Origin of the sequence: Oceaniovalibus sp. ACAM 378 (genome assembly GCF_008085915.1) — a bacterium.
Taxonomy (GTDB): Bacteria; Pseudomonadota; Alphaproteobacteria; order Rhodobacterales; family Rhodobacteraceae; genus Oceaniglobus.
Genome location: NZ_VSJK01000010.1, coordinates 56617 through 165761, shown reverse-complemented (window position 1 = coordinate 165761; position 109145 = coordinate 56617). Strand labels below are relative to the sequence as shown.

The 109145-nt window shown below is 62.2% G+C and carries 121 protein-coding genes and 1 riboswitch (2 of these 122 only partly in view); of the genes, 57 read left to right on the top strand and 64 right to left on the bottom strand.

The features are described from left to right. The 3 genes in view from FQ320_RS15120 to FQ320_RS15110 are tightly spaced (each overlapping or abutting the next) and all read right to left on the bottom strand, a layout consistent with a single transcriptional unit that may run on beyond the window. Positions 1-251: the start of a threonine/serine dehydratase gene (locus tag FQ320_RS15120; protein ID WP_148473703.1), read on the bottom strand. It extends 721 nt beyond the left edge of the window; 251 of the gene's 972 nt are visible here — the first part of the coding sequence; the start codon lies at positions 249-251; the stop codon falls past the left edge of the window. Continuing rightward, positions 248-1081, bottom strand: a complete 834-nt coding sequence (locus FQ320_RS15115) for an alpha/beta fold hydrolase (RefSeq protein ID WP_148473702.1) — start codon at positions 1079-1081, stop codon at positions 248-250. Before FQ320_RS15115 ends, FQ320_RS15120 begins: the two co-directional genes overlap by 4 nt. After that, on the bottom strand, positions 1081-1758 hold the full coding sequence (locus FQ320_RS15110; RefSeq protein WP_148473700.1) for a haloacid dehalogenase type II: 678 nt from the start codon (positions 1756-1758) through the stop codon (positions 1081-1083). Before FQ320_RS15110 ends, FQ320_RS15115 begins: the two co-directional genes overlap by 1 nt. Before the next feature lie 152 nt (positions 1759-1910). On the opposite strand from FQ320_RS15110, the gene FQ320_RS15105 reads away from it, so the two are divergent. Further along, entirely contained in the window at positions 1911-2339 is a 429-nt protein-coding gene (locus FQ320_RS15105) for a peptidylprolyl isomerase (protein ID WP_148473698.1), read from the top strand. 134 nt (positions 2340-2473) lie between these two features. Here the strand turns inward: FQ320_RS15105 and kduD are convergent, their stop codons facing one another. The 4 genes from kduD to fabA form a co-directional block, all read right to left on the bottom strand. Continuing rightward, complete coding sequence (gene kduD, locus FQ320_RS15100) at positions 2474-3202, bottom strand: 2-dehydro-3-deoxy-D-gluconate 5-dehydrogenase KduD (RefSeq protein WP_148473696.1); 729 nt, start codon at positions 3200-3202, stop codon at positions 2474-2476. Between the two features lie 393 nt (positions 3203-3595). Further along, positions 3596-4384 carry an enoyl-ACP reductase gene (locus FQ320_RS15095; protein WP_148473694.1) on the bottom strand — a complete coding sequence of 263 codons (789 nt, stop codon included), beginning with the start codon at positions 4382-4384 and terminating at the stop codon, positions 3596-3598. 5 nt (positions 4385-4389) lie between these two features. Next, positions 4390-5619 (bottom strand): beta-ketoacyl-ACP synthase I, encoded by a 1230-nt coding sequence (gene fabB, locus FQ320_RS15090; protein WP_148473692.1) that lies wholly within the window; start codon positions 5617-5619, stop codon positions 4390-4392. Positions 5620-5629: 10 nt separating this feature from the next. After that, positions 5630-6145, bottom strand: a complete 516-nt coding sequence (gene fabA / locus FQ320_RS15085) for a bifunctional 3-hydroxydecanoyl-ACP dehydratase/trans-2-decenoyl-ACP isomerase (protein WP_148473690.1) — start codon at positions 6143-6145, stop codon at positions 5630-5632. A 162-nt stretch (positions 6146-6307) separates the two neighbouring features. Here fabA and irr point away from each other — a divergent pair, with 162 nt between their 5' ends. Continuing rightward, the gene (irr, locus tag FQ320_RS15080; protein WP_148473688.1) at positions 6308-6724 is read left to right on the top strand and encodes a Fur family transcriptional regulator Irr; all 417 of its coding nucleotides are present in this window, start codon (positions 6308-6310) and stop codon (positions 6722-6724) included. Positions 6725-6876: 152 nt separating this feature from the next. On the opposite strand, the gene FQ320_RS15075 is transcribed toward irr, so the two are convergent. Continuing rightward, positions 6877-7746: a hypothetical protein gene (locus FQ320_RS15075; RefSeq protein ID WP_148473686.1), complete on the bottom strand. Its 870-nt coding sequence runs from the start codon at positions 7744-7746 to the stop codon at positions 6877-6879. A 196-nt stretch (positions 7747-7942) separates the two neighbouring features. Between FQ320_RS15075 and miaB the strand changes: the two genes are divergently transcribed. Then, on the top strand, positions 7943-9247 hold the full coding sequence (miaB, locus tag FQ320_RS15070; protein ID WP_148473684.1) for a tRNA (N6-isopentenyl adenosine(37)-C2)-methylthiotransferase MiaB: 1305 nt from the start codon (positions 7943-7945) through the stop codon (positions 9245-9247). Between the two features lie 75 nt (positions 9248-9322). On the opposite strand, the gene FQ320_RS15065 is transcribed toward miaB, so the two are convergent. After that, positions 9323-9649: a hypothetical protein gene (locus FQ320_RS15065; protein WP_148473682.1), complete on the bottom strand. Its 327-nt coding sequence runs from the start codon at positions 9647-9649 to the stop codon at positions 9323-9325. Between the two features lie 561 nt (positions 9650-10210). Here FQ320_RS15065 and FQ320_RS15060 point away from each other — a divergent pair. From FQ320_RS15060 to metK, 7 genes are all read left to right on the top strand, one after another. Beyond that, on the top strand, positions 10211-10705 hold the full coding sequence (locus tag FQ320_RS15060; protein ID WP_148473795.1) for an OmpA family protein: 495 nt from the start codon (positions 10211-10213) through the stop codon (positions 10703-10705). Between the two features lie 5 nt (positions 10706-10710). Then, positions 10711-11007 (top strand): hypothetical protein, encoded by a 297-nt coding sequence (locus FQ320_RS15055; RefSeq protein WP_148473680.1) that lies wholly within the window; start codon positions 10711-10713, stop codon positions 11005-11007. A gap of 437 nt (positions 11008-11444) precedes the next feature. Then, entirely contained in the window at positions 11445-12449 is a 1005-nt protein-coding gene (locus tag FQ320_RS15050) for a PhoH family protein (RefSeq protein ID WP_255509527.1), read from the top strand. Further along, complete coding sequence (gene ybeY / locus FQ320_RS15045; protein WP_148473678.1) at positions 12442-12939, top strand: rRNA maturation RNase YbeY; 498 nt, start codon at positions 12442-12444, stop codon at positions 12937-12939. Before FQ320_RS15050 ends, ybeY begins: the two co-directional genes overlap by 8 nt. An 83-nt stretch (positions 12940-13022) precedes the next feature. Further along, the gene (locus tag FQ320_RS15040) at positions 13023-13919 is read left to right on the top strand and encodes a CBS domain-containing protein (RefSeq protein ID WP_148473676.1); all 897 of its coding nucleotides are present in this window, start codon (positions 13023-13025) and stop codon (positions 13917-13919) included. Between the two features lie 6 nt (positions 13920-13925). Further along, complete coding sequence (gene lnt / locus FQ320_RS15035; RefSeq protein WP_148473674.1) at positions 13926-15455, top strand: apolipoprotein N-acyltransferase; 1530 nt, start codon at positions 13926-13928, stop codon at positions 15453-15455. A 34-nt stretch (positions 15456-15489) separates the two neighbouring features. Next, positions 15490-15538, top strand: a riboswitch (SAM-SAH riboswitch). A gap of 6 nt (positions 15539-15544) precedes the next feature. Then, complete coding sequence (gene metK, locus FQ320_RS15030) at positions 15545-16726, top strand: methionine adenosyltransferase (RefSeq protein WP_148473672.1); 1182 nt, start codon at positions 15545-15547, stop codon at positions 16724-16726. Between the two features lie 90 nt (positions 16727-16816). On the opposite strand, the gene FQ320_RS15025 is transcribed toward metK, so the two are convergent. Both FQ320_RS15025 and FQ320_RS15020 read right to left on the bottom strand, forming a co-directional pair. After that, complete coding sequence (locus FQ320_RS15025) at positions 16817-17284, bottom strand: copper chaperone PCu(A)C (protein ID WP_148473670.1); 468 nt, start codon at positions 17282-17284, stop codon at positions 16817-16819. A 56-nt stretch (positions 17285-17340) separates the two neighbouring features. Then, the gene (locus FQ320_RS15020; protein WP_148473668.1) at positions 17341-17703 is read right to left on the bottom strand and encodes a hypothetical protein; all 363 of its coding nucleotides are present in this window, start codon (positions 17701-17703) and stop codon (positions 17341-17343) included. Between the two features lie 112 nt (positions 17704-17815). Here FQ320_RS15020 and FQ320_RS15015 point away from each other — a divergent pair, with 112 nt between their 5' ends. The 9 genes from FQ320_RS15015 (at position 17816) to trpB (ending at position 26183) form a co-directional block, all read left to right on the top strand. Further along, entirely contained in the window at positions 17816-18538 is a 723-nt protein-coding gene (locus tag FQ320_RS15015; RefSeq protein ID WP_148473667.1) for a tRNA (guanosine(46)-N(7))-methyltransferase TrmB, read from the top strand. 321 nt (positions 18539-18859) lie between these two features. Continuing rightward, complete coding sequence (aroA, locus tag FQ320_RS15010) at positions 18860-20206, top strand: 3-phosphoshikimate 1-carboxyvinyltransferase (RefSeq protein ID WP_148473665.1); 1347 nt, start codon at positions 18860-18862, stop codon at positions 20204-20206. 119 nt (positions 20207-20325) lie between these two features. Beyond that, positions 20326-20937 (top strand): d(CMP) kinase, encoded by a 612-nt coding sequence (locus FQ320_RS15005; protein ID WP_148473663.1) that lies wholly within the window; start codon positions 20326-20328, stop codon positions 20935-20937. A gap of 241 nt (positions 20938-21178) precedes the next feature. Next, positions 21179-22855: a 30S ribosomal protein S1 gene (gene rpsA / locus FQ320_RS15000; RefSeq protein WP_148473661.1), complete on the top strand. Its 1677-nt coding sequence runs from the start codon at positions 21179-21181 to the stop codon at positions 22853-22855. Positions 22856-23209: 354 nt separating this feature from the next. Next, positions 23210-23491: an integration host factor subunit beta gene (gene ihfB, locus FQ320_RS14995; RefSeq protein WP_148473791.1), complete on the top strand. Its 282-nt coding sequence runs from the start codon at positions 23210-23212 to the stop codon at positions 23489-23491. Positions 23492-23498: 7 nt separating this feature from the next. Continuing rightward, the gene (locus FQ320_RS14990; protein ID WP_148473659.1) at positions 23499-23861 is read left to right on the top strand and encodes a LapA family protein; all 363 of its coding nucleotides are present in this window, start codon (positions 23499-23501) and stop codon (positions 23859-23861) included. Positions 23862-23867: 6 nt separating this feature from the next. Beyond that, positions 23868-24494: a phosphoribosylanthranilate isomerase gene (locus FQ320_RS14985; RefSeq protein WP_148473658.1), complete on the top strand. Its 627-nt coding sequence runs from the start codon at positions 23868-23870 to the stop codon at positions 24492-24494. Continuing rightward, positions 24491-24934, top strand: a complete 444-nt coding sequence (locus FQ320_RS14980; protein ID WP_148473656.1) for a GNAT family N-acetyltransferase — start codon at positions 24491-24493, stop codon at positions 24932-24934. Before FQ320_RS14985 ends, FQ320_RS14980 begins: the two co-directional genes overlap by 4 nt. 19 nt (positions 24935-24953) lie before the next feature. Then, complete coding sequence (trpB, locus tag FQ320_RS14975) at positions 24954-26183, top strand: tryptophan synthase subunit beta (RefSeq protein ID WP_148473654.1); 1230 nt, start codon at positions 24954-24956, stop codon at positions 26181-26183. A gap of 36 nt (positions 26184-26219) precedes the next feature. Here the strand turns inward: trpB and FQ320_RS14970 are convergent, their stop codons facing one another. The 4 genes from FQ320_RS14970 to FQ320_RS14955 form a co-directional block, all read right to left on the bottom strand. Beyond that, positions 26220-26546 (bottom strand): hypothetical protein, encoded by a 327-nt coding sequence (locus FQ320_RS14970; protein WP_148473652.1) that lies wholly within the window; start codon positions 26544-26546, stop codon positions 26220-26222. 45 nt (positions 26547-26591) lie between these two features. After that, positions 26592-26966 (bottom strand): DUF2237 family protein, encoded by a 375-nt coding sequence (locus FQ320_RS14965; RefSeq protein ID WP_148473650.1) that lies wholly within the window; start codon positions 26964-26966, stop codon positions 26592-26594. 12 nt (positions 26967-26978) lie between these two features. Further along, on the bottom strand, positions 26979-27716 hold the full coding sequence (gene pth / locus FQ320_RS14960; protein WP_148473648.1) for an aminoacyl-tRNA hydrolase: 738 nt from the start codon (positions 27714-27716) through the stop codon (positions 26979-26981). Between the two features lie 207 nt (positions 27717-27923). Continuing rightward, positions 27924-28568, bottom strand: coding sequence for a 50S ribosomal protein L25/general stress protein Ctc (locus FQ320_RS14955; RefSeq protein ID WP_148473646.1), 645 nt, complete (start codon positions 28566-28568; stop codon positions 27924-27926). A 259-nt stretch (positions 28569-28827) separates the two neighbouring features. Between FQ320_RS14955 and FQ320_RS14950 the strand changes: the two genes are divergently transcribed. From FQ320_RS14950 to FQ320_RS14935, 4 genes are all read left to right on the top strand, one after another. Continuing rightward, a complete protein-coding gene (locus FQ320_RS14950; RefSeq protein WP_148473644.1) occupies positions 28828-30000 on the top strand; it encodes an MFS transporter in 1173 nt (390 codons plus the stop codon). Positions 30001-30120: 120 nt separating this feature from the next. Next, positions 30121-30624: a DUF6173 family protein gene (locus tag FQ320_RS14945; RefSeq protein ID WP_148473642.1), complete on the top strand. Its 504-nt coding sequence runs from the start codon at positions 30121-30123 to the stop codon at positions 30622-30624. A gap of 55 nt (positions 30625-30679) precedes the next feature. Next, positions 30680-30814: an aa3-type cytochrome c oxidase subunit IV gene (locus tag FQ320_RS14940; RefSeq protein WP_148473640.1), complete on the top strand. Its 135-nt coding sequence runs from the start codon at positions 30680-30682 to the stop codon at positions 30812-30814. 5 nt (positions 30815-30819) lie between these two features. After that, a complete protein-coding gene (locus tag FQ320_RS14935; RefSeq protein ID WP_148473638.1) occupies positions 30820-31440 on the top strand; it encodes a hypothetical protein in 621 nt (206 codons plus the stop codon). Between the two features lie 33 nt (positions 31441-31473). On the opposite strand, the gene FQ320_RS14930 is transcribed toward FQ320_RS14935, so the two are convergent. The 6 genes from FQ320_RS14930 to FQ320_RS14905 are packed head-to-tail and all read right to left on the bottom strand — an operon-like array spanning position 31474 to position 35445. Continuing rightward, positions 31474-32712, bottom strand: a complete 1239-nt coding sequence (locus FQ320_RS14930) for a molybdopterin-binding protein (protein WP_148473636.1) — start codon at positions 32710-32712, stop codon at positions 31474-31476. Next, the gene (locus FQ320_RS14925) at positions 32709-33002 is read right to left on the bottom strand and encodes a hypothetical protein (protein ID WP_148473634.1); all 294 of its coding nucleotides are present in this window, start codon (positions 33000-33002) and stop codon (positions 32709-32711) included. The genes FQ320_RS14930 and FQ320_RS14925 overlap by 4 nt, the downstream gene beginning before the upstream one ends. Next, positions 32999-33493 carry a molybdopterin-guanine dinucleotide biosynthesis protein B gene (gene mobB, locus FQ320_RS14920; protein ID WP_148473632.1) on the bottom strand — a complete coding sequence of 165 codons (495 nt, stop codon included), beginning with the start codon at positions 33491-33493 and terminating at the stop codon, positions 32999-33001. The genes FQ320_RS14925 and mobB overlap by 4 nt, the downstream gene beginning before the upstream one ends. After that, entirely contained in the window at positions 33490-34092 is a 603-nt protein-coding gene (mobA, locus tag FQ320_RS14915; protein ID WP_148473630.1) for a molybdenum cofactor guanylyltransferase MobA, read from the bottom strand. Before mobA ends, mobB begins: the two co-directional genes overlap by 4 nt. Beyond that, the gene (locus FQ320_RS14910; RefSeq protein WP_148473629.1) at positions 34089-34514 is read right to left on the bottom strand and encodes a hypothetical protein; all 426 of its coding nucleotides are present in this window, start codon (positions 34512-34514) and stop codon (positions 34089-34091) included. Before FQ320_RS14910 ends, mobA begins: the two co-directional genes overlap by 4 nt. Before the next feature lie 43 nt (positions 34515-34557). Beyond that, positions 34558-35445 (bottom strand): formate dehydrogenase accessory sulfurtransferase FdhD, encoded by an 888-nt coding sequence (locus FQ320_RS14905; protein ID WP_148473627.1) that lies wholly within the window; start codon positions 35443-35445, stop codon positions 34558-34560. 54 nt (positions 35446-35499) lie between these two features. On the opposite strand from FQ320_RS14905, the gene FQ320_RS14900 reads away from it, so the two are divergent. Together FQ320_RS14900 and FQ320_RS14895 are read left to right on the top strand one after the other, a co-directional pair. After that, positions 35500-36204, top strand: a complete 705-nt coding sequence (locus tag FQ320_RS14900; protein ID WP_148473625.1) for an AzlC family ABC transporter permease — start codon at positions 35500-35502, stop codon at positions 36202-36204. Beyond that, a complete protein-coding gene (locus tag FQ320_RS14895) occupies positions 36201-36530 on the top strand; it encodes an AzlD domain-containing protein (RefSeq protein ID WP_148473623.1) in 330 nt (109 codons plus the stop codon). The genes FQ320_RS14900 and FQ320_RS14895 overlap by 4 nt, the downstream gene beginning before the upstream one ends. A gap of 48 nt (positions 36531-36578) precedes the next feature. Here FQ320_RS14895 and FQ320_RS14890 read toward each other — a convergent pair whose 3' ends face one another. Genes FQ320_RS14890 through argH form a run of 3 tightly spaced genes read right to left on the bottom strand, consistent with a single transcriptional unit; the run spans position 36579 to position 38475 of the window. Continuing rightward, positions 36579-36896: a DUF2834 domain-containing protein gene (locus tag FQ320_RS14890; RefSeq protein ID WP_148473621.1), complete on the bottom strand. Its 318-nt coding sequence runs from the start codon at positions 36894-36896 to the stop codon at positions 36579-36581. Further along, on the bottom strand, positions 36896-37036 hold the full coding sequence (locus tag FQ320_RS25695; RefSeq protein WP_187393913.1) for a hypothetical protein: 141 nt from the start codon (positions 37034-37036) through the stop codon (positions 36896-36898). The genes FQ320_RS14890 and FQ320_RS25695 overlap by 1 nt, the downstream gene beginning before the upstream one ends. 35 nt (positions 37037-37071) lie before the next feature. Further along, positions 37072-38475: an argininosuccinate lyase gene (gene argH / locus FQ320_RS14885; protein WP_148473619.1), complete on the bottom strand. Its 1404-nt coding sequence runs from the start codon at positions 38473-38475 to the stop codon at positions 37072-37074. A gap of 14 nt (positions 38476-38489) precedes the next feature. Here argH and FQ320_RS14880 point away from each other — a divergent pair, with 14 nt between their 5' ends. Then, entirely contained in the window at positions 38490-39044 is a 555-nt protein-coding gene (locus FQ320_RS14880) for a TlpA disulfide reductase family protein (protein WP_148473617.1), read from the top strand. Here the strand turns inward: FQ320_RS14880 and FQ320_RS14875 are convergent. Further along, the gene (locus FQ320_RS14875; RefSeq protein WP_148473615.1) at positions 39041-39622 is read right to left on the bottom strand and encodes a DNA-3-methyladenine glycosylase I; all 582 of its coding nucleotides are present in this window, start codon (positions 39620-39622) and stop codon (positions 39041-39043) included. The genes FQ320_RS14880 and FQ320_RS14875 overlap by 4 nt on opposite strands. Before the next feature lie 225 nt (positions 39623-39847). Between FQ320_RS14875 and FQ320_RS14870 the strand changes: the two genes are divergently transcribed. From FQ320_RS14870 to FQ320_RS14860, 3 genes are all read left to right on the top strand, one after another. Further along, positions 39848-40702 carry an EAL domain-containing protein gene (locus FQ320_RS14870; protein ID WP_148473613.1) on the top strand — a complete coding sequence of 285 codons (855 nt, stop codon included), beginning with the start codon at positions 39848-39850 and terminating at the stop codon, positions 40700-40702. Between the two features lie 138 nt (positions 40703-40840). Beyond that, on the top strand, positions 40841-42013 hold the full coding sequence (locus FQ320_RS14865; RefSeq protein WP_148473611.1) for an acetyl-CoA C-acetyltransferase: 1173 nt from the start codon (positions 40841-40843) through the stop codon (positions 42011-42013). A 320-nt stretch (positions 42014-42333) separates the two neighbouring features. After that, entirely contained in the window at positions 42334-43197 is an 864-nt protein-coding gene (locus tag FQ320_RS14860) for a DMT family transporter (RefSeq protein ID WP_148473609.1), read from the top strand. On the opposite strand, the gene FQ320_RS14855 is transcribed toward FQ320_RS14860, so the two are convergent. From FQ320_RS14855 to FQ320_RS14845, 3 genes are all read right to left on the bottom strand, one after another. Then, positions 43194-43361, bottom strand: a complete 168-nt coding sequence (locus FQ320_RS14855; RefSeq protein ID WP_148473607.1) for a YdcH family protein — start codon at positions 43359-43361, stop codon at positions 43194-43196. The two genes, FQ320_RS14860 and FQ320_RS14855, sit on opposite strands and share 4 nt — an antisense overlap. 103 nt (positions 43362-43464) lie before the next feature. Continuing rightward, positions 43465-44214 carry a tRNA1(Val) (adenine(37)-N6)-methyltransferase gene (locus FQ320_RS14850; RefSeq protein ID WP_148473605.1) on the bottom strand — a complete coding sequence of 250 codons (750 nt, stop codon included), beginning with the start codon at positions 44212-44214 and terminating at the stop codon, positions 43465-43467. Continuing rightward, the gene (locus FQ320_RS14845; protein ID WP_148473603.1) at positions 44201-44419 is read right to left on the bottom strand and encodes a DUF2007 domain-containing protein; all 219 of its coding nucleotides are present in this window, start codon (positions 44417-44419) and stop codon (positions 44201-44203) included. The genes FQ320_RS14850 and FQ320_RS14845 overlap by 14 nt, the downstream gene beginning before the upstream one ends. A 55-nt stretch (positions 44420-44474) precedes the next feature. Here FQ320_RS14845 and FQ320_RS14840 point away from each other — a divergent pair, with 55 nt between their 5' ends. Next, a complete protein-coding gene (locus FQ320_RS14840; protein ID WP_148473601.1) occupies positions 44475-45473 on the top strand; it encodes a polyprenyl synthetase family protein in 999 nt (332 codons plus the stop codon). On the opposite strand, the gene FQ320_RS14835 is transcribed toward FQ320_RS14840, so the two are convergent. The 5 genes from FQ320_RS14835 to FQ320_RS14820 all read right to left on the bottom strand — a co-directional run bounded on the left by FQ320_RS14835 (position 45449) and on the right by FQ320_RS14820 (position 50342). Then, positions 45449-46300 carry a 4-(cytidine 5'-diphospho)-2-C-methyl-D-erythritol kinase gene (locus tag FQ320_RS14835; RefSeq protein ID WP_187393914.1) on the bottom strand — a complete coding sequence of 284 codons (852 nt, stop codon included), beginning with the start codon at positions 46298-46300 and terminating at the stop codon, positions 45449-45451. The two genes, FQ320_RS14840 and FQ320_RS14835, sit on opposite strands and share 25 nt — an antisense overlap. Beyond that, positions 46293-48008, bottom strand: coding sequence for a tetratricopeptide repeat protein (locus FQ320_RS14830; RefSeq protein WP_148473597.1), 1716 nt, complete (start codon positions 48006-48008; stop codon positions 46293-46295). The genes FQ320_RS14835 and FQ320_RS14830 overlap by 8 nt, the downstream gene beginning before the upstream one ends. A 99-nt stretch (positions 48009-48107) precedes the next feature. Then, positions 48108-49760, bottom strand: a complete 1653-nt coding sequence (locus tag FQ320_RS14825; RefSeq protein ID WP_148473595.1) for an electron transfer flavoprotein-ubiquinone oxidoreductase — start codon at positions 49758-49760, stop codon at positions 48108-48110. 112 nt (positions 49761-49872) lie between these two features. Further along, entirely contained in the window at positions 49873-49995 is a 123-nt protein-coding gene (locus tag FQ320_RS26435) for a hypothetical protein (RefSeq protein WP_255509521.1), read from the bottom strand. A gap of 41 nt (positions 49996-50036) precedes the next feature. Next, complete coding sequence (locus tag FQ320_RS14820; RefSeq protein WP_148473593.1) at positions 50037-50342, bottom strand: hypothetical protein; 306 nt, start codon at positions 50340-50342, stop codon at positions 50037-50039. Between the two features lie 182 nt (positions 50343-50524). On the opposite strand from FQ320_RS14820, the gene greA reads away from it, so the two are divergent. The 3 genes from greA to FQ320_RS14805 all read left to right on the top strand — a co-directional run bounded on the left by greA (position 50525) and on the right by FQ320_RS14805 (position 53238). Beyond that, the gene (gene greA / locus FQ320_RS14815; protein WP_148473591.1) at positions 50525-50995 is read left to right on the top strand and encodes a transcription elongation factor GreA; all 471 of its coding nucleotides are present in this window, start codon (positions 50525-50527) and stop codon (positions 50993-50995) included. A 109-nt stretch (positions 50996-51104) separates the two neighbouring features. Next, complete coding sequence (locus FQ320_RS14810) at positions 51105-52127, top strand: hypothetical protein (protein ID WP_148473589.1); 1023 nt, start codon at positions 51105-51107, stop codon at positions 52125-52127. A 148-nt stretch (positions 52128-52275) separates the two neighbouring features. Then, positions 52276-53238 carry an acetyl-CoA carboxylase carboxyltransferase subunit alpha gene (locus FQ320_RS14805; protein WP_148473588.1) on the top strand — a complete coding sequence of 321 codons (963 nt, stop codon included), beginning with the start codon at positions 52276-52278 and terminating at the stop codon, positions 53236-53238. 89 nt (positions 53239-53327) lie between these two features. Here FQ320_RS14805 and FQ320_RS14800 read toward each other — a convergent pair whose 3' ends face one another. Genes FQ320_RS14800 through FQ320_RS14790 form a run of 3 tightly spaced genes read right to left on the bottom strand, consistent with a single transcriptional unit; the run spans position 53328 to position 55641 of the window. After that, the gene (locus tag FQ320_RS14800; RefSeq protein WP_148473586.1) at positions 53328-54065 is read right to left on the bottom strand and encodes a 1-acyl-sn-glycerol-3-phosphate acyltransferase; all 738 of its coding nucleotides are present in this window, start codon (positions 54063-54065) and stop codon (positions 53328-53330) included. Next, the gene (locus tag FQ320_RS14795; protein ID WP_148473584.1) at positions 54065-54967 is read right to left on the bottom strand and encodes an ABC transporter permease; all 903 of its coding nucleotides are present in this window, start codon (positions 54965-54967) and stop codon (positions 54065-54067) included. The genes FQ320_RS14800 and FQ320_RS14795 overlap by 1 nt, the downstream gene beginning before the upstream one ends. Continuing rightward, the gene (locus FQ320_RS14790; RefSeq protein WP_148473582.1) at positions 54964-55641 is read right to left on the bottom strand and encodes a cell division ATP-binding protein FtsE; all 678 of its coding nucleotides are present in this window, start codon (positions 55639-55641) and stop codon (positions 54964-54966) included. Before FQ320_RS14790 ends, FQ320_RS14795 begins: the two co-directional genes overlap by 4 nt. Before the next feature lie 156 nt (positions 55642-55797). Here FQ320_RS14790 and FQ320_RS14785 point away from each other — a divergent pair, with 156 nt between their 5' ends. Next, a complete protein-coding gene (locus FQ320_RS14785; RefSeq protein ID WP_148473580.1) occupies positions 55798-56724 on the top strand; it encodes a zinc-ribbon domain-containing protein in 927 nt (308 codons plus the stop codon). Positions 56725-56805: 81 nt separating this feature from the next. On the opposite strand, the gene FQ320_RS14780 is transcribed toward FQ320_RS14785, so the two are convergent. Both FQ320_RS14780 and lysA read right to left on the bottom strand, forming a co-directional pair. Further along, positions 56806-59400 carry a TIGR02302 family protein gene (locus FQ320_RS14780; RefSeq protein ID WP_148473578.1) on the bottom strand — a complete coding sequence of 865 codons (2595 nt, stop codon included), beginning with the start codon at positions 59398-59400 and terminating at the stop codon, positions 56806-56808. Positions 59401-59439: 39 nt separating this feature from the next. Further along, complete coding sequence (gene lysA / locus FQ320_RS14775; RefSeq protein WP_148473576.1) at positions 59440-60705, bottom strand: diaminopimelate decarboxylase; 1266 nt, start codon at positions 60703-60705, stop codon at positions 59440-59442. A gap of 244 nt (positions 60706-60949) precedes the next feature. On the opposite strand from lysA, the gene FQ320_RS14770 reads away from it, so the two are divergent. The 4 genes from FQ320_RS14770 (at position 60950) to FQ320_RS14755 (ending at position 65144) form a co-directional block, all read left to right on the top strand. Next, positions 60950-61903, top strand: a complete 954-nt coding sequence (locus FQ320_RS14770) for an L-malyl-CoA/beta-methylmalyl-CoA lyase (protein WP_148473574.1) — start codon at positions 60950-60952, stop codon at positions 61901-61903. Between the two features lie 279 nt (positions 61904-62182). After that, positions 62183-63184, top strand: coding sequence for an N-acetyltransferase DgcN (dgcN, locus tag FQ320_RS14765; protein WP_148473572.1), 1002 nt, complete (start codon positions 62183-62185; stop codon positions 63182-63184). 3 nt (positions 63185-63187) lie between these two features. After that, the gene (gene dgcA / locus FQ320_RS14760) at positions 63188-64150 is read left to right on the top strand and encodes an N-acetyl-D-Glu racemase DgcA (protein ID WP_148473570.1); all 963 of its coding nucleotides are present in this window, start codon (positions 63188-63190) and stop codon (positions 64148-64150) included. A 136-nt stretch (positions 64151-64286) separates the two neighbouring features. Further along, positions 64287-65144: a D-amino-acid transaminase gene (locus FQ320_RS14755; protein ID WP_148473568.1), complete on the top strand. Its 858-nt coding sequence runs from the start codon at positions 64287-64289 to the stop codon at positions 65142-65144. A gap of 51 nt (positions 65145-65195) precedes the next feature. Here the strand turns inward: FQ320_RS14755 and FQ320_RS14750 are convergent, their stop codons facing one another. Further along, positions 65196-65504 carry a phosphoribosyl-ATP diphosphatase gene (locus tag FQ320_RS14750; protein ID WP_148473566.1) on the bottom strand — a complete coding sequence of 103 codons (309 nt, stop codon included), beginning with the start codon at positions 65502-65504 and terminating at the stop codon, positions 65196-65198. Further along, complete coding sequence (gene hisF / locus FQ320_RS14745; protein ID WP_148473564.1) at positions 65501-66262, bottom strand: imidazole glycerol phosphate synthase subunit HisF; 762 nt, start codon at positions 66260-66262, stop codon at positions 65501-65503. The genes FQ320_RS14750 and hisF overlap by 4 nt, the downstream gene beginning before the upstream one ends. 115 nt (positions 66263-66377) lie before the next feature. Here hisF and FQ320_RS14740 point away from each other — a divergent pair, with 115 nt between their 5' ends. Next, positions 66378-66836 carry a DUF302 domain-containing protein gene (locus FQ320_RS14740; RefSeq protein ID WP_148473562.1) on the top strand — a complete coding sequence of 153 codons (459 nt, stop codon included), beginning with the start codon at positions 66378-66380 and terminating at the stop codon, positions 66834-66836. Between the two features lie 103 nt (positions 66837-66939). Here the strand turns inward: FQ320_RS14740 and FQ320_RS14735 are convergent, their stop codons facing one another. The 8 genes from FQ320_RS14735 to FQ320_RS14700 all read right to left on the bottom strand — a co-directional run bounded on the left by FQ320_RS14735 (position 66940) and on the right by FQ320_RS14700 (position 76535). Further along, positions 66940-67647 carry an RraA family protein gene (locus FQ320_RS14735; protein WP_148473560.1) on the bottom strand — a complete coding sequence of 236 codons (708 nt, stop codon included), beginning with the start codon at positions 67645-67647 and terminating at the stop codon, positions 66940-66942. A gap of 50 nt (positions 67648-67697) precedes the next feature. Then, complete coding sequence (locus FQ320_RS14730) at positions 67698-68519, bottom strand: ABC transporter permease (RefSeq protein ID WP_148473559.1); 822 nt, start codon at positions 68517-68519, stop codon at positions 67698-67700. Continuing rightward, on the bottom strand, positions 68516-69433 hold the full coding sequence (locus FQ320_RS14725) for an ABC transporter permease (RefSeq protein ID WP_148473557.1): 918 nt from the start codon (positions 69431-69433) through the stop codon (positions 68516-68518). Before FQ320_RS14725 ends, FQ320_RS14730 begins: the two co-directional genes overlap by 4 nt. Next, positions 69430-71031, bottom strand: coding sequence for an ABC transporter ATP-binding protein (locus FQ320_RS14720; RefSeq protein ID WP_148473555.1), 1602 nt, complete (start codon positions 71029-71031; stop codon positions 69430-69432). The genes FQ320_RS14725 and FQ320_RS14720 overlap by 4 nt, the downstream gene beginning before the upstream one ends. Beyond that, positions 71028-72608, bottom strand: coding sequence for an ABC transporter substrate-binding protein (locus FQ320_RS14715; protein WP_148473553.1), 1581 nt, complete (start codon positions 72606-72608; stop codon positions 71028-71030). Before FQ320_RS14715 ends, FQ320_RS14720 begins: the two co-directional genes overlap by 4 nt. 43 nt (positions 72609-72651) lie before the next feature. After that, on the bottom strand, positions 72652-73533 hold the full coding sequence (locus FQ320_RS14710; protein WP_148473551.1) for a carbon-nitrogen hydrolase family protein: 882 nt from the start codon (positions 73531-73533) through the stop codon (positions 72652-72654). A gap of 264 nt (positions 73534-73797) precedes the next feature. Further along, positions 73798-75597, bottom strand: a complete 1800-nt coding sequence (lepA, locus tag FQ320_RS14705; RefSeq protein WP_148473549.1) for a translation elongation factor 4 — start codon at positions 75595-75597, stop codon at positions 73798-73800. Positions 75598-75785: 188 nt separating this feature from the next. Then, complete coding sequence (locus FQ320_RS14700; protein ID WP_148473547.1) at positions 75786-76535, bottom strand: alpha/beta fold hydrolase; 750 nt, start codon at positions 76533-76535, stop codon at positions 75786-75788. Positions 76536-76715: 180 nt separating this feature from the next. On the opposite strand from FQ320_RS14700, the gene FQ320_RS14695 reads away from it, so the two are divergent. Further along, the gene (locus tag FQ320_RS14695) at positions 76716-77078 is read left to right on the top strand and encodes a hypothetical protein (protein ID WP_148473545.1); all 363 of its coding nucleotides are present in this window, start codon (positions 76716-76718) and stop codon (positions 77076-77078) included. Positions 77079-77173: 95 nt separating this feature from the next. Here FQ320_RS14695 and glyA read toward each other — a convergent pair whose 3' ends face one another. Beyond that, the gene (gene glyA, locus FQ320_RS14690) at positions 77174-78469 is read right to left on the bottom strand and encodes a serine hydroxymethyltransferase (RefSeq protein ID WP_148473543.1); all 1296 of its coding nucleotides are present in this window, start codon (positions 78467-78469) and stop codon (positions 77174-77176) included. Between the two features lie 182 nt (positions 78470-78651). Here glyA and FQ320_RS14685 point away from each other — a divergent pair, with 182 nt between their 5' ends. The 5 genes from FQ320_RS14685 to FQ320_RS14665 all read left to right on the top strand — a co-directional run bounded on the left by FQ320_RS14685 (position 78652) and on the right by FQ320_RS14665 (position 81399). After that, positions 78652-79416: an NAD kinase gene (locus FQ320_RS14685; protein ID WP_148473541.1), complete on the top strand. Its 765-nt coding sequence runs from the start codon at positions 78652-78654 to the stop codon at positions 79414-79416. A gap of 126 nt (positions 79417-79542) precedes the next feature. Continuing rightward, positions 79543-79962 (top strand): curli-like amyloid fiber formation chaperone CsgH, encoded by a 420-nt coding sequence (gene csgH / locus FQ320_RS14680; protein ID WP_148473539.1) that lies wholly within the window; start codon positions 79543-79545, stop codon positions 79960-79962. Between the two features lie 151 nt (positions 79963-80113). Then, the gene (locus FQ320_RS14675) at positions 80114-80554 is read left to right on the top strand and encodes a curlin (protein WP_148473537.1); all 441 of its coding nucleotides are present in this window, start codon (positions 80114-80116) and stop codon (positions 80552-80554) included. A gap of 55 nt (positions 80555-80609) precedes the next feature. Further along, on the top strand, positions 80610-80999 hold the full coding sequence (gene csgH, locus FQ320_RS14670) for a curli-like amyloid fiber formation chaperone CsgH (RefSeq protein WP_148473535.1): 390 nt from the start codon (positions 80610-80612) through the stop codon (positions 80997-80999). Positions 81000-81009: 10 nt separating this feature from the next. Further along, positions 81010-81399 carry a hypothetical protein gene (locus FQ320_RS14665; RefSeq protein WP_148473533.1) on the top strand — a complete coding sequence of 130 codons (390 nt, stop codon included), beginning with the start codon at positions 81010-81012 and terminating at the stop codon, positions 81397-81399. Positions 81400-81405: 6 nt separating this feature from the next. Here FQ320_RS14665 and FQ320_RS14660 read toward each other — a convergent pair whose 3' ends face one another. From FQ320_RS14660 to FQ320_RS14650, 3 genes are all read right to left on the bottom strand, one after another. Continuing rightward, complete coding sequence (locus FQ320_RS14660) at positions 81406-83301, bottom strand: propionyl-CoA synthetase (RefSeq protein ID WP_148473531.1); 1896 nt, start codon at positions 83299-83301, stop codon at positions 81406-81408. A 397-nt stretch (positions 83302-83698) separates the two neighbouring features. Further along, positions 83699-85978, bottom strand: coding sequence for an NADP-dependent malic enzyme (locus tag FQ320_RS14655; RefSeq protein WP_148473529.1), 2280 nt, complete (start codon positions 85976-85978; stop codon positions 83699-83701). A 297-nt stretch (positions 85979-86275) separates the two neighbouring features. Beyond that, positions 86276-86476: a DUF3072 domain-containing protein gene (locus tag FQ320_RS14650; protein WP_187393911.1), complete on the bottom strand. Its 201-nt coding sequence runs from the start codon at positions 86474-86476 to the stop codon at positions 86276-86278. Positions 86477-86608: 132 nt separating this feature from the next. On the opposite strand from FQ320_RS14650, the gene cdd reads away from it, so the two are divergent. From cdd to FQ320_RS14620, 6 genes are all read left to right on the top strand, one after another. Then, positions 86609-87001: a cytidine deaminase gene (gene cdd, locus FQ320_RS14645; RefSeq protein WP_148473526.1), complete on the top strand. Its 393-nt coding sequence runs from the start codon at positions 86609-86611 to the stop codon at positions 86999-87001. Positions 87002-87004: 3 nt separating this feature from the next. Beyond that, positions 87005-88306, top strand: coding sequence for a thymidine phosphorylase (locus tag FQ320_RS14640; RefSeq protein WP_148473789.1), 1302 nt, complete (start codon positions 87005-87007; stop codon positions 88304-88306). After that, positions 88306-89502 carry a phosphopentomutase gene (locus FQ320_RS14635; protein WP_148473524.1) on the top strand — a complete coding sequence of 399 codons (1197 nt, stop codon included), beginning with the start codon at positions 88306-88308 and terminating at the stop codon, positions 89500-89502. Before FQ320_RS14640 ends, FQ320_RS14635 begins: the two co-directional genes overlap by 1 nt. After that, entirely contained in the window at positions 89499-90485 is a 987-nt protein-coding gene (locus FQ320_RS14630) for an adenosine deaminase (protein WP_255509520.1), read from the top strand. The genes FQ320_RS14635 and FQ320_RS14630 overlap by 4 nt, the downstream gene beginning before the upstream one ends. After that, the gene (gene upp / locus FQ320_RS14625) at positions 90482-91114 is read left to right on the top strand and encodes a uracil phosphoribosyltransferase (RefSeq protein ID WP_148473522.1); all 633 of its coding nucleotides are present in this window, start codon (positions 90482-90484) and stop codon (positions 91112-91114) included. Before FQ320_RS14630 ends, upp begins: the two co-directional genes overlap by 4 nt. An 86-nt stretch (positions 91115-91200) precedes the next feature. After that, positions 91201-92436: an SPOR domain-containing protein gene (locus FQ320_RS14620; protein WP_148473520.1), complete on the top strand. Its 1236-nt coding sequence runs from the start codon at positions 91201-91203 to the stop codon at positions 92434-92436. A 26-nt stretch (positions 92437-92462) separates the two neighbouring features. On the opposite strand, the gene FQ320_RS14615 is transcribed toward FQ320_RS14620, so the two are convergent. Together FQ320_RS14615 and FQ320_RS14610 are read right to left on the bottom strand one after the other, a co-directional pair. After that, positions 92463-93479: a hypothetical protein gene (locus tag FQ320_RS14615; protein WP_148473518.1), complete on the bottom strand. Its 1017-nt coding sequence runs from the start codon at positions 93477-93479 to the stop codon at positions 92463-92465. A 136-nt stretch (positions 93480-93615) separates the two neighbouring features. Next, the gene (locus FQ320_RS14610) at positions 93616-95241 is read right to left on the bottom strand and encodes an AMP-binding protein (protein WP_148473516.1); all 1626 of its coding nucleotides are present in this window, start codon (positions 95239-95241) and stop codon (positions 93616-93618) included. Positions 95242-95320: 79 nt separating this feature from the next. Here FQ320_RS14610 and FQ320_RS14605 point away from each other — a divergent pair, with 79 nt between their 5' ends. The 3 genes from FQ320_RS14605 (at position 95321) to FQ320_RS14595 (ending at position 97710) form a co-directional block, all read left to right on the top strand. Next, positions 95321-96229, top strand: a complete 909-nt coding sequence (locus tag FQ320_RS14605) for a DMT family transporter (RefSeq protein WP_148473514.1) — start codon at positions 95321-95323, stop codon at positions 96227-96229. Beyond that, positions 96226-96873 carry a sulfotransferase family 2 domain-containing protein gene (locus FQ320_RS14600; protein ID WP_148473512.1) on the top strand — a complete coding sequence of 216 codons (648 nt, stop codon included), beginning with the start codon at positions 96226-96228 and terminating at the stop codon, positions 96871-96873. The genes FQ320_RS14605 and FQ320_RS14600 overlap by 4 nt, the downstream gene beginning before the upstream one ends. Before the next feature lie 129 nt (positions 96874-97002). Continuing rightward, positions 97003-97710 carry a Hint domain-containing protein gene (locus tag FQ320_RS14595; protein WP_187393910.1) on the top strand — a complete coding sequence of 236 codons (708 nt, stop codon included), beginning with the start codon at positions 97003-97005 and terminating at the stop codon, positions 97708-97710. Here the strand turns inward: FQ320_RS14595 and FQ320_RS14590 are convergent. From FQ320_RS14590 to FQ320_RS14550, 10 genes are all read right to left on the bottom strand, one after another. Beyond that, positions 97677-99866 carry a 3-hydroxyacyl-CoA dehydrogenase NAD-binding domain-containing protein gene (locus FQ320_RS14590; RefSeq protein ID WP_148473508.1) on the bottom strand — a complete coding sequence of 730 codons (2190 nt, stop codon included), beginning with the start codon at positions 99864-99866 and terminating at the stop codon, positions 97677-97679. The genes FQ320_RS14595 and FQ320_RS14590 overlap by 34 nt on opposite strands. Next, positions 99863-100936 carry a hypothetical protein gene (locus FQ320_RS14585; RefSeq protein WP_148473506.1) on the bottom strand — a complete coding sequence of 358 codons (1074 nt, stop codon included), beginning with the start codon at positions 100934-100936 and terminating at the stop codon, positions 99863-99865. The genes FQ320_RS14590 and FQ320_RS14585 overlap by 4 nt, the downstream gene beginning before the upstream one ends. Beyond that, a complete protein-coding gene (locus tag FQ320_RS25690; RefSeq protein ID WP_187393909.1) occupies positions 100933-101094 on the bottom strand; it encodes a hypothetical protein in 162 nt (53 codons plus the stop codon). The genes FQ320_RS14585 and FQ320_RS25690 overlap by 4 nt, the downstream gene beginning before the upstream one ends. Beyond that, positions 101094-101567, bottom strand: coding sequence for a cupin domain-containing protein (locus FQ320_RS14580; RefSeq protein WP_148473504.1), 474 nt, complete (start codon positions 101565-101567; stop codon positions 101094-101096). Before FQ320_RS14580 ends, FQ320_RS25690 begins: the two co-directional genes overlap by 1 nt. Positions 101568-101597: 30 nt before the next feature. Beyond that, a complete protein-coding gene (locus tag FQ320_RS14575; RefSeq protein ID WP_148473502.1) occupies positions 101598-102809 on the bottom strand; it encodes an acetyl-CoA C-acetyltransferase in 1212 nt (403 codons plus the stop codon). A gap of 136 nt (positions 102810-102945) precedes the next feature. Then, positions 102946-103584, bottom strand: coding sequence for a glutathione S-transferase family protein (locus FQ320_RS14570; protein WP_148473500.1), 639 nt, complete (start codon positions 103582-103584; stop codon positions 102946-102948). Positions 103585-103870: 286 nt separating this feature from the next. Further along, the gene (locus FQ320_RS14565; RefSeq protein ID WP_148473498.1) at positions 103871-104083 is read right to left on the bottom strand and encodes a hypothetical protein; all 213 of its coding nucleotides are present in this window, start codon (positions 104081-104083) and stop codon (positions 103871-103873) included. A 26-nt stretch (positions 104084-104109) separates the two neighbouring features. Then, positions 104110-105885 (bottom strand): acyl-CoA dehydrogenase C-terminal domain-containing protein, encoded by a 1776-nt coding sequence (locus tag FQ320_RS14560; protein WP_148473496.1) that lies wholly within the window; start codon positions 105883-105885, stop codon positions 104110-104112. Between the two features lie 12 nt (positions 105886-105897). Then, entirely contained in the window at positions 105898-106296 is a 399-nt protein-coding gene (locus tag FQ320_RS14555) for a MerR family DNA-binding transcriptional regulator (RefSeq protein WP_148473494.1), read from the bottom strand. Between the two features lie 261 nt (positions 106297-106557). Continuing rightward, on the bottom strand, positions 106558-106944 hold the full coding sequence (locus FQ320_RS14550; RefSeq protein ID WP_148473492.1) for a MerR family DNA-binding protein: 387 nt from the start codon (positions 106942-106944) through the stop codon (positions 106558-106560). 127 nt (positions 106945-107071) lie between these two features. Here FQ320_RS14550 and FQ320_RS14545 point away from each other — a divergent pair, with 127 nt between their 5' ends. The 3 genes in view from FQ320_RS14545 to FQ320_RS14535 are tightly spaced (each overlapping or abutting the next) and all read left to right on the top strand, a layout consistent with a single transcriptional unit that may run on beyond the window. Next, the gene (locus FQ320_RS14545; protein ID WP_148473490.1) at positions 107072-107542 is read left to right on the top strand and encodes a PaaI family thioesterase; all 471 of its coding nucleotides are present in this window, start codon (positions 107072-107074) and stop codon (positions 107540-107542) included. Continuing rightward, positions 107539-108084 (top strand): PaaI family thioesterase, encoded by a 546-nt coding sequence (locus FQ320_RS14540; RefSeq protein ID WP_148473488.1) that lies wholly within the window; start codon positions 107539-107541, stop codon positions 108082-108084. The genes FQ320_RS14545 and FQ320_RS14540 overlap by 4 nt, the downstream gene beginning before the upstream one ends. Next, positions 108077-109145: the 5' portion of an MATE family efflux transporter gene (locus FQ320_RS14535; protein WP_148473486.1), read on the top strand. Its footprint extends 359 nt past the window's final position; only the first 1069 of its 1428 coding nucleotides appear in the window; it begins with the start codon at positions 108077-108079; the stop codon falls past the right edge of the window. The genes FQ320_RS14540 and FQ320_RS14535 overlap by 8 nt, the downstream gene beginning before the upstream one ends.

The window sequence follows — 109145 nt, the reverse complement described above, 5'->3', positions numbered from 1 at the left end:
CGTGCGACGCCCTGTGCATGGTTGCCGCTGGAATATGCGATGACGCCCTTTGCCCGCTGTTCGGGTGACAGTGCGGAAACGGCAGACCAGCCGCCACGCGCCTTGAAGCTGCCGGTATGTTGCAGGCATTCGGCCTTTACGAACACCCGCCGTCCCGCGATGTCGTCCAGAAACGGCGAGGACAGCAGGGGGGTGAGGCGGATGTGGCCCTGTGCCCGTTTCGCGGCGTCGGCAATCATCTCGATGTTCATAGTCGGGTAATCCATCTGTGCAGGGCGTTTACCGCCTGTGGTTCGTCCAAAAACGGTATATGACCGCGATCGGGGACGGTGGCCATGATCATGTCGGGGCGGCGGTCCTGCATCTTTCGCGCCGTTTCGGCGGTCAGCAGGTCGGAATTCTCTCCGCGGATCAGCGCCAGCGGCAGATCGGCCATGGCATCGAACAACGGCCACATATCGACCGGGGGTTGATCCGAAGCCGCTTTGAACGCCTGAGCCAGCGCGGGATCATAGTTGATGGTCAGACCCGAGGCTGTCTCGACATAGTGTTTCGCGGCTTCTTCGGCCCAGCGGCTGGCGGGTACATTCGCAAAGCCGGTCATCCGACTGTGCAGCAGCGCCGCCGCCTGTTCCCGGGTTTTTGCCGTCGGATTACGCCCCAAATACCCCTGAATCACATCCAGTCCCACCTGCGACAATTCTGGCCCGACGTCGTTCAGCGCGATTCCGGTCAGGCGATGTTTCGCGGTTGCGGCCAGAATCAGGGCAATCAGCCCGCCCCGCGAGGTGCCAATGATTGCGGCCTTTTCAAGCTCCAGATGATCGAGCAGGGCCAGCGCATCCTGCGCCTCCGTCGGGATGGTATAGGTCTGCCAATCGGCCCATTGCGACTGGCCACGGCCACGATAATCTAGTGTGATCAGGCGGGTACCCGGCAGATGCGGCGCGAGATAGCCGAAGTCGCTGCCATTGCGGGTCAGCCCGGCCAGACACAGGATGGGTGTGTCGGTGGGGTTATCAGTGGGACCCGTGTCGGTGAAATACAGCGATGTGCCGTCCGGCGCGGAAAAATGCGGCATCAGATCAGATCCGGGATTTCGGAAAGGTCGGTCAGGATGTGCTGCGGCCGCCCAGGGAGCCGGTCGACAGGGTCGCCGGCGCGGTTCACCCATGCGGTGGTGAACCCATACTGCGCCGCCGAACAGGCATCCCAGCCGTTGGAGGACACGAACAGCACTTCGGATTTTGCACAGCCGAACCGCTCTGCGACCAGATCATAGACCCGGGCGTGGGGCTTGAACACGCCGACCGATTGCACGGACAGAGTATCGTCAAGCAGTTCGCCCAGATTGGCCGAATCGACAGCACCCTTCAGCATATCGGGCGATCCGTTGGACAGGATTGCAGTTGCCAGCCCGCGCTGTTTCAGCGCTGCGAGCGTCTCTGGTACCTCGGGGAAGGCCGCCAGTTCCCAGTACAGTGCCAGCAATCGCTCGCGCAGTGCGGGGTCACTCAGGCCCGACGCCTCCATCGCCCAGTCCAGCCCCTCCTGCGTGACCTGCCAGAAATCGCAGTGATCGCCGGTGATCGCGCGCAGCCATGTGTATTGCAGCTGTTTAGCGCGCCAATCGGCGGCCAGACGCGGCCAGTGGTCGCGCAGGGCCTCTTGTCCGGGTTCAGCGGCGGCTTGCCGGGCCGCTGCGGTCACGTCGAACAGGGTGCCATAGGCGTCAAAAATGCAGGTGGTAATCGGCATAGGGCCTCCGTTGATTCAACGCATCGTGACACAGGGGCACGCCGGGGGAAAGATCTGCGGGTTTACATCCGGTGCCATGTTTGAAAGGTTCATACGCGAAATCGACGCGCCGAACCCTCGGCGCGTTTTTGTTTTATGCGAAAGGAACCATCATGGCCGAAGCAAAATCAGGCGACACGATCAAGATGCATTATACCGGTTCGCTGGAGGACGGAACAGTGTTCGACAGTTCCGAAGGTCGCGATCCGCTGGAATTCGAATTGGGCTCGGGACAGATCATTCCGGGGCTGGATTCGGCATTGGCAGGTATGGGCAAGGGCGAAGAAAAAACCGTGACGATCCCCTGCGATCAGGCCTACGGTGCCCATGATCCGGCACGGATTCAGTCGGTTCCGCGCGAACAGTTCCCCGATCACATCCCGGCCGAGGTCGGTACCCAGCTGCAGGTCCAAACCCCCGATGGTCAGGCGATGCCAGTGGTGATCGCCGATGTGAGCGACACCGAGGTGACTTTGGACGCCAATCACCCGCTGGCCGGTCGCGATCTGACCTTTGCGGTGGAAATCGTCGAGATTTCCTGACGGTTCACCGGTTTTCCCGACCGACCCCAGCGTGGCTTGCGAAAGCCTGAACCGGGCAAGACCCGGTACGCACACCGGGGTCGGTCGGTGATAAATTTGCATGGCGCATCCGGCAGGCGGCGCCCTGTGCTGCGTTACCGGGCCATCCACCCGCCATCGACGCTCAGCACCGTTCCGTGGATATATTTGGCGGCGGGTGCGCAGAGAAATACGGCAGTTTCGGCAATATCGTCAGGCTGGCCCCAGTGGCCCGCCGGGATCCGGTCGAGAATCGCCTTGTGACGCACGGGATCGGCGCGCAGGTCGGCGGTGTTGTTGGTTTCGATATATCCGGGCGCGATGGCGTTCACCCCGATCCCCTTGCCCGCCCATTCATTGGCCAGCAGTTTCGTAAGCCCGGCAACCCCGTGTTTCGCGGCGGTATAGGATGGCACCCGGATGCCCCCTTGAAACGATAGAAGGGATGCGATGTTGACGATCCGCCCCTCACCCTTGCGGGCCAGAACCGCGCGGGCAAAGGCCTGAGCGGTAAAGAACACCGCCTTCAGGTTCACATCCATCACATCATCCCAGTCAGCTTCGGTAAAATCGATACTGTCGGCGCGGCGGATGATCCCTGCGTTGTTGATCAGCAGGTCGATTGGACGGTCGGAAAACACCCCGCTTGCCGCCATCGGATCGGCCAGATCCAGTTTCAACACTTCGGCGCTTTCGATCTGCGTTGCGGTATCGCTGCAATCCGAGCGGCCGGCGCAGATCACATGCGCCCCGGCCCGACCCATGGCAAATGCAATCGCCTGACCGATGCCGGTGTTCGCGCCGGTCACCAGAGCCGTCTTGCCCGTCAGAGAAAAAGGATTCATCACGAGGGTCTCCATTGTCGTTGCAACAGGCGGAAACGATCTTTGCATCCACCACCGTCAGGCGAGGGTACAGCGCCCGGCGCGGCGGTCGCAAGAACCTGTTTGTCGGTCTGTATCAGGCGCCGATCGCGGGCAGGATGACAGCCGAAAACAGCGCATGTTACGTTTTGAGATGGCCGTCGACAGGGCCGCGAAACGCCTGAGCATCGACGATCTGCGCATCCACCGCGATCAACAGGCTGTTCGACTGTGCAATTTCGCGCCCAAGCGTAAGGCATCGTCAAAACGACTGCCCCGCGCGGACAATGACCCCGGCAGCGAAACGCCAAGACCGGCGGTCAGCCCGGCCAACACGCAACGGCGCCCCACCCAATTGGGCCGGGCGCCATGGGATCAGAGGTTGTCGGGCTGCGGCATGCCCAGAACGTGATACCCGCCGTCAACGCGGATTATTTCGCCCGTCGTGCAGGCCCCGGCATCCGAGGCGAGGTAAACCGCTGTGCCGCCCACCGCCTCCAGCGTCGCATTGGCACGCAGGGGGGCGTTGGCGTCGGTATGTTTGAAGGTCTTGCGCGCCCCGCCGATGGCCGCGCCAGCCAGCGTTTTCATCGGGCCGGGCGAGATCGCGTTGACCCGGATTCCGTCCGGACCCAGATCGTTGGCCAGATAGCGGACCGAGGATTCCAGCGCCGCCTTCGCCACGCCCATCACGTTGTAAAACGGCGTGACCCGGTTGGAGCCCTGATAGGTCAGCGTCAAAAGTGTGCCGCCTTCGGGCATAAGCTCGGCCGCGCGGCGCGACACGTCGATAAAGCTGAAACAGCTGATCGCCAGAGATTGCGCGAAGTTGGCGCGCGAGGTGTTGATGAACCGGCCCGTCAGCTCGGCCTTGTCGGAGAACGCGATGGCATGGACCAGAAAATCGATCGTGCCCCATTCGGCCTTGACCTGCGCGAAAGCAGCATCAAGCGAGGCATCATCGGTCACATCCACATCGACCAGCAGGCTGCTGCCCACGGATGCGGCCAAAGGCTCGACACGTTTGCCAAAGGCCTCGCCCTGATAGGTGAAGGCCAGTTCGGCCCCCGCACCGGCCATGGCCTTTGCTATTCCCCAGGCGATCGAGCGTTCGTTTGCGACGCCCATGATCACGCCGCGTTTGCCCTGCATCTGCCCGTTCATGTCCATCACCCGCGATATTTCGACAAAAGCATCGATCCGTTGGTTCCGCCAAAGCCGAAACTGTTGGTCATCACCGTATCAAGTCCGGCCTCGGTCACCAGCTCGGTCGCGATTTCGTCAGGCGAGAGGGCCGGGTCGAGCGTTTCGACGTTGATGGACGGCGCGATGAAATCGTCGCGCAGCATCAGCAGGCAAAAGATCGATTCCAGCGCGCCCGCCGCACCCTGAGCATGGCCGGTCATCGATTTGGTGGATGACACCGGCGGCGTGCTGCCCTGACCGAAGACCCGGCGCACGGCCTCGATCTCGCCTATGTCACCGACGGGGGTGCTGGTGCCATGGGCGTTGATATAGCCCACCTTGCGGTCTTCGGGCAGGGTGGACAGGGCGATGCGCATGGCGCGTTCGCCGCCTTCGCCTGACGGTGCCACCATGTCGTGTCCGTCAGATGTGGCGGCATATCCCGTCACCTCGGCATAGATCTTTGCGCCGCGGGCAAGGGCGTGATCCAATTCCTCAAGCACGACGATTCCGCCGCCGCCCGAGATGACGAATCCGTCGCGTGTGGCATCGAAGGCGCGGGAGGCGGTGGCGGGGGTGTCGTTGTACTTGCTGCTCATCGCGCCCATGGCATCGAACAGGCAGGACAGCGTCCAGTCCAGTTCTTCACCGCCCCCGGCGAACATCACGTCCTGCTTGCCCATCATGATCTGTTCGGCTGCATTGCCGATACAGTGCAGCGAGGTCGAACAGGCCGAGGTGATCGAATAGTTAATGCCCTTGATCTTGAAGGCCGTCGAAAGGTTGGCCGAAATCGTCGACGACATGCATTTGGGCACCGCGAACGGGCCGATCCGCTTGGTCGCGCCGGTTTTCAGCACGGTTTGGTGGGCGGCAAACATCGCGCTTGTCGATGGCCCGCCTGACCCGGCAATCAGCCCGGTGCGGGGATTGACGATGTCGCTTTCCTCAAGCCCCGAATCCGCGATGGCCTGTGACATCGCGATATGGGCATAGGCGGCGCCCGGCCCCATGAAACGCAACGCGCGCTTTTCCACGTGATCGGCCACATCAATCTTCAGCGTGCCAGCGATCTGGCTGCGAAAGCCGTGTTCGGCCATTTCGGGGCTGGCGACGATGCCAGACCGGCCCGTCTTGAGTGACTGGAGGACTTTATCCACATCGTTGCCGATGGATGAGACGATTCCGAGTCCGGTAACGACGACGCGGCGCATAGCAGTTCCTTCAGGTCTGGTCAGCGGTGGCAAGCCCCACCTTCATGTCCTTGACGACATAAATCTCTTCGCCATCCGCCACAACCCGCCCGTCGGCGACGCCCAATTTCAACCGCCGGTCGATGACGCGGGTGAAATCGACGAAATAGGTCAGCATTTTACGATCTGGGCGGACCATGCCGGTCAGCTTTACCTCGCCCACGCCCAGCGCCATGCCCTGTCCCTGCCAGCCGCGCCAGCCAAGGTTGAACCCGGTCAGCTGCCATAGCCCGTCAAGGCCAAGGCAGCCGGGCATGATCGGATTGCCCGGGAAATGGCAGTCAAAGAACCAGAGGTCGGGTGTAATGTCGAATTCGGCGACCACGTGACCCTTGCCGTGAGATCCGCCATCGGCAGAGATGTCGGTGATCCGATCCATCATCAGCATCGGCGGCATCGGCAGTTGGGCATTGCCCGGCCCGAACAGTTCGCCCTGTGCGCAGCGGATCAGATCGTCCTTGTCGAATGTTGTCGGATAACCGGCCATGTCGCCCCCTTGGATGTCTTTTTCCGCGCTTACCATCGCGGCTTGCGGCCTGTCCAGTCTGCACCACCTATCCGCATCTTGTCGGTCTGCGAGCGATTTGCAATTGAAACGATGGGGTGCGAGACGTTATATGTTGTATGCCTGCTCGTAAAAAGGTTCAAAATGACGCCCGATGCATTCACCCGTGGTACCGACTGGCTGGCCGCAGCCGACCTGCGCCCGACGCGGCAGCGCCTGTCCCTTGCGGCATTGCTGGTGGGTGACGGCCAGAACCGCCATGTGACCGCCGAAAGCCTGTTCGCGCTGGCCTCGGACGCGGGCGAAGCCGTGTCGCTGGCCACTGTCTATAATACCCTGCGCGCCTTCTGCGAGGCGGGCCTGATGCAGGAAGTGACAGTGGACGGGTCGAAATCCTATTTCGACACCCGCATGGACGACCACCCGCATTTTTACTGGGAAGACACCGGTCGCCTGACCGATGCCCCCGCCGACCAAATGGAAATCATCGGCCTGCCCGCCGCCCCCGAAGGCACCGAGATTGTGAAGATCGACGTGGTCATCCGCGTTCGTCGCGGCTGAGATCAGTTTCTTTTTCAGGTTTCGCTACGCATCACTCGGCATTCGGGGATCACCATTCAGGATAGGCTGGTCGCTTAGTTGCCAAGACGAAGATCATTGCCTTCGATTTGACTGCGGAATCGGCAAGCTGCCGCTGAGCCGTATTCAGCCGCTCAAAACCACTGCCCCGGCTCCATCAACCCGAGATCCAGCAATTGCTGCGATTCCCACCGGAAGGGGACGGAATTGCGCCAGCGGAATGTTTCGATCTCGCTTCGGCTGCCCGGGTTGACGCGCAGGGCCTTGGCGGTACGGAACGAACAGATTGTCGCCGTCAGGTTGTGGTGCCATTTACAGGCAAAAGTGTTGTATTCCGGATCGTTGAACGTGTGATCGGCGCGCAGTTCCAGCCCGGTGCGTGCGCGAAACAGGCCGATCCGGTCGATCCGGCGCTTTTTCCACGGCACGTGTTCCTCGTACCGCCAGCGCAATCCGCCAAAGAAATCGAGCTGCCGCTCGAGTGGGGCGGGGGAGCCGGACGGGCCACCGCGCGACTGGGCGTAATAGCCAGATTTGTCGAGCCAAGCGTCACTCAGAGAAACCGCATCCGGTGCGGCGTCAAGATCGCCGGCGTAAAGATCGATTACATAGGTCAGCATGGCGTCGCGCCGCTCTTCGGTCTGGAAGGTCAGCATTTCGGCCACGTTGCGTGACGCGCCAAAGGGATGGAACAGGTATTCGGCGTTAAAGCAGTAATACATCCACAGGTCAGGCCCCATGGCGATCACCGTGTTGACTGCGCTGACAAAGGCATCAGGCGCCTTTGTGTTATAATCGATCCGGTGAACAACGCCGTCCAGCGCCGGGTTGACCGCGACCTGGGGCAGGGCGAACAGGACGACAGTGGTGAAACCGGCGTCCAGATGGTGGCGCAGGGTGCTGTCGATTTCCACCGCGTCTTCGGCCAGAACGATGGCCACCGGGCCTTTTCCAAGGGCGGCCCGCCCGTGGGCGGTAAAATGGCTGATCGAGGCGTGGCGCATGGCGGTCTTTCTGTCGGATCGGGGTTAACGTCTGACAAACCGCGCCGGGAATGCAAGAGGCTCACGGGCTGCTGCGTGGCAAATATCAGCACCCGCACGGCGCAGCGCGAATATTGGCCAGATAATGCAAGGGGAGGCGCGTTGCAGCGCGCGGGGCGATGGGATAACAGGCCGCAACACAGGAAGGACGCGCACCATGGGCGATGCGAAGAAGCTGTTCATCAAGACATACGGTTGTCAGATGAACGTCTATGACAGCGAGCGGATGGCCGAAAGCCTGATCTCGCAGGGCTATGTCACGACTGACCGGGCCGATGACGCGGATATGATCCTGCTGAACACCTGCCATATCCGCGAAAAAGCGGCGGAGAAAGTGTATCACGAGCTGGGCCGTCTGCGTCCGCTCAAGACTGCAAAACCCGATCTGAAAATCGGCGTCACCGGCTGCGTCGCACAGGCCGAAGGCGCCGAGATCATGACCCGCGCACCGATGGTCGATCTGGTGGTCGGGCCGCAAAGTTATCATCGCCTGCCCGGAATGACCGATGCTCTGGCCCGGGGCGAACGGGTGCTCGACACTGATTTTCCCGAGGAAGACAAGTTCAACCATCTGGGGGCCCGCCCGAAAGCCGCCCGTGCGCCCACCGCATTTCTCACCGTGCAAGAGGGGTGCGACAAGTTCTGCGCCTTCTGCGTCGTCCCCTATACCCGCGGATCCGAGGTCAGCCGTCCGGCTGACCGTGTGCTGGACGAGGCGCGCGATCTGGTCGAACGGGGGGTGCGCGAAATTGCCCTTCTGGGGCAGAACGTCAACGCCTATCACGGGCACTACGGCGGGTTGGCCGGGCTGATCGGCGACCTGGCAAAGATCGACGGGCTGTTGCGAATTCGCTATACCACCAGCCACCCGAATGACATGGACGATGCGCTGATCGCGGCCCATGGCGAGTGTGACAAGCTGATGCCATATCTGCATCTGCCGGTGCAATCGGGCAGCGACCGGGTGCTGAAGGCGATGAACCGCAAACACACGGCGGACCACTATCTGCGGCTGATCGAACGGATTCGCGCGGCGCGTCCCGACATTCTGATTTCGGGCGATTTCATCACCGGTTTTCCGGGTGAGGAAGAACAGGATTTCGAGGATACTCTGGCGCTGGTCCGGGCCGTGGAATACGGCCAGTGCTATAGCTTCCGCTATTCACCGCGTCCGGGCACCCCTGCCGCCGAGCGCGGTCAGGTGGACGAGGCTGTATCGATGGATCGCCTGCACCGGTTGCAATCGCTTCTGACCGAACAGCAGCGCCGTGCGCAGGATGCCATGGTCGGGCAGACGGTCGGCGTGCTGTTCGAGAAACCGGGCCGTGAGCCGGGGCAGATGGGTGGTAAATCCGACCACCTGCATGCTGTGCATGTGATGGGCGAGGTGCCGGTCGGCGAAATGCGCCCGGTCCGGATCACCGAAAGCCTGACAAACTCGCTGGGCGGCGTTCTGGTCTGATTTCGGCAGGATGACGCCCCGGAAAACGAAAACGGCGGCCCATGGGACCGCCGCTTTCCGTCGATTTACCGAAGATCAGCCGCGTGGCGCCTGACGGATCACCTGCTGCACTTCGGCGATCATGTTCTGGAGATTGCCGACAAGGTTCTGATCCCGGCAGATCCGGGTGCCAAGCGCGTTCGCCGTCGCCGGTGAATAGCCCGCGCCGACCAGGCTGTCATAGAACGCCGGGTTCGGACGATCCCAGATCACCTCTTTCCAAGGCCCGCGATAGCAGCTGACAACGATGGTCACATTGCTGATCGTATAGGTGCCATAGGCATGTTTGTGTTTCCGGTCATGTGCCGAAGCTGTTGTTGCCACTGCAGCGATCATCGCCGCGACCAAAAGTATCTTCTTCATCCCCACTCCAAGCTAGTGTTCGCGCCCGCCGCAACGGGCCATCCCCAACCGCCGGGGCAAAATAACCCCGACATCGCATCAGGCACCCGTTTCTCGGGGCGGGCGTTTTGCCCGGCGCTGGCTGACGGAAATGCCGTTCGCCTTAGTTTCGCCGCCAGTTCTTCGCAAGTTATCGGAAAATGCCTTCGTCTTGGCAATGATTCCCGCCCGTTAGCCCTGAACTGTCCCGAGTCCGGAAACGAAAGGGCGAAAGGGTTGCGATTGATGCCGGGGGCGGCATTGGTCGGCGCGCACAATTGTCGGGGGCGCTCTGGCGAAGTGTCCTTGCGGCGTGGTCCGGTGGAGTGCAAAACCCTCCACCCCGTTGAAAATGCTGCACAGAGCGGGCGTATTCGACCTTCACAACGCCGTGATTTTCGGTCAGGTTGAAAAAAAGTTGATGACCGGGGGATGCGCGGGCAATGCCACTTTGCCCGATGCACTGAATTTCGAAGGAGACGGGGAGTGTTAATTGTGAATTACGCCGCGCGGCTTGCGTTGGTCGCGGGACTGGCCGCATCTATGCTGATGCTGGGCGTCAGCGCGCCCGAAGCACAGCAGAGACGCGCCGTCGGCACGATCTGGATCGATCCGGATGGGTGTGAACACTGGGTCCGCGACGATGGCTGGGAAGGATACGCTTCCAACCGGCTTGATCGTATGGGCAAGCCGGTGTGCCATGCCGTCGAAACCTGTGCTGTGATGAACACCGATCAACTGTTCGCCACCGACAGCTATAAGATCCACCCGCAGGGCCGCGACCATCTGGCGGGGTTCTTTCGCAGCGCCGGTGCCCGCGCCTACAAGGTCATCGGCCACACAGACAGCCGCGCGTCCGACGCATATAACCTCCGCCTGTCCTATAACCGCGCAAATGCGGTGGCCCAAGTGGCCGCAGGTGTTGGTGCGCCGGTCCTTGACGTCAGCGGCTATGGCGAACGTCAGCCCAAGGCCAGCAACTCGACCGCTGCCGGCATGCAGGCCAACCGCCGCGTCGAAATCATCTGCATAAGGTAACCGAAATGAACAAGCTGCCACTTATACTTGTCATGGCCACAATCGGTCTTGCCGGATGCGGCCAGAAGACCAATCAGACCGTTGACCGGGGATTTGACACCAAAAGCCTGAAAAACCTGACCCGCACGCCGGGCATCTGGGTCGATGGTGACGGGTGCGAACACTGGGCGATTGATGATGGGGTCGAAGGCTATCAGTCCAACAGGCTTGACCGGAACGGCAAGCCGATCTGCGGATTGCTGCCGCCGTTCACGATCAACGGTCCCGACCGCGTCAGTTCACCGGTCCCGGATGCGATCTGATCCAGGGTGATCTGATCCGCCGAAAGACAAAATTGGGCCGTCGCGATATGCGGCGGCCCTTTGGCGTTGTGGATCATGCGGCGTGAACGCTTGGCGACAGCCCGGGGAAAGATGGCTTTCGGTCCCGGCCAGCGCACTGTCCCGCACCACGATTTCAAGCGGTGTTACTGTAGCGACTTAAGGTCGGGCAAGCGTCGCAATCTCCACGCCAACTGGAAAAGCGGCGCGGTCGCCGCCGGATCGATCTTTCAAGCCCACCGCCCCGACCCAAATCAGGCCGACGCTCTGTGGGTGAGGATTTGCCGCGCGATGGCCATGAGAGTTTGCGCGTGGTCCCGCCGGAAACAGCGATATTTCAGTCATCGGTGCAGCTTTCGCTTGCGGGCGTGCCCGAGCCTTGTCACCATATGTTTAATAGATCAGCCATGGAGCATTGCTTGGGCCTTATACCTCCGTCCCCCCCGCCCGCAGATCGCGCCGTCGAGGCGTTGATCGAATTTCAGGACAACCGGCTTTTGATCGATCTCTGTGGAGAGTTCGATGTGAACCTGGCGCGGATTGAACAGCTTCTGGGTGTTCAGATCGTCCGGCGTGGCAACCTGTTGGTTGTGCTGGGTGAACCCGATGCACAGGCCCGCGCCTCGGAGGTTTTGCGCGCGCTGTATTCCCGACTCGAAGCCGGGCGTGCGGTCGACCCGGGCGATATCGACGCCGAAATCCGCATGGTTCCGAACGGACGCGAAACCGCCCCGCGCAACGGCGCATCGGCAGAGCTGTTACAGGGCGACCGGGTTGAAATCAAAACCCGCAAGCGCCTGGTCGAACCCCGCACCGAAGCACAAAAAGCCTATGTGCGCTCGCTTTTCGCGAATGAGATGTGTTTTGGCATCGGTCCCGCAGGCACCGGCAAGACCTATCTCGCGGTGGCCGTCGGCGTGAATATGTTCATCGAGGGCCATGTTGACCGGATCGTCCTGTCGCGTCCGGCGGTCGAGGCCGGCGAAAAGCTGGGCTATCTGCCCGGCGACATGAAGGACAAGGTCGATCCTTACATGCAGCCACTCTACGACGCGCTGAACGACTTTTTTCCGGGCAAGCAGACCGCAAAACTGATCGAGGAAAAGCGGATCGAAATCGCGCCATTGGCCTTTATGCGCGGGCGGACCCTGTCCAATGCCTTTGTCGTGCTGGATGAAGCGCAGAATGCCACATCGATGCAGATGAAGATGTTCCTGACCCGGCTGGGTCGCAACAGCCGCATGGTGATCACCGGCGACCGCACCCAGGTCGACCTGCCGCGCGGGGCGCAGAGCGGATTGCAGGATGCCGAACGCCTGTTGAGCGGAATCGACAAGATATCGTTCAACTATTTCACCTCCAAGGATGTCGTGCGCCACCCGCTGGTTGCGAAAATCATCGAGGCATACGAGGCCGATGGCTGACATCACTGTCGATGTAGTGACCGAGGATGCCCGTTGGGACGGTCTGGGGATCGAGGCGCTGGCGCTGCGGGCCGTGACGGCGGCGCTCGGCCACCTTCCCGACACGCCGTGGGAGGTCAGCCTGCTGGCCTGCGATGATGTGCGGATCGCCACCCTGAATGCCGATTTTCGCGGTAAGGCGGTGCCGACCAATGTGCTGTCATGGCCGTCGGATGAACGTGGCGCCGAGGTGCCCGGCAGCGACCCGGCAGCGCCCGATCCGCGCGATCCTGAACTGGGTGATCTTGCCATCTCCTTTGACACCTGTCAGTCCGAGGCGCAGGCGGGCGGAATCCCGCTGGCTGACCATGTGACCCATCTTCTGGTTCACGGCACCCTGCATTTGTTGGGTTTCGACCACGAACACGATGAAGACGGTGATCTGATGGAGGCACGGGAGACTGCGATCCTGTCGAAACTCGGCATCGCAGACCCTTATCACGCCGAATGATCGCCAATTGGGGGTGACGTACGGACAACACTGACTATATAGCTGTTTCGCGCTCAGGCAGCGCGGGCAACCGGAAAGGGAAAATGGACGACTCAGAGGAAGGGTCCAGAGGGGCTGCGCAAAGCGCGCTTTCCCAGGACGACGACGAACCCCCGCAACGGGGTTTTTTCGGACGATTGTTCGAGGCGTTCAGCCCCGATGAATCGGATCAGGATGGCGCAGAGACGAAGCAATCTCGTGCGCACATGGCATCCGCTTTGCCCGGCCTGATCAATCTGCGACGGATGCGTGTCTATGACGTGGCGATTCCCACGGTCGAGATCGTTTCGGTCCCGGTGGATATCTCGATGGAGGATCTGGTGCATGTGTTTCGCGACAGCGGCATGAGCCGTTTGCCGGTCTATCGCGATACTCTGGATCATCCGATGGGCATGGTGCATCTCAAGGATTTCGCGCTTCAGCACGGGTTTAACGGCAACGACAGGACATTTGACCTTTCGGCGATGCTGCGCCCGCTGATCTATGCGCCGCCCTCCATGCCGATCGGCGTGTTGCTGCAGAAAATGCAGAGTGACCGCATGCATATGGCGCTGGTGATCGATGAATATGGCGGGGTCGACGGTCTGGTCACCATCGAGGATCTGATCGAACAGGTGATCGGCGAGATCGAGGATGAACACGACATCGACGAAGGCCAATACTGGACCGAGGAAAAGCCCGGAGTCTATCTGGCGCTCGCCAAAACTCCGCTGGACGAATTCGAGGCGACGACGGGCCTGAAACTTGTCGAACCCGAAAACGAAGAGGAAATCGACACTCTCGGCGGTGCTGCCTTTGTGCTGACCGGGCGGGTGCCCGCGCGGGGCGAGGTGATCACCCATCCGTCGGGCGCGCAGCTTGAAATCGTCGACGCTGATCCCCGCCGGATCAAACGGATCCGTGTGCGCATGCCGGGATGCGAACGGCTACCGGGCGAATAGCAGAACATGCTGGCGTCCCGGTTAAAGCGCGCTTCCTTCGCGGGGCTGTCGCGGTGCACGCCGATTCAGTCGGCTGTGCTGGCCTGCGCGGCGGGGGCTTTTGCGGCGCTCGGTCAGGTGCCGTTTTCGCAGATCTATCTGGCGATGGCGGGTTTCGCGCTTTTGGCGGCGCTTCTGGTCGATCCGCCCGGGTGGCGGCGCGGCGCGCTGATCGGCTGGTGTGCGGGAATCGGATATTTCGCGGTGGCGCTGCACTGGATCGTCGAGCCGTTTCTGGTGGATATCGGGCGGCATGGCTGGATGGCGCCCTTTGCGTTGCTGTTTTCGGCCACGGGATTTGCGCTGTTCTGGGCGCTGGCCGGGGCGGTTACCGGGGCGGCGACAAGGCCGGGTTGGGCGCGACTGCTGGCGTTTCCACTGGCGTTGACCCTTTGTGAACTGGCGCGCGGATATATCCTGACCGGGTTTCCCTGGGCCTTGCCCGGTTATGTCTGGACGGAAAGCGGGGTTGCCCGGCTGGCTGCGCTGATCGGGCCATATGGTTTGACGCTGGTGACTCTGGCGGTGGCGGCACTGATCGCGGGCGCGGTGCGGTGGCGGACTTTGGCGGGGCTGATCCTGTTCGTGCTTGCAGTGCTTTTGCCAGGCGCCTTTGATACTTTCGCGACACCGTCCGCGCCGCAGATTGCAAAAGATGCGCCGGTGATCCGGCTGGTGCAGCCCAATGCGCCGCAACGTGAAAAATGGGATCCCTCGCGCGCACGAGTGTTCTTTGACCGGCAGCTTGAATTCACTGCCGCCCCCGGTGCGCCCGACCTGACCATCTGGCCCGAAACCGCCATCCCCTGGCTCGCCGAGCCGGGCCTCCCCGCGCTGACTCTGATCTCCGACGCGGCAAACGGCCGCCCGGTGGTCATCGGAGCGCAGCGCAATGAAGGTCTGGCGGCTTACAACAGTCTGCTGCTGCTGGGGCCCGGCGGCGTCATCGTTGAAACCTATGACAAGCACCATCTGGTGCCGCTGGGCGAATACATTCCCTTTGGCGAACTGGCCAGGCTGATCGGGTTGCAAAGTTTCGCATCCCGCGACGGGTTCGGCTTTTCGCCCGGACCGGGGCCACGGCTGGTCGATCTCGGGCCGCTGGGCCGGGCCTTGCCGCTGATTTGTTACGAGGCGGTGTTTCCCCAGGACATGCGCGGCACCGAACGCCCGCGATTCCTGTTGCAGATCACCAACGATGCCTGGTTCGGCACGTTTGCCGGTCCGCAACAGCATCTGGCTCAGGCACGGATGCGGGCGATCGAACAGGGGTTGCCGATGCTGCGCGCGGCCAACACGGGGATATCGGGGGTGATCGATGCACAGGGGCGTCTGCTTGACCATATCCCGCTGGGGCAGGCCGGGTTTCTTGACGTGCAACTGCCCGACGCCTTGCCGCCGACGCCCTATGCGCGCAGCGGCGATCTGCCTGTGGGGGTGTTGCTGATCGTCCTTCTGGCGGGGGTTATTGCCGGGGCGCGACGCCTTGGCGATTGAACCTTTGTGCAGAGCGTTGTAACCGAAAGTATTGCACCCGTCGCAACGGCTTCCTGGCGCGGCGGTTCACACCGATTGGAGCACCACCCATGTCCCGCAAAAATTATGTCTTTACCTCGGAGTCCGTATCCGAAGGTCACCCCGACAAGGTCTGCGACCGAATTTCCGACGCGATCCTTGATGCCTTCCTTACGGAGGAACCCGAGGCGCGGGTGGCCTGCGAAACCTTTGCCACCACCAACCGCGTCATCATCGGCGGCGAAGTGGGGTTGAGCGATCCCTCCAAGCTGAAAGACCATATCGGACGGGTCGAGGCAATTACCCGCGCCTGTATCAAGGACATCGGATACGAGCAGGAAAAGTTTCACCACGCCACCTGTGAAATCACCAACCTGCTGCATCAACAGTCGGCCCATATCGCCATGGGTGTCGATGCCCGCGCCAACAAGGACGAAGGCGCCGGCGATCAGGGAATCATGTTCGGCTTTGCCACCAATGAAACCACGGCACTGATGCCCGCGCCGATCCAATATGCCCATGCCATCCTCAAACGGCTGGCCGAGGTGCGCAAGGACGGCACCGAACCCACCCTGCGTCCGGATGCGAAATCGCAGTTGGCGGTGCGCTATGAAGATGGCAAACCGGTGGGCGTGACCTCGATCGTGCTGTCCACCCAGCACTCGGACGAATCCCAGACAAGTGACGACATCCGCGCCATTGTCGAACCCTATATCCGGCAGGTTCTGCCCGATGGCTGGATCGATGCGGAAACGGTGTGGCATGTGAACCCCACCGGCACGTTCGTGATCGGCGGGCCGGACGGTGACGCGGGCCTGACGGGTCGCAAGATCATTGTCGACACCTATGGCGGTGCGGCCCCGCACGGGGGCGGCGCGTTCTCGGGCAAGGATCCAACCAAGGTCGACCGTTCGGCGGCCTATGTCGCGCGGTATTTGGCAAAGAATGTGGTGGCGGCAGGAATGGCCGACAAATGCACCATCCAGCTCAGCTATGCCATTGGCGTGGCGAAACCGCTGTCGATCTATGCCGATACCTTCGGCACCGGCGACGTCGGCTCCGAGGCGATCGAACGGGCGATTGCCCAGGCGATCGATCTGACACCGCGCGGGATCCGCAATCATCTGGGGCTGAACCGCCCGATCTATGAGCGCACTGCGGCCTATGGCCATTTCGGCCGCGAACCCGAGGCCGACGGCGGTTTTTCGTGGGAAAAGACCGATCTGGCCGAGGCGCTGAAGCGCGCCGTCTGAGCGGGAAAGTCTGAGCGTTTCCGGCAGGGGGCGGCGCGGTATCGCGCTGCCCTTTGTTGCATTGACCTGTCGCGGGTCAATGACCCGTTTTCAGTGGCCGGAGTGATTTTCGGCGTCGGTGCCCCGGGTTTCCACGTTCAACGTCACATCCAGTTCGCCCGCGTTTTCAAACACCAATGTCGCGGGGATTTCTGTGCCTACGGTCAGCGGAGCCGTCAGCCCCATCAACATGACGTGGATACCGCCGGGGGCCAGTTCGATCGTTTCTCCGGCCGGAATATCCACCCCCTCCAGATGCAGCATCTTTGCCACGCCATCTTCCGTGACGCTGTTGTGCAGCATCACGCGGGGGAAGTCGGCGCGCACCTCGATCAGGCGGTCGGGGGTATCGCCAGTGTTGGTGATGGTCATATAGGCACCGCCAGATTTCACCCCGGGGGCGGTCTCAAAGCTTTTCGGATGGGCAACGGAAATATCGCCGATCTGGTAGTCATGGGCGAAAGAGGTTGTGGCAGCCAGACCGAACAGGGCCGCGAGCACCATTGGTTTCAGTGACATGGTGTTATCCTTGATATGCCCGCAGAAAGGTCGCAGGCGCGTGTGATGAGAAGAGTTCAGGCTTCGCTCACGGCAAGGGGCGGCGCACGGGCGGTGTTGGCGCGCAGTTTCGGGCTGTGCGGGGTCGGGCGGGCGCTGTGGCCGGTCCACAACACATGCGACAGATTGGCCGTGTTTGGTGCCAGATCCGGCGCGATGGGCAGAACGGCCGCGACAAGGCGGCAAGCCTCGCACACCGGGCCGCTGTCAGAGAAGCGATGACCGCCGCACAGATCGTCCAGAGTGCCGCCGACAGCAAGAAAAGCCGCCAGTTCCGCATCGCCGGACGCAGGTGCGCGATGCATCGCTCCGACCGTCGCCAGCGCGAAGGCAAGGATCAGGCGCGCCAGGACGCCGACAAGGAGGCTGGACTTGAACATCACCCGATTCATAGGCCTGCGTGGCCAAAGCCTCAATGGTTCCCCATGCCGGTGCCTGTGACAAGTTGCCACCGATTGCATCGGCTACGTTCACCGGGTATCAGCCGCGCCCATGACCGCATCTGAATATCATCCCTCGGGCGCCCCGTGGCGCAACTTTTATGGCCGGTTCAAGGGCAAGACCCTGCGCCGTACCCAGATCGACCTGCTCGAAAGCGATCTTGACGCGCTTTCGCCCGGTCCTGTGGGATGGGACGAAAACCCCGAGCGCAAGCCGCTGGACCCCGCAGCGATCTTTGGCGCAGGGTCCGGCGTCCGGCCCCTGTGGCTGGAAATCGGATTTGGTGCCGGGGAACATATGGTGCATCAGGCGGGTGCCAACCCCGATGTCGGCATCATCGGCTGCGAACCCTTCATCAACGGTGTCGCGATGGCGCTGGGCAAGATCCGGCGGGCGGGGGTCGACAATATCCGCATTCATCCGGGCGATGCGCGCAATATGATGGACGTATTGCCCGAGGCAAGCGTGGCGCGCGCCTTTCTGCTGTATCCCGATCCCTGGCCCAAGGCGCGGCATCATCGCCGCCGGTTTGTCACTCCCGAACATCTCGCACCCTTGGCTCGGGTTCTGGCGCCGGGCGCCCGGTTTCGCGTCGCCACGGATATTCCCGACTATGTGCGGCAGACGCTGGAAGAGGTTCCGCCCGCCGGTTTCACCCTGAGCGAGGCCGACGACCGGGGCACCCCATGGGACGACTGGATTTCGACACGCTATGAAAGCAAGGCACTGCGCGAAGGCCGCAGCCCGCATTATCTGACTTTCATCAGGCAGTGATCCAGAACATCTGAGCGTAATTCCGGCCAACGGCCACTGCCACAAGGCCACGCCCGACCGGCGGGGTATGGAATTCACCACTTTTCCGATCAGCACCGTCACCGTTAGTCTGACGTCATTCAACGAAAGGTCAGGGTTTTCTCTGGCCACATTCAGAGTGACGGAATTTAATCATGCGCCATTTGCCTTTTTTGCTTTTTGTGTTCCTGCTCCTGCCTCTGGCCGCGCTGATCTGATGCTTTGGCCTGCGGTCGATTTCGCGCCTTGCGCCCCCCCACGCCAACGCTAGTATCGCCGCGACTTTCAATAAGGGGGAACGGCATGTCCGGCCACGGCACAGCGATACCGATGACATCACGGCCCTGCGGCCCTCTGACCGGCACCGCCGAGGTGCCGGGGGACAAGTCGATATCCCACCGGTCACTGATCCTTGGCGCGTTGGCGGTGGGCGAGACGCGAATCACCGGCCTGCTGGAGGGCCAGGATGTGCTGGATACAGGCCGCGCCATGGCCGCTTTCGGCGCCGAAGTGGTGAACCACGGCGGCGGTTCCTGGTCGGTGCACGGTGTCGGCACGGGCGGGTTCGGCGAACCGGAAAATGTGATCGACTGCGGCAATTCGGGCACCGGCGTGCGGCTGATCATGGGGGCGATGGCAACAACGCCAATCACCGCCACCTTTACCGGCGATGCATCGCTGAACGGGCGGCCGATGGGGCGGGTCACCGATCCGCTGGCGCTGTTCGGCACGCAGGCCTTCGGGCGCAAAGGCGGGCGGCTGCCGATGACTGTGGTCGGCGCGGCCGATCCGGTGGCGGTGCGATACGTCACGCCGGTGCCCAGTGCGCAGGTGAAATCCGCCATCCTTTTGGCCGGATTGAATGCGCCCGGCGACACCGTGGTGATCGAGCGTGAGGCCACTCGCGATCACACCGAACGGATGTTGACCGGGTTTGGTGCGACCGTCCGTGTCGAGGACACGGATGAAGGCCGGGTGATTACCCTGACCGGCCAGCCCGATCTGCGTCCGCAGGACATCGCCGTGCCGCGCGACCCCAGTTCGGCGGCCTTTCCGGTCTGTGCCGCGCTGATCGTGCCGGGGTCGGATGTTCTGGTGCCCGGTATCGGGCTGAACCCGACGCGCGCCGGGCTGTTCACGACGCTGCGCGAGATGGGCGCCGATCTGACCTATGAGAACGAGCGTGAGGAAGGCGGCGAACCCGTCGCCGATCTGCGCGCCCGGTTTTCCCCCGATATGAAGGGGATCGAGGTTCCGCCCGAGCGCGCTGCAAGCATGATCGATGAATATCCGATCCTGTCGGTCGTGGCCGCCTTTGCCGATGGGCGCACCGTCATGCGCGGCGTGAAAGAGCTGCGGGTAAAGGAATCCGACCGGATCGATGCGATGGCCAAGGGCCTGCGCGCGAACGGGGTCGAGGTCGAGGAGGGCGAGGACTGGTGGATCGTTTCCGGAGCCGGTCCCGGCAAAGTGCCCGGCGGCAGCACCGCAGCCGCGCGGCTGGATCACCGGATCGCGATGTCGTTCCTGATTCTCGGCATGGCAGCGCGCGAGGGTGTCACGGTCGATGATGCCGGGCCGATTGCCACCTCGTTTCCGGTGTTCGAGCCGCTGATGACCCGGCTCGGGGCTGATCTTTCGCGCGTGTAACAGCGTTGGGAACAAAGGCGGTCGGTTCGAGGGCGTTCCAGCCTTTTCAACCACCGTTTGTCCCGATACTCTGATCGCCCGGTCCGCTGACGGCCCGGCACATCTGCAAGCGGAGCATCATGGCGTTCACAGTTGCAATCGACGGCCCTGCGGCCAGCGGCAAGGGCACAGTCGCGCGGGAAATTGCCGCGCGTTACGGGTTCGCCCATCTCGACACCGGTCTGTTGTACCGTGCGGTCGGGCGGCTGGTACTGGCAGGGGCCGAGCCGGTCGATGCGGCGCGAAGCCTTGCGCGTGCCGATCTGGACCGGGACGACCTGCGCGACGCCGAGGCCGCACAGGCGGCCAGCCGTATCGCCGTGATCCCCGAGGTCCGCTCGGCTCTTCTTGACTTTCAGCGGGCGTTTGCCCGGCGCGATGGCGGCGCGGTGCTGGACGGACGCGATATCGGCACGGTGATCTGCCCTGATGCCGAGGTAAAGCTGTTCATCACCGCCAGTGACGAGGTGCGCGCGACCCGCCGGTTCGAAGAATTGCGCACTGGCGGCGCGGAAACCGCGCTGACTGCGGTTTTGGCCGATCTGCGGCAACGCGATGCCCGCGACCGGGCCCGCGATACCGCGCCGCTGAAACCCGCGCGTGACGCGCTGTTGATCGACACCACCTCGATGACCATCGAGCAGGCCGTGTCGGTTGCCGCCGCTGCAATCGAACGGATTCGCAACGCCTGATCGCCATTGCAAATCGCGCGACGGACGATATGCGAGCGCCTGTTCGGCGGCGCGGTCTTGCCACGGCGGCACCGGTGCCATATACGCGCGGTGTCAAGGGGCGGCACAGTCCCGGACAGAGGATGCGCAGGGTCGGTTGATGCCGGCCCTTCCTTGTTTTCTGCCCCGACCAATTGAAGCCAAAGACCGTCGGAGACAACCGTTCGGCCAGAAAAATGACCACAAAGGAACAATACGCCACATGAGCGCCAACACAACGATGGAGGAATTCGAAGCCCTCCTTAACGAAAGCTTCGAAATCGACACACCCGACGAAGGGTCTGTCGTCAAAGGCAAGGTCATCGCAATTGAAGCGGGACAAGCCATCATCGACGTCGGCTACAAGATGGAAGGCCGCGTTGATCTCAAGGAATTCGCAGAGCCCGGTGAACAGCCCAACGTGCAGGTCGGCGACGAAGTCGAAGTCTTCCTGCGCCAGGTCGAGAACGCCAAGGGCGAAGCCGTCATTTCCCGTGAAATGGCCCGCCGCGAAGAAGCCTGGGATCGTCTGGAAAAGGCCTATGCCGACGAAGACCGTGTCGAAGGCGCGATTTTCAGCCGGGTCAAGGGCGGTTTCACCGTCGATCTGGGCGGCGCCGTGGCGTTCCTGCCCGGTTCGCAGGTCGATGTGCGCCCCGTGCGCGATGCCGGACCGCTGATGGGTCTGAAGCAGCCGTTCCAGATCCTGAAAATGGACCGTCGCCGTGGCAACATCGTTGTGTCGCGCCGCGCCATTCTGGAAGAATCCCGTGCCGAACAGCGCGCCGAAGTCATCGGCAACCTGCACGAAGGCCAAGCGGTTGATGGTGTCGTCAAGAACATCACCGAATATGGTGCTTTTGTGGATCTGGGCGGAGTCGACGGCCTGCTGCACGTCACCGATATGGCATGGCGCCGGGTAAACCACCCCAGCGAGATCCTGTCGATCGGCGAGACCGTCAAGGTTCAGGTCATCAAGATCAACAAAGAAACCCACCGTATTTCGCTGGGCATGAAGCAGCTTCAGGCGGATCCGTGGGATTCGGTCGAAGCCAAGTTCCCGCTGGACTCCTCGCACACTGGCCGCGTGACCAACATCACCGACTATGGCGCATTCGTCGAGCTTGAGCCCGGCGTTGAAGGTCTGGTCCACGTGTCTGAAATGTCCTGGACAAAGAAGAACGTGCATCCCGGCAAGATCGTTTCGACCTCGCAGGAAGTCGAAGTCATGGTTCTGGAAATCGACAGCGCCAAGCGCCGTGTGTCGCTTGGCCTGAAGCAGACCATGCGCAATCCGTGGGAAGTGTTCGCGGAAACCCACCCCGAAGGCACGGTTGTCGAAGGCGATGTCAAGAACATCACCGAATTCGGCCTGTTCGTCGGGTTGGAGCACGACATCGACGGCATGGTCCACCTGTCCGACATCAGCTGGGACCAGCGTGGCGAAGAAGCCATCCAGTCGTTCCAGAAGGGCGACGGGGTCAAGGCAGTTGTCACCGAGGTGGATGTCGAGAAAGAGCGCATCAGCCTGTCGATCAAGGCGCTGGACGATTCGTTCACCGGTGCCACCGAAGGCGTCAAGCGTGGCTCGATCATCACGGTCACCGTGACCTCGATCGAGGATGGCGGCGTCGAAGTGGAGTATGAGGGCGCGAAATCCTTCATCCGTCGTTCCGACCTGTCGCGCGACCGGGCAGAACAGCGCCCCGAACGCTTTGGCGTGGGCGACAAGGTTGACGTTCGTGTCACCAACGTCGACCAAAAGACCCGCCGTTTGGGTCTGTCGATCAAGGCGCGCGAAATCGCCGAAGAGCAGGAAGCAGTTCAGCAGTACGGTTCGTCCGATTCGGGCGCATCGCTGGGCGACATCCTGGGTCGTGCCCTCAAGGGCGAAGACTGATCCGGTAGCCTGCCGATAAGAAAATGCCTCCTGCGCCCAGCGCGCGGGGGGCCACAAAGCCTTACGATATCATTACGCGCACCGCCCCCTCTGCTGCTGGTTGCGCCCGAATGTGCGCATTTGCCGTATCGCGAATCACTTGGCATATCCGGCGCGCAAAACCTGATCAGCCTCGGCGCAACCCGTTGACGCGATGTGATTTCAGCGAATTTGACGCAATCACCCGCCATTTCTCCGCTTAAAGACCGCCGAGATGATCCAGCGCATATTCCCCGCGCGACCATTCCCTTATATAGTTCTGACAAAGAAGTGGGGAATCTCCCGCTCAAACCGCACTCCACGGGGGGATGGCGCATGATCCGGTCGGAACTGATCCAGAAATTATCAGACGAAAACCCGCATCTTTATCAACGCGATGTCGAAAAGATCGTGAATACGGTTTTCGAAGAAATCATCGGTGCCATGGCCCGGGGCGATCGCGTCGAACTGCGCGGATTTGGTGCCTTTTCAGTCAAGAAGCGCGATGCGAGAGTGGGGCGGAACCCACGTACCGGTGAATCGGTTGACGTGGATGAGAAGCATGTGCCGTTTTTCAAGACCGGCAAGCTGCTTCGCGACAGGTTGAACGAGGAATAACCGTAACATGCGCTATATCCGCTATGCTTTCCTGGCCATTTTGGCGATTTGTCTGGTGACCGTGGCGGTGGCCAATCGCGGTGTTGTCACGCTGTTGTTGCTGCCGCCGGAAATGTCGGGGTTCCTTGGCTGGTCCTGGTCCGTCACCATGCCGCTGTTCCTGCTGATCTTCGGCGCGATAGTTGTGGGCGTGATGATCGGATTCGTTTGGGAATGGCTGCGCGAACATAAACATCGTGCAGATGCCACCCGCCAGCGCCGCCAGAAGGAAGAACTGGCGCGTGAGGTTACACGGCTGAAAACCCCGCCCCCCGGCAAGGGCGACGATGTTCTGGCCCTGATCGATGGTCCGGGCGCCACCGCGCGCTGAGGTTATATGACGACTCGGGTCAAGATCTGCGGGCTGACCCGCGAGGGTGACCTGCACGCTGCGCGTGATGCTGCCTATGTCGGCTTTGTCTTCTTCGCAAAATCGCCGCGCCATCTGACGTTTGAGCGTGCTGCCGAACTGGCGGTCGCGGTTCCTGCGGGGCAGTGCAAGGTCGCGCTGACCGTCGACGCCGATAACGCGGCGCTTGATGAATTGCTCGCCCTCGTACCGATAGACATGTTGCAGTTGCACGGGCGCGAGACGCCTGATCGCGTGGCCGAGGTGCGGGCGCGTTTCGGGCTCCCTGTGATGAAAGCGGTGGGCATCGCGAATGAAGGTGATCTGGCTGCCTTGACCGATTACGCATCCGTTGCGGATCAATTGCTGATCGATGCGAAGCCGCCAAGCGCCGGCGGGCTTCCGGGGGGCAACGGCATCGCGTTTGACTGGCGGCTGATTGCCGGGCGGCGCTGGCCGGTTCCATGGATGCTTGCCGGGGGGCTGACCCCCGCCAATGTGGCCGAGGCGGTGCGCCTGACGGGCGCGCAGCAGGTCGACGTATCATCGGGCGTGGAATCAGCCCCCGGGGTCAAGGATGTGGCGCGGATCGCGGCATTTCTGGCGGCGGCATGATCTGGCGTCTGGCCACTTCCGCCGATGTGCCTGCTGTCGTTGCCTTGCTGCGTGACGACGCCTTGGGGGCCGGGCGCGAGGATGAGGATCCGGCACGTTACCTGGCCGCCTTCGATGCGATGCAGCGCGAAGCGGCGAATCATCTGATTGTCGGTGAACAGGGCGGGCGGGTGATCGCCACATATCAGCTCACCTTTATTTCTGGCCTGTCGCTTCGTGCCGCCCGGCGGGCACAGGTTGAATCGGTCCGCGTCGCCTCGGATCAGCGCGGGCTGGGGATCGGCGCTTTGATGCTGGCGGACGCCGAAACCCGCGCCCGCGCCGCCGGTTGTGCCCTTTTACAACTGACGATGAACGCCTCTCGTGACCGTGCCCGGGCGTTTTACGAAAGCGTCGGCTTTACCGCCTCGCATATTGGCTTTAAACGCGACCTGACCTGACAATTGGGGGGCGCATACCATGAACGATCTTTTCAACAGCTTCATGAAGGGCCCGGATGAAAACGGGCGGTTCGGTGACTTCGGCGGACGGTTCGTATCCGAAACCCTGATGCCGCTGATCCTGAGGCTTGAGGCCGAATACGAAAAGGCCAAGACCGACGATTCATTCTGGGCCGAGATGAATGATCTGTGGACCCACTATGTCGGCCGTCCCAGCCCGATGTATTTCGCCCAGCGGATGACCGAGCATCTTGGCGGCGCAAAAATCTATTTCAAGCGTGATGAGTTGAACCACACCGGCGCCCATAAGATCAACAACGTGCTGGGGCAGATCCTTTTGGCGCGGCGTATGGGCAAGACCCGGATCATTGCCGAAACCGGGGCGGGACAACATGGCGTGGCCACGGCAACCGTCTGCGCCAAGTTCGGGCTGAAATGCGTCGTCTATATGGGCGCCCATGACGTTGAACGTCAGTCGCCCAACGTGTTCCGGATGAAGCTGCTGGGGGCCGAGGTGGTGCCGGTAACCTCTGGGCGCGGCACCCTGAAGGATGCGATGAACGACGCGCTGCGCGACTGGGTGACCAACGTGCGCGACACGTTCTATTGCATCGGCACGGTGGCCGGGCCGCACCCATACCCCGCCATGGTGCGCGATTTCCAATCGATCATCGGTAAAGAAGCCAAGGAGCAACTGGCCGAACAGGAGGGACGCCTGCCCGATACGCTCATCGCGGCGATCGGCGGTGGATCGAACGCCATGGGGCTGTTCTTTCCATTCCTCGACGACAAGTCGGTGAACATCATCGGCGTGGAAGCCGGGGGCAAGGGCGTGAATGCCAAGATGGAGCATTGCGCCTCTCTGACCGGTGGTCGCCCCGGCGTGCTGCATGGCAACCGCACCTATCTGTTACAGGACGACGACGGGCAGATCCTTGAGGGGTTCTCGATCTCGGCGGGGCTGGATTATCCCGGGATCGGACCGGAACATGCCTGGTTGCACGATATCGGGCGGGCGCAATATGTGTCGATCACCGATACCGAAGCGCTGGAGGCGTTCCAACTGTCCTGCGCGCTTGAAGGCATCATCCCGGCGCTGGAGCCCTCCCACGCGCTGGCCCATGTGATGAAGATCGCGCCGGATCTTCCGTCCGATCACATCATCTGCATGAATATGTGTGGCCGTGGCGACAAGGACATCTTTACCGTCGCCAAACATCTTGGCTGGGACATGACCGGCGCGGGCTGATACCGCGCCCGAACGGGTGGCGCGGTGTGATCCGCGTCACTCGATGGTTAGAAACACAACCGTAACTTCACGCAGACCGCTGTCTGTCGGACCATAGATATCGTCGAGGATGCGGCGCAATCCGGTGTGGTTGCGCGCGTCTGTGTCGTGCTCCAGCGCCATGATGCCATCGGGAATATCCGCGATCTCGGCACAGTGCAGCAAGCCGGCCACAGGTGCGCTGATCACACCTTCGGGGCCATCGATTTCGATCAGGTCGCCGATCCGCGCCAGCCGCGCCCATTTGTCGCCGTGGCGCACAGTGATGTTCAGCCCGGGATGAAAGGTCGGATTGACGAATGTCATTTTATGGCGGTTTGTCATGGAATTGTCAGGCTCTTTCAGGCGAAATTATCGGGAAAGTACAACTCACGTCGGCGCCGCATTCATCTGCAGCACCTCCAGCGGAATGATGTCGAGCGCGCGCAGATGCGTCGCCGACAGGTTGACGCGGGGTGCGCAGCCCTCGTCGTGGGCCTGCAGGAACCGACTGGCGCACAGACACCATTGATCGCCTGATTTCAGACCGGCAAAGCCAAATTCGGGGCGGGGGGTGGACAGGTCGTTGCCGACGTATTTCGAAAACGCGAGGAATTCGGCCGTCAACACCGCACAGACCGTATGGCTGCCCTGATCGGCGGCGCAGGTGTTGCAGTGGCCGTCACGGAAGAATCCCGTCATCGGAGTGGTCGAGCATAGAGCGAGCGTTTCGCCCAATACGTTGACGGCGGCGTCCTTGTCCATTGTCGGCCTTTCTCAGCGGAAGCGGTCAGCGAGCTTCTGCAATGGGTTGCGGGTGTCTGGGGTCGGTTCGGGGGCGGTCGGTTCCGGGGCGGCGGGTTTGGCCGCGGTCGGTGCGGGCGCAGCGGCTTTGGCCGTGGGCGTTTTCGGCTTTTCTGCGGCCTGCTGAGACTTGGAGGACCGCGCCGGCGACAGACGCAGCGCGACAGCATTCAGGAACCCCGGCCCGTCCCCCGCCGCTAGCTTTGCCGCGCCATCGCAGATGCCACGCAGCATATCGTCAAGCCAGTCCTGATCCGCCTTGGCGAAATCATGCAGCACGTATCCCGCCACCGCATCCTTGTGCCCGGGATGACCGACGCCCATCCGCACACGGTGATACTCGGCGCCGATATGCTGGTGCAGCGAGCGCAGCCCGTTGTGGCCCGCGTGTCCGCCGCCGGTTTTCAGGCGCAGCTTGCCGGGGGCAAGATCGATCTCGTCGTGAAAAACGGTGATCTCGGCGGGGGACAGTTTGAAGAACCGCATCGCTTCGCCCACCGATTGGCCCGACAGGTTCATGAATGTGTCCGGCTTGAGCAGCAGCACCTTCTCGCCGCCAAGAACACCCTCGGCCATATGACCCTGAAACCGCGCGCGCCAGGGGGAAAAGCCGTGATCATCGGCGATCCGGTCCAGCGCCATGAACCCGATGTTATGGCGGTTCTGCGCGTATTTCGCGCCGGGATTTCCGAGACCGGCAAAAAGCTGCATGGGGTCGGTCCTGTTGCTGAGAGTCGCGCCACCCTAAAGCCAGATGACTTAACTTGGAAACTGTCGGATCTGATGTCGCCCGGCTCTTTGGCGCAATTCGATGCCGCTCAAAGTCTTCTTCGCCGGTCCCCGTCGTCGGGCAAGTTCATGGCGGCTTACGAAAACGGGGCCCCGAAGGGCCCCGAATCGATACCACATTGGCGGTGATCAGTCCGCGGCGGGTGCTTCTTCCGCTTCGGGTCCTGCTTCGGCATCGTCGTCTTCGCTGCCCGAAGAGAGCAGACCGGCGGGAGCCGACAGGTTGGCGATGACGAAGTCACGATCGATCGTTGCGCGGGTCCCGTCGGGCAGCGTCACGTTCGAAATCGTCACCGTGTCGCCGATTTCGAGTCCGGCGATCGAAACGGTGATGCTCTCGGGGATGTCGCCGGCGGTGCAGCGCAGCTCCACCTCGGGGCGGACCATGGTCAGCACGCCACCCTTGCGCAGGGCGGGGCATTCCTCGTGGCCGATCACTTCCACCGGGATGAACAGCGAAACGCGGCTGGTGCGCTTGAGGCGCATCAGATCGACGTGGGTCGGCAGATCCTTGACCACATGACGCTGAACGCCGCGGCAGATCACCCGTACATCCTCGTGGCCTTCGACCTTGAGGTTGAACAGCGTTGACAGGAAACGACCTGCCTTCAGTTGCTTCAGCAACGCATTATAGGGCAGATTGATCGGCAGCGGCTCGCCGCCCCCGCCATAGACGATTCCGGGCACAAGCCCTTCGCGACGAGCGGTACGGGCGGCCCCCTTGCCTGTCCCCGCGCGTGCCAGCGCAATGATGTCTGGGATTTGACCAGCCATGTTGAATTCTCCAGAGATTCGGGTTGCGGGCGGCCTCCAAGGGTGTCCGCCCATGAATGCGCGTCCTTAGGGCAATTTTTTGCTCTTGAAAAGCCCCCGACGCATCGGGACGTGTGGTTGGCCGGGCATGAGTATTTGTGCAAAGAAGAAACCGCCAGCTTCTTCTTTGTATAAATACTTAAATTCCGACATCGCCGGTGGCGCGGCAGCTGGCGGTTCGTCGCTTGCCGTCCCTGACGATTGCTGGCATGCGCGCGCCATGAACAACCTGTGGTCTGCCCTTGTCCTGTCGCGTTCGCCGGCTCTGGCCTTTGCCGGGATGGGCGCGTTGTGGGGCGTTTTCGCGGCCTTTGTGCCGGTGATCAAATCGGGGCTGGGGGCGGCAGATGGCGTGTTCGGGTTGGCGTTGCTGTGTTCGGCGTTTGGGCTGGTGTTGTCCATGTGGCTCGCGCCGCTGGCCGATTCCCGGCTGGGGGCGCGGGCGCTGCCCTTTGCCTCGGCCTGTTTGACACTGGCGTTTTTGCTGCCTGGGCTTGCCGGAAATGTGGTTCTGTTCGGTGCGGCAATGGCGGTGGTCGGCATGGCGTCGGGGTTGACCGATGTGGTGATGAACGCGCGGGTCAGCGAACTTGAGGCGCGGCACGGACGATCACTGATGAACCTTAACCACGGGATGTTCTCGGTCGCCTATGCCTGCGGCGCCATTGTTACGGCTGTCGCGCGCGAGGCGGAATTGACGCCAATCGCCATGTTCGCCGGGGTCGGTGCAGTCACTCTGATGGCCACCCGCTGGATGGTCATGCCGGTCGAACAGACCGGCCCCGAGAGCCCGGAAAGCCGCCGCGCCTTTCCCCGCGCCATCGTGTTCTGGGGCGGCCTGATCGTTCTGGTGGCTTTCATGGCCGAGAACGCGGCCGAGGGGTGGTCGGCCCTGCATATCGAGCGCACGCTGGGCGGCGGTGCGGCAGAAGGTGCCTTCGGCCCCGCGATGCTGGGCCTGACCATGGCCATCGGCCGGCTGTCTGGTCAGGTGGTGGCGGACCGGCTGCGCGAGGTGACAGTGATCCGCTGGGCCTGCCTGCTGTCTGCATCGGGGGCGGCGCTGGCGGCCTTCGCGGTCAACCTGCCGCTGGCCTATGCCGGGTTCGCCATGCTGGGGCTGGGCATTTCGGTGCTGGCGCCGATGGCGTTGGCGCTGGTCGGCAAGCGGGTGGCTCCATCGATGCGCACCAAGGCGATTTCGCGCACCGCGGTTCTGGGGTTTCTCGGGTTTTTCATCGGGCCGCCCGTGATGGGCCTGCTGTCCGAACTTCTCAGTCTGCGCGCTTCGTTTGGCTTCGTTGCCCTGATCCTGCTGGCAGTGATGGGCTGTCTTGTGCCACTGCGTCGCAGTGAAGCAGGGCAAACGCCGATCGGCCACACCCGTCCCTGAAACGGTAACGTTCGGTTGGCCGGGGCGCGGCAACCGGCACCGCTTGACCTGCCCGCGATGCGGAGGCCAAGGTGGTCAGGGTTCGCGGCGCAGAAAGCCCGCAAAACGGAAGGGCGCAGGATGGACGATCCGATCCAGACCACAGCCGAGGTGGCCGAAGCGGCAGCGATGCCGCGCGCCCATGCGGTACACACCCAAGACGGCGTTTGCGGGGCCGAGCAGGCCGAACTGCCCGCCGCGGTGGCGGACAAACCGGTTGATCGCAAAAGCCCGGCGGAATGGGCGTATCAGCGGCTGGTCCTCTACATTCAGCATTTCGAAAAGCAGTTGGACAACGAACACGAGATTGCGATGGGCTTTGTCGGTGGTGCCCCGGGCATCATGCGGATCGAAGGAATGGGGTTCTATGACCCCGATATCGTAACCTTCTATGGCTCGGATCCCTCCGGTGCGCGGACCCAATTGATTCAGCATGTCACCCAGCTGAACGTGTTTCTGCGCGCCCTGCCGAAAGTGGCGAACAACAAGGAGCCGGTGCGTATCGGGTTCCGGCTGGCCGCCGATCTGGAAGGTGTTGCGGACGAAACGCTGCCCGATGCCGGAAACCCTGTCGCGGGGTCGTGACAGGGGGGGGTAAATGGATTATCGGTCTTTCGGACATTACAATGGAAAGACCGACATGGCCGACTATAAGCATGGAACGATGAACACCGAGGTGCAGGAAAAAACCTTCTCCGGGTTCGTAACTTTTATCATCCGCAGTGCCATCACAATCATTGTTGCGCTGATTCTCCTTGCTGTGATCAACGGCTGAACCGGATGATTTTCCGCGCTTTGGCCTTGCTGGCCATGACCGGGCTTGCGGGCTGCGGTGTCGGAGCTGTGTCAGAGGTTGCGCCGATGGAAGAGGTCCAGCGCCGCGCCTATGTCCACCCCGGGCCGTCGTCGCTGACACTGTATACGGTGATCAACAACCGTTCGGGATCGGGCGCGCATACGGCGCTGATGATCAGTGGCAGCCAGCGGGTTCTGTGGGATCCGGCGGGGTCATTCCGCCATCCATGGGCGCCCGAACGCAATGATGTTCTTTACGGGTTCAATCCGAACATTCAGGCCGTGTACGAGGATTACCATGCGCGCGAAACCTTTCGCATCGTGCGCCAGTCTGTGACGGTATCGCCGGAAGTCGCGGAAAAGGCGCTGCGCCTCGCGCAGGAGCAGGGGGCGGCGGGGCAAGCGACCTGTTCCATCACGACCACCGGGATTCTGGCGCAATTGCAAGGTTTCGAAGGATTTCCGCGCAGTTATTTCCCTGTTGCCACGATGAAGGCCTTTGCCGCGCGCACCGGCGATGCAGGCGTTACGATCACCGATGAAGATGCCGATGACAACCATGGCGTGACTTTTAAGGTCACCCGGCCACCCGCCCCACAGGGCTGAGGGTGGCCCGGACGGGACAACGCAAGGCGTGCGTCAGAAACCGAACCCGGCATAGGGCAGAAACCGCACCGGATCGCCGGGGTTCACCGTCTGTGCGGGTTCGGACAGTTCGATCAGCCCATCCGCCCAGCTGAGTCCTGAAATCCGCCCCGATCCTTCTGAACCAAAAGCCTGGGCTTGCCCGTCGTGCAGACGTGCGCGCAGATATTCCCGACGCCCGGATTTTTTCGACTTCTGAAATGCGGCGGGTACGGTGAACGCGAGCGGCGGCGTCCAGTCTGCGCCACTCAGCAAAGACAGGGCGGGGCGGGCAAAGATCAGGGTGCAGATCAATGCGGCCACCGGGTTGCCGGGCAGACCGAACACCGGCGTGCCCTGCCAGACCCCAAGCGCCAGAGGGCGTCCGGGTTTCAGCGCGATCCGCCATGCGGCCAGCGATCCGGCATCCTGCAACAGGGCCGAAACATGGTCTTCATCCCCTGACGAAGCGCCGCCCGACGTCAGGATCGCGTCGCATCCGGCACCGTCCAGCGCCGCGCGCAGGGCCGCGCGATCATCCCCCACATGGCCCAGATCCACCGGAACACAGCCCCACCGCCCAACCAGCGACAGCAGCATCGGGCGGTTGGCATCGAAGGTGCGCGCAGGGTCGTCCGTGGTGCCCGGTTCGGCCAGTTCATCGCCGGTGGACAGAACACCGACCCGCAGCGGTCGGAATACCTCGACCTCGGCCAGACCCACCGCCGACAGCAGCGCCAGATCGGGCGGGCGCAGCCGGTGACCACGGGGCAGGACCGGAGCGCCCGCCACCACATCCTCGCCCGCGCGGCGGGTGTTTGCACCGGGTTTGGGCAGCGCGGGAAAGCTCAGGGTGTCATCGGTGCGCGTGCAATCCTCTTGCATCACCACGGTATCGATTCCGGATGGCACCAGAGCGCCCGTCAGTATGCGCAGCGCATGACCGGGCGGAACCGAGCCTTTGAATGGGGCACCCGCCGCCGCACGTCCGGCGATCAGTGGCAGGCTCTGCGGCCCCGGGGAAAGCGCGTCATGGGCAAAGCCATAGCCATCAATCGCCGTGTTTGCTGCCGGTGGATTGGCGCGGGCGGCACTGGTGTCGGCGGCCAGAATCCTTGTGTCAGCAGCGGCAACCGGCATGCGCAGGGTATCGACAACCGGGGTCAGCCGTTCGCGCAGCAGGGCAAGCGCGTCGTCAACCGGGGTCCAGTGTATGCCGGGGGGCAGCGCGAAACAGTCGTTCTTAAGGGTCATGCAGTTTCCTCCAGCGCCCGGTCCATCGCATGGCATGCGCCGAGGATCCAGCCTTCAGGATAGCCGAAGGGGAAATCGAACCCCAACAACAACCGCCGCCCGGCAGCGATTTCGTCCTGTGCCAGATTGGTAATCCATGTCTGTGCCATTTCACGGTTGCGCAGATAGACTGTCGCTTTGGAACCTTTGGCGCGGCGGACGGCCGCCCAGATCGCATCCTTTTTCCGGGTCTGCCCTTGGTCGTTGCCGCCCGACCCGTCAATACTGGCGATGGTGTCGAATCCGCTCACAATGCCAGCTCATGGGCGATGAAATCGGCGATGGTGGCGGTGTCGTCCAGATGGAATTGCGCCCGGCCCGGAAGATCGACGGGCACGTCGCTGGCAACGGCGCGGATCGTGGGGTCGTTCGGTGCGATCAACGGGTTGCCGGCACTGGCGCGCCATGCCTCGATCTTGGGATGGCTGTCGCGCTTCCAACCCTCGACCAGCACCAGATCGACCGGCGCAAGCTGCGCCAGCAGTTCGGACATGGTGGGTTCACCGGTGTCACGCAATTCGCTCATCAAAGCCCAGCGGGTCGCCGAGGATAGCAGCACCTGTTGCGCCCCAGCCTGCCGGTGGCGGTGACTGTCGCGTCCGGGCTGGTCGATATCAAAGCTGTGGTGCGCATGTTTCAGGGTGCTGACCGACAGTCCACGAGCGGTGAATTCAGTCACCAGCCGCTCCATCAAACCGGTCTTGCCCGCGTTTTTCCACCCCGTCACACCATAGAGTTTCATTGCCCGCCCCGCAGCATTTCTTCGGCCCGCAGCAGATCATCGGGGGTGTTGACGTTGAAAAACGGCGTGCCGCCATCATCGAACATCGCCTGTGCTGCGCCGTGGCTCTCGGTCCATTGCACGACTTTGCGCAGCCCCCCGGCCAACGCCGCGCGCAGATCTTCGCGCAGGGCGACAGGCCACAGCCCGAAGGTGGGGTGCATCCCGTCCTGCGTTGCGGCCAAAACGATCGGCGCCGCCTCGATTTCCCCGGCAAGGATCAGACGGGGCACCAGATCGCAGGGAAAGAACGGCGTGTCGGCGGCGGCGGTCACGATATGATCGCAGCCCTGCTTTGCCGCAAAGTCCAACCCGGCCAGAATCCCGGCCAGCGGTCCGGCAAACCCGTCAAGACTGTCACCGACGACGGGCAGGCCCAGCCGGGCGAACCGCGCCGGATCACCGTTGGCGTTCAGCACCAGCGCCGCGACCTGCGGCTCCAGCCGGTCGATCACATGGGACAGGATCGTGCCATCGCCCAGCGGCAGAAGCCCCTTGTCGCCGCCGCCCATTCGCCGCGCCTGACCCCCGGCCAGAATAACGCCCATCGGTTGTTTCATGCTTGGTCTCCGGATCTGGCTGGCCATGGCCGTGCCAGCAGATACCCGGCCAGCGCCAGCCCGGCAATTGCAATGGATGCCACGGGTGCAATCAGCGCGCCCACACAGCCGAGCCCGGCCAGCAGGGCGGCCGCCCACAACCGAAAAGCTCGCGCATGGTCCAACGCCGCTGGCGGGCAGAGCACCGCATCGGGCATCCCGCGCAACAGAACCCGGAGCCGCAACCGACGCACCGGAAACCCCGTCGGCGTCCGGCCAAGGGTCAGCGGCGGTTCGGGCGGCCAGTCCAGCCGCGCAAGCGTGTCTGACGGCAGGCGGTGCATGATGTCGGTCAGCGCGAACCAGTGGGTGCGCGCAATGACCAGCGCGCCCAATGCCGCGCCAAGCCCCGCCAGCACCAGAATCAACGATACGCCCGTCATCGTGCCGCCCCGATCCGGTTCAGGGCAAAAGTGAAACCTCGGGTCAAGACCGGCCCGCTCCCTTGCGTCCGGAACCTGCGGGTTCCTCGGCCACCGCCGACCAATCGGCATCGCGGATCAACCGGTCGGCCCCGGAGAGGCAGACAAAGCGCCGTCCGCGCATCCGCCCGATCAGGGTGAGCCCCACCTGTTCGGCAATTTCGACCCCCCATGCAGTAAATCCCGACCGTGACGCCAGAACCGGAATCCCCATCAGCGCGGTCTTGATCACCATTTCCGAGGTCAACCGCCCGGTGGTATACAGGATCTTGTCCGCCGCGCCGACACCTTCGCTCAGCATCCAGCCGGCGATCTTGTCGACTGCGTTGTGCCGTCCGACGTCCTCCATATAGACCAACGGGCGATCCCGGCAGCACAGCACGGTGCCGTGAATCGCGCCGGATTCAAGATACAGCGACGGGGTGCGGTTGATCCTGTCGGCCAAGGCATAAAGCCATGAGCTGCGCAGTTCGGCGGCGGGCAGGGTCATCCCTTGAAGCCCCTCCATCATGTCGCCGAACACGGTGCCGACCGCGCAACCACTGGTGCGGGTCTTTTTCTTCAGCTTTTCCTCGTAGGTGGTGGCCGAGTCGGTGCGCACGACCACAGTCTCCAACTCATCGTCGTATTCGACGGCCTTCACCGTCTCGCCATCCTTCAACATGCCCTGATTGCGCAAAAACCCCAGCGCCAGATATTCGGGATAGTCACCGATGGTCATGGCGGTGACGATTTCTGCACCGTTCAGGAAAATCGTCAGGGGCCGCTCCTCGATCACTGACATGGGAATGGTTGCGCCGGTGTGGTCGACGCCGGTCACCTGTCGCGTCAGGCGCGGCGCGGCAGGATCGGGGGCGATCAGATAGGGCGCATCGGCCACGGATTTTGCCATTTGAACCTCGGATCGGGTCTGGATAAGACAGACCGGTAATCCTAGGACGTTCCCATGCCAGCCTCCACCTCGAAATCCGTTTATCTGCGCGGGATCCGCGACAGCGCGCCCTTTGCCTTTGTCATCGTGCCATTCGCCCTGCTGTTCGGCGTGGTGGCGACCGAGGCGGGGCTGACATTGGCCCAAATGATGGGGTTCAACGTGCTGGTCATTGCCGGTGCGTCGCAATTTGCCGCTGTGGCGCTGATGGATGAGGGCGCACCGCTCTGGATCGTGGTGACCACGGCTTTGGTGGTGAACCTGCGGATGGCGATGTATTCCGCATCACTGGTGCCGCATCTGGGGCGCGCACCGTTCCGGTTGCGCGCCTTCGTGGCCTATCTGAACTTCGATCAGACCTATGCGGCCGCGGCAGCAGAATATGAACGTCTGCCGGACATGAGTTTGGCGGAAAAGCTGGCGTATTTCTTCGGGGTCGCGACACCGATCGTTCCCCTGTGGTATCTGATGGCGCTGGTCGGTGCGCTGCTCGGGACGACGGTCCCGATGGGGTCGGGGCTGGATTTTGCGCTGCCCATCACCTTTATCGGGATTGCCGCGCCGATGCTGCGCACGCCCGCCCATGTGGCGGCGGCGGGCGCCTCGGTTGTTGTGGCGCTGTTGCTGGCCGGGCTGCCGTCTGGGCTGGGCCTGCTGGTGGCGGCGGGCTGTGCGATGGTTGTCGGCGTGGCGGTCGAGACATGGAGCGAAAAGCAATGAATTTCACCACCGGCGAAATCTGGACGGTGATCGTCCTGCTGGGGGCCGGAACCTATCTGATCCGGCTGTCGTTCCTTGGGCTGATCGGTGATCGGCAAATGCCGCCTCTGGTGATGCGGCTGCTGCGCTATACCCCTGTGGCGGTCCTGCCGGGGCTGGTGGCGCCACTGGTGCTGTGGCCCGGCGCAACCGGCGGTGAGCCCGATCTGGCGCGGGGATTGGCGGCGCTGGCGGCTGTGGCTGTGGGGCTGGCCACGCGCAACACGATATGGGCGATTCTGGCCGGAGCGGTGACCCTGTTCGGCATGCTGTTCGTTCTGGGTTAGACACCGCCCTGTGCCGGGCGCTTGCGCTCAGATGACGGTCAAATCACGTCACGTGACTGGCCGGGTGCGCAGGAACAGATACAGCGGCAGGCCACAACTGACACCGATGAGAAAGGTGGCGGGAATTGCCACCAGCGCCAGCCAGTTGCGGCGCACCGCCACCTCGGCCAGAATCCACACCGTCAGGGTGATCGCGGCAATGATCAGATCCCAGGTCAGTCCGATGGTCGATGCGTTGACATACCACGCATCGACCATCGCGCCGAAATCCCACGCATTTGCCGCCAAATAGGTCACGAACCAGTACATCGGATGCACCGCGCCCCAGACCGCCAGCGCAAGATAGATCCTCCGCAGCGCCGACATTACAGAGTTCCCGTGACCCCGATCCGCGCGTCGCCCGAGACGGTGACGGCGGGTGTTGCCCCCTTGGGCCGTTCAGGTGGCGCATCGGCACCGCAGGCGGCCAGCAGGGCCAGAATCGTCAAAGACAAGGCAGTGCGCATCGACATTTCCTTTTTGTCAGTCCCGGTTGCGGGGGTCACAATATCGCTTTCCAGCGGGCGACCTGTGCAAGCACCTGCGCGGGGGCCGTGCCACCATAACAGGCGCGGCTGGCGACCGAATTGTGCACGCCGAGCACGGTAAACACATTCTCGGTGATCGCGCCATGCACCCCCTGCATGTCGTCCAGCGACAGGTCAGGCAGGTCGCAGCCCTTCGATTCGGCCAGCGCGACAAGGGTGCCGGTGACATGGTGTGCGTCGCGGAACGGCATGTTCAGCGTTCGCACCAGCCAGTCTGCCAGATCGGTCGCGGTGGAAAATCCCGACCCTGCGGCAGCTTCCAGCACGTCCCGGTTTGCGCTCATGTCGGTGACCATCCCGGTCATCGCCGCCAGCGACAGCATCAGCGAATCGGCGGCGTCGAACACCTGTTCCTTGTCTTCCTGCATGTCCTTGGAATAGGCCAGCGGCAGCCCCTTCATCACCATGAAAAGCGCCACCTGCGCGCCCAGAATCCGTCCGATCTTGGCACGGATCAGTTCGGCGGCGTCTGGGTTCTTCTTTTGCGGCATGATCGATGATCCGGTGGTGAACCGGTCGGACAGGGCGACAAAGCGAAACTGCGCTGACGACCAGATCACCAGTTCCTCGGCGAAACGCGACAGATGCATGGCACAGATCGCCGAGGCAGAAAGGAAATCCAGCGCGAAGTCCCGGTCGGCCACGGCATCCAGCGAATTGGCGCAGGGTCGGTCAAAACCAAGGGCCTGCGCCGTCATCTCGCGGTCGATGGGAAACGAGGTTCCGGCCAGAGCGGCAGCCCCCAGCGGACATTCATTCATCCGCGCGCGGGCATCGCGGAACCGCGACACATCACGCCCCAGCATTTCCACATAGGCCAACATGTGATGGCCCCATGTGACCGGCTGAGCCGTCTGCAGGTGGGTGAAGCCGGGCATGACCCAGTCCGCACCTTCCTGTGCCTGCGCAAGAAACGCCTTTTGCAACGCGATACAGCCCTCAATGGCGGCATCGATCTGGTCGCGCACCCAAAGCCGGAAATCTGTCGCCACCTGATCGTTGCGCGACCGGCCCGTGTGCAGCCGCCCAGCCGGTTCGCCGATGATCTGTTTCAGCCGCGATTCAACGTTCATGTGGATGTCTTCCAGCGCGGCGGAATATTGGAAGGTTCCGGCCTCGATTTCTGACAACACCGTGAGCAGGCCTTCCCGTATCGCGTTGGAATCGCTATCCGTAATAATACCCTGTGCCGCCAACATCGCGGCATGGGCGCGCGATCCGGCAATATCCTGCGCGGCCATCCGCCGGTCGTACCCGATCGAGGCATTGATTGCCTCCATGATCGCGTCCGGCCCGGCGGCGAACCGCCCGCCCCACATGGCGTTGGAGTTGCCGGGTTCTGATTTGGTTTCGGTCATGAAGGATCCCCGGAATGAAAAGCAGTTTCTGGACGTCGGCTGTTCTCTATCTCTCCCTCGGGTTCGGTGCAAATGCCGCCGACACCGAAATGTTGAATGATCTGCGCGACGGCGACATGGCAAAGCTGGAGTTTCACAAGGCACCGGTCAACGCATCGGATGCGGTGTTCACATCGCCAGATGGCAGCGAACACCGCCTGTCTGACTGGCAGGGCAAATATGTGCTGGTGAATTTCTGGGCAACATGGTGCGCGCCTTGCCGCGCCGAAATGCCGATGCTGGATGCGTTGCAACAAGAGTTTGGCGGCGACGATTTTGAAGTCGTGACCGTTGCTACAGGGCCAAATCCGCTGCCGGCGATCGAGCGATTTTTCGAGGAAAAATCGATCACCGCCCTGCCGGTTCTGTTGGACCCGAAACAGGCGCTGGCGCGCGGCATGGGCGTCGGAGGCCTGCCGATCACCGTGATCCTGAGCCCCGACGGGCAGGAAATCGCCCGGCTTCAGGGCGAAGCCGACTGGAACAGTGATAGCGCCCGGGCGATTCTGGCGGCACTGATCGCGGGTTAGCGGCGCTGCGCCAATGTAGCCACGGCATCGTGGCGCGGACAGGTGACAAGGTGGTCGTTGACCATCCCGACCGCCTGCATAAAGGCGTAGACGATGGTCGGACCGCAAAACCGGAACCCGTCCTTCTTCAGCTGCTTCGACATTTCGGCCGACAGCGGCGTCTGCGGCGGAACCCCGGCCATTGTCGCAAACCGGTTCTGTAACGGCGTGCCGTCGACATAATCCCACAGATACCGGTCGAAACCTTGCCGCGATTCGATCTCGCACCAGGCACGCGCATTGCCGATGGTTGCTTCGATCTTGCCGCGGTGGCGAACAATGCCCGAATCGGTCAAAAGCCGCTGAACTTCAGGTTCGCCCCATCCGGCAATGATGGTTGGGTCGAATCCGGCAAAGGCGTTGCGGAAATTGTCGCGTTTTTTAAGGATTGTGATCCAGCTGAGACCGGCCTGAAATCCGTCGAGGATCAGTTTTTCCCATAGTGCCCGGCTGTCCCATTCGGGCACGCCCCATTCAGTGTCGTGATATTCGACATAGACCGGCTCTGTCCCGCACCAGTCGCAGCGTTGTTCAATCATGTATCCGTCCCTGTTGTGAGGTGTCGAAGCCCGCAAAGTCCGCGCGCCGGAGGAATGTCCGGCCCGTTCCGGTCATCCACCCGAAAATTCGCCCGGTTCGCCGAAATGGCGGTCCGCCGCGATTGCTGTTTCATGCTTTTAGACAAAATAGAACAAAATGTGAATATTCACCTCGCATTATCGTTCTGCTGCAAAGGTGCCTTTGTCCGCGAAGGAGATTTCAGCATGCCGCCCGACTATCCCCGAGTTATTTCCAGCACCGATTCCAGGTCCGAAAGCTCCCCACCCGGCAGCCCGTTGTCCGTCGCAGTCTCTGATCGCGACCGCGACATCCTGACAACCGTCGAACGGGCGGTGGCGGGGGGTGATGTCATGCTGGCCTATCAGCCGGTGGTGCCTGCCGGACGGCAGGACCGTCCCGCGTTCTATGAAGGTCTAATCCGGGTGCTGGATCGCAACGGGCGAATCATCCCGGCACAGGAATTCATCTCGCTGGTCGAAACCCTTGAGATCGGGCGCGAAATCGATTGCCTTGCGCTTGAACGGGGGTTGGATACCTTGCTGGCCCATCCCCGCCTGCGTCTGTCGATCAACATGTCGGCACGTTCCATCGGCTATGCCCGTTGGATGCAGGTGCTGCATCGCGGGTTGGCCCTCGATCCGGCCGTGGGCGAACGTCTGATTCTAGAGATTACCGAAGGTTCGGCGATCGAAATGCCCGATGTGGTGCAGGCCTTCATGTCGGAACTTCAGGCCGTGGGAATCAGTTTCGCGATTGATGATTTCGGCGCCGGGTTCACATCTCTGCGCCATCTCAAGGAACTCTATTTCGACATTCTCAAGATCGACGGCCAGTTCATCCGTGGCATCGCGCGCAATCCCGACAATCAGGCAGTGGTCAAGGCGTTGCTGTCGATCGGCAGGCATTTCGACATGGTGACGATCGCGGAATTTGTCGAATCCAATGAAGATGCGGTTTATCTGACCAAGATTGGTGTCGATTGTCTTCAGGGATACTATTTCGGGGCGCCGACGATCCGCGCCCGATGGGATCCCTGCGAAGAGGAAAAACGCGCCTGATGCAACCACTGTCGCGCGCGAATGTTGTATTTTCCTGCGGCACTCCCTAGTCTTGAGGCGAACCGGCGCAGGCGTCCGGGGGCACGATACCGTCCCCGGGCCTGGCGTCTGCCGCAAGTCCGAAAAGGGGCACCCTTCATGACCAATGTCGTTATCGTTTCCGCAGGCCGCACAGCGGTGGGGAGTTTTCTTGGATCGTTCGCCAATGTACCCGCCCACGATCTGGGTGCTGCCGTTCTGGAAGGTTTGATTGCCCGCTCCGGCATCGACAAGTCCGAGGTGAGCGAAACGATTCTCGGTCAGGTCTTGACCGCCGGACAAGGACAGAACCCCGCCCGTCAGGCCCATATCAAGGCGGGTCTGCCCATCGAAGCGGCGGCATGGGGCATCAATCAGGTGTGCGGCTCCGGTCTGCGCGCCGTCGCGCTGGGCGCGCAACACATTCAGTTGGGCGATGCGGCCATTGTCGCTGCGGGCGGGCAGGAAAACATGTCGATGTCGCCCCACGTGCAAAACATGCGCCCGGGGCAAAAGATGGGCGATCTGAACCTGATCGATTCGATGATCAAGGACGGGTTGTGGGATGCCTTCAACGGCTATCACATGGGTCAAACTGCGGAAAACGTCGCCGAAAAGTGGCAGATTTCCCGCGATCAGCAGGATGAATTCGCCGTCGCATCCCAGAATAAGGCCGAGGCCGCCCAGAAAGCGGGCAAGTTTGCCGATGAAATCATCGCCTATACCGTCAAGGGCCGCAAAGGCGACACGGTGGTCGATGCCGATGAATATATCCGTCACGGCGCCACCATGGAGGCGATGCGGAAACTGCGCCCGGCCTTCACCAAGGACGGCAGTGTCACCGCCGCGAACGCATCGGGCCTGAACGACGGTGCCGCCGCAGTTCTGCTGATGACCGACAAAGAGGCAGAAAAGCGCGGCCTGACCCCGCTGGGCCGCATCGCCAGCTATGCCACTGCTGGGCTGGACCCTTCGATCATGGGTATGGGCCCGGTTCACGCGTCGAAGAAGGCGTTGGAAAAAGCCGGTTGGTCGATCGGTGATCTTGATCTGATCGAGGCGAACGAGGCGTTTGCGGCCCAAGCCTGTGCCGTGAACAAGGACATGGGCTGGGATCCGGAAATCGTCAACGTCAATGGTGGCGCCATTGCAATCGGCCACCCCATCGGCGCCTCGGGTTGCCGGGTGCTGAATACCTTGCTGTTCGAAATGGTGCGACGCGATGCGAAAAAGGGTATTGCGACCCTGTGCATCGGCGGCGGCATGGGCGTGGCGCTCTGCGTCGAGCGGTGATGCGCTTTTGATATGGTGCAACGGGGCCGGTCGATCCGGCCCCGTTGTGTTCCGGCCCCGGGGCGGAGCGGAAAACGGCGGTGGCGCGTGATACTGGCGATCCGCCACCGGCCACGATCCTTGGCAGGCTAAGCCACACCTTGGTTCTCGGGACGGAAGTGTAAGTGCCTGCGGCAATCTCTCGGGGCGGACCTGCCTGATATGTTCCACCGTCAGCCACTTCCGGCAAACAATTACATGCCTCACGCCACCAACGAATCCCTTAACGGTCCAAAGGTATTCAGCGGGCGGACCCTGTTCCACCCAGAAGAAGCGTACCGGTGACCCGGTCCCGCGCCACTGTCATTGGATTTCTTGCTGTCGTGCTTTGGGCACTGCTGGCCTTATTGACCGTTGGGTCGGCGCCGGTGCCGCCGCTGCAGTTGAACGCCATCTGCTTTGCGATCGGCGGGGCACTGGGGCTCGTTTGGGTGGGGGTGACGGGCGCGTTTGGGCAACTGGCCCGTGTGCCGCTGCCGGTCTATGTTTTTGGGACCGCAGGGTTGTTCGGCTATCACGCGCTCTATTTTTCTGCCCTGCGCATGGCCCCTGCGGCCGAGGCGGGTTTGATCGCCTATCTCTGGCCATTGCTGATCGTGCTGTTTTCGGGGCTTTTGCCGGGAGAACGGTTGCGTGCCGGGCATATTCTGGGTGCGCTGACCGGATTTGCGGGTGCTGCTTTGATCGTCGCGAAAGGGGCGGGGTTCAACAGTTCTGCGTTGCCTGGCTATGGGCTTGCCCTTCTGTGTGCCTTGGTCTGGAGCGGCTACTCTGTGATTTCGCGTCGATTGGGCACGGTTCCCACGCAAAGCGTTGCGGTGTTCTGCGTCGCCACCGCCATTCTTTCGGCTGTCGGGCATATGTTATTCGAAACCACCGCCTGGCCGGTCGATACCACTGGCTGGGCATCAACAGTGCTCTTGGGGCTCGGGCCAGTTGGACTGGCGTTCTATGTGTGGGATATCGGGGTCAAAAGAGGCGACATTCAGCTTTTGGGAGTCGTGTCATATGCTGCGCCGTTACTTTCGACGTTGGTGCTGGTCGTTGCAGGGATCGCCCCGGCCGCCTGGCCGCTGATTCTGTCGGCCGGTCTGATCGCGGGCGGGGCGCTGCTGGCCGCGTCGGCCAGCACAAAGTCGGATTAAGCGGTTTCCAGCCGCTCGATCTGTTGTTTGAGATGCAGTTTTTGTTTCTTCAATTCGCGAATTTTGAGATCGTCCGTGGCGGGGCTGCGATGGGCGCTCTCGACCATATCTGAGAGTGCCTGGTGCTTTCTACGAAGCTCCTGAACGTGCGAACTCATTGTCATGGTTGTCCTCCTGCCTGATGATGGTCAGACCAGTCGAGCATATTTTTCTGCATCTGTCATCAGCGAGTATCGAAAATCACCGATTTAAGCTGGACAATTTATGTCAAATCAGGGGTCGGGCGTCTCGCAGTGCCATGCGAACTGATTCGGTGTATGATTCGCGGTCAGAATCATGGCGCTGACCACTGTGCAGTATCAACGGGTTGCGTAAGATGAACGCAGATCTGCCACCTTTTTGGGCAGTCAGCAGGATCATGCGCGCAGGTCGGCTGATCCTTGCCTGAAACGGCCAGAGGATGATGCTGCCGAGCCGATCGTCGATGGCGGACATGAGATCGGGAAGACGATCGGCCCGCAAAATGACGCTCAGCCGTCCCTTGGGCGCCAGCCGCCGTGTCGCCGCGTCAACCCACTCAACCAGAGGTGTATCTCCGGCCTGAGCCGTTTCGCGCCCGATTTCCGGCGAAGGAATGCGATTTTGGGCATGAAAATAAGGTGGATTGACGATCACATGGTCAAAACTGCGTTGTCGCAGAGGCGCGGGCATCATGGCGATATCGCCAGTATGCACGTTTAAGGTGATTCGGTTCTCGATTCCGTTGCGGCGCGCCAGATCGGCACACCGGGCCTGTACTTCGATCCCGGCCAGATGCAGCCCCGGTACCCTTGCCCCAAGGCACAGCGCCGCCGCTCCCACACCGCAGCCCAGATCAAGCACCGACTGCCCGGCCACTGCAGGCACGGCAGCGGCCAGTAACACCGCGTCGATCCCGGCGCGATACCCCTGAGCGGGCTGCCAGAGGTGCAACCGCCCGCCCAGAAACGCGTCGCAAGTCAGGTCATCTGTCGACAATTTCGATGTCGTTGTCGCGCATGACGGTGCGGGCGCGGAACAGATCGCCGTCACGCACCATCAGACGGCGCGGGAGGATCCCGATCGATCCTTCCAACACGCTCATATGGACGTCCATTTCAAAGCACTCTATATCCTCGCCCGACAGAAGCGCGGTGGCAAAAGCTACGATGGTTGGGTCGCTGGTACGGATCAGTTCCTTCATAGGCGTGACATAATGGCAGACTGACCGGTTTGTCGAGACTTGGAAAAGGGGCGGGATGAGCCTGGATCACACGAGCGCCAAGCCCCACGAACGGATCGCAACATTTCTGGCGCCAGAATTGGCGGCGGTGAACACGCTGATTCGTGCGCGGATGGCCAGCGAACACGCGCCACGCATCCCAGAAGTGACGGCGCATCTGATCGAAGCGGGCGGCAAACGCATTCGCCCGATGCTGACGCTGGCTGCCGCACGGCTGTGTGGATATGGCGGCGATCATCACATCCGTCTGGCGGCGACGGTTGAATTCATTCACACCGCCACCCTGCTGCATGACGATGTGGTCGACGAATCCGGTCAGCGGCGCGGACGGCCCACCGCGAATCTTTTGTGGGACAACAAGTCATCGGTGCTGGTGGGCGATTATTTGTTCGCGCGGTCGTTTCAGCTGATGGTCGAAACTGGATCTCTGCGGGTGCTGGACATCCTTGCCAACGCCAGCGCGACGATTGCCGAGGGTGAGGTGCTGCAACTGACCGCGGCTCAGGATCTTGGCACTTCGGAAGAGACATATCTCAAGATCGTGCGCGGCAAGACGGCAGCCCTGTTTGCCGCCGCGACCGAGGTGGGGGGCGTGATTGCGGCGACCCACGAGGATGAAATTGCCGCGCTGCGCACCTATGGCGACGCTCTGGGCATTGCGTTTCAAATGGTGGACGACCTGCTGGACTGGACCGGAGGCGAGGCGATCGGCAAGAACATCGGCGACGATTTCCGCGAGCGCAAGCTGACCTTGCCGGTGATCCGCGCGGTGACCCATGCCGATACGGGCGAATGGGCGTTCTGGGTGCGAACCATCGGCAAGGGCAAACAGGACGAGGGCGATCTTGAACGCGCTCTGGGCCTGCTCCAGACCCACGGCACGCTGGAAAGCACACGGCAGACGGCGCTGGACTGGGTTGTGACCGCGAAAAACGCGCTGGACGTCTTTCCCGACTCTGACCTGCGTGAAATGCTGTCCGATCTTGCCGATTACGTCGTGGCGCGGATCGTCTGACCAGCGCCAAGGCGTGTGGTGACGACCCACCATTCCGGGTGCCGGGTGCGCAGGCTCTCGGCTGCCCGGGTGGCCATGAGCGCGCTGTCGTAAATCCCGAAGCAGGTCGCGCCCGATCCCGACATCCGGGCCAGTAAACAGCCATCTGTGGCCGTCAGCCGCGACAGGACCGTTCCGATCACTGGGGCGATATCTTGGGCTGGCCGCTCCAGATCGTTGCGCTGCGTGGCCAGCCAACGTGCAAAGGCGCGCGTGTCAGGCCAATCGGGAAGAGATTCGGGCATCGGCGGATTGGATTTCTCGGCCAGCCGCGCGAACACATCCGGAGTCGGGACCGCGACGCGTGGATTGGCCAGAACGGCGTGAATTGGCGGCAGGCACGGAACATCATCCAGAGTCTCACCGATCCCGGACATGCGGCAGGGGGTGGCGCGCAGGCAGACGGGCACATCAGCGCCCAGTCGCGTCAGATCGGGCGGCAGCGCCCGCCCATCCAAGGCCACCAGCGCCCGCAGGGTGGCCGCTGCGTCCGCCGAACCGCCGCCGATGCCCGAGGCCAGCGGCAAATGTTTGTCCAGCGTGATGGCACAGGGCGTCCCCTCACTCATAAGCGCCGCGCGAAGGGTCAGATTGCCGTCGTCAACCGGCACACCAGCCGCCATTGGCCCGGTAACCTGCAGCGACCATGCGGCGGCGGGTGTTACCGTCACCCGGTCGCCGACGGTGGCAAAGGCGACCAGCGAATCCAACAGATGGAAACCATCGGTGCGACGACCGGTGACATGCAGCGTCAGATTGATCTTGGCCGGGGCAAAGGCCTCAGAGATCATTCGCCACTTTCAGCGGTGGCGCGCCTTCTGCGTCCAGCACAGCGTCCAGCCCGACGTCCAGCTTGCGGCGGATGCGGTCGGGGTCTGCCTCGACGTCTGTATCGGCAGGATCGATGAACGACAGGGCGCGTTTCCACTGAAACCGCGCCTCAAGAGTGCGGCCCACGGCCCAGTACACATCGCCCAAGTGGTCATTGACCACAGGATCGATTGGCATGAGTTCGACCGCACGCTCCATCGGAGTGACCGCTTCGTCATAGCGACCGAGACGATAGAAGACCCAGCCAAGACTGTCGGTGATATATCCGCTGTCAGGGAGGGCGGCGACGGCGCGCTCGATCATGCCCAGCGCTTCGTCCAGATTGATCTGCTTCTCCACATAGGAGTACCCGAGATAGTTCAACACCTGCGGCTGATCCGGGTTCAGGGTCAGCGCCTGCCGAAAATCACGCTCGGCGCCATCGAAATCGTCGGTCCGTTCGTGTGCAATGCCCCGGGCGAAATACACGATCCACTGTTCTTCGGCGGGTTCGCCGAACAGAGCGATGGCCTTGTCATAGGCGACGAGCGCTTCCTCATAGAGTTCCTGTTCGCGCAGGGTGTCGCCAAGGGTCACATGGATCAGCGGCAGTTCGGGCCGCTGGTCGGCCAGTTGCCGGATCACCTCGGTTGCGGTGTCGATTTTGCCGGATCGGCGCAGCGCCTCGGCCCGGCCCAGTTCGGCGGCGTCAAAGGCGGCTGATTCGCGCGGCACAGTGCCATAGGCTTTGATGGCAAGATCAAAGCGTTCCAGCCGGTCGAGCATGATTGCCGACATCATCTTGGCTTCGATGTGGTCGGGGCGCAGATGTTCGGCCATCCGGGTATAGAGCAGGGTATAGGCGTCATTTGCCTCGCCGCTCAGGGCGTTGCCGATCGAAAAGAACACCTCGGCCACACCCGCCGTTGCATCAGGGGCGATGTCAAACGGCACGACTTCGCCCGCCTCCAGCGCGTCGATCACCTGATCCAGCACGCGGTCTGTGTCGGTGCCGAAAACGTCGCGCAGGACTTTGATCGCGTCTGTCTGGCGGCCCAGTTGCGACAGGATCTGTGCCCGGGCAACCAATCCCCGCCGGGTCAGCCGCAGCCCGCCATCGGCAGGATCGGCCAGCACTTCCTCGGCGCCGGCGAAATCGCCTGTTGCGGCAAGGGCCAGCGCCTTGTGATATTGGCCAAAGGCGCGCACGCCGGGTGCTTTTGACACTTCTTCGAACTGGGTCATCGCCGCTTCGGTCTGATGATCGCCGATCAGCGCCCAGCCTTTCAGCAGGCCATCGAAAAGCGGACCCACGCTTTGCCCGGCATCGAGATCGGCCAGAATATCGCTCCACTCGGCGGCTTTGGCGGCATCGCCCAACAGAACCAGATTGGCGATCTGGCTCGGGGTGTCGCCACCGATCATCTGCCGTGCGACGACTGCGGCGCGTTTCACATCACCAAGCGCGGTATAGGACGTGACGGCGAATTCCATCAGTTCCGCGTTGCCCGGATCACGCAGCAGCGCGCGGGCAAAATACTGCGAAGCGGCGGCGAAATCGTGATCGGCGGCCGCTTGCCTTGCGGCCAGAAACGCGCCCGCGTTGACATCGGCATGGCCGGGCAGAGCGGTGACCAGCGCAACCGCCGAAACAGCGATCAGACGCGCGGTGAAACCAAGGGGCATGTACGGACCTTCCGGAAAAATGAATTGCCGGGAATCTAGTCCGTCACCCGTCCCCTGTCCATGCGGCGCGGCGGATCACCGCCCCAAATGACGCAGGTTTTACATGTTGGGATAATTTGGCCCATCGCCGCCCTGCGGCACCGTCCAGATGATATTCTGCGCCGGATCCTTGATATCGCATGTTTTGCAATGCACGCAGTTTTGAAAGTTGATGACAAAGCGCGCCCGCTTGCCCTCTTCCTGCACGAATTCGTAAACGCCTGCGGGGCAATACCGCGCTGAAAGTCCTGCGTAATCAGGCAGATTGCGATCCACCGGGATATCCGGATCGATCAGTTTCAGATGCGAGGGCTGATTTTCGGCGTGGTTTGTCATTGAAAAGCTGACATTGGTCAGCCGGTCAAAGGACAACACCCCATCGGGTCTGGGATAGTCGATGGGCGAATAGCCGAACTGTTTCTTCGTCGCCTCGGCATCGGTTTTTCCATGTTTCAGCGTGCCGAACAGGGAAAAACCGAAAAGGTCGTTCGTCCACATATCGAACCCGCCAATGGTGAGCGAGGCAAGCAGACCGTACCGGCTCCACAATGGTTTGACGTTTCTGACCTTTTTCAGATCCTGCCCAACCGGCCCGGATTTCAGGTCACTGTCATACCCGTCCAGAATATCGCCCGACCGTCCGGTCCTGATCGCGTTATGCGCATATTCTGCGGCCAGTTTGCCCGACAGCATGGCGTTGTGATTGCCTTTGATGCGCGGCACATTGACCAATCCGGCGGAACATCCGAGCAGCGCGCCACCCGGAAAGGCCGATTTGGGAATCGACTGATACCCGCCCTCGTTGATCGCCCGCGCCCCGTATGCCACCCGTTTGCCACCCTTCAAAAGGTCGGCGACCATGGGGTGATGCTTGAACCGCTGAAACTCCATATACGGATAGACAAAGGGGTTCTCGTAGTTGAGGTGAACGACAAAGCCGACGTAAACCTGATTGTTATCCATATGATAGATGAAGGATCCACCCCCGGCATTGCCGTCCAGTGGCCAACCCATGGTGTGGGTCACGGTGCCCGGACGGTGCTTGGCCGGGTCGATTTCCCAGATTTCCTTCATCCCAAGGCCGTATTTCTGCACGTCGCTGTCGCGCGCCAGATCGTATTTCGCAATCACCTGCTTTGACAGGCTGCCGCGCACACCTTCTGACAGGAAAACGTATTTGCCCAACAGTTCCATCCCCGGCTCGTAGCTGGCGCCCGGCGTGCCGTCAGGGTTGCGTCCGAATTCACCAGCCACGACGCCTGTCACCTGACCCTTGTCGCCATAGATGATTTCCGAACAGGCCATGCCGGGAAAGATTTCGACGCCCAGCCCCTCGGCCACTTCGGCCATCCAGCGGCAGACATTGCCCATGGATACGATGAAATTGCCGTGATTGCTCATCAGCGGAGGCATTGCGAAGTTGGGGACGCGAATTTTCCCGCCAGCGCCCAGCATGTAAAAGGTGTCTTGGCGTACCGGAACCGTGATCGGCGCGCCCATGTCGCGCCAATCCGGCAACAGCGCGTCAAGGCCGACAGGGTCGAGCACTGCGCCCGACAGGATATGTGCGCCGACCTCTGACCCCTTTTCCAAGACCACGACATTCAGATCCGCGTCGAGCTGTTTCAGGCGGATCGCAGCAGACAGGCCGGCAGGTCCGGCGCCGACGATCACCACGTCAAATTCCATCGACTCGCGTTCTGGGGTGGTCATGGGCTGTCCTTCCTGGTGCTTTGCGGTCCCGGCAAAGGGTTCGGCTGGACATGGTTATGCAAAGACAGGCCCCCTGGTCAATCTCGACGGCGCGTTCAAACTCGCCGTTGGCTCAGGAACTGGCCGGAACGGCCGATGTTTGCGCCATCAGAGGTCGCGCCAACCAGTGCCGGAGCGCCACGACAGTCAGGATCGAGAAATATCCGTCGATCGCATAGTGCCAGCCCAAATGCACGGAAAGCACCTGATAGGCCGCAATCACCCCGATCAGCGGAATCAGCGCAATACTGCAAAGGGCAGCGACGATTTCAGCATGGTGAAGGTCAGAAAGAAAAAGCTGCACGCGGCCAGCATCGTCACAGCACGGGGAATCCGGTTGAGCAGAACGGCAGATGGAATCAGCAGGAACAGCGCCGCGAACCCGATCAGCGCCCACCAGGCCTGGGTGAAGAAGAAGGTCATCGCCGAAGGTAATGTCGCCGCCATATCGGATATCACGGCAACAGGCGCCTCGCGGAACAGCGCCACGAAAGCCAGACTGAATAGAAAATAGATCGCCGTGAAGCGCAAGAATATCTGCAACGTTGCCTCCAGCCCTGTGCGAGCGCGTTTGAGTTGGGCTTCAAGTCCCTAAATTTCCAGTCTGGCGCTGGTTTTCGGCGATTGTATGGCGGTCGGCGCCGAGCCGCCTATTGACTTTGGGTGCAGGGCTTGGATTAACGGCAGGGTGTTGCCGTCATTACAAAGTTGAGAACGAGCCACCCATGGACAAAATTCTGCTGACCCGCGCCGGACAAGAATCCCTTAACGCCGAGTTGAAGATCCTGAAAAGCGTCGAGCGCCCGGCGATCATCCGCGCCATTGCCGAAGCGCGCGAGCATGGCGATCTGTCAGAGAACGCCGAATATCATTCCGCCAAGGAAAAACAGAGCTTTATCGAAGGCCGCATCAAGGAGATCGAGGGGGTTCTGTCCTTGGCAGAGGTTGTCGATACGTCCAGAATGTCAGGCACGATCAAGTTCGGCGCCCGGGTTACTCTGGTCGATGAGAACACGGATGAGGAAAAGACCTATCAGATCGTGGGCGAGCCGGAGGCGAACCTTGAGGCTGGAAAGCTGAACATCAAGTCGCCGCTGGCCCGCGCGCTGATCGGCAAAGAGGAAGGCGACAGCATCGAGGTGCGCACGCCCGGCGGCGAGAAAAGTTATGAGGTGCTGAAGGTCGTCTGGCGCTGATCGCGGCGCATTGAACAAACGCCCCACGCGAACGCGCCTCACGAACGACGGACAACCGAAACCCATACCGAAAGGTATCCTGACAGCCATCCGCGCGGAAAGAACGCAAATGGCCGACCCCAAGACAGATCGCACCCGCGACAAGCCTGTCGACCTGGGAATGTATCAGCGTCCTGCGCCGATTCCGGAGTTGAGCGACGGCGAAAAGCTTGCGCTGGCGCTGGCGTTGCTCTGGCTGATCGGTACCGGGCTGTTTTTTCTGATGTTCGGGCGCGGCGACTCTACCGTGGGGTTCGATCCGCTGCGTTTTGTCACGACGTTGCTGGCGGTGTTCCTGCCGGTGGCGCTGATCTGGGTCGCGGCGGCTTCGGCCCGCACCGCCCGTATCATGCGCGAAGAATCGGCGCGGCTGCATATTGCCATCGATGGCATCCGCGCGGCCTATCTGTCGCAACAAAAAGCGGCAAACGCAGGCTCTTCGCCCGAAGTCGCGAAAAAACTGAACGAGATCGTCGAGGCGCAGCGCAAGACAGAAATTGCGCTTTCCACCTTCATCTCGATTCGCCCCAATGCCGAACCTGTGCCCCTTCCCGCGCTGTCTGTGGGAACCGAGGAGCAGACATCGCTGGCGCTGGGCACTCCGGCCGAGGCGATAACGTCGCCGCTGGCGTCAGCTGATTTCATCTCGGCCTTGCAATTCCCCGAAAGCCCCGAGGACAAGGAGGGTTTTCGCGCCCTTCGCCGCGCGCTTCAGGATCGCCGCGCCGCCCAGTTGATCACGGCGGCACAGGATGTTCTGACCCTGCTCAGCCAGGACGGGATTTACATGGACGATCTGAAGCCTGACCGCGCGCACCCCGACATCTGGCGTCGCTTTGCACAGGGCGAGCGTGGCCGGCCGATCGCCGGGCTGGGCGGTATCCGTGACCGGTCTTCTTTGGCCTTGTCGGCGGCGCGGATGCGGTCGGATACGATTTTCCGCGACGCCATGCACCATTTTCTACGCAAGTTCGATCACACTTTCGTGGAATTCGAGAAATCCGCGACCGATGCTGAAATCGTCGCCCTGACCGACACCCGCACCGCGCGCGCTTTCATGTTGCTGGGCCGGGTCACCGGCACCTTCGACTGAATCAGGGGGAGTGTCCGGGCGTCGGTTGGGACGCCCGAATGTGGACCAGTCCTGCGAACCGTCCCGCGGTTTTGCCAATTTTGCCGAGTTGCATTGCCGCGCCGCCACGGCCATATACGGCATCACTCGCCCCACACCGGAGACCTCGATGTCGACCTATCTCGAATTCGAAAAACCCCTGTCCGCCATCGAAGGCAAGGCGGAAGAACTTCGCGCCATGGCCCGCGCGAACGAGGATATGGACGTCGAGAAAGAGGCGGCCGCTCTGGACAAGAAGGCGGCGGACCTGCTGACCGATCTGTACAAGAACCTGACCCCCTGGGCCAAATGTCAGGTGGCACGCCATCCCACCCGGCCCCATTGCCGCGACTATATCGAGGCCTTGTTCACCGAATTTACCCCGCTGGCTGGCGACCGGAATTTTGCCGACGACCATGCGGTCATGGGCGGGATCGCGCGGCTGAACGACAGGCCGGTCATGGTGATCGGCCATGAAAAGGGCAACGACACCAAGACACGGATCGAACGTAATTTCGGCATGGCCCGCCCCGAAGGGTATCGCAAGGCGATCCGCCTGATGGATCTGGCCGACCGGTTCAACCTTCCGGTGATCAGTCTTGTCGACACCCCCGGCGCCTATCCCGGCAAGGGGGCCGAAGAGCGCGGCCAGTCCGAGGCGATTGCCCGCTCCACCCAGAAATGTCTTCAGATCGGTGTGCCGCTTGTGTCGGTGATCGTCGGCGAAGGCGGATCGGGCGGCGCAGTGGCCTTTGCCACGGCTTCGCGTCTGGCGATGCTGGAACATTCGATCTATTCGGTGATTTCACCCGAAGGCTGCGCGTCAATCCTGTGGAAAGACCCGGAAAAGATGCGCGAAGCGGCCGAAGCGCTGCGTCTGACCGCGCAGGATCTGAAAAAGCTGGGCGTGGTCGATCAGATCATTCCCGAACCCCGTGGCGGTGCGCAGCGCGATCCGGCCCGCGCGATCGAAAGCGTTGGCCAGGCGATTGAAGCGATGCTGAAAGAGATGGACGGGATTTCGCGCGAAGACCTGATTGCGCAGCGGCGGGCAAAGTTTCTGGCGATGGGGGCAAAGGGTCTGGCGGCCTGATTCGACACCGCTGCGACACCTATCATTCCCGTCCGCGAGCGCGTGGAATCGTCAAATTTCGATTTGGCGGACGTACTGGCGGGTTTTGCTCAGTCGCGGGGCAGGACCAGCCCGGTTTCGGCCATCAGAGCGTCGGAGCGGGATTCAACCGCCTGTTCCAGCCGGGCCATGAAGACAGGTCGGGGCAGGCCGGGCGGTATCGGTTCCAGAAACTCAACCACCGCCAACCCCGGTTTTCGATATACGCCACGCTTGGGCCAGAAGAGGCCGACGTTGCAGGCGACGGGCACGCAGGTCTGGCCCAATTGTTCGTACAGCACCCCGGTCCCAGCCTTATAGGGGGCCTGCACCCCCGGCGCGATCCGGGTGCCCTGAGGATAGATTGTAAGCTGACCCGGCTCGGTGTTGCCCGCCTTGACGTCGCGCAGCATCTTGGCGACTGCCAGCCCGCGTTTGCCCCTGTCGACAAAGACACAGCCGACCCGCCAAGCGTATTGGCCCAGAATCGGCGCCATGGCCAATTCCTTTTTCATGATGAACCGGCCCCGCGGCAGGGCGCCGAAAATCATCAGGATGTCCAGAAACGACTGGTGTTTCGCGGCGACGAGCGCTGCACCCTCGGGGGGCGTGCCGCGAACTTCGGTTTTCAGACCGATCATCCATGCCGCCGACCAGCGAACATAGCGGCAGTAGGCAAAACAAGCGCCATAAGCGCCCCGGGGCGACACCAGCGCCCAGGGCAGGTACACCACGGCGATCACCGGCATTGCGACATACATCGACACATTGAACAGCAGCGACCGTATCCATTGCACCGCATAGGCCATTAGGTGATCTCCTTCAGGGCGCGCATTGCCGCGACACGGGTGGACCAGAAGGCGATCACTGCCGCAAGGGGCGGAATCGTTAATGGTAACAGCCAGCCCGCACCCGTAAATCCAAGCCCGGTCAGAAACCCGCCGGCGGCATCGGCACTGGGCAACAGAGTGATGGCAAGCATTCCCGCCACAGTCCCTCCCGCCGCCCCCGCCAGCGCCCGCAGGGTAAAGCGGCGCACAAAGGCGCGGGCGATATAGTCGTCGCGCGCGCCCACCTGCCGCAGAACGCGAATCACCTGAGAATTTGCTGCAAGGGCGGAATTGGCCGCCAGCGTGATCATCGCCACGGTGACCAGTGCAATCAGGCCGACACAGAACAGGCCCAGCAGGTTCAGCCGCCCTGCCGCCTCGATCAGCGGGCGACGCCAGCGGGTGTGATCGTCCAGAACCGCGCCGGGCACCTCGGCGCGCAGCCGCAGGCGCAGGCCCTCGGCGTCATAGCCCTGAGGCGTCTCGACCACCTCGATCAATTGCGGAATCGGCAGCGATTCGACCGGCAGGTCCGGCCCGAACCAAGGTGCCAGCAGCGCGCGCTGTTCATCCGCATCCAGCGGCCGGGACGCGGCGACGCCCGAAGTGGTCTGCAAAACCTTCAGCGCGGCTGCGGTCTGGGTGGCCAGCTGATCGACGGGTGCCGAGATGCGGACCGTCGAACTCTGCGCCAGCTGGCTGGACCACCTGTCGGCCAGTCGCGCGGTGGCCAGCGACAGGGCGATGGCGAAAACGCATAGAAACGCCATGGCGGCGGCGGTCAGCACCGTCAATTGTGCGGTAAACCCCGTGGGCGGTACCGCCCGGTCGGCCCGTGGGTCGCCCTTTATTGCGCTCAGCAGGCGGGCTGCCAGATTCACAGATCGGCCCCGGCCAGTTGCAAGCGACGATCCTTGATCCGTAGAACCCGCGCCGCGACCTGGGATTTCGCCTGACGAATCAGGTTCAGGTCGTGGGTGGCGACCAGAATCGCCTTGCCCATCCGGTTCAGCTCGACCAGCAGCGTCAGCAGACGCAGCGACATTTCCCAGTCCAGATTGCCGGTCGGTTCGTCCGCCAAGATCACGTCAGGCGACATGATGACAGCCCGGGCCAGCGCCGCACGCTGACGTTCGCCCCCCGAAAGTTCCGGTGGCAGGGCGCGCACTTTGCCCGCCAGTCCGACCCAGCCCAGCAGTTCGCGCAATTCGGCCATGTTCGCTTCGGTCGACTGGCCGCTGACGGTCAGCGGCAGCGAGACGTTTTCAAGCAGCGTCAGATGATCGAGAAATTTGCAGTCCTGATGCACGATACCGACGCGCCGCCGCACAACTGCTACCCCGTCGCGTCCGATGTCCTGTGCCGCGCGTCCGAACAGTGTGACCTGCCCTTGGGTGGCCATCAGCTCCATGTAACACAGCTTGAGCAGGGTGGATTTTCCCGCCCCGGATGGCCCGGTCAGAAAGTGGAATGATCCCGGCGCAAGTTTTAGTGAGATATCGGAAAGAAGGGCGTCGCCGCCATAGCTGTAACTGACCTGATTCAGTTCGATCACGTTGGCCCCCGGCATTTGCGCGACCGTTTTGCCTCAGATACGAGTGTCTTTCAATGATTGGCGTTTGCGGTGCTTTGATATCCTGCGCTTCCTTGCTAATGGGGAGAGCGAGGAATTTGTTAAATACCTATGAACGGATAGAATAAGGGACGACGCATGCGGCTTATATGCCCGAATTGCGCGGCGCAGTACAAGGTGGATGCGGCCATGATCCCGGCCGAGGGGCGGGACGTCCAGTGTTCCAATTGCGGAAATACGTGGTTTCAGAACCCGGATGACGCCGAAGGAATGCTGGCAGATGAGCGGGGCGTCACCGAGCGCGATACCGCATTTGACATCGCGCCCGAACCGAAAACGCCCGAACCGAAAACGCCGGACCTGCAACCGTCGGAACCGCAGAGGCCCGAGCCAGACTCTGCCGGTGCCCAGACTGCGGCCTCTGACACGCCCGCCGAAACAGCGCCTTCGGCCAATCCAGAGCAGCAGGCCGCGCCCGTGCACCAACCGCGTCCGGTTGACGAAGCGGCACGCGAAATCCTGCGCGAAGAAGCCCGGCGCGAAGCCGCGGCGCGGCGACGCGATCAGGGCGCTCCGCTTGAAACCCAGACAGATCTTGGACTTGACGGTCCGCGCGATGCCGAAACCCGCGCTGCTGCGGCGAAGGCCCGGCTGGCACGGTTGCGTGAACCACCGGCCAGCGAAGAGGCGAGCGAATCTGACGCCGCTGAGGCTGCAGTGGCGGCCACCATCGCCGCGGGTTCCAGGCGCGAATTGCTGCCTGATATCGAAGAAATCAATTCAACCCTGACCGCAACATCCGACCGGCAGAGCTCCGCTTCGGATGACATCACCGACGACGCCGATCAGGTGCGCAAGCGTCGCGGTTTCCGGTTCGGGTTCCTTACGGTTTTCGTGATCGCGTTGGGGTTTGCGCTGCTGTATCTGCTGGCGCCGACTCTGGCCGAGAAGTTTCCGCAAACGGCAACTTTTCTGGCGGGATATCTTGATTGGTCCAACGGAATTCTTGACAGGCTGGATGCGGTTCTGCGCCGTGTACTTGCCGCTTTGACCAGCGCCGATTAGGCGGGCGGAAATCGATCGCTACAATCTTGACCACCCACGCCTCGACCGCCTGCGTTCCGCCTGCACCGAGTTGCGGCAGGTTCAGAACCGGTCGAGCAACCGCTTGAGATACTCCAGCTCTTGATCCGAGCGTTCCCTTTCACCTGAGCGGCGGCGCAGCTCGTCCAGCAATTCACCCGCCCGGCGGTACACGTCGTCACCCTGCAAAAACTGTTCGTCAGAGCCGAGTTGCCCCTGCGACCCTGCCTCGCGGCCCAGCGGATCGCGCTGACGGCCCTGCGGATCGCCCGGAGTGCCGGCCTGACCCTGACCGTTCTGCTGGCGCTGCTGCTCGGCCAGCGCCTCACCCATGTTGCGGATCCCTTCGCGCAGGGCCTCCATCGCGTCGGATTGACGGTCCAGCGCCTCTGCGTGGTCGCCATCGCGCAGCGCCTTTTCGGCACCCTCCATCGCATTGCCTGCACGGCCCAGCGCCTCGCGGGCGGCATCGCCTTCTGGGGTGCCGGCACCGGGCAGCTTTCCCTCCTGACGGTTCAACTCGTCGCGCAGCGCCTGTTGACGATCGGCAAGGCTTTGTCCTGTGCCCTGCTGACCGTCAGGGGCTTCACCCTGTTCTTGTCCCTGTTCCTGGCCCGGCTGGTCCTGATCGCTGCGGCCACGACCCTGATCGTCCTGATCGCCACTGTTGCCCTGACTTTCGCCAGGCCGGGTGCCCTCGTTGTATTTTTCCTGCAGGTCACGAAAGGCCTCGTCGCTCAGTCCCTGCTGGTCGCGCAGCGCCTCCTGCATGTCCTGCATGGATTCGTTGCCCTGACCCTGCTGACCCTGTTGGCCTTGTCCGCCCTGCTGGCCTTGGGCGATCTGCATGTTCTCCATCATCTGCTGCAATTGATCGAGAAGTTCCTGCGCCTCGGCCATGCGGCCTTGTTCCATCAGCTCTTGGATGCGGTCCATCATCTCTTGCAACTGATCGCCGGTGATTTCCTGCATCTCACCCTGCGCCTGCTGCTGATCCTCACCGTTGCGTTCGGCATTTTCGGCCAGTTGGCGCATGTAGTCCTGCATCGCTTCGCGCATTTCATCCATCAGGCTGGCGATTTCTTCGTCGCTGGCACCATTCTTGATCGCTTCGCTCAGCCTCTCCTGTGCGCGACGCAGACGTTCAAGGGCATCGGCCATATCGCCATATTCAAGCTGCTCTGCGATGACCCACAGCGCCTCGGCGATTTCATCCTGAGCCTCGGTGGACAGAGGGCCAGCCGCAAACCCGGCCTCAAGCTGCCGGATCGCGACGCGGAGCTTCAGATACACGGTTTCGGACCGAAAGATATCCTTGGGTGAATAGGACACGGCGCGCAGGATCTGTGCGACTCGCTTGGCGTTGCCCTTCGCCCACAGCAGATCGCGCCGCTGTTCGATAATCGCCTTGGCCATCGGATCAAAGAACCGCAGCCCGCCCAGATTTTCGTGGATGACATCGCTTGTTCCGGTCTGGCCCAGCGCGTCGGAGACTTGCAACCGGATCGTTACCGGCAGGTTGGCCCAAGGATGCTTGCTGAAATCGTCAACCAGCACTTCTTCGAAATTGGCGCGATCCCCACGGAACGGCACCGGCAAGTCCAGCATGATCTGGTCGCGGGGATCGGGTGCGATTGTCAGCCCGTGGCGACGGTTCAGCGCGGCCAGATCCAGCGTGATCACCGCCTGTCCTTCGGTGACACCGTGATCGTCGCGCGCCGCATACGGCTGCCGCAGCTCGCCATCCGCCTTGCGCTCGGCGGGTTGCGTGCTGTTGACCGACGGGGCGGCATCGGGCTGCATCACCAGGCTCCAGGCACGTCCACCGGGGCCTTTGATGTCAATCCGGCCGCTGCGTGTCACGTCGAAGGATTGCGCGATCTGGTCCTGCGCCGGGGCGTCTGCGTCAGGCGTGCGGCCCGATACGGTCTCCTCGACCGCGAGGGCACCGGCGGCGCCGTAAAGACGCAGGGTGATCCGGCTGCCCTGTGGAACGCTCAGGCTCTCGCCCGGAATATCAGCCAGATACAGGCTGGGCTTACCGGTATATCGGGGCGGCTCGATCCAGCCCTCCCATGCCGGACCGGCAGCCTGTGCCTGACCGCCGCCGGGCGCCATGTCGGCCACGCTGGCCACCCGCAACAGTGATCCGAACAACAAAGCGACGGCAAACAGCAGAATGGCGGCATAGCGCAGGGCATAGGGATCACGCGCGGAGATCCTCAGGTCGGGGCGCACGGCCCGTGCTGCCTGTATCCGCGCGGCCATACGGGCCAGATGTGCCTGCCAAACCGCTTCGGATGCGGCGTCGCCCGTGCCGATCGCCTGCGTGTCGCCCAAAGTCTCGATCGGGCGGCCCGGCAGCGTTGCATCCAGCCGCGCCAAGGCATCGGCCCGCGTTGGCCAGCGAAACGCCCGCCAGCCCCGCCACCCGAACCAGACCAGAGCGGCAACGCAAAGCACCGCCGCGCCCCAGACCAGCTCAAGCGGCGCAGTGTCCTGCAACCCCAGCATCAGCGCGCCCATAACGCCCAGCAGAACCGTCCAGACCGGCCAAAAGCCACGGGTGATCCGTTCGGCCAGCATACCCGCGCGAGTGATCGCCACGGGGCGGCGCAGGGCGGCAAGGGCAGGGTGGGTGAACGGCGGTTGCGTCATCGGCCTCGGCTTTTCAGTGCCCCGGCGGATCGCACCGCATCAGAGCCATTCGGGAATGGTATCTCGATTCAACATTTCGTCAAAGGTCGGTCGGGCGCGGATTACAGCAAATTGATCCCCGCTGACCAGAACCTCGGGGATCAGCGGTCGGGAATTGTACTCCGACGCCATCACCGCACCATAGGCACCCGCACTGCGGAACGCCACAAGATCACCGGGTGACAGCAGCGACAACATGCGCTGTTTTGCAAAGGTGTCGCCGCTTTCGCAGACCGGTCCGACAACGTCATAGGGCCGGCTCTCGGCCCCGGGCGCGGGTTCGATCAACGGCACGATATCGTGGTATGCGCCATACATGGCAGGGCGGATCAGGTCATTCATCGCGGCGTCAAGGATCAGGAACTGCCGTTCTTCGCCCTCTTTGACATAGATGACCTCGCTGACCAACACCCCGGCATTTCCCGCAATCAGCCGCCCGGGTTCGATCTCGATTTCACACTCCAGATGGCCCAGAACGCGCTGCACCATGGCGCCGTAATCCGACGGCAACGGCGGATCGGCGTTGCTCCGCTCATAGGGGATTCCCAGACCGCCCCCCAGATCGAGACGCCGGATATCGTGCCCCTCGGCGCGCAGTTGTACCGTCAGATCGGCAAGCTTGCGATAGGCCGCCTCGAACGGCGCCAGATCGGTCAGCTGACTGCCGATATGTACATCGATTCCGACAACCTGCAGACCGGGCAGGCGTGCAGCATGGGCATAGACTTCCGAGGCGCGGGAAATCGGGATGCCGAACTTGTCTTCCTTGCGGCCCGTCGCGATTTTTTCATGGGTCTTGGCATCCACATCCGGGTTCACCCGCACCGAGATCGGCGCGACGGTGTTCAGGGACAGCGCCACCTGGTTCAGCGCCTCCATCTCGGGTTCGCTCTCCACGTTGAATTGACGAATCCCGCCGGTCAGTGCCAGCCGCATCTCGTCTTTTGTCTTGCCGATGCCGGAAAACACGATCCTGTCGCCGGGAACACCTGCGGCCCGGGCGCGCCGATATTCCCCACCCGATACAACGTCCATTCCTGCACCAAGATCGCCCAGCAGTTTCAACACCGCCAGATTGGAATTTGCCTTCATCGCATAGCAGACAAGATGCTCCATCCCCGCCAGAGCATCGTTGAACAAGCGAAGATGCCGCGTCAGCGTCGCGGCGGAATAACAATAAAACGGCGTGCCGACCGATGCCGCGATGTCGGACAACGCCACATCCTCGGCCATCAGCCGGCCGTTGCGGTACAAAAAGTGGTCCATTGTCGCCTCCGCTGTTTTGTCGCCTCATATCCATCACCGGGGTGAAAGACAATTCACCCCGCCCGGCTTCTCCTTGTCGAAATACTCCCGCCGGAGGCACAGATTTTCCTTGAAAATCTGTATCCCTTCAAAGTGAACCGGGCACACGCTCCTGAAACCTCTACGAAAGCAGGGTTGATGACTCTGGCGCAACATCATAACCAAGGGGTGATCCGTTTCGAAATATCCTTACCCAGAGGTCTTCATGTCCTTCCGCGTTCAACCCAGTGCCCCCGCCCGCCCCAATCGGTGTCAGCTGTTCGGCCCCGGCTCGCGCCCCGCAATATTTGAAAAGATGGCCGCGAGCGCTGCGGATGTGATCAATCTGGATCTCGAAGACAGCGTCGCCCCCGACGACAAGGCAACGGCCCGCAACAACATCGTGCAAGCGATCAATGACATTGATTGGGGCACCAAACATCTTTCGGTCCGCATCAACGGTTTGGACACACCTTACTGGTATCGCGATGTTGTCGATCTGCTGGAGCAGGCGGGCGACCGGATCGACCAAATCATGATCCCCAAGGTTGGCTGCGGCGCCGATGTCTATGCCGTCGATGCGCTGATCACGGGGGTGGAATCTGCCAAGGGGCGCAAGAAACCCATTGCGCTCGAGGTGATCATCGAGACCGCCGCCGGGATTTCCCATGTGGAAGAAATCGCCGCCTCGTCGCCGCGTCTTCAGGCGATGAGCCTTGGCGCCGCCGATTTTGCCGCCTCAATGGGCATGCAGACCACTGGCATCGGTGGCACGCAGGAAAATTACTATATGCACCGGGACGGGCAGAAATACTGGTCCGATCCATGGCATTGGGCGCAGACCGCGATCGTTGCCGCCTGCCGCACCCATGGCGTGTTGCCGGTCGACGGACCGTTCGGCGATTTCTCGGATGAAGAAGGATTTCGCGCGCAGGCATTGCGCTCGGCCACTCTGGGGATGGTCGGCAAATGGGCGATTCATCCGAAACAGGTGGCACTGGCGAACGAGATATTCACCCCCAGCGCGGCGGCAGTGGCCGAGGCGCGCGAAATCCTCGCGGCGATGGAGCAGGCGCGCAAAGACGGGCAGGGGGCGGCAGTCTATAAGGGGCGGCTGGTCGATCTTGCCTCGATCCGGCAGGCGCAGGTTATCGTGAAACAGTCCGAAATGATCGGCTGATCCGTGCTGTGGCGCGAAAATCGCGCCGATTGCTAGGGTTTGCTGCCTCTGCGAAGAATATACATGCGAACAGTTTATTCAAAGAGCGGCCAAATTCAACGAACGGCCAAAACCTGCGGCGTTTGGTCGGTTGAGGGCAAGAAATTCACCGGGATATCGCGAATACCGCAAGGAATGACCGATATCCCGATCATCAAACAAAGATATCGCCAGACGCGCCCGCCCGGTAGTGTCAATCGCGGTAACCTGACTTTCAATTCGACATAAAGGACCGGCTCAATGATCCAGAAGCCCTATCTCTTGTTCCTTGGCGATGCCCCGGACGCACTTGCCGCCAAGGTGGCGCAAGGCATCTGCGACTGGAATCCCGACGTGGCGCTGGGCCAGATCCGACTGCCCGGCTGTGGCGCCGATATGGGCCTGCCCGACATGACATTGGAACAGGCCAAGGCGGCGGGCGTGAAAACCGTGGTGATCGGTGTCGCCAACCGGGGCGGCATCATTTCCGACGCTTGGAAAGAGGTGCTGATTCAGGCGATCAAGATGGGGTTCGACCTTGCCGCCGGATTGCATACCCTGCTGCGCAACGAGAACGATCTGATCTCGGCGGCGCGGATGTATGGCCCGACCCTGCATGATGTGCGCATCCCGACCGTCGCCTATCCGATTGCAAACGGGGTCAGGCGGACCGGCAAGCGGTGTCTGGCCATCGGCACGGATTGTTCGGTCGGCAAGATGTACACCGGCATGGCGATGAACGCCGAAATGAACGGCCGGGGCATCAAATCCACCTTCCGCCCCACGGGGCAGACCGGCATCCTGATCACGGGCGGCGGCGTGCCGCTGGATGCGGTGATCGCCGATTTCATGGCCGGCTCGGTGGAATATCTGACCCCCGACAACGATCCCGACCATTGGGATCACATCGAGGGACAGGGCAGCCTGTACCACGCCTCGTTCTCGGGGGTGACGCTGGCGCTGATCCATGGCGGCCAGCCCGACGCGATGGTGATGTGCCACGAACCCACACGCAGCCACATGCGCGGCCTGCCGGATTATGCACTGCCGTCGCTGGAACAGCTGCGCGACACCGCGCTGCCACTGGCGCAGATCGTCAATCCCGCTTGCCGGATTACGGGTGTATCGATCAACACCAAGGCGCTGGACGACAAGGCGGCGCGCCGATTGATCGACGATACCGCTGCGGCGCTGAACCTGCCCGCGACCGATCCCTATCGTTTCGGGGCCGGGCCATTGGTCGACGCATTGGAAGGGATCTGAGCGATGATGACCGTCACCCCCGACATCTTTCGCCTTGCCGAGGTTTTCACCATCTCGCGCGGGTCGCGGACCGAGGCCAAAGTGCTCACCGCGCAGATCAGCCGCGACGGTGCGAAAGGGTGGGGCGAATGTGTGCCCTATGCCCGCTACGGCGAAACGCTCGACTCGGTGACGGCGCAGATCATCGGCCTGCCAGACGGGATTTCGCGCGCCGCGCTTCAGGATGCGCTGGAGCCCGGGGCGGCGCGCAATGCGGTTGATTGCGCTCTGTGGGATCTGGCCGCGAAACAGGCAGGCAAGCGGGTCTGGCAACTGGCCGGGCTGACCGCGCCGGGACCCGAAATTACCGCCTTCACCCTGTCGCTGGATACGCCTGAAAACATGCGTGCCGCGGCCGCAAAACACGCCCATCGCCCGCTGCTGAAGATCAAGTTGGGCACGCCCGATGATATGGCCCGGCTTGAAGCGGTGCGCGCCGGGGCGCCTGACGCCGCGATCATCGTCGATGCCAATGAAGGCTGGAGCGCCGAGGTCTATTCCGATCTCGCCCCCCATCTGGTGCGTATGGGCGTCAAATTGGTGGAACAGCCGATGCCTGCCGGACAAGACGGAATGCTGGCCGAAATCGCCCGCCCGCTGCCGGTCTGCGCCGATGAATCCTGCCATGACAGCGCCTCGCTGGCCGATCTGAAGGGCAAATACGATGTGGTCAACATCAAGCTGGACAAGACCGGCGGATTGACCGAAGCGCTGGCCCTGCGCGATGCCGCCCGCGCCGAAGGATATGGCATCATGGTGGGCTGCATGGTCGGGTCGTCGCTGGCCATGGCGCCTGCCGTCCTGCTGGCACAGGGCGCAGGTTTCATCGATCTGGATGGCCCGCTTTTGCTGGCCGAAGACCGGGAAAACCCATTGAAATATGACGAAAAGGGCGTCCATCCTTCCGAACCGGCGCTGTGGGGCTAGCGGCGCGCGTTCCACGGCATCTACGCTGATGTGTGAACCTTTGTCGGACCGCGCAACGCCGTGGTTTCGGGCGGGTCTTGACACAGCCGCGCTGCTGACCCACTCCATTCGCAACTCACTGCGAAAAGGAGCCTTGATGTCCCGCACCGTATATCTGAACGGCGAATACCTTCCTGAATCCGAGGCGAAGGTGTCGATTTTCGACCGCGGCTTCCTGTTCGCCGATGGCGTCTATGAGGTGACCAGCGTTCTTGGCGGCAAACTGCTTGATTTCGACGGCCATGCGACGCGACTCGCCCGGTCGTTGAACGAGCTGGAGATGACCAATCCGATCACCAAGGAAGACCTGCTTGAGGTACACCGCGAACTCGTGCGGCGAAACGGGATCGACGACGGTCTGATCTATCTTCAGATCACGCGCGGCGCGGCTGACCGCGATTTCGCCTATCCCGTTGAAGGCACCCCGGCCACCATCGTGTTGTTCACACAGGCGAAAACCGGGTTGGCCGACAACCCGCTGGCGAAAACCGGCATCAAGGTGATCGGGATCGAGGATCTGCGCTGGGGCCGGCGCGACATCAAGACGGTGCAGTTGTTGTATCCGTCCATGGGCAAGATGATGGCGAAGGCCGCAGGCGTTCATGATGCCTGGATGATCGAGGATGGCCATATCACCGAGGGCACATCGAACAACGCCTATATCGTCACGGACGGCAAGATCGTGACCCGCCATCTGGGGCACGAAATCCTGCATGGCATCACCCGCGCCGCCGTGCTGCGGTTTGCCCGTGAAAGCCAGATGGAGGTCGAAGAGCGCGCCTTTACCGTGGACGAGGTAAAAGCGGCGGATGAGGCATTCATCACCAGCGCGTCGATGTTCGTGATGCCCGTGGTCGAATTCGACGGCATTGCCATCGGCACCGGCGCGGTTGGCCCGGTGGCGACACGTCTGCGCGAAATCTATATCGAGGAAAGCCGCAATTCAGCGGTTTGAACTTTGTGCGGCGCGCCCGGCGCGCCGCATTCACCCCCCTGCCTTATGCGCTCAGCGCGCCGCCTTTTCCGCGATGCCCGATGTGCCTTCGCGCCGGGTCAGTTCGGCCTCGACATCGGCCAGCGTCACGTCGCGGGCGGCCAGCATGACCAACAGGTGATACAGTACATCCGCCGCCTCGCGGGTCAGCGCGTCCCGGTCGCCTGAGACCGCTTCGATCACCGCTTCAATCGCCTCTTCGCCGAACTTTTCGGCACATTTCGCCGGACCTTTTGACAGCAGTTTCGCCGTCCAGCTTTGATCCGGTGCGGCGCCCTTGCGCTCGGCTATGGTGGCGGCCAGCCGGGCCAGCGCGCTCATGACAGTCTCATGGGAATACCGGCGGCTGCCATATGCGCCTTGGCCTCGCCAATGGTATAGGTGCCGAAGTGAAAAATCGACGCGGCCAGAACCGCGCTCGCCCCGCCCAGTGTCACGCCTTCGACCAGATGATCCAGCGTGCCGACCCCGCCCGAGGCAATCACCGGAACCCGGACCGCATCGCTGATCGCGCGGGTCAGTGGAATGTTGAACCCGGCGCCTGTTCCGTCGCGGTCCATGCTGGTCAGCAGGATTTCACCCGCACCCTTTTTGGCAACAGTGCGGGCAAATTCCACCGCATCGATTCCCGTCGCGCGCCGCCCGCCGTGGGTGAAGATCTCCCACCGGCCCGGCGCGACTGTCTTGGCGTCGATGGCGACGACGATGCATTGGCTGCCAAATCGGTCGGCGGCCCGCGCCACAACATCCGGATCGGCCACCGCAGCCGAGTTGAACGACACCTTGTCGGCCCCCGCCAGCAACAGTTTGCGCACATCCTCGGGGCTGCGCACACCGCCGCCCACGGTCAACGGCATAAAGCAGTGTTCGGCAGTGCGGGTGACCAGATCGAACATCGTGTCGCGATTGTCTTCGGTCGCCATGATGTCGAGAAAACACAGCTCGTCCGCGCCAGCGGCATCATAGGCACGCGCCGATTCGACGGGATCGCCCGCATCGATCAGATCGACAAAGTTGACGCCTTTCACTACGCGCCCTTCGGCCACGTCGAGACAGGGAATGATACGGGTTTTAAGCATGGGGCAGCTCCGGCTCTTGCGGGGATTGTCATAATCCGCCGATCACGAAAACGCCAGTGCGGGAACCCATGACCTGTTGGCTGGTTGGGATATAGCACAACAAAAGGACCGCCCAATGTCACGCCTTCTTACCACGCTTGCCGCGCTGACCCTTGCCGCCGCCCCGATCGCTGCCTCTGCGGGTGACGACATCATCAAGATCGAGGCTACAGGCTCGGTGTCGGAAGTCACGGATCGTCTGGAAGCCGCAGTTGGCACTGCGGGCGCCACAATCTTTGCCCGGGTCGATCATACAGCTGGCGCGGAAAGTGTCGGAATGGAGATGCAGGATGCGCAACTGCTGATCTTCGGCAATCCCAAGCTGGGCACGCCCGCGATGCAGGCCGATATCCTTGCCGGATTGCAACTGCCCCTGCGCGTGCTGGTTTACGATGACGGGGAAGGCAAGACCTGGTTGGCCTATCAGGACGTCGACGAGATGTTCGACGATCTCGACATCGACGATGACGCAGGCTTTGTGAAGATGATGGAAGGCGCGTTGAAAAAGCTGACCGAGACGGCAAGCGGTATTTGAGGTCAGCGTCGCTACCACCCCCGCTACGGGCAGCCTCGCCGGTAAGGGCAGCCTAGCCACCACTTCGACCTGCGGCAGATGATGCCGCGGGCGCTTATGCCGATTATTCTGTCGCCAAACCGCGTTCCACCATGGCGCTTGCGCCCGTCATCTGGCCCAGAGGTACGGAGGGATCGCGCCCGGCTCGCCGCGCGGCGACGATCTCTGCGCGTTCCAGAGCGATATCGACCGCGCGCACCGCCTCCAGTGCGTCAAGCGCGAAGACCCCGCTTGCGTCTGCGATCACCGCCGCGCCGGGCATCACGGCAACGCCGCCCACACTGACCGGTCGGTGCACCGTTCCGCCGGAATCCAGCAAACGTGTCGTCACCGGCGCGGTGCCGCGGCACCACACGGGAAACCCAAGTGCGACCATCTCATCGGCATCGGTGCAAGGCCCGTCAATCACCGCGCCGACGATCCCGGCGCGCATTGCCGCCCCGGCCACTCCATCGCCAAGACAGGCATAGGTCCGGTCACCCATCCTGTCGATCATCAGAATATCGCCGGGTGTGGCCAGACCGATGGCATGATGCAGCATCGTGCTATCGGCTGCCGGGATCTGTACGGTCAGCGCGCGGCCTATGGTGCGCGGCCCAAATCCCCCGCTGGCCCTGATCCCGCTGTCCATATGGCCCCACCACAGAATATGACCCAGCATCGGAGTATCCAGTTGCGCCATGCGCTCGGCCAACCCGGCAGGCAGGGCAGGCGGCACCGGGCCGATGATGTATTTCGGTATATTGGGCAGGGGTTGGCGGGCTTGGGTCATGTCTGGGCCTCGGGGGTTGTCGCTTTCGGATGAGTGGGTTCGTGTGCCACTCAGGAGGAGCGCGATTTCAGGGTCGGGTCCAGCCGGTCGCGCAGCCAGTCGCCGATCAGACTGACCGACAGGGCCAGAACAAAGATGATCGCGCCGGGAAACAGGGTCAGCCACCAGGCGGTGAGCAAACGGTCGCGCCCCTCGCTCATGACCTGGCCCAGCGATGTCAGCGGCGCCTGAACGCCCAGACCCAGAAACGACAGCGCGGTTTCCAGCAGGATCGTCAGCGGCAGGTTCACGGTGAACTGCACCAGAGCGATCGAGGCGACATTGGGCAGGATATGGCGCAGGTAAATTCGCGCCGGGCTGGCGCCAAGGGCGCGAACGGCGGTGACATATCCATGTTCCTTGGCCGACAGGACCGCACCGCGCATCAACCGGGCGTAAACCTCCCACCCGGTCAGGCCGATCAGCAGCAGGAACAGGGTGAAGGAATTGTCGAACATCGCCAGCACGAACAGCGCGACGACGATGATCGGCAGCGACGCCTGAACATCCACCGCCGCCACGATCACGTTTTCCACCCAGCCCCGCCGCGCCGCCGCGAGCAACCCGAGAAGCGAGCCGAGAACTGCGCCGATCACGGTGCCGACGACCGCGACGATCAGCGTGATCTGCGCCCCCACGGCAAGCCGCACCAGCAGATCGCGGCCTCTTGCGTCAGTGCCCAGCAGATACCCTTCGGTTCCCGGCGGTTTCAGCCGGGCGGTCAGCGATGTGGCGCGGAACTCATGCGGGCTTAGCCATTGGCCAAACAGCGCGAAAGCGACGAAAAGCGCCACGAAGACCAGCGCGCATTTGACAGCAAAGGGGACTTTCATCGGGCGCGGATCCTCGGGTCGATGACCAGATACAGCAAATCGACGATCAGGTTGGCGCAGATCATCGTCACCGCAATGGCCAGCACGATGAACTGCACTGTCGCAATGTCCCGCGTGGCGACCGACCGCACCAGAAGCTGTCCGACGCCGGGCCATGCGAAAACCTGTTCTGTCACCACCGACCCGGCGATCAACCCGCCCAGCGACAGTCCGACAAGCGTCACCAGCGGAATCGCCGCGTTTGGCCCGGCATGGCGCCACATCCGGCGGCCCCGTGGAATTCCCCGCGCCTCGGCCGCGACCATGAAGGGCGCGTTCAGCGTCTCAAGAAGGGATGATCGCGAGAACCGGGCAAAGGCGCCCATCGACGCCAGCCCCAGGGTCAGCGCGGGCGGCAACACGTCCAGCAGCGTATCCTCCGAGGCCCCGACATAGGTCTGGAACACCAGCGCCCCGGTGAGGATCACCACCAGCCCGAACAGGAAATTCGGCATGGCAAAGGCAAAGACCGAAAATCCCATCACCGCCCGGTCAATGGGCCGCCCCCGGTTCAGAGCCGCAATCGCGCCCATGGGAATCCCCGCCAGCAAGGCAATGGCCAGCGCCGTGCCGCCGAGCATCAGCGTGGCCGGCAGACGGTTCAGGAACAGTTGCGCCGAAGGCAGACCGGTGTGCACCGAATAGCCGAACTCGCCCCGGGCCATCGCGCCGAGATAGGCGGTGTATTGCGCCCAAAGTGGCTTATCCAGCCCCATGGCGCGGCGGTATTGCTCGATCACCTCTTGCGGCGCGTCAGGCGGCGCAAGGGCCGCCGCCGGATCGCCGGAAAACCGGATGAACAGAAACACCAGCGTGACGGTGATCAGCAGTGTGATCACGGCCCGGATCAGGCGACTGGCGACATATCCGATCATGCGGCACCTTCTTTCAGTGTGCGCCCGGGAGCGGCATGAAGCAAGGCGCGGGTATAATCCGCGACCGGCGCATGGAACACTTGGTCGACCGGCCCCTGTTCGACGATCCGCCCGTTCTGCATGACGATCACGTCATCTGCGATCGCCCGTGCGACGCGCAGGTCGTGGGTGATGAACACCATGGCAAAGCCCAGCCGACGTTGCAGATCGGCGAACAGATCCAGCACCTGCGCCTGCACGGAAACATCCAGCGCCGACACCGCCTCGTCCGCGATCAGCACTTCGGGGTCGAGAGCCAGCGCGCGGGCGATGCAGATACGCTGTCGCTGACCGCCGGAAAATTCGTGCGGATGCCGGTCGATGGCCTGAGGCGGCAGGCTGACCAGTGCCAGCAGTTCTGCCGCACGCTCCATCGCTTGGGCCTTGGGCGTTCCGTGAATCACCGGACCCTCGGCAATCGCTGCACCGATGGATTGGCGCGGGTCCAGCGCCGAAAACGGATCCTGCAATACCACCTGAATCCGCTGTCTGAGCGCGCGCAGCTCGGCACCTTTCACATTGGTGATGTCCTGCCCGTCAAAGGTCAGCCGCCCGGCCTGAAAATCCTCAAGCCGCAGCAGGCACCGCGCAAGCGATGATTTCCCCGACCCGCTTTCGCCCACCACGGCCAGTGTTCGCCCCCGCGCAAGGCTCAGCGATACGTCCTGCACGGCCTGCACTTCGCGCCGCGCGAAGGGGCCGCCAAGGCGATAGGTCAGGCTGATGTTCTGCGCCGTCAGGATCGTGTCGGCACCGGTGGCATCGCGCGCATCCCCGGTCTTGGTCGCCGCCGCGAGCAGGGCGCGGGTATAGGGATGTTCGGGCGCGTGCAGAACCCGTTCTGCGGTGCCGGATTCGACCACCTGACCCGCCTGCATCACGACGATCCGGTCGGCGATGTCGCTGACCACGCCGAAATCATGGGTGATGAACAGCACGCCTGTGCCGCGTTCGCGTTGCAAATCGGCAATCAGCGTCAGAATTTCCGCCTGTGTCGTCACATCAAGCGCAGTCGTCGGTTCGTCCGCGATCAGCAGGGCGGGGTTCAGCAGCAGCGCCCCGGCAATCACGATCCGTTGCGCCTGTCCGCCAGACAGTTGATGCGGATAGCTGCGGGCGATCCGCGCCGGGTCGGGCAGACGCACGGCGATCAGCATTTCATCGACACGCTTGCGCGCCTCGCTGCGCGATAAGCCATGCACCCGTGCAATCTCGATCAACTGGTCACCGACCCGGATCAGCGGATCAAGGCTGGCTGAGGCATCCTGAAACACCATCGCCATCCGGGCCGAACGCAGCCGCACATAGGCCTTGTCACGCTGGGCTGGCAGAACCTGACCCTGAAACGTCACGCGCCCGGCAACCAGCGGCAGTTGCACCGGAAGCATCCCCATGACCGCCTGCGCGACCACGGATTTGCCCGACCCGGATTCACCCACCAGACACAGGGTTTCACCGGGCGCGACCTCCAGCGATACGCCCTCGACCGCAAACGGTCGGTCGCCGCCATCAGGCAGGGCAACGCTCAGCCCTTCGATAGTGACGACCGGAACGCTCATTCGGTTTTCAGAAAGTTCTTGTCAAAGATCGTGACCGCCGAATTGCCCGGATCCCAGTCAAGATCGTCGCGCATGCCATAGCTGACGACGTTGCGCCACAGGTACATGCCGGGGGTGATATCCTCCCATTCGGCCACCAGATCGAGATAGGCCTGCTTGCGCTCGTCGAATTCCTGCGCCTGCACGAAAGCCTCGCCAAGTTCCAAAAACTTGTCCGACGGCACCCATGTCTTGTGCGAGGCCGTGACTCGGCTGCTGTCCGGGCCCCAGTCCAGCCACAGGGGCCGCCATGGGTCGCCCGAAAAGTCCGAGCTCATCGACATGTTCAGCATGTGAAACGGCCGTTCATAGGCAAGGCTGAAGTTGTCGACGATGGTCAGTTTGACGTCGATGCCCACATCGCGCCACTGCTCGACCATGAATTCCGCCGCCACCTCATAGTTGGGATAAAATCCCCGGGTGATGTGCCATTCAAGCTGTTCACCGTCGTAGTCCGAAGCGGCCAAAAGCTCTTTCGCACGGTCCGGATCATAGGTGATCGCGGCCTTGCGATCGGCGTCATAAAAGGGCCCGTATTCGGGAAAGTTGAACGGTGCAGGCACATAGGTCGCATCGCCCCAGAGCGCGGTGACGATGCCTTCCCGGTCGACGGCGGCAACCATCGCCTTGCGCAGATTGACATCGGTCAGCGGGTTGTCGGGGATGGTTTCATCATCGTCGAGCATGTTGAAGGCGAACATCGGATAATTCTCGATGCTCTTGGTCAGAACCGTGACCCCCGGCGCGTTTTCAACCTGTTCAATCTGGTCAGCGGGGATCGACGTGATGATGTCGAATTCACCTGCAACCAGCCCGGCGAACTGGGTCGAAAACTCGGGCACGATGCGGAAGGTCAGCGATGCTGCGGGCACCGGTCCATACCAGTAATCGTCGAACGCCTCGGCCACCAGCTCGGTGCTGGGATCGAAACTGACCAGTTTGTAAGGCCCGGTTCCGATGGGTTTCTGACCAAACGCGTCGGTGCCGACTTCCTCATAATAATGCTTCGGCAGGACAAAACCCAATGGCGTGGCCAGCCGGTTGGGAAAGGTCGGGTCGGCGATGTCGAGTTCGACCTCGACGGTCAGCGGGCCTGTCGCCTCGACCCGCACGATGTTGGCGGCATAGCGTGATCCGCGCGGCGCGCTGGGCTCTGGCCCCCAAAGGCGTTCGGCAGACATGGAAAACGCCACATCTTCGGCGTCCATCACATGGCCGTCGTGAAATTTCACCCCCTCGCGCAGCTTGATCTCCCAGATCATGGGCGTCTTGCGGGTCCATTCGGTGGCCAGCCACGGAACCAGCGTCGCACCGTCGGGATCTTCCCACCGGTTGCGCATGATCAGCGTGTCAAACAGGTTGTCATGTACCCGCGCGCCCGAGGTGGAAATCCCGATCACCGGGTCCATCGTTTCCCACAGGTTGTCCACGGCCAGCTTGATATCGGGGCGGTCCTGCGCGGCGGCTGGCAGGGCCAACGCAAACAGTAGCCCCAAAACAAGACGGGGCGTGGTCATGGAGCGGTGTCGGATGGTCATCGGCATATCTCCTGCATTGGGTCTCGGATCTCGGATATTGGGTTCACGACGCCGTTTCGGGCTGATCCGTCCGGGTTTCAGCATGGTAAAGATCGTAATCGCGCCCGTTCTGAAGTGACGGGATCTGACGGCGTGCTGCGGCGATTTCCTCGAGGTTCAGATCGACGGTAATCAATCCCGCGCCATCGCCGCCCAGATCGGCGATCACCTTGCCCCAAGGGTTTACGATCATCGAATGGCCATAGGTGATCCGCCCGTCGTCGTGCCGCCCGACCTGCGCCGGTGCAATCACAAAGGCACCGTTCTCGATGGCCCGGGCGCGCAAAAGCACCTCCCAATGGGCCTGTCCCGTGGGTACGGTGAACGCCGAGGGTACGAACAGAAACACCGCACCGGCGCGGGCATAATCACGGTAAAGTTGTGGAAACCGCAGGTCATAGCAGATGCTCATGCCAGCCGGACCCCATGGGGTATCGGCCAGCACCGCCTGCGCCCCGGGGCGATAACGGCGCGATTCGCCGGTGGGCGGCTTGCCGTCCAGACAGATGTCGAAAAGGTGGATCTTGTCATACCCGGCAACGATTTTGCCATCGGGGCTGATCAGATCGGAATGGTTCAGAAACCGTGCAGCATCACCCTTTTCGGGGCCTGCCACCGGGGTCGATCCGGTATGGATCCACAACCCGTGCCGTGCGGCCGCCGCGCGGCAGGCGGCGATAAACGGATCTTTTTCGTGATCGACCACCTGATGCAAAGCTTCGTCGCGGATGCGGTTGCACAGGCCCGATGCCTCGGGCAGGGCCAGCATCTGCGCACCCTCGGCTCTGGCGCGGGCGGCTGCGTCGTCCATCCAGGCGATGTTGCCCGCATGTCGGTTGGTCGAGGTCATCTGCGCCATGCAGAGGCGAATCGTCTGTGAAGTCATCGGTGATCCTTTCTGCAACATCCTGATGTTGAGATGAAACCTCGCAAATCAAAAGCAGAAACTTAGGGCATCCCCTTAACAAATCGCAAATAAAGCTTGGTTCTGCCTATCGGACCCTGCGTGTCGGGGTACACGCTCTGGTTGTGGGTGGCCTGAGGGTCAGTCACGCCAGCCGCGCCCGACCTTTGCCGGGGCGATAAAAATCGCGCTCGGGCCATTGCAGGATTTTTTGATCAGAAAAGCACCCGGTCGAAGTCCCGACGATCAGGAATCCATCTTCAGCGCACTGATAAACGCCTGTTGTGGAATTTCGACCTTGCCGAACTGGCGCATCTTCTTCTTGCCCGCCTTCTGCTTGTCCAGCAGTTTGCGCTTGCGGGATGCATCGCCGCCATAGCATTTGGCCGTCACATCCTTGCGCATCGCCGACAGGGTTTCGCGGGCGATGACCCGGCCACCAATCGCCGCCTGAATCGGGATCTTGAACATGTGGCGGGGGATCAGCTCTTTCAGCTTTTCGCACATGGCACGGCCACGCATTTCTGCCCGGTCCCGGTGAACCATCATCGACAGCGCATCGACGGGTTCATCGTTGACCAGCACCGACATCTTGACCAGCGCATCCTCGCGATACTCGGACATATGATAATCGAAGCTGGCGTAACCCTTTGTTACAGATTTCAGCCGATCATAGAAATCGAACACCACTTCGTTGAGGGGAAGATCGTAGATAACCATTGCCCGCGACCCGGCATAGGTCAGGTCAAGCTGGATTCCGCGCCGATCCTGGCACAGCTTCAGGACATCGCCCAGATATTCGTCGGGCACCAGAATTGTTGCCTTGATCCGCGGCTCTTCGATGTGATCGACCAGCGTCAGGTCGGGCATGTCGGCAGGGTTGTGCAGCTCGGCGACAGTGCCGTCGCGCATGTGCAGTTTATAAACCACCGAAGGCGCGGTGGTGATCAGATCAATGTTGTATTCCCGTTCGATCCGGTCGCGGATCACTTCGAGATGCAACAGGCCCAGAAATCCGCAACGGAAACCAAAACCAAGCGCGGCCGAGGTTTCCATTTCGAAGGTGAAAGATGCATCGTTCAGGGCCAGCTTTTCGATCGCGTCGCGCATGTCCTCGAAATCATTGGCATCGACCGGGAACAGCCCGCAGAACACCACCGGGATCGACGGTTTGAACCCGGGCAGGGGTGTTTCGCAGCCCTTCTTTTCGGTGGTGATGGTATCGCCGACGCGGGTGTCGCGCACCTGTTTGATCTGGGCGTTCAGATATCCGATCTCGCCCGGGCCCAGTTCGGACACTTCTTCCATCTTCGGGCGAAACACGCCGACGTTGTCGACGCCGTAAAGACCACCGGTCTTCATCATGCGGATCCGGTCGCCTTTTCTCAGCACGCCGTCGATGATCCGGACAATGACGACCACCCCGAGATAGGCGTCGTAATAGCTGTCGACCAGCATCGCCTTGAGCGGGGCGTTGGCGTCGCCCTTTGGTGCGGGCAGCCGGTTCACGATGGCTTCCAGCACTTCGGGAATGCCGATTCCGGTTTTCGCGCTGATCAAAACAGCGTCCGAGGCGTCGATGCCGATCACATCCTCGATCTGTTCGCGCACGCGTTCGGGCTCGGCCGCAGGCAGATCGACCTTGTTCAGCACCGGGACGATTTCGTGATCGGCATCGATGGCCTGATACACATTGGCCAGCGTCTGCGCCTCGACCCCCTGGGACGCATCGACCACCAAAAGTGATCCTTCGACAGCGCGCATGCTGCGTGACACTTCATAGCCGAAATCGACGTGGCCGGGGGTGTCGATCAGGTTCAGCGTATAGGTGTGGCCGTCCTTGGCAGGATATTCGATGCGGACGGTGTTTGCCTTGATCGTGATGCCACGCTCGCGCTCAATATCCATGGCATCGAGCATCTGCTCTTTCATGTCACGCTGGGCCACGGTGCCGGTCAGCTGAATCAGCCGGTCCGCAAGGGTGGATTTGCCGTGATCGATATGGGCAACGATGGAAAAGTTGCGGATGCGGGAGATTGGGGTCATTGCGCGGCCTCAGGCGGGATTTGTCCACGTGAATGGCTGCAAGATGGCTGATTTGCAAGGGGGTTCGGTGGCGGATCACCGGTCTGCGCTGCAGAGCCTCTGTCGAAGGTGCAAAAATTACCCGCGCAAAAGTACCGGTGCGACGGGCCAGACAAAGCGCGCCCTGCCCATGGCTGGCAAGAAACCGATCAGGCGTCGAGGAACGCGCGGCACGCCGCCTCGAACTCGCGCGGCTTTTCGGCATGGAGCCAATGCCCGACCCCGGGGATTTTAGCGAAACGTGCGGCGGGGAAATGGGTGCGGATCGTCTCCCGGTGTTCGGGCAACACATAGTCCGATATGCCCCCGGACAGGAAAAGGGTCGGTTCGGGGAACGTGCCCGGTAACTGAGGCCAGCCGATGATTTCGGCCATTCGCGCACCAAGCACGTCAAGGTTCAATTTCCAGCGGTGCTGTGCGACATCAAGGCTTTGCAACAGAAAAGCGCGCACACCGGCATCGGGCACGGATGCCTCCAAAGCCGCGCTGGCCTGCGTGCGCGACGTGATTTCGGACAGATCCAGCGCCTGCATCGCCGTGACCAGATGCAACTGCGTATGGTCATAGGCGACGGGCGCGATATCGGCCACTACGATCCGGCGCAGGTGTTCGGGGTGCAACAGAGCCAGCGCCATCGCGGCCTTGCCGCCCATGGAATGCCCGATCACATCGGTCGGCCCGTCCAGTAAACCGGCCAGATCACCGGCCAGATCACGATAGGAATGCGACTCATCCCACCCGGATTCGCCATGGTTGCGCATGTCCACGACCCGGACCAACCGGTCCGCAGACAGCCGTTTCGCGATCACACCCCAATTGCGCGCAGATCCGAACAACCCATGGGCGATCAATACTTGCGGACGGTCGGTGGCCGCCCCGTGTTCAATGACGTTCAGCATGAACCATATGTAACCTCTGAGCGGACCGGCGACCAGAGGCCCTGAGCGGACCCGCGACCAGAGGCCCTGAGCGGACCTGCGACCAGAGGCCCTGAGCGGACCTGCGACCAGAGGCCCTGAGCACCGGAGGCATTGAGCGGACCTGCGAACCTCGCTAGTAACCCGTCAGCAGGAGCATTCATGACACCACGAGAACAGGCAGATGAAATCGCCGGTCTGATCGGCACGCGCCTTGGGGTTGGCGGCAATGGGCTTGATGCCAAGGTGAAAAAGGCGGGTCGCCTGTTGCCACGCCGGATTCGCCGTGACGCCGAACTGTTGTCCGATGCGGCCCGGATTTCTGAACATCCCCGTCTGTCGCGCATGGCCAATCCCACAGACACCACCCGGGCGTATCGTGATTGCAAACGGTTTCTTATCCGCATCGACGGCTCAGAACGGATTGTAAGATTCGCATTGGGGCTGGTCACGGCCAATGCGTTCAACTTTCTGGCGGTATCGGCGGTTCTGATTGGGGTTCTGGTCTGGCGTGGGTATCTTTAACGCTTGGGCCTTACGATTCGCGTAACCGCATACCCACCCAAATATCCACGGAAATGATAAGGGGGGCCGCAGCCCCCCATTCATTGCGCTGAAGCTCAGCCTTGGGGATAGATCGGGAAATTGGCGCACATCGCCTCGACCTCGGCTTTGACCTTTGCCTCGACTCCTGCGTTACCGTCTTCGCCGTTTGCGGCCAATCCGTCGACCACCTGAACGATCCAGTCACCGATCTGGGTGAATTCCGCTGTGCCGAAGCCCCGTGTGGTGCCTGCAGGCGAACCCAGACGGATGCCCGACGTGATCGTCGGCTTTTCGTCGTCGAAGGGGATGCCGTTCTTGTTGCAGGTGATGTTCGCACGGCCCAGCGCGTCTTCGGTGGCGTTGCCCTTGACCCCTTTGGGGCGCAGATCGACCAGCACGACATGGGTGTCGGTGCCGCCGGTGACGATATCAAGTCCGCCTTCAATCAGCCGGGCAGCCAGTGCCTTGGCATTGGCGATGACCTGTTGCTGATAGATCTTGAATCCGGGTTCCAGCGCCTCGCCAAAGGCGACCGCTTTGGCGGCGATAACATGCATCAACGGGCCGCCCTGAATGCCGGGGAAGATCGCCGAGTTGAATTTCTTGGCCAACGCCTCGTCATTGGTCAGGATCATCCCGCCACGCGGGCCGCGCAATGTCTTGTGCGTGGTGGTTGTGGCCACATGGGCGTGGGGAAACGGCGAAGGATGCTCGCCTGCCGCCACCAACCCGGCAAAATGCGCCATGTCGACCAGCAGATAGGCGCCCACCATGTCGGCAATCGCCCGCATCCGCGCGAAATCGACCTGCCGGGGGATCGCCGATCCGCCCGCAATGATCAGCTTGGGCTGATGTTCCATGGCCTGCTGTTCAACCTGATCGTAGTCCAGCTCAAGCGTATCGCGCCGCACACCGTAATGCACCGCGTTGAACCATTTGCCCGACTGGTTGGGTTTGGCACCATGGGTCAGATGCCCGCCCGCATCCAGCGACATGCCCAGAATGGTGTCGCCGGGTTTGATCAGCGCGGTGAACACGCCCTGATTGGCCTGCGATCCCGAATGCGGCTGCACATTGACGAAGTCACAGCCGAACAGTTTGCGCGCCCGGGACATCGCCAGTTCTTCAACGATGTCGACATATTCGCAGCCACCATAGTACCGCCGTCCCGGATAACCTTCGGCGTATTTGTTGGTCAACACGGAGCCCTGTGCCTGCATGACGGCGCGCGACACGATATTTTCCGATGCGATCAATTCTATCTCGGTCTGCTGGCGGTGCATTTCCTGACCGATGGCGGCAAAGATATCTGCGTCGCGGGTTGAAAGGTCCTCGGTGAAGAAACCGGTGTCTTTGGGGCTGGCGGTCATGGCGCGTCTCCTGCTGTGGCTTGACACAGGGTGTATCGCACCGGTGGCAAACTCAAAAGACCTCAAAGCGCCACGATCTTCGGGATATGTCGCGCGATGGTGCCATTCTCGCAATCCGCAGACGGGCTTGTGTTTCCCGCTCTCGGCCCTAGGGTCGGCACGGGATCAGAAAAGGGGCAGATATGGCACGTGCCATCGCATTCGAGGCCAGCACGGCCCCCATCGCTCAGGAGGCGTGCGAACGTCTGCGCGGCAAGTTTGGCCATGCCGCCCCGGCCGAAGCATCGGTGATTGTGGCGCTGGGCGGCGACGGATTCATGCTTCAGACCCTGCATGCGACCGAATCGCTGGATGTGCCGGTCTATGGCATGAACCGCGGCACCATCGGGTTTCTGATGAACGAATATTCCGAAGACGACCTGCCAGAACGATTGGCGGCTGCGGTCGAAGAAGTGCTGAACCCGCTGACGATGGAGGCCACACGGACCGACGGCTCGCGCCACCGCGCCCTTGCGATCAACGAAGTCTCGCTGCTGCGCGCCGGACCCCAGGCCGCGAAATTGCGGATCAGCGTCGATGGCCGGGTGCGGATGGAGGAACTGGTCTGCGACGGGGCGCTGGTGGCAACGCCGGCAGGATCGACCGCTTATAATTATTCGGCTCACGGGCCGATCCTGCCGATCGGGGCCGATGTTCTGGCGCTGACGGCGATGTCGGCGTTTCGCCCCCGGCGTTGGCGCGGTGCGCTGCTGCCCAAGGCGGCGCGGGTGCGGATCGAGGTGCTGGAACCGGAAAAGCGCCCGGTGATGGCCGACGCCGACAGTCGCCAGTCGGTGCGCGATGTGGCCATGGTGGATGTTCGCAGCGACCCGGCTGTGCGCCACCGGCTGTTGTTCGATCCCGGGCACGGGCTGGAAGAGCGGCTGACCCGGGAACAGTTCATCTGAGCGAGTTTCAGGGCCTGCGTCGGCGTCAGTTTGCCGATTGGATTCATCATGAAAAATGTCATTTGATGCAGCAAGTTGCATCGGTAAGGGTGGCCTGAGTATCGGATCGATTCAGGATTTCACGCCATGAACTTTGCCGCACGCCTTGCGATCATATTTGCGATTGCCCCGCTTCTTCCCGTCACCTTTGCCCTTGCCATGGGCGCCCGCCAACCGGCCATCACCGCGTTGACCGGAGCCTCCTGTGAAATCATCGCCACACCCGCCGGCGACAAGACGGTTTATCAGGGCCGGATCACGCCCGATTCGGCGATGAAGGGGAAATACACCATGGAGATCGGGCAGGGGGCCGACGGTCGGGTCGCCAGCAGCAAATCCTCGGGCACCTTCGCGGCAGGCGCGGGCGAATCCGTGACTGTTGGACGGTCCAGCCTTGGCGGCATCGCCCTGAACGGCGGGACCGGCGCCAATATCGAGGCGTCGATGACCATTACCGTCGGTGGCGCCGCCATGCACTGCGCGCTGAGTGACCCAAAAGATATCTAAGCGATATCAGTAATTTAACCTCCTGATATCCGATAACAACCGGTCCGACATTCCATGACCGGGCGGTGATATTGCCTGTCCTGACCGATGGGTCCTTTCTGATCTGCATCGGCCCTGCACCGGGGCTGCCAGACACAAGGGATACCTGATCATGACCACGCTGAGCTTCCTTAAATCCGCCACCCTGTCGCTGACCCTGATTCTTGTTGCCGGATCGCCGGCCCTTGCCGGGGGCAACAAGGTGCGCATCGAGCAATGGGGCATCCAGAACGGCATTGGCGGCGGGCAAGCCGGGCATCGCAACCGGATGACCATCACTCAGGACGGCTGGCGCAACACCACCGTCGCCACTCAGGACGGCGCGCGCAACCGCACCGTTATCGGTCAGACCGGCACCAACAACCTGTCAGAATCGAGCCAGTCCGGGCGGTGCAACGTTCTGGGTGTGGCACAGTTCGGCAATGGCAATGCGGCGACAACCGATCAATCGGGGCGCTGCAACGCTTTGGGTGTGATCCAGGCGGGCAACGGCGGCAAAGCCAATGTGGTGCAGCGCGGACGCGGCAACATCGCCGTGATCGTGCAGGACTGACCACCAAAAGGGCGGTCGCAACCCTGTGGCCGCCCCACAACACCCGGAGATTGCCATGACCCACGCAAAAACCCTTGCCGCGTCGTTTTTGACCGGCCTTGCCCTGATCACTGTCGCCGCCATGCCGATCACCGCCGCAGGCACGGGCGGCGATACCTGTCAGCTGACCGTGTCGCCCACCTCGGGCGGCAGCAGGATCGTTGCAGTTTACCAAGGTGCGGCGGTCAACTCGGGCCAATGGCACCTGCGCCTGACCGCGCCGGGTGCCGACATTGATCAAAGCGGCGATTTTACCGCCCAACGTGGCGAGATCCTGACTTTGAGCGAGATCGAGCTTGGCTCCGGCCCTGCGCGCGTCAACGCCCCGGTCAACGCGCGGCTGACCGTGACTGTCGGGCGGCGTAAACTGATCTGTCCGGTGATTGCCGGGCCAATTCACCTGTAAGGAGAATCCCATGATCCGCCCCATCCTTCTTGCCGTGCTCATTGCTATCGCGACTGCCGTACCCCGGGCCGAGGCCGGATCGATCAGCCTTGGCTGGACACCGCACACCGCCGATCAGTCCGCCGGGGTCGAGGCAGCACTTCTGGCGTATTCCATAGCGAGAACCGTCAAGAATCGCGCTGAACTGCGCCAGAACGGCACCGGGTTGCGCGCCGCGATCCGCCAATCCGGGCGGGGCAACCGCGTGCTGATCGATCAGCGCGGCACCGGCCACACCGGAAGCATCGCCCAAAGTGGCAACGGCAATTACTTTGCCCTGTTTCAGCGCGGAGACGATGCAGAAGCAGATATCCACCAATGGGGCGGGCAGTTGGGGCTTATGCTGCAATACGGCTGGTAACCGGGCTCAACCCTTTTCCGGATATCCCAATGCAATCAGAGCCGTGACGATTTCATCAAGGATCGCCGGGTCTTCGATCGTCGCGGGCACCTTAAAAGGTTCATTATCCGCGATCTTTCCCATGACGCCGCGCAGGATTTTACCCGACCGGGTTTTTGGCAGCCGATCCACCACTTTGACCAGTCGGAACGCCGCCACCGGACCGATCCTGTCACGCACCAGCGCGATACACTCGGCTTCTACCTGATCGTGCGGCTTGTCGACGCCCTTGGTCAGGCAGATGAACCCCATGGGCAACTGACCCTTCAACCGATCCGCCACGCCGATGACCGCGCATTCGGCCACATCGGGGTGCGAGGCCAGAACTTCCTCCATCGCGCCGGTCGACAGGCGGTGTCCGGCGACGTTGATCACGTCATCGGTGCGCGCCATGACGAAAAGATATCCGTCACTGTCGAGGTATCCGGCGTCGCCGGTTTCATAGTATCCGGGAAAGCGCGACAGATAGGACTTCACGAACCTGTCCTCGGCCTGCCAAAGGGTTGGCACGGTGCCCGGCGGCAGCGGCAGTTTGATCGCGATGGCGCCCAGAGTGCCGTGGGGCACCTGTTGCCCGTCCTCGTCCAGCACCTGAATATCATAGCCCGGCATCGCCACCGTGGGCGATCCGACCTTTACCGGCAATGGCTGTATCCCTGCCGGGTTGCCCGCGATGGTGAAGCCAGTTTCAGTCTGCCACCAGTGGTCATAGACTGGCACGCCCAACTTTTCCTGCGCCCATTCGATCGTGTCCGGATCGGCCCGTTCGCCCGCCAGATATAGCGCCCTGAGACAGGATATGTCGTATTTCGCCAGTTCTTCCGCCTGCGGATCTTCGCGTTTGATCGCGCGGAACGCGGTGGGCGCGGTGAAAAAGCTGCGAACGTTATGTTCTGAAATCACCCGCCAGAATGTGCCCGCGTCGGGGGTGCCGACGGGCTTGCCCTCGAACAGGACGGTGGTGTTGCCGTGGATCAGCGGCGCATAGCAGATATAGGAATGTCCGACGACCCAGCCGACATCCGAGGCGGCCCAGAACACTTCGCCCGGATCGACGCCATAGATGCTTTTCATCGTCCAGTTCAGCGACACGAGATGCCCCGCGGTGGGCCGCACGACGCCTTTCGGCTGCCCGGTGGTGCCCGAGGTATACAGGATATACGCGGGGTGATCGCCCTCAACAGGCACGCAATCGGCGGGGGCCACACCCTGCTGGACCTCGTGCCAGTCGTAATCACGCCCGGAAATCAGATCGGCAGGCTGTTGATCGCGTTGCAGGATCACGCAGAATTCGGGCTTGTGGCGGGCCTGTTCGATTGCGCCGTCCAACAGCGGCTTATAGGGCACGATCCGCCCCGGTTCGATCCCGCAAGACGCGGCGATGACCGCTTTGGGGGTGGCATCATCAATCCGTGTGGCCAGTTCGCCGGCAGCAAAGCCACCAAAGACCACCGAATGGATCGCCCCGATCCGCGTGCAGGCCAGCATCGCGACCAACGCCTCGGGCACCATGGGCATATAGATGATCACCCGGTCGCCCTTGGTCACACCCTTGGCCGCAAGCGCACCGGCAAACAGCGCGGTCTGCTTTTGCAGCTCGGCATAGGTCGTGACGGATTTCGTGCCGGTCAGCGGACTGTCATAGATAATGGCCGCCTGATCGCCGCGCCCGTTGCGCACATGCCGGTCCACAGCATTGAAACAGGTATTGACCCGCGCATCGGCGAACCAAGTGTAAAGCGGCGCGCGGCTGTCATCCAACGCCCGGGTCGGCGCGACATCCCAGTCGATGGCCCGCGCCTGATCCATCCAGAATGCCTCGGGATCGGCCTGCCAGGCGGCATAGATATCGCGGTAGCTCATTGCAGGTTCCCTCTGTCGGTTGCGCCAAGCTTCGCGCAGCAGGGGCGCACGGGCAAGGGCCACCTGTAAAGGATGCACGCCGGACTTCGGAATATTTCGTCACCAAGGTCGCAAACCGATGATACATTTCCGTCAAACGTACCTATCTTCAAGAAAGGTGCGGCGCTGTGCCCGCCTTTTACAGAAGGTCACGTTGCCATGGGCGACAAGAATCCAAAGAAAAAGTTGAAACAGCCGTCGAAACCCGGTGGCGCGTCTGCAGCGGCGGCAAGCCCTGCTGCGGCCCCGGCAAAGGCCCCGGCCAAACCTCAGGGCGCGAAAAAATAGCATCCCGAGACATCGATAACCGCACCGGGGGGCAGACAGCCCCCCGGTCACAGAAAGATCCTGAAAAACCTCAGCCGTAGTGGGCGACCGGCGTGCCGGCCAGCGCGCTCATGTTCAGTAGTCCACGTGCGGTGATGGATGGCGTCACGATGTGGGCGCGGTTTCCCATACCCATCAGGATCGGTCCGACCTCCAGCCCGCCGGCCTTCATTTTCAGGATATTGCGAACGCCCGATGCGGCATCGGTATTGGCAAAGATCAGCACATTGGCCTGACCCGAAAAACGGCTGTTGGGATAGATCCGTTCGCGCAGCTCGGCGTTCAGGGCCGCATCGGTCTGCATCTCGCCCTCATAGGCAAAGTTGCGCGGTTCGGAATCAAGGATTTCGAGTGCGGCGCGCATCCTAATGCCGGTATCGCAGTCGAGGTTGCCAAACTGCGAATGGGAACACAGGGCGATCTTCGGCTCGACCCCGAACCGGCGCACATGCCGCGCCGCGCCGATCACCGAGTTGGCGATTTGCATCGGGGTCGGCGTCGGGTTCACCTGAGTGTCGGCAACGAACAGCGGGCCGTCTTCGAGAATCATCAGCGACAGCGCGCCGACGGGGTGCAGATCCGGTGTGCCCAGAATCTGTTCGATATAGTTGAGGTGCCACAGGAACTGTCCGAAGGTGCCGCAGATCATTGAATCGGCCTCGTCTCGGCGCACCATGATCGCGCCGATGGCGGTGGTGTTGGTGCGCATCGCCGCCTTGGCCAGATCGGGCGTAACGCCCTTGCGCTGCATTATTTCGTGATAGGTGCCCCAATAGTCGCGATAGCGCGGGTCGTTTTCCGGATTCACGATTTCAAAGTCGCGCCCCGGCCGGATCGCCAGACCGGCCCGTTCTGCCCGGCTTTCGATCACATCCGGGCGACCGATCAGGATCGGCTTGTCGGTGGTTTCCTCCAGCATGGCCGAGGCAGCGCGCAACACCCGCTCGTCCTCGCCTTCGGTGAAAACGATCCTCCGTTCGGCGGTGGCGGCTGCGTCGAACACCGGGCGCATGATCATCGCGGATTTGAAAACCGAACCGTCCAGTTTCGCCTTATAGGCGTCCAGATCGGCGATCGGTCGGCTGGCGACGCCGGTTTCCATCGCGGCCTTGGCGACCGCGCAGGCCACCACACCCATCAGGCGCGGATCAAAGGGTTTCGGGATCAGGTAATTGGGGCCAAAGGTCATCTGTTCGCCCTGATAGGCGGCTGCAGCCTCGGCCGAAGTGGTGGCGCGGGCCAGTGCGGCGATGCCTTCGATACAGGCGATCTTCATCTCGTCATTGATCTCGGTCGCGCCCACGTCCAGTGCGCCGCGAAAGATGAACGGAAAGCAAAGAACGTTGTTCACCTGATTGGGATAGTCGCTGCGCCCGGTGGCGATCAAAGCGCCGGGGGCGACAGCGCGCGCCTCGTCCGGGTCGATCTCGGGGTTGGGGTTGGCCAGCGCAAAAATCACCGGGTCGGTGGCCATCCGCGCGACCATCTCCTGTTTTAACACGCCGGGGCCGGACAGGCCCAGAAACAGGTCGGCGCCATCAATCACATCGGTCAGGCCGCGCGGCCCGCCCGGTTGAGCGAAAGCGGCCTTTTGCTCGGTCATGTCTTCCGTGCGGCCCGCGTGGACAAGGCCAACAATATCGCACAGCCAGACGTTTTCACGTTTCACGCCCAGTTTCACCAGCATGTTCAGGCAGGCGATGCCCGCCGCGCCGCCGCCGGTGGACACAACCTTGATATCCTCGAACCGTTTGCCGGCAACCCGCAGCGCATTGGTGGTGGCCGCGCCGACAACGATGGCGGTGCCATGCTGATCGTCGTGGAATACCGGAATATTCATCCGCTCGCGGCAGATCTTTTCGACGATGAAGCAATCCGGCGACTTGATGTCCTCAAGGTTGATCGCGCCAAAGGTCGGTTCAAGAGCACAGACAATATCAGCCAGCTTTTCGGGATCGTTCTCGTTCAGCTCGATATCGAAACAGTCGATATTGGCGAATTTCTTGAACAGGACGGCCTTGCCCTCCATCACCGGCTTGGACGCCAGTGCGCCGATGTTCCCAAGACCCAGAACCGCTGTTCCGTTGGTAACCACCGCAACCAGGTTGCCGCGCGAGGTATAATCACGGGCGGTTGCCGGATCGTTTTGAATCTCAAGACAGGCTTCGGCCACGCCCGGCGAATAGGCGCGTGCCAGATCCCGCCCGTTGGCAAGCGGCTTTGTGGCGCGAATCTCAAGCTTTCCGGGCTTGGGAAAGCGGTGATAGTCCAGCGCGGCCTGCCGCAAGGCTTGTTTCTTTGCATCGTCCATCGTGGGGCCTTTCGGATGTGGTCGGGCGTTCGACCATATCCAGCGGATCAGCGCCACTTGTCAAACGGTGATCCCAGGCAGGACTCCGTTCGGGGGCATGCGGGGCCATTTGTAAGTTCCGGGTGGCCGGGTGGCCGGGTGGCCGGGTATCTGTGTGCCGTGTTCACGGCCATGTTGGTGTCGAAAAAGACGCTGTTGCGGTGTTGGGCCAGAGACACGTCACCCATTCGCGCAATGTGGCAGTCGGGCAATGTGCCAACACCAGTGGGTCTCGGGTGATGTGTCGGTGGCTGTGTGTCAGTCGCGCAGTGTGTCGATTAGTTCCTGTGCTTCGGCGCGGGTCAGGCCGTCGTCGTATTTCTCGCCGCGTTTATTGCACAATGCGCGCAGCAATGCGGACTGCTTGATGGTCATCGGTTCGCTTCCCTGTGGGTCGGAGACCGGGATCGCTCCGATGGATGCTTTAGCGGCGATTGGAGTGGTTTCGTCGACGGGCATGTCGCGTCTCCTATACATTTCCTGTACATTTCGGGGTGTCAAAAGGATAACGTCTGGTGGTTGGGCGGGTTCCCCTTGCGCGCCACATGGGCAGCGGGCACCATGCCTGAAGGATCATCAAGGGAGGCTGGAATGAGCCTGAAAACCGCCGCGCGGCAGGCGCGAGAGAATGCACATGCGCCCTATTCCGGGTTCAAGGTGGGGGCGGCGATCCGCACGGCCTCGGGTGCCGTCTTTGTCGGCTGCAATGTCGAAAACGTCGCCTATCCCGAAGGCACCTGCGCCGAAGCGGGGGCAATCGCCGCCATGGTCGCTGCCGGAGAACGGGTGATCGCCGGGGCCTATGTGATCGCCGACAGTCCTTTGCCGGTGCCCCCCTGTGGCGGCTGCCGACAGAAACTGGCTGAATTCGCCCGGGGTGACGTGCCGGTCACCATGGCGACCACGGGCGGGCTGGCCGAAACGGTGACGGTGGCTGAACTGCTGCCGGGTGCCTTTAGTGCCGCGCATATGGACAACACCTGAATGATGGAGGCCCGCACCGTCATCGCCGACCTGCGGGCGGGCAGAATGCCCGACGGCGATGCCCTGCGCGGGTTTGCCGCCGGACTGGCCGATGGGCGGGTCAGCGATGCACAGGCGGGCGCATTCGCCATGGCCGCCTGCCTGTACGGGCTGGGCGAGGCGGGCTGTGTCGCGCTGACCCTCGGAATGCGCGACAGCGGCGATGTCCTGTCGTGGGATCTGCCCGGTCCGGTGGTCGACAAACATTCGACAGGCGGTGTTGGTGACCCTGTGTCGCTGATCCTGGCCCCGGCGCTGGCGGCGCTCGGGTGTTACGTTCCGATGATCTCGGGGCGAGGTCTGGGCCATTCGGGCGGCACGCTGGATAAACTCGAGGCGATTCCGGGTGTCGGCTGTGCGGTAGATGAGACGCGGTTTCGCGCCATCACCGGCGATGTCGGCTGTGCGATCGTGTCGGCCACAGGGCGGATCGCGCCCGCCGACAAGCGGCTTTATGCCGTGCGCGACGTGACGGCGACGGTGGACAGTATCGACCTGATCACCGCCTCGATCCTGTCAAAAAAGCTGGCTGGCGGCATCGGTGCGCTGGTGCTGGACGTGAAGGTCGGATCGGGCGCTTTTATGGCGTCGCCAAAGGCGGCTCGCGAGTTGGCGCGGCGGTTGGTCGATGTGGCGACCGGGGCCGGATGTGCTGCGACGGCGCTGATCACCGACATGAACCAGCCGCTTGCGCCCGCGCTGGGCAACGCATTGGAGATCCGCGAGGTGATGCGCGTACTGGAAGGCGCGCAGGACACGCCGCTGGCCCGGATTACGCTGGCGCTGGGGGCGGCTCTGCTGGTGCTGGCAGGGCAGGCGGATGACGAAGACGCGGCCAAGGCGAGGCTCGCCGCGACACTGGCCGACGGGCGTGCGCTGGAACGGTTCGCGCGGATGGTCGCGGGTCTTGGCGGACCGGTGGATTTCGCGGCGCGCTGGCGCGATCACCTGCCGGCCGCCCCGGTGCAGCGCGCCGTGCCAGCCGCCGATAACGGATATGTCGCCGACATTGACGGAGTCGCGCTGGGCATGGCGGTGGTGCGGTTGGGCGGTGGGCGGCTGGTCGAAACTGACGCCATCAACCCCGCTGTGGGTCTTTCGAATGTGGTGCGATTGGGCGATACCATCCGTAAGGGCGATCCGCTGGCCATTGTCCATGCTGCCGATGATGCCGCCGCCGACCGGGCGGTGGTGTCGGTGCAGGCGGCCATCACCATCGGCGCAATGCCCACCCTGCCGTCGCTGATTCACGAAAGGTTGCCCTGATGCCCCGTGCCATCCTGATTGTTCTGGATTCCGTCGGCTGCGGCGGTGCCCCCGATGCCGCCGACTTTGGCGATGCGGGTGCCAATACGCTGGCCCATATCGCGCAGGAGTGTGCTGCGGGGCGGGCCGATGACGGGCGCAGAGGTCCGCTGCATCTTCCCAATCTCGACGCGCTGGGGCTGGGGGCGGCAGTGCGCCTTGCCTCGGGCGATGAAACCCCGGGGCTGAGTGCCACGCCGGCGGGCCGTTGGGGCGCTGCGACCGAAGTGTCGCGGGGCAAGGACACGCCCTCGGGCCATTGGGAACTGGCAGGCGTTCCGGTGCCATGGGACTGGACCTATTTTCCCGACACCGACCCCGCCTTCGCGCCCGATCTGGTGGCGCAAGTCTGTGCAATGGCGGGCACCGATGGCATTCTGGGCAACTGCCATGCCTCGGGAACTCTGATCATTGACCGGCTGGGCGACGAACATGTGAAAACCGGCTGGCCGATCTGCTATACTTCCGCGGACAGCGTGTTTCAGATTGCCGCCCACGAAGAGGTGTTCGGGCTGGAGCGGCTGCATGGCCTGTGCAAAACGCTGGCGCCGGTGTTGCATGCCATGCGGGTGGGCCGGGTCATCGCGCGGCCTTTCATCGGGGAAACCGGCGAATTTATCCGCACGCCGCACCGCCGCGACTTTGCCATGGCGCTGCCCGAACCGGGATTGTGCGACTGGGTGCAGGCGGCGGGGGGCCGGGTGCATGGAGTGGGCAAGATCGGCGATATATTTTCCATGCAGGGAATCGACACATCCGACAAGGGTGACGATGCGACCCTGCTGGAAGCTCTGGCACGGCGCATCGACACTGCCGATGATAAATCGCTGATTTTTGCCAATTTTGTGGAATTCGACAGTGTCTATGGCCATCGGCGCGATGTGGCCGGTTATGCCCGGCATCTTGAGTGGTTTGACGCAGCCCTTTCCGGGCTGTTGGCGCGCCTTCGCAGCGACGACATATTGCTGATCACCGCCGATCATGGCAACGACCCCACATGGCGCGGTACCGAACATACCCGCGAGCGGGTTCCGGTGCTGGTTGCCGGACCTGAATTCAACGCGGGCGAGATCGGACATTGCGCATTTGTCGATGTCGCTGCCAGCGTCGCGGCCCATCTGGGCATAACCGCCCCGCGCGGAAGGAGCTTTTTGTGACCCTGTCATCCCGGCCCAAGATCGAACTGCACCTGCATCTGGAAGGGGCGGCGCCACCGGCGTTTATCCGTGGTCTCGCGCAGGAAAAGCGAATCGACATCTCAAAGATTTTCGATGATCGCGGCAATTATCGGTTCGCCGATTTTGGCGATTTCCTGCGGGTGTACGAAGCTGCGACAAGCGTTTTGACCACGCCGCGGGATTACGCACGTCTGGTCACTGCGGTTCTGGAGCAAAGCGCGGCGCATGGGGTGGTATATTGCGAAACCTTCCTGTCGCCGGATTTCTGCGGCGGGCGCGATCTGGGCGCATGGCGCGAATACCTGCATGCGATGACCGAGGCGGCAGCCGCCGCCGAAACGGCAGAGGGCATTGTTCTGCGCGGCATTGTCACGCCGATCCGCCATTTCGGCCCTGAAAAAGCCCGCCAAACCGCCTTTTGCGCGGCGGAAACAGCGGGTGCATTCATCGTCGGGTTGGGCATTGGTGGCGACGAGATGTCGGGCCACCCCAAGGATTTTGCCTGGGGCTTTGACATGGCGCGCGAGGCGGGTTTGCACCTGACCGCCCATGCGGGCGAATGGGGCGGGCCGCAATCCGTGCAGGACGTGCTGGACCACCTCAAGGTTACGCGCATCGGCCATGGTGTGCGCGCCATCGAGGATCTGGCCCTGGTCGACCGGCTGGCCGAAAAAGGCATCGTGCTTGAGGTCTGCCCGGGATCGAATATCGCCCTGGGCGTTTACCCAAGCTGGCGCGACCACCCGATCGAAAAACTACGCGAACGGGGGGTGAAGGTGACCGTATCCACCGACGATCCGCCGTTCTTTCACACCACGATGACGCATGAGTATGACCGGCTTGCCGAGACGTTCGGCTGGGAAGAAGAAATATTCACCGAAGTCGAACAAACCGCGCTGGCCGCCGCTTTTTGCGACGAACCCACCCGCAAAGCCATTGCCAAGAAACTGGAACAGCCATGACCGATCACCTGACAATCGTCCGCCACCCGCTGGTGCAGCACAAGCTCACAATCATGCGCGACAAGGACACCTCGACCGCCGTATTTCGTCAGCTTTTGCGCGAGATCAGCCAACTTCTGGCCTATGAGATCACTGCCAATCTGGCGATGACCACGCGGCGGATCGAAACGCCCATGTGCGAGATGGACGCGCCGGTGCTGGACGGGCGCAAGCTGGCGCTGGTGTCGATCTTGCGGGCGGGTAACGGACTGCTGGACGGCATTCTCGAGTTGGTGCCCTCGGCCCGTGTGGGCTTTGTTGGACTTTACCGCGATGAAGAAACGCTTCAGCCGGTGGAGTATTACTGCAAGCTGCCGTCGGAACTGAACGAGCGTTTGGTGATCGCGGTCGATCCGATGCTGGCGACGGGCAATTCGTCGGTGGCCGCCGTTGATCTGCTGAAAAAGGCGGGGGCGCGCGATATCCGGTTTCTGTGTCTGCTGGCCGCACCCGAAGGCGTGGCGCGGATGAAAGAGGCGCATCCCGATGTGCCGATTGTCACGGCGGCGCTGGATGAACGGCTGAACGAAAAAGGCTATATCGTTCCGGGACTGGGCGATGCGGGCGACCGGATGTTCGGGACGAAATAGGCGATCGGGACGCAGAGGGAGAATTGGCTTTACGGCACCGGGTGTCACTGCGATATTCGGTGAAATTCAATGTGTGGGGGCACTTGATGACACCGAAGACGACCATTTTCGCGCTGCTGCTTGGCGTATCCGCGTTTACCTTTTTGCCGGTGCCGCCGGCGATTGCGCAATCGGTGGACAATCTGCAACCTGCTGAATTTCCGCCCGAGTCATTCAATGGGCACCAATATGTCGACAGCAAGGGATGTGTGTTCATCCGTGCCGGGATCGACGGTGCAATCACATGGATTCCCCGGGTCACGCGCAAGCGCAGCGCGCTTTGTGGGTTCAAGCCTTCATTGGCTGGCAGTGCCATTGCCGACCTGCCGGTGATCCCCGATCCGGCACCGCGTATTGCCGCGGCACCTGCCGCCCCGGTTCGTGCCCCGAACGTGGTCAAACCGGTCCGGCCGTCGATGACCCATGCCCCGACGCCTGCACCCGTCGCTGCGCGTCCCACTGCGGGCTTGGTGCATCACCCGATCCCCCTGAACAAAGCGGTTGGTTCCGTTCGCGCAGGCAGCCACGGGCAGAAGCCACAGATCCTTGCCCCCGATGCGACGCCCGCACCTGTTGCGGCCCCCGCCGCGATCCGCGCTGCGGGACTGTACGAGGGGCAGGTGCTGACCGCGCCGCCGGTTGGTCAGGTGCGCGTGCCCAAAGGGTACCGCCCGGCGTGGGATGACGGGCGGTTGAATCCCGACAGGGGCAAACAAACATTGCAGGGCGCGTTGCAGACCGCATTGATCTGGACCCAGACTGTGCCCCGCCGACTGGTCGATGAAACCGGGCGCGACATGACGCGCGAATATAACTATCTGGTCTTCCCCTATACGGATTACGCCAAGCAGCAACGCGATCTTGCAGGCGGACAGCATATTGTGGTGCGCACTGGTGGAGGTGACAGGTTTATCGTCGCCAAAGACCGGCTGAGCGTGTCACCGACCACCGGGAAGACGGTTCTTTCGTCGAAATCCCCCGCGCCGCGCCAACCCGCAGTCGTGGCAGCAAAACAACCGGTCAATGCGGTCGCTCGCCCGGCTCCTCAAGGGGTGGTCGGACGGTTTGTGCAGGTGGGTACATTTGCACAGGGCTCCAACGCCAATGCGACGGCGGCCCGATTGCAGCGCGCCGGATTGCCGGTGCAGATCGGTGCGGTCAACCGGGGCGGACGGGCGTTGCAGATTGTTCTGGCAGGACCGTTCCCCAATCCGTCACAGGCGCAATCGGCCCTGTCATCGGTGCATCGCGCCGGGTTCGCGGATGCATTCCTGCGCAATTAAGGCCCGAGTGATCCCCGCCGCTGGGATCACTCGCCGCAGATCCCCTGAAGCGTGACCCACTGGCCATCGGTCAGAATGATCCGCCCTTCGCGGCCCGCCATTGGATCGCCTTCGATCAGCGGCAGGGTCGCCTCGCCGGTGATATCCCGGGCATAGGCATAGGCGGTCGATCCCACCTCGGCCAACCGGAACCGCTCAAGAAGGTCTTCCGGTTCCAATGGCGCGGGCGGTTGGATCAGCAGCGCTTCGGCATAGGATTCAAGCGTTTCGACGTCCATCCGGCCGCTGATCAGCAGGCGGAACGCGGAAAACGTTCCGGTGGTCAGCAACAGCCGTTCCAGCGGGTCAAGGACGCGGGCGCGTTCATCTTCGGCCAGAATGAAACCGGCGACGGGGGCGGGGCCTTCGAAATCCTCGATCAATGCGCGGTTCAGCAGGATGTAACCGCCGGGCAGATGTTCCGACGATGCGACGCCGCGCGACAGCACGATCAGTCGCACCTTGCGATCCGGCAGCAGCCGGGCCGCCAGGGTGTTGAGCGTATCAGTACCATCCGGTGCGGCGCAGGGACGGCCCGCAACCCGCTGGATTGTCTCGAGCAACTGCGCCCCGATATAGGCGCGCACGGCGGGCGGCACCACCATGATCGTGTGGCGGATCATCGCGCCGGGCAGCCAGAAGATCGCCAGTCCGGCGACCACTGCCAGCGATCCGGCGGTGATATAATAGCGCAGACGCCCGCGCCGGGGGCGGTTTCTTTCCACCACGCGGCGCACTTTTTCGATGGCGTCGATCATCGTATCGTCGTCCAGCTCCAGCCGTTCGTCTGCATCGGCACCGGGGGTAAACACGGCAGGGCGGATGCCGGGGTTCAGCCGTTCGAGCGCCGCCAGCGACCAGTGGGTCAGTGCCCGGTCGTTCATGTCGAAGATTGCCAGCGTCGCATCGCCCACCGACACCACGACGTCACGACGCTGGGCATCGGGCCCCGCGTGCCAGATGCCTGTCGATTCAAGCCGATCAAAGTCCTTTAGCGCTGTCATGTACCTGCCGGGCGGGTCGTGGCGTCCGCCTCACTGTCATTATTGCGGCGGACATTAGGGCATCGTGTCCCGGGTGCCAATCGCTTGCGGCGCTGGCTGCGCGGCCAATTACGGTTCGGCTCCACGCAAGCGGGTATCAAAGCGTTCTGGCCTGCGCACGCAGTTCGAATTTCTGGATCTTTCCGGTGGACGTCTTGGGTAATTCGCCGAAAACCACCCGCTTGGGCACCTTGAACCCCGCCAGACGGGTACGGACGAAGGCGATCAACTCGTCCGCATCAACCACCGCATCTCGTTTCAGTTCGATAAAGGCACAGGGCACTTCGCCCCAGCGGTCGTCTGGCTGCGCCACCACAGCACAGAGAGAAACGGCAGGGTGATGCATCAGCGCGCCTTCAATTTCGACCGAACTGACGTTTTCGCCGCCCGAGATGATGATGTCCTTGGCGCGGTCGACAATCTGCATATGCCCGTCGGGATGGCGCACGGCGAGATCGCCGGAGTGGAAATAGCCGCCCTTGAAGGCCTCGGCGGTGGCGTCGGGGTCGCGATAATACCCTTTCATCACCGAATTGCCGCGCATGACGATTTCCCCTTGGGTGGTGGCATCGGCGGGCACCTCGGACATGTCTTCGGCGACGACGGTAATATGCTCCATCATCGGCATCTCGACGCCTTGCCGCGCCTTGCGGGCGGCGCGGTCTTCGAGGCTCAGGTCGTCCCATGCGCCGTCATTCCACAGACATTCGGTGACATGGCCATAGGTTTCGGTCAGCCCGTACACATGGGTCACGTTGAACCCCAGCTTTTCGATCGCAGCCAGTGTTGCCGCCGCGGGTGGGGCACCTGCGGTGAACACCTCGACCGGTTGCGCAAAGGTACGGCGGTCGGTTTCAACCGCGTTGACGAGCAGATTCAGCACGATTGGCGCACCGCCGAAGAAGCCCACACCTTCGTCCGCCAGCGCGGCATAGATCGCAGTAGCGGTGACATCGCGGCAGCAGACGACGCAGCCGCCAAGCACCGGCAACATCCATGTGTGGTTCCAGCTGTTGCAATGGAACAGTGGCACGATGGTCAGCAGCCTTGGGTACAGGGTCATCCGCCAGGACACGATCGTGCCCATGGTCATCAGATACGCACCCCGGTGATGATACACGACCCCCTTGGGCCGCCCCGTGGTGCCCGAAGTGTAATTCAGCGCAAGGCTTTCCCACTCATCCACGGGCATGATCCAAGGGGTGTCGGCAGCCCCCCGCGCCAGCAGATCGTCAAAGGTCATGTGCCGCCCCGTGGCCGGATATCCGGCGGCATCGTCCTGCACCTCGATCAGGATCGGCGGAGCGGGCAGGGTGGCAATGGCGGTTTCGGCCAGTGCGATGAACTGACTGTCGGCAATCAGGATCTTTGCCCCGCCGTGGCCAAGGATATAGCTGACGGTGTCGGGCTCCAGCCGGATATTGATGGTGTTCAGCACAGCACCGGCGGCGGGCACGCCAAAATGCGCGATCACCTGTCCGGGCAGGTTCGGGATCAGCGTTGCCACCACATCGCCGGGTGCAATGCCCATGGCGGCCAACCCTCCGGCCATGCGCGACACATCGGCGTGATAGGCGGCATAGGTCCAGCGGCGAGATCCGTAAACCAGCGCCTCGCGGTCGGGAAACACGCGGGCGGCGCGGGCAAGGTGAGACAGGGGCGTCAGTGGCACATGATTGGCGGCACAACGCTCCAGCCCGGCTTCATCTTGCATCCAGCCCATTGTTTCTCCCTTGCGAAACGATTTAACTCGGTGTGCCCCGTCAGTATTGCCGGGCGGCAACCGGGATGGAAGCGATTTCATGTCAATCAGAGTCATCACACTGGCGTCACCGGTTCTGGCGGCGCTGTTTGTTGTTACGGGAATGGCGATCCTCGGGTTGATCGACAACCTGATCCCGATGATCACCGAAGATATCGGGCTGTGGCAGTTTCAGGCGCTGCGCAGCGTCGTCGGACTGCCGGTGCTGGTATGCGTCGCAACCATTCTGGGTAGGCGGGTGGTGCCCCGGTCCTTTCGCGCTGTTGCATTGCGCAGTTTGCTGACCGGCAGCGGATTGCTGGTGTATTTCGCCTGTTTGGCGTTTCTGCCCATCGGACAGGTGGCGGCGGGGCTGTTCACCGCGCCGGTGTTTGTGATCCTGATATCGCGTTTCGGTCTGGGTGAACAGATCGGCGCGTGGCGCTTGGGGGCGGTGGGGCTGGGGTTCTTCGGCATCCTTTTGGTGCTGCGGCCAGGACTGGGCACCGGGTCGGGCTGGCTGTCGGTCGCGCCGGTGCTGAGCGGTGCACTTTATGGTGCAGGCGCGGTGGTCACGCGGCGGCTGTGTGGACAGGAAACAATGGAAACGCTGCTGGCGGGGTTCTTTGGCGTACTCGGGTTGTGGGGCGTGCTGGGTCTGATTCTGCTGCCTGCGGGTGGTGAAGGCTGGATTGCCTCGGGCTGGAGCGGGAGTCCCAGCGGGGCGGTCTGGGCGGTGATCGTTGTACAGGCGCTGGGATCACTGATCGCAGTGGGAATGGTTATTCGTGGCTATCTGACCGGCGATCCGGCACATATGGCGGTCTGCGAATATTCGCTGCTGATCTTTGCCGCGCTCTGGGCCTTTGCGCTGCGGGGCGAAACCGTGGATGCTCTGGAGCTGGCCGGAATGGCCTGTATCATCGGCGCGGGCGTGGTGATCACCCTGCGCAAGGAACCGGCGACATGATCGTATCCCCCGGACGGCGATATATCTTCGTTCACGCGCCAAAAACCGGCGGCACCGCCTTGTCGCTGGCGCTGGAATCGCGGGCGATGAAGGACGACATCCTGATCGGCGACACCCCCAAGGCCAAGCGGCGTAGGGCGCGGTTGAAGGGGGCCGTCACCCGGGGCAGGTTGTGGAAACACTCGACCCTGGCAGACATCGAAGGGCTGCTGTCGCAGAGTGAATTGGACGCGATGCAGGTGGTGACTCTGGTGCGCAATCCTTGGGACCGGGTCGTCAGTTACTATCACTGGCTGCGGGAGCAGACATTCGATCACCCGGCGGTGCATCTGGCGTTTGCACAGGATTTCCCGGGGTTTCTGCGCCATCCCGAGACATGCCGCACCCTCAGCGCCGCGCCCTTTGGGGCCTATGTGACCGGGTCGGACGGGGTTGAACGCCCGACATTGTTCCTGCGGCTTGAACATCTCGACACCGATCTGGCCGCATTCGAGGCGCATCTGGGGTTCACCCTGTCGCCATTGCAGCGCGTCAATGCCTCAAACCGCCCGGCAGACTGGCGCGCGGTCCATACCGACGAGACCCTCGAAATCACCGCGCGTATCTGTGCCCGTGACATTGCGCGGTTCGGATACCGGTTCTGATCCGGGCTGCGGCAAAAACCGTCGATATCCAGAAATTGTCACAAACCCGCCGAATTGCCGTCGCAACGAAAGGTATTGATGGCCTCACTCTACCGGGGCGTGTGTCACGGTGAATCAGAAGGTTCCGGGATGTTTGGATTAAAGGCACGCGATCGCGAAGGTGCGCAGGCGTACTCACACCACGACAGGTCTTCCGTCCCCGGTGGCGGTATCGCCTCGGGGATTGTGGCAGGCACGCGGATCGCGACGACGATGGGCTGGCGGCCGGTCGAAGGCATTGTGGCGGGCGACAGTGTGCTGACCTTTGATGGCGGATTGCAGCGGGTCGCGCGGGTCGATCACGCCACGCTTTGGACATCGCAAACCGCCTGCCCCCGTCCGCTGTGGCCCTTGAAGATTCCGCCGGGTGCGCTGGGCAACAAGACCGAAGCGATGCTTTTGCCCGAACAGGTGGTGATGATCGAGGATGACATCGCCGAGGAGATCCTTGGCGACCCCTTTGTACTGATCCCTGCCGCCGCTCTGGATGGCCTGGGCGGGGCCCGTGCCGTGGCGCCCACAGGCACGATCGGGGTCGTCACCCTGTATTTCGATGAAGAACAGGTGGTGTTTGCCGATCTTGGCGTGATGTTTTTCTGCCCCGGCGTGCAACAGGCAGCATGCCTGACGCGGATTTTCGGCGAGGAAACCGACGTGCCCTATCGCCCGCTGCCGCTTCAATCCGCCGAAGCCCTGATTGCCTGTATCGAAGCCGACCGGGGCACCGCGCCCGCATTCTGGAGCGCGATGCCCGGCGAGATTGATCAGGCTGCGCGCGCCGACTTTTCGCTGCCGTAAAAGGTTTCGCCCGAGGCAGCCATGTCGCGCAGCATTTTCGGAGTGGTGAACCTTGGCCCATGGGTCTCGGTCAGCCGGTCACAGATTTCGACCGCCCGCGCCGCGCCCAGTATGTCGAGCCAGCTGAACGGCCCGCCCGACCATGGCGCAAAGCCCCAGCCAAGGATGGCACCAACGTCGCCTTCGCGAATGTCGGTCAGGACACCATCCTCAAGCGCACGCACTGCCTCAAGCACTTGCGCGAACATCAGGCGGTGTTGCACCTCTGACAGATCCGGCTGCGCGTCCGCCTCGGGGTAGCGCGACAGCCCATCCCACAACCCGGTCCGTTTGCCCTTGTCGTCATAGGCATAGAACCCGGCCTGCGCCTTGCGGCCCAGACGGCCCTCATCGGCCATCCAGAACAGAACGTCGTCCACTGCTTCGTCCGGGTACGCATCACCCATGGCTGCCTTGGTGGCTTTGGCAATCTTCACACCCAGATCGATGCTGGTTTCATCGACCAGTTGCAGCGGCCCCAGCGGGAAACCCAGCATCTTGGCGGCATTTTCGATCAATGCGGGGGTGACGCCTTCCTTCACCATGCGGATGCCTTCGTTGATGTAGGGGATGATACAGCGGTTGGCATAGAAGAACCGCGCATCATTCACCACGATCGGCGTCTTGCGGATCTGGCGGACGAAATCCAGCGCCTTGGCCACCGCCACATCGCCGGTTTTCGCGCCCTTGATGATCTCGACCAGCAACATCTTGTCCACCGGGCTGAAGAAGTGGATTCCGATATATTGCTCGGGGCGCTGGCTGGCCTTTGCCAGATCGGTGATCGGCAGGGTCGAGGTGTTGGTGGCAAAGATGCAATCGTCGCCCACCACGGCTTCGACCGCTTTGGTCACCTCGGCCTTGATGCCCATATCCTCGAACACCGCCTCGACGATCAGATCGCAACCTTTCAGCGCGTCATAATCCGTGGTGGCGGTGATCTGGGCGAGAACCTTCTCTTTCTTCTCGGGCGTCGCTTTTTTGCGCGCAATGCCCTTGTCCATATAATCGGCGGCATAGGATTTGCCCTTGTCCGCCGCCTCTTGCTTTTGATCCAGAAGGACAACCTCGATACCCGCCAGCGCGGAGACCAAAGCGATGCCGGCGCCCATCATACCGGCCCCCAGCACACCGACCTTTTTCACCGTCTGATCGGCGACATCGGGGCGGTTCGCGCCCTTTTCCAACGCCTGCTTGTTGATGAACAGACTGCGGATCATCGCCGAGCTGCTTGGGTCCATCAGGACATGGGTGAACCACCGCGCCTCGATCCTCAGGGCGGTGTCAAAAGGCACCATCGCGCCCTCATAGACCGCGCTGAGCAAGGCTTTGGCGGCGGGGAAAACGCCCTGTGTCTTGCCATTCACCATGGCAGATGCACCGACAAAGGTCATGAAACCGGCGGGGTGATAGGGCGCGCCACCCGGCATCTTCCAGCCCTTCACATCCCAGGGCTTGACGATATCGGCATCCTTGGCCGACAAAACCCAGGCTTTGGCATCTGCCAGGGGATCGGCTGAAACTTCATCGACCAAAGACGCGCCCTTGGCCTTTTTCGGGTCCAGCATCCTGCCTTCCAGCAACACGGGGCTGGCCGCCATCGCCCCCACCATCCGCGAATACCGCGTGGTGCCGCCCCCGCCGGGAAAAATACCCAACAGAATTTCCGGCAGGCCGATTTTTGCCTTTTCATTGTCGGTCATGAACCGGCGGTGACAGGCGAGCGCGATTTCGGTGCCGATGCCGGCACAGGTGCCATTGATCGCGCAGGCGATGGGTTTGCCGCCTTTGTTGGTCTTCGGGTCCATCCCCGCGCGTTCCAGTTTGCGCAGGATCCGGTGGCCGTTCATCGTGAAATCAAACAGGCCCTGCGCCGGGTTTTCGCCGGATTCTTCGCGGATCGACGCCAGCACGTTCAGATCCATGCCGCCCGCGAAATCCTTTTTGCCGCTGGTGATCACGACACCCTTGCAGGCGTCGTCAGCAAGGGCACGGTCAATCAGCTCTTCGACCAGCGCAAAGGCTTCGCGGGTCAGCACATTCATCGATTTTCCGGGCGCGTCCCAGATGATCACGGCCACGCCATCGGCGCCCAGTTCGTAGGTGAAATCGGTCATTGAACCTCTCCGTTTTTCTGTGTCGGTCGGGGCGCCGGGCGGGGGTCGCCCGGTGCTGTGTCAGTGGGTGTCGCGGTGGATATTTTAGTGGCCCGCAGTTTCAGCGCAGTCGGTGCAATCATCGCGCGGGCCTGTGGCGTGTCGTCTTCGAGCGCATACCGGCTTTCGGCAATCTTCCAGGTGTCACCGACCCGCACGGCCACGGAATAGGCCGGATAGGGCGTCTTGAGCCAGACGCCCCGGGCCAGCATGTGCGATTCATGCGCCCAGACCATCCGGTCGGGCCCGCTGAATTCGGCTGCCAGACAGAGGCGGATAAGATCCGTCATGCCGGTGGCGCGGAGATGGTTGCGGATGCTCTGAAACGTCTGGTGCAGGTCTTCCTCGGTTTCGATCACGGTGGTGGCCTCGAATGTCGACATCTTATGGGGCAGATGCACGATATCGATGAGACGGGAGAAATCGCCCGAATCTAGTGCCCGACCGGTCATGTCCAACAGATGTTCGGCAAGGGCAATGGCCTCGGGATCTCCCTTCGGCGCCGCGCATGGGGCTGCCCGGTCAGAAGGATTTTCGGCGTTCGGCACAGAAGCGGACATTGTTTCGTCGGCGGATTGGGCCAGTATCCGGGCCAGCGCATCGGTGCTGGCCAATGGGTAATCCGACGCGATCATCTGCCAGCGCCCATCGCGGTGGGCCAGCAGTGACTTTACCGGATAAGGCCCACGCATATGCACGTTGCCCTTCTTTATCCGGGTCACATGGGTGCCCTCGATGGTATCGTCATCGATAAACCGGGCTGCAGCCGATATACGGGTGAACCCGGTCCCGCCCGATTTCTGCAACGGGCTGCAAAACTGATCGAACAATGCGCGCAGGTCTTCAATGCCGGTCAACTCCTCCGTCCGTTCCAGAGTGGTCAGGCGATGCGGCAACCCGATCAGCGTCTGGAAAAGATCAAAGTTCCCGGCGTTATAAGCCGCATTGATCCGGTCAAGCAGATCCTGATAGATCGCGTGCGCCCGGTCCTGACCATCATCCCGGATTTTTCTGTTGAATCGACCAGTCACGGGCGGGTCGCCTTTTCGGTCGGAACACCTCTGCCTGACAGGACCGAAGGCGTTTCGTTCTTGAAGATCCGGTGCGAACAGCCATCCCTGCCGCTGCCCGCATCGGGCAGAAGTGGATCGACATCGCGCATTAGGGAAAGCAGGTTTTGCACTGACATCAGTTACCGCTTTCGGGCAGCGGGGTGCCGTTGCGGCGCGTGAAAACCGCGCGTCCATCGCCGATTTCGACTTTGAGATCATGATCGGAATAATAGGCGGTTTCATGCGGCGCCTTCGATCCGACGACCAGAAACCGTGCCTCGCCAGAGCTGCGATTGATCAGGCGATGACCGTTGGCGACCCCGGCTGGAAAGGCGGCGCAATCGCCCGGGCGCATTTCCGTCTCGCCGTCGTCCATGACCAGCGTACAGGTGCCCGCCATCATCATCACGAATTCATCCTCGTTCATGTGCCAATGGCGCAACGACGATTTCGCGCCCGCTTCTAGGATCACGATGTTCACGCCGAATTGCGTCAACCCCCCGGCATCGCCCAGCCGCAGCGAACTGCGCCCCGTCACCTCGGCGTCATGGGGGGCGGGATAGATCGTGGATGTCCTGCGCGGTATCGCAGTCAGATCGAGCTTCGCCATGGCGCTCTCCTGTTGGCGATCAGTGAGATGTCATACCCGTTCGATGATCGTCGCCGCACCCATACCCGAGGCGATGCACAGGGTCGCCAGACCCACCTCCTTGTCCGAACGCTCAAGTTCATCCAGCAGCGTGCCGATGATCATCGCGCCGGTTGCGCCAAGGGGGTGGCCCATGGCGATCGAGCCGCCATTCACGTTGACGACACCCGGGTCCACATCAAAGGCCTGCATGAACCGCAGGACGACCGCGGCGAAGGCTTCGTTCACCTCGAACAGGTCGATGTCCGAGATTGCCATGCCGTGATCGCGCAGGATCTTTTCCGTGACGGGCACCGGGCCGGTCAGCATGATCGTCGGGTCGGTGCCGATCTTGGCGGTGGCGCGAATCCGGGCACGGGGCTTCAACCCATGCGCCTCGCCCCATTCCTTGCTGCCGATCAAGACTGCGGCGGCCCCGTCAACGATGCCAGAGCTGTTGCCCGCGTGGTGAATATGGTTGATCCGTTCAAGATGCGGATATTTCATCAGCGCGATCTTGTCGAAGCCGGGCATCACCTCGCCCATGTCCTTGAAGCTGGCCTTGAGCGCGCCAAGGCTCTGCATGTCGGTGCCGGGGCGCATGAATTCATCCCGGCTTAGAATTGGCAGGCCGTTGATATCCTTGACCTCGACGATGGACTTGGCAAAACGGTTGTCCTCCCAGGCTGCGGCAGCGCGTTTCTGGGATTCGACGGCCAGCGCATCGACATCGTCACGGGAAAATCCGTATTCGGTGGCGATGATATCGGCGCTGATGCCCTGTGGCACGAAATAGGTCGCCATGGCGACCGACGGGTCGACGGCAATTGCGGCGCCGTCGCTGCCCATGGGAACACGGCTCATCATTTCGACCCCACCGGCGATATATCCACCCCCCGCGCCGCCACGCACCTGATTGGCGGCCAGATTCACCGCCTCCATGCCCGATGCGCAAAAGCGATTGATGGCAAGGCCGGGGATGCGTTCGTCCAGATCGCTGTCAAGAACTGCAGTGCGCGCCAGACAGCCGCCCTGTTCGCCCACCTGCGTGACATTGCCCCAGATCACATCCTCAACCGCGTGCCCTTCCAGCCCGTTGCGTTCCTTGATGGCGTTCAGCATCAGGGCGGAGAGGCGAACAGAGGTCACCTCGTGCAGACTGCCATCGGCCCGCCCCTTGCCCCGAGGACTGCGCAGGGCGTCAAAGATATATGCGTCGGTCATCTTGCTCTCCGGATTTTTGAAGTGGCGATCATTGCCCTGATATATGTTGGATTTCGATTGTTGCATCCCGGTTAGCCGGTTCGCCCGGTCAGATCGCGACGGTGAGGTGTTTTCGGGTGCCAGCGGAACACGGCCCTCAGGCCCGATCTGCCGGCGAACCCGGCATCAGTTCATAGGGCGGCTTCCAGCCTGGAAGGGCGGCAATATTGCCAAGCCAGCGGTCAATCTCCGGCCATTCGGCGCGGTCAAACCCAAAGGCCTCGGGATAAAAAAGATATCCGCAACAACTGAGGTCCGCGATGGTGGGTCCATCGCCGACGATCCAGCCGCGTCCGGCCAGATGGGCATCCAGCACCTTATATGCGGCCTGAAGGCGCCCCTGCATAAACGCAATCACCTCGGCGGGACGTTTGTCCGCCGGCAGGAAGTTCACCAGAAACCGGGTCATACCCGCCTGGCTGGACAGCTTGTGATTGTCCCAGAACATCCAGCGCAAAATCTCGCGCCGGCCCGCAGCAGTGTCGGCGCCCAGTCTGCCTGATTTTTCGACCACATAGTCCATGATTGCGCCCGACTGGGTCAGCCGATAACTCCCGTCGATCATCACCGGAGCCTCGCCCATCGCATTGACCTCGGTGCGAAACGTCGGTGTTCGCGTTTCACCGGCAAAAAAATCGACCTTCACCGGTTCCCACGAAAGCCCCGAGAGTTCGAGCGTCAGAGCAGCCTTGTAAGCATTGCCGCTTTCGCCAAAGCAATAAAGTCTGATCGTCATCCTGCCTCCTGTTTCTGACGTCGAGGCGGGGGTTTGACACCCCCGCACCCCCGTCGAGTATTTTCACAAAGAAGAAACCAGCCGGTAACGGAGCGTTAAGGTTAACGCGTCATGGTCGGAACGCGGTACAGGCTGGAGAGTCGATGGCCGCCAAAGGAGAAGCCGCTTCATCGCCGCCTGACAAGGGCACTGGGTAAGACCGACATGGCGATGAAGCGCACCTTTGGTCTTCTTCTTTGTCCAAATACTCCCGCCGGAGGCTCCTGTGCTTTCCGGTCGCGCGCGGTTACCTCTTTCGCGCTTCCAGTTCCGCATTGAACAGCCGCAAACGGGCCGTCAGGTTTTCTTTATGCGTGACGCTGTCGAAATGCTCGAACAGGAACGACAGCGCCTCGCCCTCGTCCAGTCCTGCCTCGGTCGAGAAGCGTTTCAACCTGCGATAGGCGTCTTCGGTCATGGCAACCGGCAGGCGGCGGGTCAGGCGAAAACGTTTTGGCATTGGCGGGGCTCCTGTTTTGCCCGAGGTTAGAAGTTTGCAGCTTCCAGTTCCATGACAGTTTCCGCTCCCGACGTGATCCGTGCCAGATGCATTCCCGTCGCGGGCAATTGGCGGGCCATATAGTACCGTCCTGTCGCGATCTTGCTTCGATGGAATTCGAGATCGGTCGCACCGCCCTCCAGCACTGTGAGTGAGGCCTTGGCCATCTTGGCCCACATCAACCCAAGGCAGACGTGACCGAAAAGGTGCATGAAGTCGTAAGAGCCGGACAGGGCGGCGTTCGGGTTCTTCATGTTTTGCATGAAGTACATCGCCGCCGCCTGCAAATCCTTGCTTGCCGCCTTGAGTGGATCGAGGAAGCCGGTTTTCAGATTCTCGTCTTCCTCATTCTCTTTGATGAACGTTTTTACCATTTCGAAGAACGCCATCACTGTTTTGCCGCCGTTCAGGCCCAGCTTTCGTCCCACCAGATCCAGCGATTGGATTCCGTTGGTGCCTTCATAGATCATCGTGATCCGGGCATCGCGAACGAATTGCTCCATGCCCGATTCGCGGGTGAAACCTGATCCGCCCAGCGTCTGTTGCGCCAGAACCGTCGTTTCGAACCCCTTGTCGGTGAGGAACCCTTTCAACACGGGAGTTAGTAGGGACACCAGCGCTTCGGCTTCGGCGTCGTCGTTCCTGCGCGCACGATCGATCAGGGACGCGCCCCAGAAGGTAAAGGCGCGCGCACCTTCAATAAAGCTCTTTTGGTGCAACAAGTTGCGCCGCACATCGGGGTGTACGATGATCGGGTCGGCGGGTTTTTCCGGCGCCGCGGCCCCTGTGACCGCGCGACCCTGCAACCGGTCCTGCGCAAACCCGACCGCGTTCTGATAGGCGACGACACCCTGGGCATAGCCCTGAAGCCCGACGCCCAATCGCGCCTCGTTCATCATGGTGAACATGGCGCGCATGCCCTTGTGCATCTCACCGATCAGATAACCGGCCGCGCCGTCATAGTTCATCACGCAGGTGGCATTGCCGTGAATGCCCATCTTTTTCTCTAGCCCGCCACAGGACAGGGCGTTTCGATCGCCAAGGCTGCCGTCTTCGTTCACCAGGAATTTGGGCACGATGAACAGCGAAATACCCTTTACGCCGTCGGGGCCACCCGGAATTTTAGCCAGAACCAGATGGATGATGTTGTCGGTCAGATCGTGTTCACCGGCGGAGATCCAGATCTTCTGGCCTGAGATCCTATAGCTGCCGTCGTCCTGCGGGTCGGCCTTGGTGCGGATCAGACCAAGATCGGTGCCGCAGTGCGGTTCCGTCAGATTCATCGTGCCTGACCACGATCCTTCGACCATCTTCGGCAAATAAGTCGCCTTTTGCGCGTCGGTCCCATGGGTGTGGATCGCGTTATAGGCGCCATGGCTAAGGCCCTGATACATGTTGAACGCCATGTTTGCGCTCACAAAAATCTCGCCCACCGCCGAGTTCATCAGATAGGGCATGCCCTGACCGCCATATTCGGGGTCGCAATCGAGCCCGATCCAGCCGCCGGCGCGCATCTGGTCATAGGCGTCCTTGAACCCGTCGGGCGTTCGCACCGCGCCGTTTTCCAAAGTGCAGCCCTGTTCGTCGCCCACCACGTTCAGCGGAGCCAGAACGTTTTCCGCCAGCTTGCCCGCCTCATCCAGGATCGCCGCCGTAAATTCGCGGTCAAGTTCGTCATAACCCGGGATATCGCTCTCGGTGATGTTCAGAACGTCATGCAGGATGAACTGCATGTCCTTGGTCGGGGCGGAATAGGTGGGCATGGCTTATCTTTCTCAGGCTGCCGCGTCGCGGATGCGCAGGTCGGCAAGCCGCGCCGCGCCCCGGTCGAGTTGGTGTTTCAGATCGGTGATCGCTTCGGTCAGTTCAGTGTGTTGCCGCTCCATATCCGCAAGGCGCTCTTGCGCGATGTCGTGGGCGCGGGTCAGTTGGGTCACATGATCGGGATCGGCGTCGTAGAGGTCGAGGAGCTGGCGGATTTCCTCAAGCGAGAATCCGAACCGCTTGCCGCGCAGGATCAGTTTCAGCCGGGCCCGGTCGGACCGGGTGAACAGGCGTTTCTGGCCTTCGCGGATCGGGAACAAAAGTTCCTTGGCCTCATAGAATCGCAGGGTGCGCGGGGTGACTTCAAAGAGATCGCACATCTCGCGGATAGTCATAACATTCTCGTTCATGGCGGTGCCTTTCGGAGTCGAGGCCGATGTCTGGGGCCACAGTTGTGGCCGATGACTGGGATGACGCCGAAATGCGATTGATGTGCAAACCTTACAAGAACAGTTGACGTTCACGTCAACGAAACGTGGCGTCACTTCGTTTGGCGCGAAACATCATACCGAATGACCCGACGGAATGCGCAATTTTATCCAATGCAAAGCGCTTTGGTTTGCGCTGGACCAGAGGTATGAAAGTTCGGGCGCACCCTGCCTGACGTGGGATTATCCGCCTTCGCCCCCGTCGGCAAGCGAGGTTGCAACTTGATCGCGGACCTCTTGCAGCTCTTCGATGGTGCGGAGCAGTTGCTGTTGTTCTTCCTTCAGCGTGTTCAGTTGCCGGTCGGCCAGACGAACCCATTCCTCCATCTGCGCGGCATTGCCCTGCTGATCATAGATCAGCAGCCATTGGCGGATTTCCTCAAGGCCAAATCCCCAGCGCCGCCCGCGCAGGATCAGTTTCATCCGCGCCACATCGCGCGCCAGATAAAACCGCGAACGGCCTTCCTTCTCCGGCTTCAGCAGTTCGATATATTCATAGTAGCGAAGTGTGCGCGGGGTCACTTCAAAACGGGCACACATCTCTTTGAAGGACAGGCGTTCGTCTGGCATGGCGGTTCCTTACATCCTTTCAAGTATTTCTCAGAGGATAGTGCAGGGACCAGCGGCGTTCAATCACCGGAGGGCTTGCCGATGACGGCGACGCGGCCAATAACAGAGCATCCTGAAAGGAAACTCCATGGCCGACGCCGATCCGACCGAACAATCGCCTGCACGATCTCCCGATTTTGCGAAACAGTACATTTCGGCTTTGCCCCATGCCATGGCGTTGGGAATGGAGCTGGTTCGCATCGACAATGGCGAGGCCGAGATCACCATGCCATGGGATGAGCGTCTGGTGGGCGACCCGAGAACCGGCGTGATCCACGGCGGGGCGGTATCCGCGCTGATGGACACCTGCTGCGGCGCGGCGGTGATGTCCCATCCGGATAACGCCGGAGGGACGGCGACGATGGATCTGCGGATCGACTATATGCGTTCGGCCACGCCCGGTCAGATGATCCGCGCCCGCGCCTGGTGCTATCACGTCACCCGCAACGTCGCCTTTGTGCGGGCTGAGGCGGTGGATGACGACGCCACCCGCCCGGTTGCCGCCGCCACCGGCGCATTCACCTTTGAACACAAGACCCCGAGCGGGGTGCAGGCATGAACCGCCCGCCACCTGCACGAGCCCGTCCGGAGCCTGTGCAGGTGATCAAGCAGCGCCGCGATGGCGCGCTTGCCGCGCTGACCGGCAATGTGCCCTATATCGGTTTTCTGGGGATTCGGTTCGAACGTCACGGTGACGAACTGACTGCGACCCTGCCATTTTCTGATATGCTGATCGGCAATCCGCTGTTGCCCGCGTTGCATGGCGGGGCGACGGCGGCCTTTCTGGAAACCACGGCGATCATCGAACTGGCTTGGGCGCTGCTCTGGCCCGAGTTCGAGGCAGGGCGAATCGATCCGACAACCCTTGGCCCCGACACGTTGCCACGGCTGCCGAAAACGGTTGATTTCACCGTCGATTACCTGCGGTCTGGGCTGCCTCGCGATGCCTATGCCCGGGCACGGATCAACCGGTCGGGCCGCCGATATGCCAGCGTGCATGTCGAGGCATGGCAAGACAACCGTGCGCGGTTGTTCGCGCAGGGGACCGGGCATTTCATCATGCCCCACCGCGCAGGGCAGGCCGACGCCGGAGATGACTGACACCCCGATCACCCATTCCCGGGTGCTGAAAATCGCGTTGCCGATCGTTCTGTCCAACATCACCGTGCCGCTGCTGGGGCTGGTGGATACCGGCGTCATCGGTCAGTTGGGGCAGGCCGCGCCGATCGGTGCTGTTGGGATCGGCGCATTCATCCTGTCGGCTGCGTTCTGGATGTTCGGATTTCTGCGCATGGGCATCACCGGGCTGACCGCTCAGGCCATCGGCGCGGGCGACAGCCCCGAGGTTTCGGCGCTGTTGATGCGTGCGCTGCTGGTCGGAGCGGCAGGGGGCGCGGTGCTGATCGCCGGGCAGGTGTTGGTGTTTGCCGGGGCCTTTGCGCTTTCTCCGGCCAGTGATCAGGTTGAATCTCTGGCACGGGATTATATGGCGGTGCGGATTTGGTCGGCCCCGGCGGCGATTGCGATGTTTGGCATCACCGGCTGGTTGATCGCGGCTGAACGCACACGGTCGGTCCTGCTGATTCAGGTCTGGATGAACGGGCTGAACGTCGTGCTGGATCTGTGGTTTGTGCTGGGCCTCGGATGGGGTGTGCAGGGCGTGGCATTCGCGACCTTCCTCGCAGATTGGAGCGGTCTTGCGCTTGGCCTGTGGGTCTGTCGCGGGGCATTTGCGCGGCCCGGCTGGCGCGATCCGGCGCTTTTGTTCGCCCGCGAACGGCTGCGCCGCATGGCCCGGATCAGCAGTGATATCCTGATCCGGCTGCTTCTGCTTGAGGCGATCATGCTGTCGTTCATCTTTACCGGCGCGGGATACGGCGATGCGACACTGGCCGCCAACCAGATCCTGTTGCAGTTTCTGGCGCTGATCGCCTATGGGCTCGACGGGTTCGCCTTTGCCGCCGAAACACTGGTCGGACAGGCGTTCGGCCGGGGGCGGGTCGATCTGTTGAAACGGGCGGCGCGATTCGCCTTCTTCTGGGGGTTTGCGGTTGCCGCGGTGCAGGCAGTGGCCTTCGCGCTGATGGGCGACGCGATCATCGACATCATGACGACCGCCGTGGATGTACGAGCCGAGGCGCGGCAGTATCTTTTATGGATCG

What these genes read in the sequence shown, in the direction of transcription:
- FQ320_RS15115 (WP_148473702.1), bottom strand. Translation starts at nt 1,081, where the DNA reads ATGCCGCATTTTTCCGCGCCGGACGGCACATCGCTGTATTTCACCGAC.
- FQ320_RS15110 (WP_148473700.1), bottom strand. Translation starts at nt 1,758, where the DNA reads ATGCCGATTACCACCTGCATTTTTGACGCCTATGGCACCCTGTTCGAC.
- FQ320_RS15105 (WP_148473698.1), top strand. Translation starts at nt 1,911, where the DNA reads ATGGCCGAAGCAAAATCAGGCGACACGATCAAGATGCATTATACCGGT.
- kduD (WP_148473696.1), bottom strand. Translation starts at nt 3,202, where the DNA reads ATGAATCCTTTTTCTCTGACGGGCAAGACGGCTCTGGTGACCGGCGCG.
- FQ320_RS15095 (WP_148473694.1), bottom strand. Translation starts at nt 4,384, where the DNA reads ATGAACGGGCAGATGCAGGGCAAACGCGGCGTGATCATGGGCGTCGCA.
- fabB (WP_148473692.1), bottom strand. Translation starts at nt 5,619, where the DNA reads ATGCGCCGCGTCGTCGTTACCGGACTCGGAATCGTCTCATCCATCGGC.
- fabA (WP_148473690.1), bottom strand. Translation starts at nt 6,145, where the DNA reads ATGGCCGGTTATCCGACAACATTCGACAAGGACGATCTGATCCGCTGC.
- irr (WP_148473688.1), top strand. Translation starts at nt 6,308, where the DNA reads ATGACGCCCGATGCATTCACCCGTGGTACCGACTGGCTGGCCGCAGCC.
- FQ320_RS15075 (WP_148473686.1), bottom strand. Translation starts at nt 7,746, where the DNA reads ATGCGCCACGCCTCGATCAGCCATTTTACCGCCCACGGGCGGGCCGCC.
- miaB (WP_148473684.1), top strand. Translation starts at nt 7,943, where the DNA reads ATGGGCGATGCGAAGAAGCTGTTCATCAAGACATACGGTTGTCAGATG.
- FQ320_RS15065 (WP_148473682.1), bottom strand. Translation starts at nt 9,649, where the DNA reads ATGAAGAAGATACTTTTGGTCGCGGCGATGATCGCTGCAGTGGCAACA.
- FQ320_RS15060 (WP_148473795.1), top strand. Translation starts at nt 10,211, where the DNA reads ATGCTGATGCTGGGCGTCAGCGCGCCCGAAGCACAGCAGAGACGCGCC.
- FQ320_RS15055 (WP_148473680.1), top strand. Translation starts at nt 10,711, where the DNA reads ATGAACAAGCTGCCACTTATACTTGTCATGGCCACAATCGGTCTTGCC.
- ybeY (WP_148473678.1), top strand. Translation starts at nt 12,442, where the DNA reads ATGGCTGACATCACTGTCGATGTAGTGACCGAGGATGCCCGTTGGGAC.
- FQ320_RS15040 (WP_148473676.1), top strand. Translation starts at nt 13,023, where the DNA reads ATGGACGACTCAGAGGAAGGGTCCAGAGGGGCTGCGCAAAGCGCGCTT.
- lnt (WP_148473674.1), top strand. Translation starts at nt 13,926, where the DNA reads ATGCTGGCGTCCCGGTTAAAGCGCGCTTCCTTCGCGGGGCTGTCGCGG.
- metK (WP_148473672.1), top strand. Translation starts at nt 15,545, where the DNA reads ATGTCCCGCAAAAATTATGTCTTTACCTCGGAGTCCGTATCCGAAGGT.
- FQ320_RS15025 (WP_148473670.1), bottom strand. Translation starts at nt 17,284, where the DNA reads ATGTCACTGAAACCAATGGTGCTCGCGGCCCTGTTCGGTCTGGCTGCC.
- FQ320_RS15020 (WP_148473668.1), bottom strand. Translation starts at nt 17,703, where the DNA reads ATGTTCAAGTCCAGCCTCCTTGTCGGCGTCCTGGCGCGCCTGATCCTT.
- FQ320_RS15015 (WP_148473667.1), top strand. Translation starts at nt 17,816, where the DNA reads ATGACCGCATCTGAATATCATCCCTCGGGCGCCCCGTGGCGCAACTTT.
- aroA (WP_148473665.1), top strand. Translation starts at nt 18,860, where the DNA reads ATGTCCGGCCACGGCACAGCGATACCGATGACATCACGGCCCTGCGGC.
- FQ320_RS15005 (WP_148473663.1), top strand. Translation starts at nt 20,326, where the DNA reads ATGGCGTTCACAGTTGCAATCGACGGCCCTGCGGCCAGCGGCAAGGGC.
- rpsA (WP_148473661.1), top strand. Translation starts at nt 21,179, where the DNA reads ATGAGCGCCAACACAACGATGGAGGAATTCGAAGCCCTCCTTAACGAA.
- ihfB (WP_148473791.1), top strand. Translation starts at nt 23,210, where the DNA reads ATGATCCGGTCGGAACTGATCCAGAAATTATCAGACGAAAACCCGCAT.
- FQ320_RS14990 (WP_148473659.1), top strand. Translation starts at nt 23,499, where the DNA reads ATGCGCTATATCCGCTATGCTTTCCTGGCCATTTTGGCGATTTGTCTG.
- FQ320_RS14985 (WP_148473658.1), top strand. Translation starts at nt 23,868, where the DNA reads ATGACGACTCGGGTCAAGATCTGCGGGCTGACCCGCGAGGGTGACCTG.
- FQ320_RS14980 (WP_148473656.1), top strand. Translation starts at nt 24,491, where the DNA reads ATGATCTGGCGTCTGGCCACTTCCGCCGATGTGCCTGCTGTCGTTGCC.
- trpB (WP_148473654.1), top strand. Translation starts at nt 24,954, where the DNA reads ATGAACGATCTTTTCAACAGCTTCATGAAGGGCCCGGATGAAAACGGG.
- FQ320_RS14970 (WP_148473652.1), bottom strand. Translation starts at nt 26,546, where the DNA reads ATGACAAACCGCCATAAAATGACATTCGTCAATCCGACCTTTCATCCC.
- FQ320_RS14965 (WP_148473650.1), bottom strand. Translation starts at nt 26,966, where the DNA reads ATGGACAAGGACGCCGCCGTCAACGTATTGGGCGAAACGCTCGCTCTA.
- pth (WP_148473648.1), bottom strand. Translation starts at nt 27,716, where the DNA reads ATGCAGCTTTTTGCCGGTCTCGGAAATCCCGGCGCGAAATACGCGCAG.
- FQ320_RS14955 (WP_148473646.1), bottom strand. Translation starts at nt 28,568, where the DNA reads ATGGCTGGTCAAATCCCAGACATCATTGCGCTGGCACGCGCGGGGACA.
- FQ320_RS14950 (WP_148473644.1), top strand. Translation starts at nt 28,828, where the DNA reads ATGAACAACCTGTGGTCTGCCCTTGTCCTGTCGCGTTCGCCGGCTCTG.
- FQ320_RS14945 (WP_148473642.1), top strand. Translation starts at nt 30,121, where the DNA reads ATGGACGATCCGATCCAGACCACAGCCGAGGTGGCCGAAGCGGCAGCG.
- FQ320_RS14940 (WP_148473640.1), top strand. Translation starts at nt 30,680, where the DNA reads ATGGCCGACTATAAGCATGGAACGATGAACACCGAGGTGCAGGAAAAA.
- FQ320_RS14935 (WP_148473638.1), top strand. Translation starts at nt 30,820, where the DNA reads ATGATTTTCCGCGCTTTGGCCTTGCTGGCCATGACCGGGCTTGCGGGC.
- FQ320_RS14930 (WP_148473636.1), bottom strand. Translation starts at nt 32,712, where the DNA reads ATGACCCTTAAGAACGACTGTTTCGCGCTGCCCCCCGGCATACACTGG.
- mobB (WP_148473632.1), bottom strand. Translation starts at nt 33,493, where the DNA reads ATGAAACTCTATGGTGTGACGGGGTGGAAAAACGCGGGCAAGACCGGT.
- mobA (WP_148473630.1), bottom strand. Translation starts at nt 34,092, where the DNA reads ATGAAACAACCGATGGGCGTTATTCTGGCCGGGGGTCAGGCGCGGCGA.
- FQ320_RS14910 (WP_148473629.1), bottom strand. Translation starts at nt 34,514, where the DNA reads ATGACGGGCGTATCGTTGATTCTGGTGCTGGCGGGGCTTGGCGCGGCA.
- FQ320_RS14905 (WP_148473627.1), bottom strand. Translation starts at nt 35,445, where the DNA reads ATGGCAAAATCCGTGGCCGATGCGCCCTATCTGATCGCCCCCGATCCT.
- FQ320_RS14900 (WP_148473625.1), top strand. Translation starts at nt 35,500, where the DNA reads ATGCCAGCCTCCACCTCGAAATCCGTTTATCTGCGCGGGATCCGCGAC.
- FQ320_RS14895 (WP_148473623.1), top strand. Translation starts at nt 36,201, where the DNA reads ATGAATTTCACCACCGGCGAAATCTGGACGGTGATCGTCCTGCTGGGG.
- FQ320_RS14890 (WP_148473621.1), bottom strand. Translation starts at nt 36,896, where the DNA reads ATGTCGGCGCTGCGGAGGATCTATCTTGCGCTGGCGGTCTGGGGCGCG.
- FQ320_RS25695 (WP_187393913.1), bottom strand. Translation starts at nt 37,036, where the DNA reads ATGCGCACTGCCTTGTCTTTGACGATTCTGGCCCTGCTGGCCGCCTGC.
- argH (WP_148473619.1), bottom strand. Translation starts at nt 38,475, where the DNA reads ATGACCGAAACCAAATCAGAACCCGGCAACTCCAACGCCATGTGGGGC.
- FQ320_RS14880 (WP_148473617.1), top strand. Translation starts at nt 38,490, where the DNA reads ATGAAAAGCAGTTTCTGGACGTCGGCTGTTCTCTATCTCTCCCTCGGG.
- FQ320_RS14875 (WP_148473615.1), bottom strand. Translation starts at nt 39,622, where the DNA reads ATGATTGAACAACGCTGCGACTGGTGCGGGACAGAGCCGGTCTATGTC.
- FQ320_RS14870 (WP_148473613.1), top strand. Translation starts at nt 39,848, where the DNA reads ATGCCGCCCGACTATCCCCGAGTTATTTCCAGCACCGATTCCAGGTCC.
- FQ320_RS14865 (WP_148473611.1), top strand. Translation starts at nt 40,841, where the DNA reads ATGACCAATGTCGTTATCGTTTCCGCAGGCCGCACAGCGGTGGGGAGT.
- FQ320_RS14855 (WP_148473607.1), bottom strand. Translation starts at nt 43,361, where the DNA reads ATGACAATGAGTTCGCACGTTCAGGAGCTTCGTAGAAAGCACCAGGCA.
- FQ320_RS14845 (WP_148473603.1), bottom strand. Translation starts at nt 44,419, where the DNA reads ATGAAGGAACTGATCCGTACCAGCGACCCAACCATCGTAGCTTTTGCC.
- FQ320_RS14840 (WP_148473601.1), top strand. Translation starts at nt 44,475, where the DNA reads ATGAGCCTGGATCACACGAGCGCCAAGCCCCACGAACGGATCGCAACA.
- FQ320_RS14830 (WP_148473597.1), bottom strand. Translation starts at nt 48,008, where the DNA reads ATGCCCCTTGGTTTCACCGCGCGTCTGATCGCTGTTTCGGCGGTTGCG.
- FQ320_RS14825 (WP_148473595.1), bottom strand. Translation starts at nt 49,760, where the DNA reads ATGACCACCCCAGAACGCGAGTCGATGGAATTTGACGTGGTGATCGTC.
- greA (WP_148473591.1), top strand. Translation starts at nt 50,525, where the DNA reads ATGGACAAAATTCTGCTGACCCGCGCCGGACAAGAATCCCTTAACGCC.
- FQ320_RS14810 (WP_148473589.1), top strand. Translation starts at nt 51,105, where the DNA reads ATGGCCGACCCCAAGACAGATCGCACCCGCGACAAGCCTGTCGACCTG.
- FQ320_RS14805 (WP_148473588.1), top strand. Translation starts at nt 52,276, where the DNA reads ATGTCGACCTATCTCGAATTCGAAAAACCCCTGTCCGCCATCGAAGGC.
- FQ320_RS14800 (WP_148473586.1), bottom strand. Translation starts at nt 54,065, where the DNA reads ATGGCCTATGCGGTGCAATGGATACGGTCGCTGCTGTTCAATGTGTCG.
- FQ320_RS14785 (WP_148473580.1), top strand. Translation starts at nt 55,798, where the DNA reads ATGCGGCTTATATGCCCGAATTGCGCGGCGCAGTACAAGGTGGATGCG.
- FQ320_RS14780 (WP_148473578.1), bottom strand. Translation starts at nt 59,400, where the DNA reads ATGACGCAACCGCCGTTCACCCACCCTGCCCTTGCCGCCCTGCGCCGC.
- lysA (WP_148473576.1), bottom strand. Translation starts at nt 60,705, where the DNA reads ATGGACCACTTTTTGTACCGCAACGGCCGGCTGATGGCCGAGGATGTG.
- FQ320_RS14770 (WP_148473574.1), top strand. Translation starts at nt 60,950, where the DNA reads ATGTCCTTCCGCGTTCAACCCAGTGCCCCCGCCCGCCCCAATCGGTGT.
- dgcN (WP_148473572.1), top strand. Translation starts at nt 62,183, where the DNA reads ATGATCCAGAAGCCCTATCTCTTGTTCCTTGGCGATGCCCCGGACGCA.
- dgcA (WP_148473570.1), top strand. Translation starts at nt 63,188, where the DNA reads ATGATGACCGTCACCCCCGACATCTTTCGCCTTGCCGAGGTTTTCACC.
- FQ320_RS14755 (WP_148473568.1), top strand. Translation starts at nt 64,287, where the DNA reads ATGTCCCGCACCGTATATCTGAACGGCGAATACCTTCCTGAATCCGAG.
- FQ320_RS14750 (WP_148473566.1), bottom strand. Translation starts at nt 65,504, where the DNA reads ATGAGCGCGCTGGCCCGGCTGGCCGCCACCATAGCCGAGCGCAAGGGC.
- hisF (WP_148473564.1), bottom strand. Translation starts at nt 66,262, where the DNA reads ATGCTTAAAACCCGTATCATTCCCTGTCTCGACGTGGCCGAAGGGCGC.
- FQ320_RS14740 (WP_148473562.1), top strand. Translation starts at nt 66,378, where the DNA reads ATGTCACGCCTTCTTACCACGCTTGCCGCGCTGACCCTTGCCGCCGCC.
- FQ320_RS14735 (WP_148473560.1), bottom strand. Translation starts at nt 67,647, where the DNA reads ATGACCCAAGCCCGCCAACCCCTGCCCAATATACCGAAATACATCATC.
- FQ320_RS14730 (WP_148473559.1), bottom strand. Translation starts at nt 68,519, where the DNA reads ATGAAAGTCCCCTTTGCTGTCAAATGCGCGCTGGTCTTCGTGGCGCTT.
- FQ320_RS14725 (WP_148473557.1), bottom strand. Translation starts at nt 69,433, where the DNA reads ATGATCGGATATGTCGCCAGTCGCCTGATCCGGGCCGTGATCACACTG.
- FQ320_RS14720 (WP_148473555.1), bottom strand. Translation starts at nt 71,031, where the DNA reads ATGAGCGTTCCGGTCGTCACTATCGAAGGGCTGAGCGTTGCCCTGCCT.
- FQ320_RS14715 (WP_148473553.1), bottom strand. Translation starts at nt 72,608, where the DNA reads ATGACCATCCGACACCGCTCCATGACCACGCCCCGTCTTGTTTTGGGG.
- FQ320_RS14710 (WP_148473551.1), bottom strand. Translation starts at nt 73,533, where the DNA reads ATGACTTCACAGACGATTCGCCTCTGCATGGCGCAGATGACCTCGACC.
- lepA (WP_148473549.1), bottom strand. Translation starts at nt 75,597, where the DNA reads ATGACCCCAATCTCCCGCATCCGCAACTTTTCCATCGTTGCCCATATC.
- FQ320_RS14700 (WP_148473547.1), bottom strand. Translation starts at nt 76,535, where the DNA reads ATGCTGAACGTCATTGAACACGGGGCGGCCACCGACCGTCCGCAAGTA.
- FQ320_RS14695 (WP_148473545.1), top strand. Translation starts at nt 76,716, where the DNA reads ATGACACCACGAGAACAGGCAGATGAAATCGCCGGTCTGATCGGCACG.
- glyA (WP_148473543.1), bottom strand. Translation starts at nt 78,469, where the DNA reads ATGACCGCCAGCCCCAAAGACACCGGTTTCTTCACCGAGGACCTTTCA.
- FQ320_RS14685 (WP_148473541.1), top strand. Translation starts at nt 78,652, where the DNA reads ATGGCACGTGCCATCGCATTCGAGGCCAGCACGGCCCCCATCGCTCAG.
- csgH (WP_148473539.1), top strand. Translation starts at nt 79,543, where the DNA reads ATGAACTTTGCCGCACGCCTTGCGATCATATTTGCGATTGCCCCGCTT.
- FQ320_RS14675 (WP_148473537.1), top strand. Translation starts at nt 80,114, where the DNA reads ATGACCACGCTGAGCTTCCTTAAATCCGCCACCCTGTCGCTGACCCTG.
- csgH (WP_148473535.1), top strand. Translation starts at nt 80,610, where the DNA reads ATGACCCACGCAAAAACCCTTGCCGCGTCGTTTTTGACCGGCCTTGCC.
- FQ320_RS14665 (WP_148473533.1), top strand. Translation starts at nt 81,010, where the DNA reads ATGATCCGCCCCATCCTTCTTGCCGTGCTCATTGCTATCGCGACTGCC.
- FQ320_RS14660 (WP_148473531.1), bottom strand. Translation starts at nt 83,301, where the DNA reads ATGAGCTACCGCGATATCTATGCCGCCTGGCAGGCCGATCCCGAGGCA.
- FQ320_RS14655 (WP_148473529.1), bottom strand. Translation starts at nt 85,978, where the DNA reads ATGGACGATGCAAAGAAACAAGCCTTGCGGCAGGCCGCGCTGGACTAT.
- FQ320_RS14650 (WP_187393911.1), bottom strand. Translation starts at nt 86,476, where the DNA reads ATGCCCGTCGACGAAACCACTCCAATCGCCGCTAAAGCATCCATCGGA.
- cdd (WP_148473526.1), top strand. Translation starts at nt 86,609, where the DNA reads ATGAGCCTGAAAACCGCCGCGCGGCAGGCGCGAGAGAATGCACATGCG.
- FQ320_RS14640 (WP_148473789.1), top strand. Translation starts at nt 87,005, where the DNA reads ATGGAGGCCCGCACCGTCATCGCCGACCTGCGGGCGGGCAGAATGCCC.
- FQ320_RS14635 (WP_148473524.1), top strand. Translation starts at nt 88,306, where the DNA reads ATGCCCCGTGCCATCCTGATTGTTCTGGATTCCGTCGGCTGCGGCGGT.
- upp (WP_148473522.1), top strand. Translation starts at nt 90,482, where the DNA reads ATGACCGATCACCTGACAATCGTCCGCCACCCGCTGGTGCAGCACAAG.
- FQ320_RS14620 (WP_148473520.1), top strand. Translation starts at nt 91,201, where the DNA reads ATGACACCGAAGACGACCATTTTCGCGCTGCTGCTTGGCGTATCCGCG.
- FQ320_RS14615 (WP_148473518.1), bottom strand. Translation starts at nt 93,479, where the DNA reads ATGACAGCGCTAAAGGACTTTGATCGGCTTGAATCGACAGGCATCTGG.
- FQ320_RS14610 (WP_148473516.1), bottom strand. Translation starts at nt 95,241, where the DNA reads ATGGGCTGGATGCAAGATGAAGCCGGGCTGGAGCGTTGTGCCGCCAAT.
- FQ320_RS14605 (WP_148473514.1), top strand. Translation starts at nt 95,321, where the DNA reads ATGTCAATCAGAGTCATCACACTGGCGTCACCGGTTCTGGCGGCGCTG.
- FQ320_RS14600 (WP_148473512.1), top strand. Translation starts at nt 96,226, where the DNA reads ATGATCGTATCCCCCGGACGGCGATATATCTTCGTTCACGCGCCAAAA.
- FQ320_RS14595 (WP_187393910.1), top strand. Translation starts at nt 97,003, where the DNA reads ATGTTTGGATTAAAGGCACGCGATCGCGAAGGTGCGCAGGCGTACTCA.
- FQ320_RS14590 (WP_148473508.1), bottom strand. Translation starts at nt 99,866, where the DNA reads ATGACCGATTTCACCTACGAACTGGGCGCCGATGGCGTGGCCGTGATC.
- FQ320_RS25690 (WP_187393909.1), bottom strand. Translation starts at nt 101,094, where the DNA reads ATGTCAGTGCAAAACCTGCTTTCCCTAATGCGCGATGTCGATCCACTT.
- FQ320_RS14580 (WP_148473504.1), bottom strand. Translation starts at nt 101,567, where the DNA reads ATGGCGAAGCTCGATCTGACTGCGATACCGCGCAGGACATCCACGATC.
- FQ320_RS14575 (WP_148473502.1), bottom strand. Translation starts at nt 102,809, where the DNA reads ATGACCGACGCATATATCTTTGACGCCCTGCGCAGTCCTCGGGGCAAG.
- FQ320_RS14570 (WP_148473500.1), bottom strand. Translation starts at nt 103,584, where the DNA reads ATGACGATCAGACTTTATTGCTTTGGCGAAAGCGGCAATGCTTACAAG.
- FQ320_RS14565 (WP_148473498.1), bottom strand. Translation starts at nt 104,083, where the DNA reads ATGCCAAAACGTTTTCGCCTGACCCGCCGCCTGCCGGTTGCCATGACC.
- FQ320_RS14560 (WP_148473496.1), bottom strand. Translation starts at nt 105,885, where the DNA reads ATGCCCACCTATTCCGCCCCGACCAAGGACATGCAGTTCATCCTGCAT.
- FQ320_RS14555 (WP_148473494.1), bottom strand. Translation starts at nt 106,296, where the DNA reads ATGAACGAGAATGTTATGACTATCCGCGAGATGTGCGATCTCTTTGAA.
- FQ320_RS14550 (WP_148473492.1), bottom strand. Translation starts at nt 106,944, where the DNA reads ATGCCAGACGAACGCCTGTCCTTCAAAGAGATGTGTGCCCGTTTTGAA.
- FQ320_RS14545 (WP_148473490.1), top strand. Translation starts at nt 107,072, where the DNA reads ATGGCCGACGCCGATCCGACCGAACAATCGCCTGCACGATCTCCCGAT.
- FQ320_RS14540 (WP_148473488.1), top strand. Translation starts at nt 107,539, where the DNA reads ATGAACCGCCCGCCACCTGCACGAGCCCGTCCGGAGCCTGTGCAGGTG.